The sequence below is a fragment of the Bradyrhizobium sp. 18BD genome (genome assembly GCF_054185225.1).
Genome location: NZ_JAVAYL010000004.1, coordinates 230,687 through 344,805, shown reverse-complemented (window position 1 = coordinate 344,805; position 114,119 = coordinate 230,687). Strand labels below are relative to the sequence as shown.

The window sequence follows — 114,119 nt, the reverse complement described above, 5'->3', positions numbered from 1 at the left end:
TTCAGCCCAAGACTAGCAAAGCTCTCGAAGACGATGCGCGCCAGGCTGTTCCAGTTGCCGATGAGGTAGGCAAAAACGCCGACGAAGAGGGTCTTTTTGACGAGGCGCGCGATGATGTCCTCGTCCGGTCCCCAACTCCAGAACAACGCAGCAAGCGTGATGTCGATCGCGGCAAGGGTGGCTGCGAGATACCCAACGTCGCTACCGAGCAGACCAAAACCGTTGTCGATATAACGGGTGAACGTTTCCAGGAACTGGTCAATAATGCCTGTACCAGTCATGGCTTGCTCGACTCAGGTCTCGCCAAGTTCGGATATCCCCGCGGGATCCGGCTTTGATCTTTTGGGACAGGTCCCGAGTTGGCTGAATCATCGTGGCCGGAAGCTGTGGCGCTGTCCTTCTTGCCAAAGAAGCGACGGCGGTTTTCGTCCCAAATGCGCTTACAATGGTCGTAATCCAACGTTTCCTCCGGAGTGACGCCGCGGCAGCGTGCGAGAGCGGAGACGGTTGCATCATTGGTCGTCTGCCCCGCCTTCGGTGGCGGCGGAGAATCGTCTCCGCCACGCAGTTGAATCGTGCAGGCTGCGACGGCTACTAGGCCGATTGTCGTAAGCAGCGACAGCGCTTTGAACGCCTTTACGTTGGTCATCAGTGAAACATCTGCACGTTGGACGATTGATAGCCCTGCCCCGGTGTAAGGAACCGCCGAAGCTGTTCTCGTCCCTGATCTTGGGCCGATGCGCGCTGAGCCGCTTCGAGGCTCTGCGCCCTGCCCTGTGCCGTCACGACGGCGGTAAGGTCGGCGAGTTGCTGCGCGTTCAGTGCGAGAATCTGATTGCCAGCCTGCGTTGCCTGCAGGGCGCCGCTGGCACCTTGGCTTGACGTTACGAGCGCTGACGTCTGGATGCGGTTGGTATCGAGGTTGCCAACGATGCCGGCCTGAACCCGGAGCGCGTCTTGCGTTGCCGCATAGGTATTTTGCCAGCGCGATTGAGCATTGGCGACGAACAACTGGCTCGACTGGCTGCTAGTGGCCGGCGCGTAGCTCGTTGAGAACGCGCGATCGATCTGCTGGACGTCGTAAGCAATGCGCTGCGCCTGGGCAAGCAGCTGCTGGGTGCGCTGGATCGAGGATTGCAGTTGCTGCAATGATGAATATGGCAGATTTGCCAGGTTCTTTGCCTGATTGATCAGCATCTGCGCCTCGTGCTGCAACGAGGTGATCTGATTATTGATCTGCTGCAGCTCCCGCATGGCGGTCAGGACGTTCTGAACGTAGTTATTGGGATCGAAGACGATCAGCGCCCGTGCGGGCACCGCGACGCCAAGCACCAGCGCGATAGTGCCGGCCGCCGCCAACAGGCCAAGACGCCTCATAGGGATTTCTCCAGATTGACGAGATTGGGGATCAGGTCGAGGGCCCAGGCGACGCCACGGTGCTGTAGCCAGGCCGGCACGAAGCCGTCAGGTCCATGTTCGACGAGGAGTTGCGCGATCGCGGCTTGGTCTGTCTTGGAAGAGGCTGCGGTAAAGGCGAGCGCGACCTCACCAAGCCCAAGTTCGAACATCCGGTTGCCCCGACGCGACTGGCAGTAGTAGTCGCGCTTTGGCGTTGCCCGGCTCAGAAGTTCGATTTGGCGATCGTTGAGTCCGAAGCGGCGGTAGATGGCAGTGATCTGCGGTTCGATCGCCCGTTCGTTCGGCAGCAACAAACGAGTTGGACAGCTTTCGATGATCGCCGGCGCGATTGCGGAAGCGTCGATATCCGAAAGTGACTGGGTCGCGAAGATGACGGAGGCATTCTTTTTCCGAAGGGTCTTCAGCCATTCCCTAAGCTGCCCCGCAAAGTCCTCGTTATCGATGGCAAGCCAACCTTCATCGACAATAAGAAGTGTTGGTCGGCCGTCGAGACGGTCTCCAATACGATGGAAGAGATACGCCAGAACGGCCGGCGCGGCACTCGTTCCGATCAAGCCTTCGGTCTCAAACGCCTGGACCGAGGCTTCGCCGAGACGTTCGAATTCGGCATCTAACAGGTGCCCGGACGGACCGCCGAGGCAATAAGGTTGCAAGGCGCGTTTCAGAGAGTTCGATTGGAGCAGGACTGACAGGCCCGTGAGGGTACGTTCCTCCCTCGGCGCCGAAGCGAGAGATGTCAGCGCCGACCAGAGATGATCCTTGACCACCGGGGTGATCTCGACCTTTTCCCGTGCCAGGATCGCGCCGATCCATTCCGTTGCCCATCCGCGCTCGGAAGGATCATCAATCCAGGCCAGCGGCTGCAGGGCGACGGGTTGTTCACCTCCGTCGGACAATGCGCCGCCGAGATCATGCCAATCACCGCCCATGGCGAGGGCGGCAGTTCGAATCGAACCACCGAAGTCAAACGCGAAGACCTGCGAGTTCGGATAACGCCTGAACTGTAGCGCCATCAGCGCGAGCAGCACTGACTTGCCAGCGCCTGTCGGCCCCACCACAAGGGTATGACCGACGTCGCCGACATGGAGCGAGAATCGGAACGGCGTTGATCCCTCCGTCTTGCCAAACAGGAGCGGCGGACCCTTGAAGTGCAGATCCCTCGCCTCGCCCGCCCACACGGCCGACATCGGAATCATATGGGCGAGATTGAGGGTCGAGACCGGAGGCTGCCGCACGTTCGCATAGACATGCCCCGGCAGGCTGCCCAGCCAGGCTTCGACGGCGTTCACCGTCTCGATCATGCAGGTGAAATCGCGGCCCTGGATGACCTTCTCGACCAGCCTCAGCTTTTCATCAGCAGCGTTGGGATCGCGGTCCCAGACCGTAATGGTCGCCGTGACAAATGCTTGTCCGATCTGATCCGAACCCAATTCCTGCAGAGCTGCGTCGGCATCAAGCGCTTTGTTGTGGGCGTCGGTATCGAGCAGCGTCGATGCCTCGTTGGTCATGACCTCCTTGAGGATGGCGCCGATGGATTTTCTCTTCGCGAACCACTGGCGGCGGATCTTCGTCAGCAGCTTGGTGGCATCGGTCTTGTCGAGCATGATCGCCCGGGTGGACCACCGATACGAAAATGGCAGGCGATTCAGATCGTCCAGGATCCCAGGGGTCGTCGCGCCCGGAAAGCCGACAATCGTCAGGACCCGCAGATTGGCTGAGCCCAACATCGGCTCGAGCCCGCCGGTGAGCGGCTGGTCGGCCAACAGCGCATCGATGTACATGGGAATTTCGGGCACCCGAACCCGATGACGTTTGGTCGAGATCGTCGAGTGCAGGTAGGTCAGCGTGTCCTGATCATCGAGCCAGATGCATTCCGGCATGAAACCTTCAACGAGTTGAAGCACACGGTTGGTTTGATCGACAAACCCGCGGAGCACCTCGCGCGCGTCCGCGCCGGCGGTGCGATCGCGGCCCTCGTAGAGCAAGCGCTCTGCCCTGGAGGCCCCCTCCTCCGGCGGCAGATAGAGGAACGTCAGGTAATAGCTGGATTCGTAGTGGGCGCCGGCCTCCTCGAACTGAGCTCTGCGCTCGGCATCCACCAGCGCGGATGCGACATCCGGAAAGGTGCTCGGGGGATAGGCCCCGGCAAAATGACGCTGCGCCTCAACGAATACGGCCCAACCGGATCCCAGGCGACGCAGGGCGTTGTTCAGACGACCGGCGACGGCGACGAGTTCGGCCGGCACCGCACTGTCGAGGTCGGGTCCCCGGAATTTTGCCGACCGTTGGAACGAGCCGTCCTTGTTCAGGATGATTCCCTCGTCGACGAGGGCTGCCCAGGGCAGGAAGTCGGCGAGACGCGCGCTGGAATGGCGATATTCAGCAAGGTTCAACATGACCGATAACTCAGAGGTTGAGATGGCCGGGAATGCGCAGATGTCGGCGCACGACATCGACAAAGGCGGGATCGCGCTTCGCGGCCCAGACGGCGGCCATATGGCCGATGAACCAGAGGACGAGACCCGCGATCCAGAGCCGCAGTCCCAGCCCAAGGGCTGCCGCAAGTGTGCCGTTGACGATCGCAACCGATCGCGGCGCGCCGCCCATCAGGATTGGCTCAGTGAGGGCGCGGTGAACGGGCACGACAAAGCCTGCGACCGGTTCATCCATCAGGTCACCACGCCGCCGCCGAATGAGAAGAACGACAGGAAGAAGCTCGAGGCCGCAAACGCGATTGACAGACCGAACACGATCTGGATCAGCCTGCGGAAACCACCGGACGAATCCCCGAAGGCGAGCGTGAGCCCAGTCACGACGATAATGATGACGGCGATGATCTTGGCGACCGGGCCTTCAACCGACTGCAAGATCTGATTGAGTGGCTGCTCCCACGGCATGTTCGAGCCAGCCGCCCATGCCGGTGCCGACGCAAAAAGCACCATGCCGAAACCGGCCAACGATGTAGCTCGAAGAAAGCGAAATTGCTGACGCATGTCAGTCTCCTGCTGATGAAAGGCTGTAGTCGCCGGCGGCGCCGAGCCCCGAAACGAGGGCGAGTTCAGCGAGGCGACGGTCGGCGCCGCGGCCCGCAAGGACGGCGACGAGGTTGATGGTTTCGGCGATCAGGGCGCGCGGGACCGTGATCACGGCTTCCTGGATGAGTTGCTCGAGCCGCCGCAGCGCGCCGAGCGCGCTGCCCGCATGGATAGTCCCGATGCCACCGGGGTGACCAGTGCCCCAGGCCTTGAGCAGGTCGAGCGCTTCGGCACCGCGCACCTCGCCAACTGGAATGCGATCAGGTCGTAGACGCAGCGATGAGCGAACCAGGTCGGAAAGCGTGGCCACGCCATCTTTGGTCCGAAGCGCCACGAGATTGGGCGCTTTGCACTGAAGTTCGCGCGTATCTTCGATCAGCACGACCCGATCAGCAGTCTTTGCCACTTCGGCCAGGAGCGCATTCGTCAGTGTCGTTTTGCCGGTCGATGTCCCGCCGGCGACCAGGATGTTCTTCCGTGCGGCGACCGCGCTCTTCAGGATCCTGACCTGCTCCGAGGTCATGATCTCCTTGGCGACGTAGTCGTCGAGCGTAAACACGGCGACGGCGGGCTTGCGGATAGCAAAGGCCGGTGCTGCAACGACCGGAGGCAGGAGACCTTCAAAACGTTCGCCGGTCCCAGGTAGTTCGGCCGAGACCCGGGGCGCGCCGGCATGCACCTCGGCGCCCACGTGATGCGCTACCAGGCGAACAATGCGCTCGCCATCCGACGCCGACAGAGTTTCGCCTGTGTCGATCAGGCCATTCGACAACCGGTCGATCCACAGCCGCCCATCTGGGTTGAGCATCACCTCGATGATCGCTTCGTCTTCGAGGTAGCCGGCAATCGCTGCGCCAAGCGCGCTGCGCAGCATTCGTGCGCCGCGCGAATTCGCTTCCGATTGAATGGAATGGATTGCCACCGTTCGCCCCCACCGAACAAGGACGCTCAAGGGCGCCCTCCGATGGGGATGATTAGAAAAGGCACCAATGGACTTAGTGCAACGAGCGCCTTCGGTGATCGTAGACTGGCGTAGAAAAAGGAAAGAGCGGAATGATAACTCTTCTGCCTCCCCGCTCAGGTCTCACTGCTAGGGTCCTGACTTCGGATATCTTCTGGAACTTCGCGCAGAAAACTTTGTCCCTTTTGCAAACGACGCCCGAGCGCCTCGACAAATCCTTCAAACCGCTCCCTGCCCTTTGCCTGGGCGGCCGCTTGCGCATCATTGGGCAAGGGCGGCGTGATCGTCAGCCAGAAACGAATGAAGAGGGCCAAGGTTTCGGCGGTCAAACCGACGTCGCGTTCCAGCCTCTGCATCTGACGGGATAACCGATCTAGGCGACGAGTAAACGCAGCTTCTCGCCTGTCCGCTCCGTCGGGCGACAGAAAGGATGCGACTGCCGCTTCGACGATGGCGGACCGGGAAAGCTTCTTGCGATCGGCGAGCTCCGAGACCTGTTTCAGAAGTTCTGGCGGGAAATACACGTTCATCCGGTCGCGCATATTGCCTCAGAGCTCCATGCCGTCGTTCGGGTCCATGGCGACTTGACGGGCGACGCCGCGCATCTGTTGACGCATGAGCCGGGACTGGCGGACCGCATCTTCGTCGTCGTCAAGCACGGCGGCAAATTCCTCCGCCGGCGTCGGTTCGGTCGTCTCCTTGGCGATCGCGACGTGATCGGGGAGTTCGGGCTCACGACGGAGCCCGCTGTTCGCCGTGTCCTCCTCAGCCTCCGCAGCTTTGTCAGTTGGATCTGCCGGCGGCTTCAACGGTCCAAGCGCTGACCATCCGTCCTTTCGTTGTGATCGGCTGGCACTCGCCGGATCGGGCGGCGGCAGAACCCGCTCGGTGAATCGTCGATCCTCGTAGTAGCGGACCTTCTTCGCCCGGATGGGCGGCGTGCCCGCCACCATGACGATTTCGTCCAACGGCGGAAGTTGCATGACTTCACCCGGAGTCAGTAGCGGCCTTGCCGTCTCCTGGCGCGAAACCATCAGGTGCCCCAACCAGGGGTTCAACCTGTGGCCGGCATAGTTCTTCATTGCCTTCATCTCCGTCGCCGTACCCAAAGCGTCGGATGCGCGCTTGGCGGTCCGCTCGTCGTTGGTTGCAAAACTGACGCGGACGTGACAGTTGTCGAGGATCGCGTTGTTAGGTCCGTAGGCCTTCTCGATCTGATTGAGCGACTGCGCGATCAAGAAACTCTTGATGCCGTACCCCGCCATAAAGGCGAGCGCAGACTCGAAGAAATCAAGCCGGCCAAGCGCCGGAAACTCATCCAGCATCATCAGGACGCGATGTCGGCGGTCGCGGGCGTGTAGGTCCTCGGTCAGCCGTCGGCCGATCTGGTTCAGCACCAGACGGATCAACGGTTTGGTCCGCGAGATATCGGAGGGCGGCACCACGAGATAAAGCGTCGCAGCCTGGTTATCCGCGATTAGATCGGCGATCCGCCAGTCGCAACGGCGGGTTACCTGCGCCACCACAGGATCGCGATAGAGTCCCAGGAACGACATCGCCGTGGACAGGACGCCGGAGCGTTCATTCTCTGACTTGTTGAGGAGTTCGCGCGCGGTCGAGGCGACCACGGGATGAGCACCCTGCTCGCCAAGATGCGCGGTCGTCATCATGGCTTTCAGGGTCGCCTCGATCGGCCGCTTCGGGTCGGACAGGAAGGCGACGACACCGGCCAGGGTCTTATCCGCCTCAGCATAGAGGACGTGAAGGATGGCTCCGACCAAGAGCGAATGACTGGTCTTCTCCCAATGGTTCCGCTTGTCGAGGGAACCTTCGGGGTCAACCAGCACGTCGGCGACATTCTGGACGTCGCGAACCTCCCATTCTCCGCGCCGGACCTCGAGCAGCGGGTTGTAGGCTGAGGACTTCGGGTTGGTCGGGTCGAATAACAGGACGCGGCCATGCCGCGCGCGGAAGCCAGCTGTCAGTTGCCAGTTTTCGCCCTTGATGTCGTGAACGATGGCCGAGCCGGGCCACGCCAGCAAGGAGGGAACGACAAGACCGACGCCTTTGCCGGATCGTGTGGGTGCAAAACACAAGACGTGCTCCGGTCCATCATGGCGGAGATAGTGCCGTCCGAAGCTACCGAGCACCACACCATCCGGACCGAGAAGTCCGGCCGCTCGAACCTCCGCCGCCTCAGCCCAGCGCGCCGAGCCATAGGTCTCCGCTTTCTTGGCCTCGCGCGCGCGCCACACCGACATGCCGATCGCCACCGCGATCGAAACGAACGTCCCCGACGTAGCGATCAAGGCCCCCTCGACAAAGACCTGTGGCGCGTAGGCATCGTAGACGAACCACCACCAAAAGAAGATCGGTGGGTAGTAGACCTTGAAGCCCAACAGTTCGAACCACGGCCGCCCAAGCTCCGGCTGCCAGGCGAGCCGCCAGGCTGTCCACTCGGTTGCTCCCCAGATGGCCAGCAAGACGATCAGGCCGACGACGATCACTTGTCCCCAGAGGATTTTGGTTCCGGACATCCCGAACGCCCTTCCGCAACTGAATTGGTGAGATAACTAGATGCCGAGGTCGCGCTTCCGACCAAAGCCCCACTCGATGCCACCGCCATCCTTCACAACGCCGGTGACGTGTTGGCCGAGTTTCTTTTCGAGCTCGCGAGACCAGGGCACGAGCTGGAAGCCGAGCCCATTGTCGATCATGGCGAAGCGACCAGAGGTGAGCGTCAGTCGCTGGCGATATGTGCCCGTCACATGCTCCCCGGAGGCGGCGTTCACGTGAGGCAGGCCAGTACCGGACGATACTTTTGCTGCCACCTCGTCCAGTTCGCGCCGGCGCAGCGTGTTCAGGAGATCGCGCTGCAAGATGATATGTTGGCCCTGCCGCCGCGCCAGGCCCTCCTGGATCAGATGCTCGGCACGAGCTTCCATGGCGTCGCGGGTCTCGCGGCCGAACCCGCCGATGGCGAGCGGCATGGGGTCGCGTTCGACCAACCGGTGGTCGAGCCAGGTCGCCCCTTTTGCGCCAATCTGCTCACCGAGATCGTGATCGGAACGGGTCGCGAGCACTACGGTGGGGCGTGGATCTCCGGCTTGACCGAAGCGTCGGACTTCGACGATGCCGCCGATCGGCGGTGCGTGCTCGAGGGCCTCGATGCTACGGAAGCGGACGTGGTGGGCGCGCCCGTCTGTTCCGTCGATCAGGGCATAGGCCTCGCTGGTCAGTTCGTCGTGCAATCCACGGTCGACCAGCCGTCCAATAATCTGGGACGTCGGCTGTCCGCCTTCGATGACGTAGTCGGCGACGCCTCGCGCTTCCCCGCGCTCGGTAAAGGCGCGGTGCATGGTCTTGATGATGTCGCCGCGCATGCCAAGGTCGCGCAAGCTGCGCTCGGCCTCGAGCCCAACCATCCATTCCCCTGGTGCGGCGGATGCGGCAAGGCCCATCTTCTCCAAATGCTGAAGGCGACCGACCATCAGGCGCCGGATCTCGGGATCGGACTTGCCGAGATTTTCGGGACGTAGATCGATATGGCCTATCTCATCGGCCGCCAGCCGGATCTCCCGATCGAGCCGCGTCCAGCGCTCTGCCGTGACCTCCCTCTCCAGCGAATTGCGGATCTCGTGCTCCGGTTTTGGACCCAGTTCGATTGCGACCAGTTCCTCGGCACGGGAGCGCAAGCCCTGACTGATGTAGTCGCGGGAGATCACGAGATCCGCCCCCTCCTCATCGACACCCCGAACGAGAAGGTGGACGTGAGGGTTGTCGGTCTTCCAATGATCGACGGCCACCCAGTCGAACCGCGTGCCGAGATCGGTCTCCATCTGCTTGGCGAGATCGCGGGCAAAGGCCTTCAGGTCGGTCATGTCGCCGGCGTCCTCGGGCGAGACGATGAACCTGAAATGATGTCGGTCGTCCTTGCACCGTTCAGCGAAAGCCGCGCTATCGGCGCGGTCGCTGCCGGCATCGAACATCTCGGCCCGTTCACCACTCCGGGTCACGCCGTCACGCTTCAGATATGAGAGGTGGGCGGTCAGTGGTGCGGAACGGAAGGCTCGCCCCTTATGACGAACCACGCGCGCCTTCACCACGACGCGCCGCGTTGGGCTGAACAATCTGGCGCGGCTGAAGGCGATGCGCCCGCGGCCAAACGTCGAGCGCCCAAAAGCCGCCGAACGCCTGCCAGCCGCAGCCTGCCCCGAGGTGTGACCGGCTTTCTTCGCGGCACGTAGCACCTGGTTGATGAAGCTCTTTTGCTTCGGCGCACGGGTACTGCGGATGCGCCCAGCCCGAATGCGCAGGTCGCTGTCGCGCACGCTCACGGAAGGGCCTCCCAACGATCAAAAGCGCCTACAGTGCCGAAAACGCCTTTGATTGCATTCTTAAAAATGCATGGCGCGGCACGCGCCCCGACCGACCGGCACGCCAGAACCCAAGCCATGCCAATGGCTTGCGGTTCGACCGGCGAGCCCCTTTTATCTCGCCGTCCTGCCGTCGTGGGCTCCCGGTCGCCGGTTCCCGAAAAAGCCGCCGCGACTTGGCAGCTGACTTGCGAAGCCCCCACTGCTTCCGCGCGCTTGCGATAGCGATCGTTACCCGAAGGGCCGAGACACCCGAAGGGTGGCTCGGTGAGGAGCGAAGCGACGAGTAGAGCGCGGGCCGAAGGCATCGCCCATACGCCATCAGCTTGCGAACCCGCACACATCATTGCGATACTCCCGAATCCGATCGAGGGACGAACATGCCAATTGGCCGGGGAACCATGTGCGAAACATCGCCCGCCGAGATTGCGGTCGTGACACCGCTCGACGGCATGAGCGCCTGCAACCGATCGCGCGTTTTCATGAAATTGGATCGCGTGACGAATAGCGTCCCAGCTGCTGATGACTGTCCGCTGGACGTCCACCTCGGCGGCAGTTCGATGGCAAGTAGATTTGCAAGCTTTGCGACGTATGCTCGCGTCTCGTCTGGCAGAAAGCCGCCTGCGAGATGCTCTTCATAGCGAGACGGTCCCGCGTTGTAAGCAGCAAACGCGCCAGGCGAGCCATACCGATCGAGCAGTTCGCGCAAGTAAGCCGTGCCGGCCAGAATGTTGTCGTGCGGGTCGTAGGGGTCGTTCCCGAGATTGTAGCGCTCACGAAGTTCCGCCCAAGTCGCCGGCATGATTTGCATCAGGCCCATGGCACCTTTCGGTGACTTGGCACGCGCGTCTTGGGCGCTTTCGACGTCCAGGACTGCGCGTATCCAGCGCGCCGGCACGGCGAAGCGGCGCGAGGCCTGCTCGACGAACTCCGTAAACGGATCGCCAGCTTGATGACGTGCTGGAGGCTCCGCGGGTCGCGTCTCGGCGACAGCAGCGGCGTTACTCACGGCCAGCGAGATGAACAACGGCACGACAGCGCGCAGGCTCCCCTCGAACAAACGCAAGCGTGCCGTCGTGCTCGCGTCCGTCCAGGGTAAAGGCGCTTCGCGCCGGCCGTTCGGCCGCCCTGGACCGCCGCTGCGCGCAACGGCCGCGCAATCGTTGGTCGGGACGGAGGAATGGTGCAGCACTCGGTCGAACAGAGGAACAGCTGGTCGGAAACTCAATATGGGCATCATCAATCCTCCCAAGTCCACACCGGCCGCGCTCGGCCAATGACAGCCGATGCCGGCAAGAGCCCGAAATAGCGGCCATCCAGCGAGCTGGTGGACTGCCAGTTCATGACAAAGAGTTCGCCGTCACCGACTACGCGGCAGCCCTGCCATTTCGGGAGGGGACGGCCACGGCCGTCGCGATCTCGGGCTTCACCCATTTCGATGGCGTCAACCGAAATGGTGAACCCGCTTCGGCAAACGGTCTGCCCGGGAAGCGCCAGCACGCGTTTGAGCATCGGCAATCCGGCTGGCAGATAGCCGTTCAGATCGAGGAAGGTCGCGAGCGGCTCCGGTGGTTGTACGGCGAGGAGTTCCGTAACGAATAGTTTGTCCGCCGGCTGCACACGGTAGAGCCCAAGCGGTACGCTCTCGGATGCATTCCAGATGTAGGCCGGCGTAATCTCCAGAACGATTGGCGCGATAAGTGCGACGGCACCGCCGAACATCGTGGTCAACGTCTTGAGCCGCGGTGTCATCGCATGGCCCTCTGCCGGTGAAGCCATGCCTGGTGGCGGGCTTTCGTGTAGGGGCGCGGGTTTTCGTTGACGGACAAACGGTTGTGAACGTGATGCCAGTGATCGGGCGCGACATCAGCCGGATCGATGTCGAGGGCCTCAACGGCGTCGACCATCTGCAGCACCCGTTCGACCTTCGGCCAGCCGGACAGCCGCAACAAAATCTCTCCGCCGGGCTTCACGTACGGTACGGTCGAGCAGCGCTGTCCTAGAGCGACTGCGCGCAAGATGTCGATCCGCGAAATGATCGTGCCGAAGTCATTGGACGTCCAGCGAACGAAGGCAAACATGCTGTCTGGCGCGAATGACAGGACACGCCGATGGCGATCAAGCTTCCGTTCCTTGACAATACGACCGAACCGAATGCGGTTTTCGATGCGCTTCTCGAGCCACAGCACTTCCACTTCCGTGAGATCGCTCATGCGGCGGCTCCCTGACACTGGAGCTGGCGGCCGTGGGCGTGGGGCGCGGTGGAGAGAGTGTGTGGCCTGCAATGGCAGGCTGGACTATCGGACTGCCGTTGCCGAGCGCCGCCAACGTGGCTTTCGACCTGCTCCGTTAGAAGAAATCCGAAGGATTTCTGGTTAGTAAAGTTAGAGCGGCTGGAAAGCGCGAAGAAACAAGCTCTTAAGCTCGATTCCGGTCCCCGATAGCACGAGGATCGGGTCCCCGATAGCACGAGGGTTGCGGTCCCCGATAGCACGAGCTGTTTCACAGGTTGTCCTCCGAATTTGGAATGAGACGGCGACGGCGCAAGCGGGCCGTTAAGGGATCAACAGGTGTGGGTGCGAAGCTCAGTCGCTCGCTGCCGTTCCGGTCTCGCATGAGCACGAGCTGATAGCCGGGCAATGTCTGGCGCTGGACGATCTGGCGGATGTCGTAAGCAAAATGCTTAAGCGGCGAGAGGATGCCGGACTTGGCATGGAGGTGCACAAGATCAAAGCTCCAGCCGCCATCCTGGCGTCCACCGTGCTTGCGCACGAGGCGGTAGAGCCACCGCTCAAGCCCGCCCGTGAGCTCGAAGTAGGCGCGGTCGATCGTCAGCACGAGCGCGTCGTCGATGACGCCCGCGTAGAACCAATCCGGCAGGATCAGCTCGATCCCAAACGGGCGGCCATTTGCATCTGCTGTCTCCTTCCACTCGTTGATCCAGGAGAAGCGATGCCGCCGCCGTTCTGCCGGCTGACGGATCGACGTCAGCACGGTCGTTGACTGCAGTCTGTCAAGACCAGCCTTCAGGCGGTCATAGTCGCGCGCGCTGGTGCCGCGGCCGACGAACGTCAAAATCTCGTAAGGCGTTGCAGCCATGAGGCGTGAGGTCTTCAAGCCGGCGTCGCGTGCTTCGACGATCTGGGAAGCGGCCCAGATCAGAACATCTGCATCCCAGATGGTCGCCATGCCGTGTTCCGGCACGGCTTCGACACGAATTGCGATCGCGCCTGCACGGAAATCGATCGGGACGATCCGCTTTGTTTTGGCGAGCGAAAAGAAGGGATAGGCCATCAGATCCTGCGCGTCGCGCGGCGCGAGATCGCCGGGCAACGCCCGGAAGAGCTCAAGCTGATCGCGCTCGGAACGGTGCTTGCGCCGCATGGTCACTGCTCTCACGCGGCAATCAGCGCCGTTCCTGGCCCGCATACGGGCGCAGCGCGGGATGCTTCTTGGCCGGCAGCACCGTTCCCTTGCCGGGGTCGGACGTCGAGGTCTTGGCGCCGCGGTCGGCCCACGCTTTCAGGTCATCGACGGCGTAGACGACCCGTCCGCCAATCTTCCGATACGTCGGCCCAGTACCGTATGTGCGGTGCTTCTCCAGGGTTCGACCGGACAAGCCAAGATAGCGCGCCGCCTCAGGTGTACGGAGGAAGCGCGGGGGTAGACCGGCCATCGGATCGGGCATTTGAGGACTCCAGGAGGACAGCGCACCACGCACGGCGGCGCCGGCGTGTGTGCGGTCATCATGGAGAAGCGCGGTATCGGAGGGGGATGCCGAGTTTTGGGGGAGCGATTTTCGATACCCCTAAGCGGAAGGCCTATTCGTCCCTGCGCCCGGGCCGCAGAAGTTTGCGGTAACCACCGCGCATCAATGCGAGGCCGCCTTGCACCAAGCGGATCGTTCGATTGCGCAGATCATGCGTCTTCCAGGCGCGATCGGGGATGCGCTTTTTGCCGAACAGCGCTTCGGCGATAACGCGATAACTGCCGCCGGCGCTATGCGCATCAAGCGCGCGGATCGCGGCGCTCAGGCGTTCGCGCCGGTCTTTAGATAATTGGTGAAAGGCCGGACCTGGCGCGCGTCCATTCATCGCGCGCCACAGCCGTCGTGCTGCATACGCACGCGCTTCGAAATCGCCGTCAAACGGCAATTCGGCTGCATATGACGCGCCAAGCACCGGCGGGTCCTTGGACCAAACACGGTGATCTACCGCACCGATGCGCAGCACGGCGTGCCAGCCGTCGGCGGCGCGCCGTACCTGACCTACTGCAAGGTCAAGCAGCGGTTGAGACGCTGAACTGCGATCGGCGGCCAAGGCAACCTTGACCGGAACGACAGCCGCTAAAACCTCCGGCGCCCAGAAGATCGTCTGCTCGTCGAAGGACCTCTGCGGGTCATGGGCGAAAGCAGATACCCCATTTCCTCCTGAATTCGTCTGTCGCTTCGCCGTTCGGACTGTTGGCAATCATCACCTCGTACTCCCGCCGATAGTCCGCGTTGCGGCGGAGACATTCCCAGGCGATGTCGGTGACTTCCGCGTTTTGTAGGCTCTTGTAGGAATCCGGCGACCGCCAGTCGAATTCAGGCATTGCTTCCGTCCCATTGCACACTGCTAACAACGATTGCGGCGCAATAGGTATGAACGAGGCGGTTGTAGGAAGCCCCTAGTTTGGCACCACGTGGTGCACCGGAATGACCGCCGATTAGCAAAAGAAAACAATTCTGCCCGCAAGACACCAGCCGGCAATTTTGTTCTATTTCGAGCCGGTGCCGCGTAAGAGGCGCCCTTGTTCCGTCACCCATTTGGCGCGCGCCAGATGACTCTGATATGCGCGCCGCGCACGATCCAGCTCTCGCTCTGGGTCCATATGCAAGACCACTCGAGCAACTTCGCGCCAGTCCGCCCCCTCGCCCTCCGCCTGCAGGAGGCGCATGTACGTAACGACATGCTGTTCGTCATAGGCAGTCAACAGCGGCTCGTTCGGCGCACTGTCAGCTACTTCTGGATCTAGGGATGGCTTCTGCATCATACCCGCTTTTAGAACGCCTATAAGCTACGCCATGGTTTGGTCGCAATCCAGACCTCCGCTTCCCGTTAGCATCCTGAATATTCGTTCGGTAGATTGGCGGCCGAGTTCGGTCGCGCACGTAGCGCCGCCACACGCGATAGCATGTTCGGGCACGAATAGGAACGATCGTTCCTAGAACGATCGTTCCGGCTCAGTTCCCATATCGCCATGGATCTCAAAGAGATCATGGCTGTGAATCTGCGTCGGAAACGCCACGATCTACAAATGACGCAGGAGGAGCTGGCCGAGCGCGCGGGTTTAAGCGCCCGTTACGTCGGCGCCATCGAGCGTGGCGATGTATCAGCAAGCGTCACCGTGCTCGGACAAATTGCTGAAGCATTGGGGGTCGAACCGGGGGACCTGCTCAAAAAGGCTGCGCGGCTTAGCAAATCGTAAGCCCCTTCAGGTCGACCGCGAAGCGCCCCGCCCGGCGAACCGGACGGGGCCTGGTGGGGCGCTCTTACTCGCCGGTCTTGCGCGGCCGCGACCAGAGCAGGGTGTAGCCTTCACCGCCTTCGTCGTCGAACAGGTTCGCGTAGATCGGCGCGTCGAATGAGGGGTCGTCGAGCTTGAGTGAGAGGTAATCGCGGCCCTCCTCGGAACGCTTCGACCAGGCTGCGCCGATCTCCGCGCGACCCACATAGATGCGGTGGCTGGGAGCGTTTTCGTTGGATCGGTTGGTCTCGACGACGATGCGGACGCCCTTGGCCTTCAGGCTCAGGGTCACGATCTCGCCCTGGAATTCGTTGCCGACCTTCTTGAAAGAACCGATGTTAGCCATCTCACTTCTCCTGTTGTGTTTCGAGCCCGCGACCACCGCGGCCTCGATGGCGATCTAGGGCCGAGGACGATCGGCGACGCACCCGCTGGGGCCGGAGCGCAGCGGAGGACGCCGTTGTGGCGACTTTCTTGCCTCGCGAGGAATGGGCGAAGCCCAGGGGAAGAAAGTCGCATCAACGACGTTGCGGCTCAGACGATCGAGGCGTAGCCGGTCTTCGGCCAGATCAAGCCATCAACGAGGTCACGTGTGTCTGCGTGCTGAACCACAATCTCTGGAGAAGCGCGGCTATGTCGGTTTTGCTGAACAAGAGGTCGGAACGATTCAGCGCAAAAAGAGAAACAATCTGCTGCAAAGGGCGTATCGTCTCCCAAAAAACGGAGTGGGCGACCGAGATGCGTTTTGATGGAGCCATTTGGAATGCAGGATGAGCACGGAAAAACCGGGAGAAGATCCGTGCAAAGTGGCGCGAACGAAATTCGGCGGCGGCAGTGCGTCGCACACGGTCGCGCTCGAGGCGCAGTCCAGGCTCAACGAGGTCAAGCGGAGACTCTACTGCTCTGCGTCGGAGTCCAGAGCTGTCGCTGCACTGCGCCAACCGACACGAAGGGCCAGGCCGGAGTGCATCAGACCAGCCGTCGGTTCCTGCTAGCGGAAATGCGGAGCACCCCAAAGCTGGCGGTGGAAAGAGCATTGATTTAGATCAACATGACGTTGAGCACGTCACCATCCAATTTGCGGAAATTGCATAGCGCAGGGGCGGTCTCGCTCTAATGTGGCAGGCTGTGGGATGTGTACCCGACCGTGAGACTTAGCCTACATCGCCGCCCAAAGACGAAATGCCTTTCTTTCGAGCAACATCCTTGGATGAAATTGGGAGGTTTGCGTCATGAAGATTCTCAAGACCGTTCTTTGTGGTGTGGCTTTGAGCGTGCTGACTGTTGCGTCCGCGTCCGGCCAGCAAACCACGGGTGTTCGGGGATCTCCGGATGCCACCACAACGATCGATGGTCGCTACCTGCCGCCGCCTCCCCAAAAATTCGAGGGCCAGATCAATCTCAACGCCCTTCAGTCCAAGCCGGGCTGGCCGGCGCGCGTCGTGCCGCCGAAAGGTGCTCCGAACGTGCTGCTGATCATGACCGACGACGTCGGCTTTGGTGCGCCATCGACTTTCGGCGGCGTCATTCCGACACCCGCGCTGGACCGGATCGCCGCAAACGGTCTCCGCTACAACAATTTCCACTCGACCGCATTGTGCTCGCCGACGCGGGCGGCGCTCATCACCGGGCGAAACCACCACTCGGTGGGCTTCGGCGTGATCTCCGAGATTGCGACGGGCTATCCCGGCTACAACAGCGTGATCGGCAAGGACAGCGCGACGATCGGCCGGATCCTGCTGGAGAACGGCTATCGCACGTCGTGGTTCGGCAAGAACCACAACACGCCAGTATATCAGACGAGCCTGGCGGGCCCGTTCGACCAGTGGCCGACGGGCATGGGATTCGAATACTTCTATGGCTTCATGGGCGGTGACACCGACCAGTGGACGCCGGGCAACTTGTTCCGGAACACGACCCACATCCAGCCGTACCTCGGAAAGCCTGACTGGAATCTGACCACAGCCATGGCTGACGACGCCATCCAGTGGATGAACGGGCTCAATGACGTCAATCCGGATATTCCGTTCTTCCTGTACTACGTTCCCGGAGGCACACACTCGCCGCACCATCCGACCCCCGATTGGGTCAAGAAGATCAGCGATATGCATCTGTTCGATAAGGGCTGGAATGCCGTACGCGAGCAGATCTTCGAAAACCAGAAGAAGCTTGGCGTGATTCCTGCGGATGCGAAGCTGACGCCCTGGCCCGACGACTTATTGAAGAGCTGGGACAAGCTGACGGATGTGGAGAAGAAGCTTTTCATCAAGCAAGCTGACGTTTATGCGGCCTACCTTGCCTATACCGATAATGAGATCGGCCGCGTGATCAAGTCGGTCGAGGACATGGGCAAACTTGATAATACGCTCATCATCTACGTCAGCGGCGACAATGGCGCTTCGGCTGAGGGGTCCGTTACCGGGACAGTCAATGAGGCTCTGACCTTCAACGGCATTGATCTGACTGCTGAACAGCAGATGCCATGGTATGACGCGTGGGGGTCGGCGCGAACCTATCCGCACTATGCGGTGGGATGGGCATGGGCGCTCTGCACGCCATACAAATGGACAAAGCAGATTCCATCGTTCTTCGGCGGCACGCGCCAGGGCATGGCGATCTCATGGCCGGCCAAAATCAAGGACAAGGGCGGCATCCGCTCCCAGTTCCATCATGTGATCGACATTGTGCCGACATTGCTCGAGGCCACCGGCATTCCGGCTCCGGTCATGGTCGATGGCGTCGGCCAGAAGCCGATCGAAGGCACGAGCATGGCCTATACCTTCGACAAGGCCAACGCGAACGCGCCCTCTACGCACCGAACGCAGTACTTCGAGATGCTCAGCGTGCAAGGGCTGTACAACGATGGCTGGATGCTGAGTGCGGTTCCGATCCGTGCCCCTTGGCAACTCGCCGGCGCGGCGGTCGCCGACCCTGCCACCGCGTTCAAGTTCGAACTCTACGACGTCCGCAACGACTGGACACAGTTCACCGATGTCGCGGCGAAATACCCGGTGAAGGTGCAAGAGATGCGGGACCTGATGTTCGGCGAATTCGCCAAGTATCAGGTGTTGCCGCTGGACGGCTCGGCTTCGACGCGCTTTGTCACGCCGCGTCCCAGCATGGCAGCCGGGCGCAACGTCTTCACCTATTCGGGTACGCCCATGAGCATGCCAAACGGCAACCAGCCGAGCCTGCTCAACACTTCCTTCACGATAACGGCCGAGGTCGACGTGCCGCAGAACGGGGCCGAGGGCGTGATCATTGGCGAGGGAGGACGGTTTGCAGGCTACGCGCTTTACCTGGTGAAGGGCAAACCAGTATTCACTCAGAACCTGCTGGACCTCGAACGGGTGCGCTGGGAAGGGACGGACGCCCTTGACCCCGGCAAGCACACGATCGTGTACGACTTCAACTATGACGGGCTGGGTATTGGAACCCTGGCTTTCAACAACGTGAGCGGCGTAGGTCGGGGCGGCATCGGGACCTTGAAGGTTGATGGCAAGATAGTGTCCACGAAACGGATGGAGCGGAGCATCCCCCTTGGCCTGCCGCTCGATCAGACATTCAATATCGGCACCAGCGGTGCCACGCCTGTCGACGACCGCGACTATAAGGTCCCGTTCCCGTTCACCGGCAAAATCAACAAGGTGACCCTCTCTGTCGATCCTCCTAAGCTGACGGCAGAAGATGAGAAGAAGCTGTTGGAGGCAAGTCGCGCCGCGCAGGCCGCTAAGTGATGCATCTGCTGACGCAGGCGGGCGCGTGCTAAGATTGGCGCGCCCGCACCACTGGTGAAGCTCTCAAGGCGTTGGTCCAATTTCCGGTTTGGGTCACACTGCGAAGAACTCAGATTGAGCAAATCTGATCCGCTCTGGCTCAACGAGCGGACTTCCAACTGGCAAGGCGCAACTTCGCCGATGGGCCACTTCCGGACCAACCAGAGCGCGACCATGAGTGACCCGAAGTTGAAGGGGAAGTAGTCCCATCGCTAACAGCCCGCCGGTTATGATCCAGCGGGCTATCTTCATGATGCGTTCGCTTATGAGCAGCAACAATCGCGTTTGAGGACCGAATTCGTTGGAGCGATTGCCTTGTTTTGAGGATCGGTGCTAGATCGCCGACGAAGAGGAGCGCTCTCAAACAAACAAAAAGTCATTCGCCGTCATCAAGTGCGTGAAGTTTGCAAGCGTAACTTGATCAGCTCCCGCCATGATAATGGTGCTAGTTCCGCTTTGGGTGATGACAAGGTCATCGAATGACTGCACGCCCGCAACATCAATGAAAGCTATCTTGTCATGCTGGCATTGGCTGAAATCCCGGATGAGATTGTTGGCACCGACGGTCATCAGACCATTGTCCTTAAATACAAACGTATCGGCACCTCCCTGAGCATTGCCGCTCAGTTCACCATCTCCCCACATCTCATTGCTGACTGTGCCACCTTGCCCAGCCGTCCCCGCGTATAGGACATCGCTGCCGGCCTTGGCGCGACCTGAAATTTGCGCCGCATCGCCCCATAAGAAGTTGTCGACCCGGCCGCTACCAGCGGCGTGGCCCCCGAAGATAAGATCATCGCCTCCCTGGGTAGCCCCGCCCATGACCTGTGCGTCGCCATAGAGCTGGTTTACAACGTCCGTCAAGGACCTGTCGCCGCCACTAAGACTGTCATTACCTCCGCTGGCAGCGTCGAGCATCGTAACAGCATCGCCGACGGCGAAGTTCCTGCTCCCCTGCAACGTCGCAACGTCGTCGCCGCCTTGTGCATGACCGGACATTGTGGCGCCGGCGTCCCCGTAAAAAGACACTGCGGAGCCGCCCTCGTTTATGAAAGTATCGTTGCCACCCTTAGCAAAGCCCGAGATGTCACCGCCGGCATCGCCATAGAAGGTCTTTGACATGATCGCCCCACCGGAGCCCGTGAAACGGTCGTCGCCTCCCTCAACATGGCCGGACATGTTGCCTCCGGCATCACCGTAGAACACCTGCGTTGCGAACAAGGCCCCGTTGAAGGTGTCGTTGCCACCTTTGGTGTAGCCGGTCATGTCACCGCCGGCATCCCCGTAGAATGTGTTGCCTGAGTCCGTTCTGGCTGTGAATGTGTCATCGCCGCCCTGGGCGTGGCCGGACATGTTGCTGCCGCTGTCCCCAAAAAAGATATTTGTAGCCTGCCTGGAGCCCTGGAAGCTGTCATTGCCACCCTTGCTGTGGCCAGACATGTCGCAGCCAGCATCGCCGTAAAAGGTGTGGGTGCCACCCTGTACCGTCTGAGTTATGAAAGTGTCGTCGCCGCCCTGGGCGTGACCCGACATGTCGCCACCGGCATCGCCGAAGAACGTATTGATTTGCTGTCTGCCAGTTCCACTCAAGAAGGTGTCGTTGCCGCCCTTACTGTGGTCCGACATGTCCGCGCCAGCGTCGCCGTAGGCAGTGACACCAGCCGCAGGGAGTCCGTTGAATGTGTCGTCGCCGCCCTGCGCAAAATCGAAAATGCTGCCAACCACGTCGCCATAAAATATGTAATTGGAAAGTCCGACTTCATCGAAGGTGTCGTTCCCTCCCTTCGAAAAGTCAAACATGCTGCCACCAGCATCACCGATCAGGCTCGGTGCGCCAGGGTTGCCTATCAGGTTGTCGTCGGTGCCGAATTGACGGTTGACTAGGTCGCCCGGAGTAAGCGGAACTTGCTGCCTGCGCATCGGAAGTCCTCCTCGACTGCATCCAACACAATCTTAAGGTGTTTCCTCAGGCGGCGAGCCAGCTATAAATAGGTACATCTTTGAGCCACCCCGTCGTCAAGATCGAAGTCCTCAACCGGGATAAGGCGGTATGGGCGGGTAGGTCCGCTTGGGGTCAAAGGCTGCCCTCGGCAGCCAGCATGCCCTTGGTCGGGTCACCTGTCAGAAGCGGACACCCTCGCGCTCTGGGCTAACGTCAGCGACGGGCCAAAAGCGGTCCTGGTCCGCCGTTTATCAGCGTCCCGAAAGGGCCGCCCGAAGTTTCTCTAAGTGGTATGGAGGAAGCGTTTTAGCGGCGGCGATGAGTGTAGCCACTAACATCTCGTGTGGATCTGACGGGGTCGCACCAAAGTGTTTCTTGTGCACGTCGTTCGGAACGTTGATCCGCATCTTTGTGCTGGGTGCCTTACCGTACTTGGCTAGGTATCCGTAAAGGGCTGAGCTCAGTTGGGTGCCCAGCTCGGACTCGGGATCAACCGCCGTGAACCACTGCCGAAGCTGCGCTTCGGTCCGACGTCCATCGCGGTCCTCTGCTGTGTCGATATATCCAACAGCAGTCATTCCATCGTAGCCGACAAACTTCGATGGTCCGAACCTCCACTGTCCTTCCCCATCCTGGGTCACAAGCGGGCAGATCGGGAGACATCGCCGCCGGTCCGCTACGAGCCAACAGGCGACATTACACTAAAAGCGGCCGTTAACTGAGGACGGCTTGCGCGGCGGTGTATTGCCGAGGGGACTGGGGCCGTCGCGGAGAGATCGATACCTGTTGACGATGCGCTCAGAGATAGCGGGTCGATTCTGACTAACGCGCGCGGAAAGCCAGGCTGATGCCGAATGCCATCATAGCGATGCCGGTGAAGCGCTTCTGCCAAACAATGAGCGAGCGACGACGCGCAATCCATGCGCCCACGCTACCCGACGAAAGCGCAGCAGCAGCCAGCACGCCGAAGCCTGTCGCCTTCTGAATCGCACCAAGCAAGAGCAGTTGGGCTGTCACAGAGCCGCCGACGAATTGTGGAAGGAAAGCCAGCATGAAGATCAACGGACTTGGATTGGTCATGTTGGTAATGAGCCCTTCGCGCAGCGCAGAAAGGCGGCTCACGCCGGTTGCATCGAAGGCAGCGCGCTCCGGTCTCGCCACCAGCAGGCGGACGCCGAGCCAGATGAGATAGGCAGCGCCAGCGAACCGGATCACGTAATGCGCCCATGGCCATGCGCGCACCGCGGAGGCGATCCCCAGCGCGAGGAGAGGTAACTGTATCGCGCCAGCAACAAGGGTCATGCCAATCACGGTCCACAGCGCGACGCGACGGCCCTCTCCGATGCCTCGGCTCATGACCAGAAGAGTCTCCGGGCCAGGGACGAGTTGCATCGCAAGCACGGCGATCACGAAAGCAAACAGCGTAGCAGCCGTTGGCATGCGCTATCCTTCGGATGCGTGTGTGTAAAGCGCAGGAAGCGGCGAGCGGGAGCGCTGGTTCGCGATGCAGCCGAGCTGCCTTGCAAAGCAGCCGTGCCGCCGTCAACGCGCCGATGCCATTTGCGTCGCGGGATGGCACAAGCTCAACAATATCCACGCCAACGATTTGCGCCTTCCCCGAGACACCTTCAATGAGATCGATGACTTCCCCATACCCGAGCCCGCCGGGCTGCGGCAGGAGCACGGCGGGGATGACCGATGGATCAAGCCCGTCGCAATCGATCGTAATCACGCAGCGCGCGCCGTGCGGCACATAAGCAAGGGCAGCTTCGATGCCTTCGCGGCGAACCATCGCGGCTGTGATGATTTCCGCACCCCAGCGTCTCGCAGTTTCGAGGTCGTCCGCGCGCGACCCGCCGATGCCGCGTTGCCCTACCTGCACAATCCGCTTGACCCAAGCCATCTCGCTCGCGCGCCGCATCGGGCTCGAAAAGGTGTGGCGCAGGCCGTTACGCTCATCCCGCCAATCGAGATGAGCATCGACTTGCACGATGCTAATGGGCCCGAAGTCTCGGAAGGCTTCGAAGAACGGGATCGGAACGGAGTCATCCCCACCAAGGAGAATAGGCACTGCGCCGCTCCTAAGGATCGTCTGCGTGGCCTTCCGGATCACATCCCGGTTCTGTTCGGGATAACCGGCATCCACGCGGAGATCGCCGACATCCGCTAAGCGGAAGTCTGGCGATAGCAATGGTCCCTCCTGGTCGAAATCCCAGCGCGCAAGATCGCTCGCCGCGCCGCGCAGCGAATGTCGAATGGCTTGTGGCGCATCCGCAGCATGACTGGCCTCGCCGACGCGATGGGGGGTCGCTTCCGATGCGCCGACAATAACGGCATCAAATCCTGCCACGATTGTTTCGAGCTGGCAGGGAGCCGCGTTAAGGAATGTCCTGAGCAAAATGGGCACTCATTCTGATGACGGCAATGCGCCCGTTGGTCCGCGGTGCCGTACGCCTTTGAGCGCAAGGTGGCGCAAAAGACCTCACCGGTCTTGCCGCGGAACTCCGCATCGATCAGCAGACGAGACTCCGGCCACACTGAGCCTTATAAGTCCTGTTACAGTCCAAGATACCGACTGGTGCCGGCCGACGCTTCCGCCCAGCTAATGATCGATTTGCCCTATAGTTCCTTTGGGGCATCCGCGGTTTGCAAAGCCCCAATAGATACCGGACTGGGGCCAAGATTTCTCATTGAGGTCCGCTTGGGTCAAAATGCGACTTCAAACCCTGTTTTCAGGGCTGGTCCGGTCTACGCCGGATAGCGGACGCTGCGGTGCTTCGCGTGAAGGTCAGCAGCGGGCCAATTGCGGAAGTCGAAGTCTCAGGCTTCGGGCGTGTTTAGCGAAGGCCATCAGGGAGCTTTGCCGCATCACCGCAAACCAATTGATGTACCTTCGCTTCGACGATTTGAGCACGCTTCAGGTCCATGTTGGTTAGCACCTCGAAGACCTTGGCAGCGCAGTCAAATTGAAGCTCGAACAGATTGCTCTTGTTGAACGCTTCCCCGTCGATGATGTAGGCGGCGGCGTAGTGCGCAGGTTTCTTGCTTAAGTCAATCGCGAATTTGGTGCTATCGTCGGCGCTCATTATCTGCCAATTCGGTTTTACGAGCTTGCCCCGCCAGTTGACATAGCCGTAGCGCCAGTGAAGGGGCGATGTCGGTGGTGTCACATTGTCAGATGACTGAGCCCAGACGTTCGCTGGCAACGCCGCTAGAACCAACATGAGAACCTTAGTTCCGCGCTTCATTGAGCACCCTCGCATCGCAACACCACGCACAGCCGTTCATTATGACACCTACCAAGCTGAACAACCCATTGCGGCCGCTTTGGGTCAAAATGCGAAGCAGTCAGAGCGAGCAAATCAAGTCCGCTTCGCAGATGGGCCACAAACGGAAGTCGCCAAGGCTGACGCATCCGCGCAACTCTATATTAAGGATGAATGCCAGCGTCGCGTGTGGCCGCTCAGTGCGCGTTTAGTGTGCCTATCGTCGCGGCTCGTTAATCGCCGCTTGTCGATTCGTGCGCCGATCACGATTTCGTTGGATAGCTGCGCCATTGGATGAAGGTGTGTCATGTGGAACAGGATTGCCCTCGGATTTGTGGGTCTATTTTTCACATTCTCAGCGGGGATGCAGTTGCAGTTGTGGTGGGACAAAGGGCAGGTCCGCAGGTATTACTATAGACGTGAAGGCGCTTCGTACCTCGTGAATTATGATTTGGAGCCAATTACGTACGGCGCACTGGTCCTTACCTTCGTCCTTGGCCTTGTTGCAGGGCTTTGCATGGTGTGGGTGGCACTCGGCGGTAAGCTACCGTGGATGCGCTAGTCCGAAGTTATGCGGTTTTGACGTCAGGTCCGCTGTAGGTCTTGGCTGTGCGAAAACGCCAACACGCTCAATCGCGATAGAAGAAGTTATTCGTCCAAAACCGCTCTAGCCGCTCAACGCGCAAGGATTGAACTTCGAGGTGGAGCTGGGAAATATCATTCTTCGCCGCGTTTCGATTTTTGAGTTTTTACACAGCCACGGTCAATCGCGGCGATCTTCCCGCTGCTTGGACTGTCCGCTTTGCCCCTCGTGAGCCGACAGATGGAGGAAGGCCGCATTTCGTCGGTATGGGCCAGAAGCGGTCATTCCCGAACCGCGCTCTGCTCGAGAGCCGGCCATTTCCAAGCCCATGCGAACCAATGCATCTCTGGTCAGGACGCCGGGCCCTCGAAGGCCGCTCGCCACAGAACAGTGTCCGTGACGGGCACCGAAGCTTCATAGACCGGCCGGTTGAGGTCGAGAACAACCGATGACACCGACGCCCCCGGGCGTGCGAGCCGCCGACACGTCGCCGCGACCGATCTCAGAGGTGCTTCACCATCGGGCAAGCGCTCTCGCTCAGCGGCCGCACGGCTTTCTCAGCCGGCACTGTGGCAAGAACCTTGAGATAATCGAACGAGTATCTGGATTCCGAGGGCTTCTTCACCTGCAGCAGATAATAAGGCCGCATCACACGGCCGTCCTCGCGCACCGTGCCCTTGGTGTAGAAGTCGTCAATCGGCAGTTCCTTCATCTTGGCGACTACCTTTGTCGCATCGGTCGTGCCAGCTGCCGCCACCGCCTTGAGGTAATGCAACGTCGCGCCGTAGGTCCCTGCATGGATCATGCTTGGAGGCTTACCAACGTTGCGCACGAGGAAGCGCTTGGTCCAGGCGCGGGTCGCGTCGTCGAGGTCCCAGAAGAACGTCTCACTCGCAGTCAGGCCCTGCGCCGCTTCGAGGCCAAGCGCGTGGGTGTCGGGAAATTGTAGCAGAAGCGCAGCCACGCGCTGGTCGCCGCCGCGGCCCAAGCCGAATTCCGCGGCCTGTTTGATCGCGTTGATGGTATCGCCGCCAGCATTCGAGAGAGCGACGATTTTCGCCTTCGAGGCTTGCGCCTGCAGGAGAAAGGACGAGAAGTCGGCGGTATTGAGCGGATGGCGCACGGCCCCCACCACCTTGCCACCGGCGGCCGCGACGAATGCTGAGGTGTCGCGCTCGAGGGCATGCCCGAATGCGTAGTCGGCGGTGATGAAAAACCAGCTATCCCCACCCTGCTTCACCAGTGCCTGCCCGATCGTCGCGGCAAGGCCGTAGGTGTCGAAGCTCCAGTGCACGCCGTGCGGCGAACAGGCTTTTCCGGAGAGATCCGACGTGGCGGCGCCGGTGTTGATGTCAACCGCGTCGTGCGTGCGCGTCACCTCGCGCACAGCGAGCCCCACAGCCGAATTGGGAATGTCGAGGATGAGGTTGACGCCCTCGGTCTCGATCCACTGCCGCGCGATGTTTGCGCCGACGTCGGGCTTGTTTTGGTGGTCGGCGAAGATGACTTCGACCGGTCGGCCCAGCACCTTGCCGCCGTAGTCCTCGACCGCCATGTGCGCAGCGTGGACCGAGCCCATGCCGGTCAGATCCGCGTACAGTCCCGTCTGGTCGTTGAGGACACCGAGCTTAACCGGCTGCTGCGCGACCGCGGAGGCGGTCAGCCCCGCTCCCCACAACAGGAGCGCAGCGATAATGTTGCGACGCATGAAAACCCTCCCGTTGCCGTAGCGACCGCTGAACGCCGGTGGTCTTGGCATGATGGTACAGGGGAAGGGCATCACTGCAAAGCGGGGCGTTGGCATTTACTTCCGCGCCGCACATCAGCGCGGCATGGCAGCGACCGAGCGGGCATGTCCGGTGTGGGGCGGTCATGAGCGCCGTTTTGCCGGCCCAGGCGTCACTTCCGGTCTACCCTGAGCAGCAGACGTTGTGACCGGCCGTTAGCAGGTCTCTTGGCCACGAGCCGACATTCACTGTGCGAGAGGCCGACGTTGAGTGAAGCGGCCGTATGTTCGGCCGTTCCGCGCGAGCCGCGCTGTCGACGTTGGAAGGAAGGCCGCCAAGGCGGGCGGCCTCCTGGTCAGTTATTGCGGCACGCGGTCTGGGAGCTATTTCTCGACTTCGACGGCATACCTGCGCACGACCTTTACTGCCTTGTCACGCTGGGGAGCAAGGTCCGCCCAGGCTTTCGATTTGTAGAATGCCACCGCGTCATCTACGCTGTCCCATTCGGTGAGTGCTGCACTCTTGGGGGGTGCGCCCCCTCTATCTGAACAACCCTTCCGGCCGCGGTACGCAAGGCGCGACCATGAGCGTCTGCTATCAGATTGCGGGCCGTAGGCAGGTAAGCGGCCTGGGCCGAAGCATCGAGGATTTCATTTTCGCTGATGACGTAGGCTTTCAGCTTTGCCCCTTGAGCGTGGAGGCCCTGGACAGCAATGGCGCCGATTGCGATGCCTGCGAGCAATGTCATCGAATATTGTATTCTCACGACTTCCTCCCAGTTGCTTGCCGATGATCCGGCAGCCAATAGTACTGCTTTTTAAGACCGAGCAGTGAGCAATCTAGGACACCGGCTTCGGAATAGTCCGGCACTCGGCGTCTAACGCAACATGAAAGAGCTTCGTCCGCTTCGGGTCTTGGCCGTGTAAAAACGCCGGTCCCTGGGCGGTCGGGCGGAAGCCATGACGGGCTTGGTGTCAGGCCGCGATCGCAGCCATCAGCGGCTTGATCCCGACGATGTTCATGACCCGTGTCAGATTGTAGGCCAGGACGGAGAGCGCCATTTCGGCCGCCACTTTCGGAAGCGTTTTGGTCGGGAAGTGGTCGCTCCCATACGGGCCTTCATGGTGCCGAACGGATGTTCGACTGTTTCGCGACGCGCTGCAGCGTTCATCGCTGCCAACGGCTCGCGTGCCTCCGACGTCCAGCTTTCCCTCCCCCTCGAGGGCGCCGCCTGGTTAATAGCACCATCAGATCAGGGCGTTTCCAAAAGAAAACACGCATAGGATCGTCCCCGGCGCGCGCGCCCACGCTTGCATGGCCTTGTTGGCAGCCCGTAGAACCGACGGGCGCAGGATTTGAATTGCATCGCGAATGGATACACTGATCGGCTGACGGCCGATCCGGCCGCGCAGTCGAGCAACCCGCAGCGCGCGCACCATCGTTTCGGGATCGGGAAGGCCTCTTTTATCTTTCAAAAGGGTCCACGTCAGACGCTTGAGATCGAACGTCTCCTGGTCAATTTGAGGAAACGATCCGGATGCCGTGATGCTGGCATGGTCAGTCATGTCGTAGAAGACAAGACCATCGTCGATCGCCACCATATCGCCATGGCAGGCCAGATCGATAAAGAACAGTTGATCCACGCCCCAACTTATCGACCGATGGTTTCGCATCCGGCAGCCGGCTCTGACGACTTTGCTGTTGACCAGCAATGTCGAAGGGACAATTCCGAGCAGCCGTGTCTTGCCCGCCAAATAAAGATCCACCAGGCACCCCTGGCTGGAATATAGGTAGGTCTCGCTTCCTCGGCGGGACCTTATGCCTTCGTCCTGAACTAGATGGCATGTTGAGGTTATGAATGCCGCGTCTGGATAAGCCGTCGCTAGTTCAGCGAACCTCCGGAGTGCCTCTGGCACGAGCCAGTCGTCGTCATGCAACAATTTGATTTGGTGGCCGCGGCACGCAAGCATCGCGTTATTTGTATTGTCGACCTGACCACGGCCTCTTCGGTTTTCGATAACTTGGATGCGCGGCTCCTCGCGGGCGTACTCGCACAGGATATGCCAAGTCTCCCCCATCGGCCCTTCGTCATCGCTTATAACCAGTTCCCAATCGGAGAAGTCCTGCTGGAGCACACTTTCGACCGCACGGCGCGCCATGTCTGGACGGCGGAAGGTGGGTATGGCGACCGAAATGAGTGGCTGAAGTTCCGAGCCTCGAGTTCGGCTGCGCGGTTCGGCCTGCAACTTGTCCATTCGGAGCTCCTCAGTGATCGCGGCGGTGACGCTCGCGCGTGGAGGTCGTCCTCAGCACGGTCGGGGCGCAACTGATCCGAAGGCAACGTCGAACGTTCTCGCGCTGAGCAAGCTGCCTTCGCCGGACGCTGGGCACTGAGAGGCGCATAGTCATCGTCCATATGCATGACGCCGGCCGTTCGCCGCGATGTTGGAGCAGACACAACGGCGAGACGATTCACATATGCTAATGTCGATGCAACTTAGAACAAGGAAAACTCGGCAGAACGCGCGTTGGTTAGTGAAACCAATGAGTCGCCCGCCATCCCCTTTCGCGCTACTTTTAGCGGCCATGTTGGCACTATCCGACTATTTGAGCATTTTGCGATAGTCGCGAATGCGGTTCGGCTCTACCGGGAAGAGTCGGCATTCCCGCGTCCGCTGAGCTTCTCGTCTTGGAAATCGTGAAGCCAACGGAACGACGTTGAGCGCAGCTTAATGTCAGCTGGAGACATCAACTATGGAACATCTCGGAAAGGGCGAAATCCTCGCGCTCGCCGTTTTGGCAGTGCTCCTGGTTTTGATTGGCGTCGGGGCGGTTTCGATATGGAATGCAAAGGGAGTTCAGATCGGCAATTACGGCTGGATCGCGCTAGGCGTCGGCATGTTTTTCTCTGTGCTCGTCGGATGCGGACTAATGGTGCCGATTTTCCTTGGGGGCCGCGGCGGTCACGACGACAGATCTGATCCCTTTTGAAGGAAGATGGCCCCGGCCTGTGGGGGCTTTGAGGGGTGTAAGGCCGGGGCCGCTGGAGGGTGCTTGGTATCGGTTGCACCAAGCATTGGCGAGCCTACTCAGATCGAAGCTTTGTTCTGTTCGATTTCGCACAGTTCCATTGCATATTTTTCCCGGGCGTCATTCGGGGGGCTACTGAACCCAATCGCTAAGATGGGCGCCGGTCTCCGCGACCCTGGCTCGCCTCAGTACTGCGTCACGCTCCGGTCCCGCCGGCAACTGAGCGGCCTGCTCTTTGAGCTTGGCAGCCTGTTCGGCCATGCGTTCCTCGAGGGATCGGGTTTGCTGCACCCGACGGCGGCGCTGGGTCATGGAGAACCTCCTAGAGCCGCTAGCGACAACTCTTGACGCGCGCGACTCTTATTCGGTTCCACGAGTGAAACTAACCTTGGTCTTGGGAGTTGGCGGCGGCCGACACGCATAGCTCGATCGAGCCTTTCACTCTGGTTGCCTAGGTCCTTTCTCTCGCTCCAGCCGAGCAACCCGGCGGCGGCCGTCCCACAATTCAACAGCCGGGTGCGCTTCTAAGAGTTTCTCGGCTCGAGCTTGCGCGTCTTTATCTGTCGGGCAATCGATCTCGTAGACTGCACGAGCAGTGCCGGATAAATCGACCGCGTACGCAATATACCGCATCGCAGTCCTCAATTTGGAGAGTTGCTACAACGATTCATTCGGCGCTCGGTCGTTCCTACGGCTGTGTCTTATGGCATCTTATTGAAACGAGTTCATGCGCAGACGAGCCCCGTCGCGGGCGCCGCGCTCTCCTTGCGATAGGATCAAGCAACGCGTTTCTTATTGCTTTGGTCGTTCTGCATGGATGTGCAGTACGTACAGTGTGTTCTGAAACTCGTCCGCGACTTCCATGCGCCATGCCCGGTGGGGCGTCAGCTTTCCGTCAAGGCCTTGAAGAATTTGCCCAGCTGTAACCGTGGCCTCATGCCAAGCGGCGTGTTTGTCGGGAAACTCTCGACCTCGGTCGTCAGGTTCGTAGCGCTCGTGAGTGACGTGGAAGAAGTATCTCGGCATGCCTGAAAAATGCACGATTGGCGAAACTAGTTCCTTTTGAGGGGCTCAAACCTTGCGAGCTTGGTCGCTTCTTCCCAAAGCTCTACGGCGTGTCCATCTACAAGCAGCTTGGCCCGTTCCCGTGCAGCCGCCTCGTCCTCAGCCTCGATGTCCACCCTGAAAGCTATGTGTCCATCTTCGCCCATGAGGTAAGCGCGAAATCCTCGCATGTCCCAGATCCGAAATCCGCACCGTTCAGAAGCAGCGCGACTTCTACGGCAACCTAGCCCTTGAGCCGCGCCGATAGCCGACCAGCGCTCGCCACTCCATTGCGGCAATGATGAGTGCGATCGCCGCCGTCCCCACCCCGGTCATGATCAGCAGCATTTCCAGCATAAGGGGCCTCGCACCGTGACGAAGTTCCTAAGTGCCAAAGTGGACATTTGTTCCTAAAAACCGCGAGCGAACGGCTCCAGCCCTCGGCTAGGCTGGAGCCGTGTTGTTACTCGACTTCGGCCAAATACTGGGAGCCGGCCAGAAGCGGGATTGAAACGCAGAATGGCCGACAAACGTTCGGGCGCTCCGATTCACAATTCCGCACCTCCGCGACTATCTTCAAGCCGTCAGTAAGCGTGGCGTTTTGAGTATGCCCGGCCGCAGCTGGACACCTTCGATCGTGCCCCGCGGAGACGATCAGACGGTCTACCTCGTGAAGGACGATCTCGGCCGCAACGGCGCCGTTTGGCGCGAGGCCGAAGCGGAGACAACCGACCTCGAGACGGTCATCACCGACTTGATGTCCGGGGAGTACAAGGACCCGGTCCGGATCGTCGCCTTCAACATCGCCGAGCGTTGGTCTGAGGACGTGCCCGAAGACGTCGCTCGCGAGATCCGCCGACGGTTCGACCTGCAGTTTGCCGACGTGCCTTCAAGCCTGCAGGACTTCGTCGAGCGGCATGAGGGCCATCACCGGCAGCTGGCGTTGCGGCTGGTCTAGGCGAGACGGGATTAAAATAGCGATATGATCTTCCTCGACATCGACACAGATCAAGCTTCAGACCGGATGCAAAAGTTCCTGACCAAGCTGGTCGATGCGGAAGCACATTGCGGCACGCCGCAATTCGACAGCCTCATGGCTGAAGCCTACGCCCTTTACGAAAAGCTCTCCGACGAGGAGCGCCTGTGGTTCGACGAAAAGGCCGAGGAAATCGGCCGGCCGACGCCGCGACATAGATCGGTCGCATGCCCCCACCTTTCGAATACTGCCGCCCGGAGGCGCGCAAAGTCGTGCCGGCCGGCCCCGACTGGATCCACGAAGTAAAATATGACGGCTACCGAGGGCGCGTCGTCCGCGCTGGCCGCGACGTGAAGATCCTGTCCAAGAGCGGGCTCGACTGGACGTGGCGCTTCCCATGGATCGCTGAGACCGCTCTCAAGATGAAACAGCAACGCTTCATCATCGATGGCCAGATCTGCGTTCTCGATTTGCAGGGCATCTCAGACTTCGACGCCCTGCACTCCAACAAGCACAACGACGAGCCCCAGCTCTACGCCTTCGACCTGGTTGCTATCGAGGGTGATGATCTGCGCGAGTCGCCCCTGTTCGATCGCAAAGCGCGGCTCGGTAAGCTGCTGGCGCGCCGACCGGAAGGTATCTTCGTGGCACCGTTCGAACGCGCGAGATCGGGCCCGGCTTGTTCGAGGCCGCCTGCCGCATGGGCCTCGAGGACATGGTCTCGAAACACCGGGAGCGCCGCTATCGCCCGCGGACGTGCGACTGGGTGAAGGTCAAGAACCGGCAGCATCCAGCGTTTCAGCGAGTGATGGATTCCTTTTAGCCGTGAAGGTGGTTGATTAGTTCGACGGCATCGGAAAGGAGGTTTCACTAGCACGGCCCATGCGTTCTATGAGATACCAAACCATGATTATCCGACCTGCCGAACCCAGCGATCTGCCTACCCTCCGGGATATCTTTTTAAGGTCGCGACAAGCAGCATTCCATTGGGAGCCGTCTTATTCGTTTGGTCTTGGCGATTTCGACAGCCAAACCGAAGGCGAATTTCAGATGGTTGCGCTCAATCGCGAGCTGCCCGTGGGATTTATTTCTGTCTGGGAGCCCGACTACTTTATCCACCACCTGCATGTTGATCCCCGCTTCTCGCGTCGGGGGATTGGTCGCGCTCTTCTTTTTGCGTTGCCGGGTTGGAAGATTAATCGCTACCGGCTCAAGTGCGTGTCCACCAACGAGAAGGCACTCGCTTTTTATCGTGCAAACCATTTCCTACAAGTTGGCGAAGGCCATGCTAATGATCAGGATTACCTTCTGCTCGAGTCTCTTGGCGATCGATTGATGACTGATGACCGCTGACATTTCCGATTTCGAGAGTGGGAACGTTTCCTTATGTCTGCATGCGATTGTCCATACGAGAGCAGTGCGGTCCTCGCCACGTTAAGGCTGGCGGATGTTGCGAACTCGGTGGAGATTGCGGAGTTTGATGCGGCCAGTTTGGAGAGCCGAACTGTGACAAGATAGCTGCCCTAATTGCCGCCCTCAACCCGTACCTGTCAAAGCAATTTTAGATTGACCTAGATCAAACTTACCGCTGATACGGCGGCTGGACCGAAACAGAGTGCCGAGAGCCAGTCGGTCTGTCCTTCGTTGAAATGGAGTCCGTGAAGCTTGTTATCGTTATCCCTCGCACACGAGTTCGATCGAAATGAAAACGATGACTCTGAGCTTGTAATTGGTCTCGGCCATAGCCGCGGCCTTTGGAGAGACTCAACGCGCGGAGGCTGATTGTTCTCAAACTGACGCCGTTGAACATAAGTCTGGAAGATCGCTAACTAGACGTTTGTTGGCTTTGGATTTGCTACCTAAAATCATCTCGACATTGCAGAACGCGCGATTGGTCTCGGTTTATGCGAAACCGCAACAATCCACGGGTTTGGAACGCCACATCACAATGCCTGTTGACCTTCAGAAATGAAGTCGCACCCCCATTTTTCTTGGAGCGTCAGATGAGCAAACGCAAACCGGCGACAGCGCTGAAGCGCGCCCGCCATCCGAAATTGGCCGCGCGGGCCCAACGGAACAAGCAGGCCATTGTTCGAAGCCAGAAAGAGGATTTACTTCGCTCTGTTGCGGCAGTCCCGATTGAGCCGCCTCTTGGGCTTCATGATGATCCTAAAGAGCCTCGGGTGGATGCCTTACCCGATGACCTCAGTCAGAGAATGACGGGTAGCGATCCAATGAAAGGCTTTGCTTTAGCGATGGCAAACATGCAGGCGTATCAAGCGAAGCTTCTTGAGATTGCCGGGGCCAACGCGCAATTAGCTTTTGAATTCAGCCTCAGACTTGCGTCGATCAGGTCACCAACTGAATTTTTCGGCGTCATTACGGAGTTTACAAACAGGCGGTTCGATATGTTCGGGCAGCATTCGAAAGAACTGGCGGCATATCCGTTCTGGCGCATCAATCCGCCCCGCGAGGTCACGGCTCTGCCGGGATCATAACTGGCGGCAAAGGATGGACGCAAACTCGGATCACGCACGCGCCGATCACGGTTGGTTGCTGTCGGCTGGGAAGCGCGGCTCACAACGAGGGAGTGGAATCAGTGCCTGCCATCGGCGAATAGGTTGACACCATGCCCACAACTGAAACCGTGCTGCTGATCGTTTTGGCCGGACTTGTCGTTCTGATCCTCGCCAACATCGCGTTTCAGGTGGCAGCGGAGCGAAAGAATCCCCCGATCGGCGTCTTTACCGATTGCGACGGTGTGCGCCTTCACCATATCGAACGGGGCGATGCCGCCGCGCCTTGCGTGGTCCTGTTTCACGGAAATGGCACCATGGTTCAGGATCTCGTCCTGAGCGGTTTGGTCGACCGCCTGGCCCAGAACTATCGCGTCATTTGCTTCGACCGTCCAGGGTTTGGCTACAGCCAACGTCCGCGCACACGCATCTGGACGGCCACAACGCAAGCCGCCTTGTTCGCGAAGGCTCTTGATCAGCTTGGGGTGCGCAACCCCGTGGTGCTTGGCCACTCCTGGGGAACGCTGGTTGCGATCGCGCTGGCGCTGCGAAGCGGCTATGCCGTGAGTGGGCTGGTGCTTGTGTCCGGTTACTATTTTCCAACCGCTCGGACGGACTTTTGGCTCATGTCAGCTCCGGCACTGCCGCTGCTCGGCGATCTGATGCGCTACACTATCTCGCCGATCATATCGTGCGCCATTATGCCGAAGCTGATGCGCACCTTATTCGCGCCGCGCGCCATCCCGCCGGAATTCAAGAATGAATTTCCGATCTCGTTGGCTCTCCGACCCAAGCAATTGAGGGCAGCCGCCGAGGAGAGTGCGTTCCTTATTCCAGCTGCTGCGCAGTTGCGGCTTCAATATCGGGGTATCCGGTGTCCAGTTAGGATCGTGCATGGAAAGGCTGACCGGCTCATCGAGGCCGACCAGTCGCGCCGCCTCCACGCGGTGTTGCCCCGCTCCCTGCTTCATCTGGTCGAGGATGCCGGTCACATGGTTACCTATGCAGATGCGGCGGGAATAGCGGAGGCCGTGGCGGCGCTGGCACCCACCGCACCGGTGAGGACCGCGGGCCTTTGACCGTTCGCTGGGTCGCCGTTGTTCCCATTCAACGGACGGCGCTGGCCTTTTCCGACCCCAGTGGCCTAGTTTGAATTGCTCGGTGGCCTGTTTTGTTTTTCTGGCGCATAAAGATGCATGCCAGAATCTCATCACCGAACCTGCCAATGCGGAGCAGTCTACAACCGCACCGAGGCGATGGCCCCTTCGCGGGAGATCGCCAGCTTCGACTGCTCGGTTTGCGGCGCGACCATGGAATCGTGGAACACCGCTTGGGTACCGACATATCGGTTGATAGCTGGGCCCGACTGCCCCCAACCACCAACTAGCGGCAACGCTGCCGCATTAGCCAGCGATGGCAGAGTCCTTCGGCATTCGTTCACTCTCGTTGAGGTGACCTCAGACGACGCGCCGCCGACGAAGGAGATGTGGCTCGCCTTAGCCAAGCCCAGGCAGGCGTTGACGCTGGTCCTGGCCGCCGTTCCCGAGGGCTGGACGGCGGAAGTTTTCCCTGCGGTCCTTACGGAAAAGCAGCAAAGTGTTTTCGAGGAACTAAATCTCAGTCCGGGCGGCGTTTACAGGATCCACAGTAAGGCATCCTCGGTGGGCGGGGCGGCGTCTGCTATTTACTCCAGGCCGAACATGGCTCAAACGGGGTTCCCTTTTCGGCCGCCTTCCTACATAGTTCGGCATGGCAAAAATAAAAGTGAGCTTCAAACCAGTTCGTAAGTCCGAGGGCGAGTGGGCTATCATCGCCGAGTACCCGGGCGCAGAAGCGCGAGAGATTACTGGCTTCACAAGCAAAGCCGAAATTGACGAATGGATGAATGGGGAGCGCCGGATCGCTTGGCTCCGATCACAGGGTTACGCGAAGTGACTCGATGACCTCCTTCAGGTGTGCGTCCGGTGCTTTTGGCGTGGCTGAAGGTCTGGACTCACTTGTACTCTTCCACCCCCCAACCAAAGCGCCATTCTCGCGGAGATCAGTGAAGATAAGAAAGCTGATCTTCCGTAACGACGCGTTCAATGTTCTCGGACGTGCACTTGATGCGATATCTTACGCGTCCATCGGACTCGATCGGCATGCACTGTACGATCGTGTAGATCCTTGGCAGTTCAGTTGCGGCGCGTCCTTGGGGACCTTGAGCGTGGTGCCGAACCTCTTCATTTAGCTTATAGGCGTATGGCATATTTGCTTTCTCGACGTTTACGGCTCTATCGGCGGTCTTGCTAGTCTTCGAGAATGGATTTTGTAGCCTCGAATATCTGTTCCGCGGTGCCCTTAATCGTGCCCTTTGCCCACGCTTGGAACACTGTGACGTATGCGTTCTTGTAAGCTGCTTCGTCCGCTGAGAAGTAGACTTCGTCTGTCGCAGTATCCAAGACAAGCGCTCCTGTATCGATACAAATCTCCTCAATCAGGACCATGCGTTCTTCTTGCTCGGCCAGATGACGTTTTACTATGCTCATTGGATCTCCTGCTTGGCACTGAGGAATCACGTTCCCGATGCGGCTGGTGAACACGCTGACGTAGTCCACCGGGCACATGCGCTACAGTCAAGGAAGCCGCAGTGGCGCCCGCTTTTGCTTTTTACCGGCTTGAATGAAAAACCCCGCCCCGATAACTATCGGGAGCGGGGCAGGACCATAAGCTCTGCCAGTACATCCGTGGCCAGAGCGAGAGGTCTGTCGTGCTCTTAACTAAGCAGCACGAAGATTTTCGGCAGCGGACTTGCCCGTGCGACGGTCTGCGACGACGTCATAAGACAGCGTCTGACCTTCGCTCAGAGTACCCATACCAGCGCGTTCGACCGCGCTGATGTGAACAAAGACGTCGTTAGTGCCGTTTGATGGCTGGATGAAGCCGAAGCCCTTTTGGGTATTGAACCACTTCACTGTACCGGTGTTCATCAGGTTTTCCTTATACGCGCAGGACCTGGCGCGCGGAGTTGCGGCCAGCCGTCCGGTTAGTCGATTATGGAGAATGTCTGAAACGTGCGCGCCGTCAGGATCTGAGGCGAAAGCGGAACAGTTGTTCGGCCAGGATCGATACGTGAGACAATACACTAGCAGTTGACACACTTCAAGAATAAAGCCAGCGGCGCGTCAGCGGGGTAGTGCACCGATCGTCGGTAAGATCACGTCGACCCGGCGACTAGCGTCAGGACCTGCTCAGCAAGTAAAGAACCACGAAACGAAGCCCCGCCCCCATCGAAGCGGCGTCCTATAGCGAGCCCTGAGGTTCTCCTGCCGAACCGGAGAGAATGCGGTATGCCCGCTCGGCCTGCTCCCTCGTCAGATTGGCCGCCAAGTCAGTTCCGATCAGCGCCGGCCCCCGGCGACAACGATCGTAAACCATCCAACCAGTGCCGCCCATTCGAACGAGAAATCTGTTCGAGGGTAGTGCGCCGTCAATCATCTCGCCTCCCGTCCCGCCCGGAACAGCCCTGCCTAAACAAAGTTGCTCCTTCTGTAAGTCAGATATCGCCCTTGCTTGGTTCAACCATACGTTGCTTTATGCTTATTTGGAGGTTGCGTGCCGGCATGGCTTTGCGGCGCTGAAGCTACCGGCCCAGTCAAGAACCTAAAACGCCAGGGCTGGCCTGCTTCCGACCTGGCCTAGTTTGAAAGTCGCAGTGGCCTAGTTCGAACGAAACTGGCTTCGATGGTCCTATACATGAGACCGTCGGGAGCCTGCTGTGCCCCACCATGAACGAGCGCGTAGAACTCGCAAAGAAGATTCTGGATTGCCGCCACAAGTTGCGGCGACTTGGATGGGATACGGAACAAGCCGAACGCCTACGCGCTGAGATGGAACAGCTAGAGCGCAGGCTCCGCGAGATCGACGAGTGAGGCCGCCTCAAGTGGCTCACTCCCTTGACCCATCTCAAGCGGCGCACGTCGCCGCGCCCGATCGTCGAGCTATGACCGACCCCGGCAAGCAGACTAAGGGTAAGGAAGCCAAGCCGTCCCGAGTGGGCGAGGCGCTGGCGTCATCGAGGAGCACGCCAACGACCTCCGCGAGATCATCCGGAAGCTGCGCCGAAAGTTGAATTAAGGTGCCTCGATTAGAACCATTCCGCGTCGCGGCTATTACAAGCTCGGCACGGAGCTCCCATGTTCGACTTCAATCTATTCTCCAAGCTTGAATGGGCGGCGATGGTCGTGGCCTTCGCGGCCATAACAGCTCTCACACTCTACGGGCTTTTCGCATTTCTCGATCACCTGACACGGCCTCTGTGAACGACGCGTTCAGGCGAGGAGCTGCTTGGCACGTAGGAACCTCCCCTTCCGGTTCTGGGTTGGACTTCGCCAGCTCGCCGCCGAGCTGGCGGAGCGGCCCCGGCCCATACCCCCCGTAGCCCTGCGAGCCGGGGCCGTCTCTCCGGCCCCGTCGGTGCGGAGGGAAGTAAGTCGTCACAAGCCATCGGAGCACCAGGTGCCCAAAGAAAACGATCTGGAAGGCCGTCAGGACATGGGCGGCAAACATGGTGGACAAGTGGGCATGCCGAAGCCTGAGCGTCGGCCAGCGGCGCAGCACGGAATTGTGCGCGACGATCGTGGGCAAGAACAGCCCGCGGACAAAGATCGCGCACAACAACCTAGCCGAACGGACCGTGGTGGCGATCCACCTGGATGAAAGTGGCGCGCCAGCGTGAACCGCGGGCCTCATGTATACCGGCTCAGGCTCCGCGGCGGTGAATCATGAGCCCGTTGCTGCCTCGCCTACGCACCGGCTATCGCGGCGCCGACGTTCGACCTGACTTCGAGCGGGGCGACTTGCGGCTGGCGATCAGGAGGTATCGAAGCACGACATGACCAAAGGCTGGGGGCGGCCTTTGGATGATCCGATTTTGGCTGCCGGCCCCAAGTTAGTACTCCGCTGCACTGATGCCGCAATCGGCGCGATGCTATGTCGTCGCAGAACCGGGGAGTTTCTCGATGCGCAAAATCGCTGTCGCGGTCATGTTTGCCCTAATCGCACAGACCGCATTGGCGCAGGACGACCATGTTCCAATGTAAGGCGAACAGGCCAAGGACAAGACAGAGGCGCAGAAGGCGGACGACATTCGGGCTGAGCGCGCCTATCAACGCTCCCTCGGCAATGTTCCCGACCAGAAGGCAGTCGACCCGTGGGGAACTGCCCGCGGCGACGAAGCGTCGAAGAAGCCGGCCACGTGGGGCCAAACCGGCAGTAAAACACTCGTCCAAGGCCGAGAGCGGCAGTACCGCCAACTAGCGAATTTTCAAAAGGAGGCCCGCCAGCGGGCCGAAGAGGCCGCCAACTGAGGCGGCCTTACTTTGAATCGATCCTATGAACGTCGCCCGGACCGAGGTTTAATTCCTCGAACATCCTTTGCTGTTTATCCGTAAGGACCGCAGGGAAAACTTCCGCCGTCCAGCCCTCGGGAACGGCGGCCAGGACCAGCGTCAACGCCTGCCTGGGCTTGGCTAAGGCGAGCCACATCTCCTTCGTCGGCGGCGCCTCGTCTGAGGTCACCTCAACGAGAGTGAACGAATTGCCGAACGACTCCGCCATCGCTGACTGTCCACTTCGATCGCGCAAAGCGCACCTATAAAAATATCGGAACTAGGAAAGGTTCGGAAGTTCGCGCGTTTAGCGGGACTGGGGCAACGCCATGGAGGAGAAGCATGCGAACAGCAATTCTCGCGGTGATTGTAGTTGCCGGAAGCGCGATGACCTTCCCTGCAACGGCACAGGAGCAAAAGGCCGCGCCCAGTGGGCAAACCAAGGAGGAGATGCACGGTGATGTAGATACGCGGCTCAAGTCTAGCGAGCCCAACGAGCAGATGCAGCGTGATGCAGACAAAGGGGTCAAGACACGCAACTCCGGGGCGTCCGGATACGTGACCGATCAAGAGAAGCCGGCCGCTTCTGCGCATCCCCCGGGCCAACCGGGAAGTGAGCAGACCACCGGTTCGGGTAGCCAGACCGGCACACCGAAATAAGAAGCCGTTCGTGATGAGGCCGGCAACTGAGGCGGCCTCTTTTGATTGGAGGTTAGTGAGCGACTTCCCGACGAGAACCAAGTGAGACTTACTTACGTGGCTCGGTCGCCACTTTGGTTGATCCGTCCGGCGCCGCCTGCATTCCCGGTGGGCTTTGACCCTGCGGGCTTTCCGGCGGCGCGCCGCTCGATTTCGTATCCAGCGGTCCGGTCCAACCTTGTGGCTGCAAGTGACCTTTTTCTTCTGGTGCCGAGCGTCCAGTTGCAATGTCCTTGGGGTCGGTCTGTGCCGCCGCAAATCCGCAAGACAACGCCCAGCCAACCGCCGTTATCAGAATGATCCGCATTGCGAGACTCCGCTTGGCTGATCGAACCAACAGGCTGGTCCCGCTTCAGTTCCGAATCAATCTCGCGGCAAAGATGTCCGCCTTGGCGCGACGCAACTGTGTCCGCTATGGGTCGCACGCAGCGGTCGAAGCTAGGGCGGCCCCGGGTCCGCTCTACCGACGATACCCGACATCACAATGGAATCATCGTGCTTCGGCCAAGGGCCATGTGTGGACGGCTCCTGGTTGGCAAGGAGAATTTTCACTTTGCGGCGTTGGTCGGAGCGGCCATGTGTTCGGCCTGTTTGCGCGGTTCACGTGACCGCTGGCCATAATGCCCTCCGCGGATCAGGTCCCGATCAAAAGCACGCATTCGAAGATGCCATGGCCCATGTGGGTTGTCCTGATCGCCGGATCGACCGGCGCTGCATTAAGTGCTGTTCGCCCTTCCAACCGTTACGTCACACCGGCATGTCCGGCGTGATCTCGTTTACGCCGTGAGAGCGGCGGGTTCCTTGTAGCGTTCGTTCCAGGCCATCATCGCCCATGCCATCCTGGCAAGTTTGTTGGCGAGCGCGATGGCGGCGACCTTGGTAGCTCGCCGCGCCAGCAATGCGGTGAGCCAGGGCCGATGCCCCGTGCCATGGATCTTGGCATAGCGGATCACGGCGAGTGCGCCTGGCAGACTGCTGGGCGCCGTCGACCCACGCGATGAAGTCGGCGCGATATTTCTGTAGCTTGCCCTCGATCTCGGCCTTCATAACCGCTAGGTCGGAGGTCCGCATCGCCTTCGCAAATTCGTTCGCGCTCTTCTCGAACTGGTCGAGATAGGCGCGGTCACGACGGAGCATGAAATCCTTCTCGTGCCGGCGCATCATCAGCATGCCGGCGGCAAGTTTCGAATTGTCGACCTGGGTCAGCTTCGCCTCGATGTCGTGCACCGAGTCCCGCAGCGCGCCGCTTAGGCCCAGCTTTTCGTTAAGCCCAAGCTTGGTTTCATTCTGCTCCAGCGCGGAGAACTGCTTGCGATAATCACCGAAGCCCTGTGCAAGGGCGGCGACCTTGTCGGAGAGGGAAACAAAGCCGGCGGTCTTGACGGACGCGCCGAGCCGATCGATATCGCTGTTGATGTCCGCGGTGAGCGAGGCGTGACGCTTGGCCGACCCCTCGTCGCGCCTTAACAGGAAGTCCTTTTCGGCCCTGCGGGCATCCAACAGATCGCGTCCAAGCTTGTCGTTCAGCACCGACACCCTGTGAGCGTCTTCGGCGATGGTTCGCGACGCTTCCTGCGAAGCGCTTCCGCTCAGGTAGATGCCGCCGAACACGGCGAGGCCGAGGATGCCTACCATTCCGATGAGCAAGATCTTGTGGCTCAGTCGCAGCGAGAAGGTCGTCATGGCACATCCTGAAGTAGCTAAGAATACGTGTAAGTATTTGGTTGACTGATGAAATTTAGCCGGTTCCCGGAAATGGAACGTGAATTCGATACCCGAAAGCGGGAGTTCCCCGTATTTGTACAGGAGATCAAGACCGACCAAGCGACTGCGCGAGACACTCTCTCCATTGCAGCCCCTAAATGGTCATTAGAGTAGCGCGGAACGTTCGGACTCTTGTTATGGGGCGAGATTTGGACGCTCGCCTCGCACGCGAGCTCGAATCCGTTGGGCGCGTATGCCCCATGCTGCCGCCGGGGACCGCCAGAATACTCGGGATGATGAATCCGGACGCTTCAGGCCTCGTACACACGCATGAAAAGCCAGTAGCCGCCGAGCAGGGTGATCGCCGCGGATACGGCATAGACCAGTCTTGCCGCCCTGACCGGCTTGGCCGGATCGGCTGCGATCAGCCGGTCGAACAGGCTGAGCACCGGCAGCACGATCGCGACGATCGCGACCTGCCCGATCTCGACGCCGACATTGAAGGCCGCGAGCGCCGGCACGATCGCGTCTGTCGGCAGGCCGACCTCCCTTAGCGCGCCGGCGAAACCGAAGCCATGGATCAGTCCGAACAGGAAGGTCACGCGCCAGCGCCTGTCGATGTCGCGCGAAAAGAAATTCTCGACGGCCACGAACACGATCGAGGCGGCGATCGCCGGCTCGACGATGCGGCTCGGAATGACGACGACGTTTAGCGCCGACAGCGACAGGGTGATCGAATGGGCGACGGTGAAGGCGGTGACGATCTTGATGACGGGAATGAGCCGGCGTGCCCACAGCACGACCGCGATCAGGAAGGCGATGTGGTCATAGCCGAGAAAGATGTGCTCGATGCCGGTGAGGAGATAGCGCTGCATCGTCGACCACAGCGGCGGCGCCGACGCCGAGAGCGTGACGGCGATGTTGCCGGCATCGAGCAGCGCCTGCGCCTCGGACTTGTGCTGCGCGACCAGCACCACCTGCCGCGCGGTCGGATCCTTCTCGGTCAGCACAGTGGAGCGGTAGATGATGTCGCCCCTGACGGCGGTGCAGGCAAAACTGTTGCGGTAGATCACGCCGTCACCGTCGGCGATGATCACGGCCGTTCCTGCGGCGCAGCCACTGCCATCGGCGCTAGCGACGGCTAGATGCATCTTGAAATAGGCCAGGATCAACGCCGCAGCCGCATCGACCGCGGCCGGATCGACCGCATCTGCCGTCGCGTCATAAATCTTCGTGCCGACGAGGCGGTCGACATCACTGCCCTTGAGTGCGACCTCGACGGCCACCGTGCGGTCTGCAGCCAGCGCCACACGAGCCGTCGAGAGATTGACCTGATGCGCGCGCACCGACGCGCCAAGGCCGAGCAGGATCACGCCGAGCAGCAGGAGGCGGAGCAGGCTCATGATCCCGCTCCAACCGCGCGCAGCAGCTCCGTCAAGCGGCGCATCTCGAACTCAGCCACGGTGACCACCGCGCCATCGGGCACGAGGCGCGCATAGCGGTCGAGGCTGTCGGCGGACGCGCCGAATTCGAGCCTTGCCAACGGCGTAGACGCGTCGCGCGCAAAGACCAGCACGATCAGGCTCGGCAGGTTGAGCCCGTAGCGGGCCAGTTGCGACGGATCGGCGGTTCTAACATGCGTCTCGATCGCGCTCGCATCGAATGCGCGCAGCGCTGCGTCGATCATGCGGGCCTGCTTGGGATCGGCAACATGCACAACGTTGCCGGCCGCATGGTTGTGCTGGCCGAGATGACGGAACCAGTTGCCGTCAGCGTCGCGTTCGAAGCGGGTGAGCTTGCCGGCGAACAGGATCTCGAGCGCCCACACCTGCGCCATCGACACCGGCAGCAACAGGCTCCTGCCGCGGCTTGCCGCGTCCGGCCCGGCCGGCCCGCGCAGACGGCGCGCCATATCGAGCGTGACATGCCACTCATCGCCGACATGGCGCGGCATCAGATAGACCGTGGGACGCCCGGCGATCCGGACATAGTGAGACGTGCTCGCCGGGTTGAGCGTGCCCACGTTCATCGATGTCGCCGAGCCACCGGCCGTCTCGATCACGGCAACGGTTGCGGGCGGATCGAGACCAAATGCGGCAAAGCTCGCCGCGGTGAGCTCGCTTGCCGGAATTTCGCGTGCAGGCTCGCTGACGGTGACGAGCCGTAGCGCGGTTTCGAGATGCGATTTGAGCTCGGCCGGCACGGCGCCGTCCAGCCCCTCGATCGTCCACTCGCCGCCCTTGCGAACCAGGACGACACTGTCGCTGTCGGAACGGATTTCCACCCGTCGCGTATCCGCGGATGCGATGGTCACAAGACCCTTCGGCGCAAAAGTGACCTTGCTGCGCAGCTCCGGCCATTGTCCGCTGATGATCAGGACGGCCAGCAGTCCAGCGAGGCATGCAGCCAGCAGCGGCGTCAGCCATCGGGCCGTTACGCGCGCGGCCGCTCCGTCCGTCACCGTCGCCTCCACCACATTGCAACACCGAACAGTGCCGTGCTCAGCGGCAGCAGCACCTCGAGCACGATGAAGGTGTCGCGCATCTGGCTGCTGGTTAACACGATCTCCGGCAGCTTGAACGTCTGCGGTGCGACGCTCGGCGTCGTGTCGTCCTCGGCGAGCCAGCGCAGCATGGCGAGCGACAGTTCGCCATTGGAGACGTAAGGAAAATATTCGTTGCTCGCGACCTTGCTGGTGCCGGCCACGACCAGGCGGAAGCGCTTGTCCGGTGCCGCGCCCGGCCAGCTGCCTTCGAGCGCAACCGCGAGCGGCTGCGCGCTCCGCCGTGCGCTCGGCGCTTCGCCATCGGTTGCGGCCGGCGCTGCACTCGGCGAGCGCAGATAACTATCCTGGCTGCTAGCGGCCAGCACGATGAGACTGACCCCGGACGGCGGCTGCGCCACCGCGAGCGGCCGCGCTTGCGGAAACACGGTCAGCGCCAGAAGCTTCGTGATCGGATGCGGCGGATAATAGGGCACGGCGACCTTGTCCGCATCGGTGCGGAAATGATTGAGCGGATCGATGACGATGGCAGCCTCGCTCGATAGGCCCACGGGCTTGAGTAGCAACCGCTCAAAATCGCCGTCGACCTGCGAGAGCGGATCGATCAGCAACAATAACCGGCCGCCACCCCTCACATAATCGCCGAGCAGCGCTGCCTCGCGAGCGTCAAAAGCCGTGCGTGGACCGATATCGGCGACGACCGAGCAGTCGGACGGAATGGCGGACGCGGTCGCCGTGACCAGCTCGCGCATCTCGAAGCCGATCTGGTTCAGCGCCAGCAGCAGCCGATCGAGCGCCTCGGGCGCCGTCTCCAGCACATCGCCGGCGCCGGGCGTCTCGTGGCCCTTCAGGGTCTCGACATGGCTGAAGTGAAAGTGCGAGGGCAGCGGACGGAACGTCTCGCCGTGGCCGGTGACGAAGCAGACGGTCTCCACGCGCTTGCGCAGCACGCGGAGCGCCGCATAGCCGATGCGGGCGGGATCGATGACGTTTTCGACCAGAACCTTGCGGTCGTCGGCTTGCAACACCGCCGTATTATAGGCGCGCACACCGAGATCGCGGGCAAGGCCGGGCTCCTTGTCGAGGTCGATGGCGCGGAAGGCGAGCAGCGGGTGGTTGCGCGCGGCCGTCTGAACGAGGTCACGGACCGTGATCGCGTTGGCGTCACTCGGATTGTAGAAATAGGTCAGCGCAAGCGGCGCGGGCAGTTGCGCGATCACGTCGGTGAGCTGTTGCGGCGGCGTGTTGCGCCCTTCCCGGCTGACGTCGAAATGCACGTCGTGACGGTACAGCGCGACGTTGGCGCTGATCACGGCTGCGACCGCAGCAATAACGACCGACGCGTTAGCAAGCCAGGCCGACCAGCGCGCGCCACCGCCGCGCAAGGGAAGCCGGATCGCGAGCATGAAGAGCGCGAGCAAGGCTAGGGCGCAGGCGGCGAACAAGAGGCTGTTCGATGCGGTCTCGCCGAACCCTGCAAAGCCGAGCGCGCCGCAAACGATCGCGGCGGCCGCCAATGCGAGGAAACCAATGTTGGATCTCGCGGAGTCGCGCATCGCCTGCGCCCTCAGCGCCGCGCCAGCGCGCGGACCGTCAACAGCAGCGTCAGCAGAGTGACGCTGAGGAAGAAGCCCACGTCGGACAGATAAATCGAACCGACGGCAAAGGGACGGAAATGGACCGAGAGCGACAGGTTCACCACCAGCGTGTCGGCGGGACTCGGCAGCAGCCAGCCGAAATTGTCGATGATCCAGAGCAGCAGAAACACGCTGAGGGAGATCAGCGCGGCGATCACCTGGTTGGCCGTCAGCGCGGAGGCGAACAGCCCCGCGCCGACCAGCGCCGATCCGAACAGCAGCAAGCCGAAATAGCCGCTGTAGATCGGTCCGAAATCGGGGTCGCCGAACCAGGCGAGCGCAGCCGCGTAGGCCCCAGACAGCACCAACATGACTACGATCAGGCTCATCGCGGCCAGGAATTTTGCCAGCACGATCGCGACCTCCGAGACCGGCGCGGTCAACAGAACCTCCAGCGTCTTCATCTTCCGCTCCTCGGCGAACAGACGCATCGTGATCAGCGGAACGGTCAGCATGAACAGCACGAACATCTGGAAGAAGATGTGCACCATGCTGGGCTGGTGGCTGAGAAACAGGGTGAGCGTGAAGCTGTAGCCCATGATCAGCAGGAACACCGTTATCAGCACGTAGGCGATCGGCGAGGAGAACAGCGCCGTCGCTTCCTTCCCTAGCAGCACCGCAAAGCTTCTCATGCGGCCGCCTCCGGTCGCCGGGTGAGATCGAGGAACACCCGTTCGAGATCGGGCCGCAGCTCGGTCAGCTCGCGCAACGGGATTTGGGCTGCGACCAGGGCGGAGACCAAATCCTCCGCGAGCAACGGACGCCGCTCCGTCCTGATCTGAAAGCGTCCGGCGCTGCCCGGATCGGCGACAATCTCGCGAACGCCAGCGACGGTCTTTGTCGCACTGCGCACAGCATCTTCTGTCGCGTCTGCCGACAGTCGCAACGCGAGATCCTGCGCGGCGTCCTTCAGCGCATCGGACGTCAGAATCACGCCGTCGAGCAGGATCATCACGCGGGACGCCATCTTTTCGATTTCGGGCAGGATGTGCGAAGCCATCAGCACGGTGTGGCGTCCGGCCAGCGACTGGATCAAGTCGCGCACGGCGATCACCTGGTGCGGATCGAGACCGCTGGTCGGCTCGTCCAGCACGAGAACTTTTGGATCGCCCAGAAGCGCCTGCGCGATCGAGACACGCTGGCGGAAGCCGCGCGACAGTTTTCCGGTCGTGAGCCTCATGACACGGGTAAGGTCGAGCCGCTCGGCGGCCTCATCGACCGCCGCCCTCGCCCTCGGCCCGTGCAATCCCTTGATGCCGGCCATGAAATGCAGGAACTCGCCGACCCGCATATGGTCGTAGAGCGGCGCATCTTCCGGCACATAGCTGATCGCGCGGCGCACGCCGAGCGAATCTTCAAGGACATCGTGGCCCGCGACCTCGATCCGTCCAGAGGTCGGCACCAGATAGCCGGTAAGCATGCGGAAGATCGTGCTCTTGCCGGAACCGTTCGGCCCGAGCAGGCCGACGATCTCGCCGGGCGCGATCGCAAAGGACACGTCGGCAACGGCGCGCCGCGGCCCGTACCATTTTGTTACGCGCTCGGCGAGGACGACCGGAGAGACAGCCGACAGCATGGAAACTTTGCACACCCCTGTGGCAACCACCGCGTAAGACTATGCGCAAAATCCCGGGCGCGAAGGCCCGGGATGATGATGCGTGTTCGATGGCCCGAAGTCGCGACCAATCACTCGTAGAATTCGGGCGAATGCTTGTGCGCCTTGAACGTATCCGGGTCATGGGCATAGATGATGTCGGCACCCTCGGTGTCGCGAACCCGCTTCACCCAAGCGTAGGCATCGAGCATGCCGACCGGATCGTAGACGCTGCCGATGCTCGGCAGGATATTCTTGTCCAGATTCTCCTGGAGATAGACGGCGTCGCTGGTCAGCACCACCGTGCCGGTCTTCGGCAGGCGCACGACCAGAATCTGACTTCCGGGCGTATGCGACACGGTGCGGTGGATGAAGACGCTGTTGTCGCCGAACAGGTCGAGATCGCCGTCGAGCTCGATGCTCTTGTACTTGGAAGGCATTCCTCCGCCGACGCTGTTGCGCAGCATGGCGAAATCGTCGGTGATGAAGAAGGTCGCGTAGCCCGGCGCAGGCCAGAACGCGTTCCTCATCTCGTCGCGCTGGTACACGAAGGTCGAATCCAGGAACTTGCCGATGTTACCGGCGTGATCGACGTGGAAGTGGCCGAGGATGACATATTTGATGTCGGACGGCTTCACGTTGATCTTGGAAAGTTGCGCGTCGATGGCGATGTCGGGCGAACGGCCCGGATCAAGCGCCTTGACGAACGGGCCCCAATAGTCTGGATCCTTGATGATGCGGTCGTTGTTGCCGCAATCGAACAGAATGTCGCCCTTAGGGTGGCGGATCAGAAAGAAGCCGACAGGGATTTGGACCTTGCCGCTACTGCCGTTCTGAATGATCGACTTGTCGAGATTGAGCGCCCCCGAAGAGAAGACGTAGAGCTTCATCTCCTTGGGCGCTTCAGCGGCCAGCGCTGCTGCCGACATAAAAAAAAGTCCTGCGGCCAGCGAGCCAAGGACCTTTAACGCAATCACCCGCATGTCGCCCTCCCTGTTTTCGACGCACTTTTTTCAGCGGATTGCAGCACCCTACCATAGTCTAACGCGGCTGTGCAGACTCAATGGACGCAAGCGGGCGAATAAAATAAGGCTGCGCGGGGCTGACATTTTTGTGCGGTGCAGCTGATAACCCCTCCTGCTCAGGCGACCACGCCGTCCACGACTACCTTCAGAGCGTCGCGCACGTCGGCTTGTTTGAGCCGAACCTGCAAGCCACGTTGACCGCCATTGATATAGACCTGCTCCTGCCCAAGCGCGCTCTGCTCGACCACGCTGCCCGAAAGGGCTGACCCCACCGATCCTGAAACCGGCAACGTGTTCCGCCTCAGGCGGCATCATCATCTGCGCCGACTCGCCACCGCGGCCAGCGGCGAGCTTCTTCATCGAGAACTCCTGGTCGGATGGGACGGTGCTGGACCGGCTTCCTGTCAACCGCCTTAGCATTTTCAGTACGCGCAGGATCCTCGCCGAGTGCTGCAGTCCGATGCTCTCGGTGTCGGGATCGTAGCCGTCGGTGTGAACGGCGAAGGCAACGCCGGCGACCGCAAGCGGGTGCGTTTGCGCGGGGTGGCGTTGGAAATGCGCGATATCTAGCACCGTCGTTGTGGGGAGCGAAGCGAGGACGATGTGGATTTAGCGGCCAATCAGGTCCCGGCAATGTCCTATCACTTCGCCTGGCCGCGCAACATCGGTGCTCGCGCCGATACATCGGCTTACTACGGCCGCCCTTTTCAACGGAATCGACCAATAGCTGACATCCAGACCGCGCCGGAGGGGCTCAAGGGTCCTAATCGCCGGTTGGCGTAATGCGAAACTCAACAACCTCTGGCAAGCCCCGCAAATGACTGGCGAGTCGTTCGGCATTGCTCCTGTCGCGGCTTTTGATCGTCATCCGGTACTCGAATTGCTGCGCGCCCTCGCTGAGGCGGTATGAAAGGTTCGCGATGGTAAACCCGTGAGCGCCGATCAACTTGTGGATCTCGCTTTCGCCCATAACATTGTCGCGGGCGAAGCGCAGCATGTGGTGGGCGTAGAACTCACTCGGCAGTCGAGCCTCGATGACTCTGAATAACGCGAGCACCGTGAGGGTCGCTCCAAACGGGGATGCCGAGCCGCTTCGCCTTGTCGGCGAGGTTGTCCTGGATTCCCGTACCCGGGAAGTGCATGACGCCGATCGGCAGGAGTTCAAGCATGGCGTCGTTGCGCTTGAACGGCGCTGCCTTGGCATGTTTCGTCCAATCAGGCTTGAAGGCGATCTGAGGTACCTTGCGGATGGTCGCCCACTTGGAGGCGATCAGTTCGGCCCCTTTCGGCGAGCCGCCGTGGAGCAGGACCATGTCGGGATGCTTGGCATGAACCTTGTCGAGACGATCCCAGATGAGGTGGTGGTCGTTGAAGTCGAGCCCTCCGGTAAGCACGATCTTCGGCCCAGCGGGCAGCATGACCTCGGTCTCGGCGCGGCGCTTGGCCGCGATGAAGTCGCGGGAGTCGATCATCGCCGCGGTCAGCGTACGATGGTTCACCAGTGATCCCGATCGGGGGCGCCAGAGGGAGCCGGTGTGCGTCTCAAAGCGCTCTATGGCCTGGTCACGGAAGATCTCCAGGCAGTTGCGGCGCTCGATCAGGGTGATGCCTTCCGCCGTGATGCGTTCGAGTTCGACGGATCGAATTTCGGAACCGTCCTGCTCGCGCTGACTCTTCTGTTGCGCCTGTTCGTTGTCGTCGAGTTGGCGACCGATGCGGTCGACGGCACGATGGAACAGGTTGACAGTCGACCAGAGCAGATCGTGGAGGTCCGGCTCGAGCCGCGTGTCGCTCAACGTGGCGACCAGGGCATCGAAGATGTCAGCGACGGCACCGGTAATGATCCTGCCCTCGGGAATCGGCCGTGGATCGGGCTGGTCGTCGAAGGGGCGGTAACCGAAGAGCTGCAATTCGGTAAGAACGTGTTCAGTCGCAGATGCGGCGTGCTGGGGTTCGATGTCATCGTGGTCGGTCATGGAGGCGATCCTTTGTCGGATCGGCCGCGACCATCGCGGCCTTCGTGGCGATCACTCAGACGGCAGGCGGAACGAGCCAGAACCCGGAGCAGAGCGGAGGGCCGAGGCGCAGCGGAGGATGGCGGAGGCCGGGTATTTTGCTTCGCGATGCAAAGCGCGCTCGCCAGATGGCTAATGTGTCTTCTTGTCGCCGGCGCGCGGCGGAAAATAGCCGGACGCAGCCATTGCCGGCCCGAGCCGCTTGCCGTCCGATCGCCCTCTAGAAGGCCGTGGTCGCGTCCTCTTCCGGCAGTGGCCGCACCGCAACCGACCTGTCGACGCCCATCGAATTGCCTGGGCTATTCCGCGGTTGCCATCGACGAATGCAGGAAACGGACGACGTCCTCCGGTACGAGTTGAAGTAGCAACGCTGCTCGGAGGGCCTCGATGCCGAAGATGTGAAGATCTTCGTTGAAATCGCCCAGCCGGGGCGACAATGCGATCGCTTCAATGCCGGCGGCTTCTGCGCGCTGGGTGAGATTGGCCTGTACGGCATCTCCGGCGGCATCTGCGTCACGGGCGATATAGAGTCGGCGTAGACCAGACGGCAGCAACATGGCTGCGAGGTGATTAGCCGAAAGCGCGGCGGCCATGGGCAAGGTCGGCAGTGCGTAACGCAGTGACAGCATGGTCTCGATCCCCTCGCCGGCAGCGAGCACGTCGTCCACCACGCCGAAACGAACAGCGTTGCCGAGCAAATCGCCCAAGGCGCGTCGTGGCGTGTCGATCGGGGCCTTGCCGAGCCGCACGCGATCAAAGCCGCCTGGATCGAGCCAGGTGCGATGCACGCCGGATATCCGTCCCTCGAGGTCCGTGACAGAGGCTATCATCGCCGGCCAGGTTTCGGTCGACGAATGCTCGTCCGGTCGATAGTAGCAACGCGGGTGGAAGCGCAAGCTGCCACCATGGTGGATGCAAGTAATTCCGCGACGCTGCAAGTACGCCTCGGCTAATGTCCCTTCAATCGGGCTGGATATCGCAAAGAGCCGACGAGCGGCTTCCTGCGATCCGGCCGGCGCGACTGAACGAATGGGTTTCGGCGCCAGTTGCTGCTCTGAACGAGGTAGCCTCAGAAATCGCCTCGCCTCATCGGCAACCTCGCGAAAGTCTCGCAAGGCCAGACTTTCGCGGATGATGTCGAGGAGATCGCCATGTTCTCCGGTCGCGGCATCGGTCCATTTCCCAGCGGGTCCCTTTGGCGATTCCTGGAGCCGTACAAACAACGAGCGGCCCGGCGTATTGTGGACGTCGCCGACCACCCAGTATCGCCCCGCGCGCTTGCCGTGGGAGAGATAGTGTCGGCACACCGCCTCCGCGTCGCGCGCGAGTCGGCGTGCCAGTTCGGAAGCATCGCGGGACATCAGGCGGCCTCCCGCTCGCCGATGCGCGCTACCGGATACGTGTCGAGCACTTTCGACAGGACCTCCACACCGCTCGCGTCCGTGGGCACGAACATGCGCAGCTTCCAGGAGATGATCTCCCCAAAGAGGCCGTAAGCACGGAGGCGATCGCGCATCGTGTCGTTGAAACCTGACAGCTCGATGCGGTATGCGCCCATTACCCGGACACGGCGAAGCTGGTGCCCCTCCGCGAGATCGAGGACGGTTCGTCCCTCCATCAGCGCGGCAAAGGCAGCGTCTGGCGTCAGCGAAGGCGCGTCCGTCGCAAGGACGCTTGCGAGCCACGCGGCAGAAACCTTCCGTCCGATGATGCGTTCGCCCGCATCGGTCTGAATCCGATAGACACGGGTCGATTCGTTCGGCAGCCGCTTCCAGATCGGGAGCAGCAGTCCCGCAACGACGTGGATCGTGCTTTCCGTGAATTCAGGCACCTCGGCAAGCTCCGCCAGCCAGGCCGCGGCAAAACGTTCGCGATCCGCCTCAACCCAATGGCTCTCCACCATCATGTTCAGGGCGACCTGGTGCTGCTCCATAGGCCGGATCAGGCGGACGCGGCGCTCGATCTCCCCGTCGTCGAGCATGATGCTCGGGGCCGGAACCTGCACGGCGGCCCGGCCGGAGCGCTCGTTGATCAGCGGGACACCATGATTGGAAAGACGAGCAAAAGCGTCATCCAAACTCACAGGATGATTGCGCTGACGCTGGGCAATCGTGAGCAGACGGGTCTCGGCGCGAGTGCCGGGATGGACGTAGATCGTCCGCCGGTCGGTGACGACAAAGCGCTCAGCGCGGAGCGTCTCCAGTCCGACGTCGTATGTGCCGGAGGCGACAGCGCCCTCGATCCGAGCGGTCAAAAGCTGCTCGAAGGCGGTGAACAGGACATTCTGTAGCTCGATGGTGAGCGCCAACAACCTGTTCAGGAACGTCGTGATCGGCGGCAGCTCGTCCCTGAGCCCATTCGCATCCATGAGCTTCAGACCGGTCGCATCCTCGAACCTCTCCAGTGCGCAGCCGTCGACCTTGCCTCGCGCGAGCAGCGTGTAGAGCTGACGCAACGCATCATGTCCGTACTGGCTTTCGAGATTGTCCTCGGGCCGGAACAGGCCCTGCCCTCCGGTCTGACGCTGGCCGCGCGTAATGGCCCCTAACGTGTCGAGCCGGCGGGCAATGGTGCTGAGAAAGCGCTTTTCGGCCTTCACGTCGGTCGCAATCGGACGAAACAACGGCGGCTGCGCTTGATTGGTCCGGTTTGTGCGGCCGAGGCCCTGGATCGCGGCATCGGCCTTCCAGCCGGGCTCGAGCAGGTAGTGGACGCGCAAGCGGCGATTCCGGGCCGACAGTTCGGCATGGTAACTCCTCCCCGTGCCGCCCGCGTCGGAGAACACGAGGATGCGCTTGACATCGTCCATGAAAGCGGAGGTCTCGGTGAGGTTTGCCGAACCGGCTCGATTTTCGACCACCAGCCGGTCGCCCTTGCGAACGATGCGGCGCGAGCGGCCCGTCACCTCGGCGACCAGTTCGGTGCCGAAGCGCTGGATGACCTGATCCAGTGCCCCCGGTACCGGCGGTAGTGATGCAAGCTTCTCGATGAGGCGGTCGCGTCGTGCGACGGCTTCCCGGCTCTCGACCGGCTGGCCGTCGCGATAGACAGGCCGGGAGCAGAGGTTACCTTCAGAGTCGGTAAAGGGCTCGTAGAGCTGGACCGGAAAGGAGTGGGCGAGATAGTCGAGGACATACTCGCGCGGCGTGATGTCGACCTGGACGTCGCCCCACTCTTCAGTCGGGATCTCAGCGAGCCGGCGCTCCATCAGCGCTTCGCCCGTCGACACGATCTGGATGACTGCCGCGTGTCCAGCCTCAAGATCGTGCTCGATCGAACGGATCAGCGACGAGGTCTTCATCGAAGTCAGGAGGTGGCCGAAGAAGCGCTGCTTCGCGCTTTCGAAGGCGGAGCGTGCCGCTGATTTGGCCTGTCCGTTCAGCGTTCCCGTTGCGCCAGTGATGTTGGCGGCCCGCATCGCCGCATCGAGGTTATTATGGATGACGCTGAACGCACCGGCATAGGCGTCGTAGATGCGAACCTGCTCCGGCGTCAGCTGGTGCTCAACGAGATCGTACTCGACGCCCTCGTAAGACAGCGAGCGGGCTGCGTAGAGACCGAGCGCCTTGAGGTCGCGCGCCAACACCTCCATGGCCGCGACGCCGCCCTCGTCTATCGCCTCGACGAACTCCGCACGCGTAGCGAACGGGAAGTCAGCGCCGCCCCAAAGGCCGAGGCGCTGGGCATAGGCGAGGTTATGGACCGTGGTGGCGCCCGTCGCCGACACATAAACCACGCGAGCATTCGGCAAAGCGTGCTGAAGCCGCAGGCCCGCACGCCCCTGCTGGGAGGCCGCCTGGTCACCGCGCTCGCCCTTGCCTCCGACCGCATTCTGCATGGCGTGGCTCTCGTCGAAGACGATCACTCCGTCGAAGTCGGAGCCCAACCATTCGACGATCTGCCTGACACGCGAAAGCTTCTCGCCGCGCTCGTCGGTCCGTAGCGTGGCGTAGGTGGTAAAAAGGACGCCTTCCGCGAGCCGGATCGGCGTGCCCTGCCGGAAGCGCGAGAGTGGCGTAACAAGCAGCCGCTCCATGCCCAGCGCGGACCAGTCGCGCTGCGCATCCTCGATCAGCTTGTCGGACTTGCTGATCCAGACGGCACGGCGACGGCCCTTGAGCCAGTTGTCGAGCAGTATCCCTGCGACCTGCCGCCCCTTGCCAGCGCCGGTGCCATCGCCCAAGAACCAGCCGCGGCGAAAGCGGACGGCATTCTCTGCGTCGTCGCGCGCAGCGGCCACGACATCAAAGGTCGTGTCGACCGTCCAGGAGCCTGCCAGGAATTCGGAATGCGCCTCGCCGGCATAGATGACGCTCTCGAGCTGGGCATCCGACAGAACTCCGTCGTCCATGACATTGGCCGGCAGGTGCGGACGATAGGATGGCTTCGGTGGCGCAACGGACGCCATCGCGGCAGACTGCACGAGCTTGGTCGGATGTGCGCATGATCCGGGAATGCAGATCGACTGTAGTCCGTATTCCTCATAAATCGCATCGGTCAGCCGGGCGCCTTCCGGCGGCGACCATTCGACCGTCTCGTACGTAAGTTCGACGCCTTCTGGCGCTGCGCCTATCGAAGAAGACGATGAGCGCGGTGCAACAGCGCTGGTCGATCGCGACATCTCTGGCCACCGGATAGGGGCGATCTCCGATGGCGTGGCGACAGGCGGCCTTGTAGGCACATGCTTGGTCACCCAATCAAGCAAGGTAGCGACGTCGGCCGCCATGCCCGGCGAGGCAGGAAAAGCCGTCGGATCGGCAGCGGGCAGCTTGTCGATCACAAGCAGCCGTGTGTCGATTTGTGTTCCGTGCTTCGCGTAGACGGCGCCGTCGATCGCCGCAGAAAACACTACCTGCCCGCGTTCCTGGAGCCGCACAAAGGCTTCTCGCCATGCTGGGTTATCCGGTGCGAAGCTGGCGCCAGTGATAGCGACGAGGCGTCCACCGTCGCAAAGACGTGCGAGCGCTGAAGCGATGTGACGGAGAGCCGCATCCGCCATCCGTCGATCGACATTCGCCAGTGCCGAGAATGGCGGGTTCATCAGGACGACGCTCGGCGCGACACTCACGTCGAGGTGGTCATCGATCTGAGCAGCATCGAACCGCGTGACGTTAACGCCCGCGAATAGATGCTTGAGCAACCCCGCCCGGATCTCGGCCAGCTCGTTCAACATCAAGGCGGCCCCGGCGAGTTCTGCAAAGACGGCGAGCAAGCCGGTCCCCGCGGAGGGCTCCAGAACGCGATCGACCGATGTAATGCCAGCTGCGGTGCATGCGACGAGTCCCAGCTGAATGGGCGTCGAGAACTGCTGAAGCGCCTGACTATCCTCGGAGCGCCGCGTATGGGTCGGCAGACAGTTCGCGACTTTCGCCAGCATCGGCAGCATGGCAGCCGTCGAGCCAGCCCTGGCCCGTATGGCCGGTCCGAACTTGCGAAGAAACAGAACGGTTGCCGCCTCGCAGACGTCATAGGCGGTCTTCCAGTTCCAGGCGCCGGCCGCGTCGGAGGCGCCGAAGGCAGCCTCCATGGCGCTACGCAGAACAGCGGCATCGATGCGCCGGCCGCGTTCGAGCTCGGTCAGCAGCTGTCGCGCGGCCCTGACAGCGGCGGAAGTGAGACTTGCAGCGGCACGCATCGAGAGCGGCGCGGCGGCAGCGCCGCCGGCGAGAGATTCGGTCATGGCAGGATTTCTTTCGGAGAGCAGGAAGGGGTCGAACCGCCAAGCGCTCTCCTCTGACCTCGGCGGCTCAAACCCTTCCCGGCCCGGCTCTCCCTCTCAAGCCTCGCCCATAAGAATGGGGACCGGCGCTGTGCGCCGGTCCCCGAGCAACCGCAGGACAGCCGGAGCCACCCCGCTCCATAATGTCACTCAGCCGCGTCGAGCTGTTGCGGATCGTCGTCGCCGCCGTTCTCCTGATCCTCCTCATCGGCGAGGAATTCGGGCAGCGGGCCTGCTTCGCCCTCCTGCCCCACTGGCGCTGCATCGGGATCGACGAGACGCAGTGGCTCCGGCAACCAGCCTGAGCCATCCAGAAGGCGCTCGGCCTCCTTGGCCATGTCGGCCTTCTTCAGATGGTCGATCAGTTGCGCCGACGACTCGCCCTTGGCTTCCCGCACCGCCTCCAGAATTCGCGGCTTGGTGACCCGGCCGAGATAGTTGTCGACGGTCGGCCGCCACCCAGCCTGCACCATGTCAAGCCCGACCGCGCGCGCCAGCACATCAGCCTGGTCAAGACGCGTGCGGACACCGTGGGCGGAGACACGGCCCTGATTGTAGCGGTTGGCCGGTTCATAGACGGCGTTGACCGCGAATGACGCGCAGTGGGCGAACAGCGATGCCTGTGCACCACCATCGAGAGCCGTCAACGCATCCCAGAGATCATTCTCGCTCTTCGGCAACCGTGCCTTCCAGGCCTCATGCCGCGCCTCGACAGCCTTGGCGGAGACGCTTTCTCTCAGCCCTGGAGCTTGAGCTGGAAAGTTCGGCGTGCGCAGGCTGATCTCAAGACAGCTCCCGGACGACGCAAACCGATAAAAGGCCGTCAGCACGAAGTTATGCAGCACTGCCTGGAACGCGACCGCTGGACTTTCTGCCAGCGCATTGCGCAACGCGAGCGTGCGATGCGCCGTCAGCTCGGTGATCAGCCGATCCGGCAGAGGCTTGGCCGCGTCCTCATCATCTTCTTCGGCATCAGCAGCGCCACCTGCGACTGCGATGATCGTGCGCTGGACCGAAATGCTAGGCTCCTGCCCTTCGGTCGACGACGGGTCGGCGGGCTGCGCGATATCAGGATCGGTTGCCGGCACGTCGTCCTCTGGCCGGACATAACCCCGGTCCACGGAGAGGCGTCCCTCAGAATCGATGCTGATGAAGACACCAGCTCGGGCGATCTCCGTCGGTTCGTAAAGCATCGGCCGGTTTTCGAATGCCGCCAGTGCCGACTCGATTTCGCCGAGACGCTCGTCGACCTCGTCGGGCAACTCGTCGGCATCCTGGTAATCGGTTTCAAGCTTGGCCTGCTCGGCATTCAGGGCATCGATGGTGGCCTGCTCCTCAGGCGAGAGCTCGACAGGCTTGCCTTCGATTTCTCGCAGGCCTTGAGTGTGACCGTAGGAGAACTCTACAGCGACGGAGATCCACTTCCAGCCTTCGGCAGCAATCGTTTCAGCTTCGGCTTTGAGCTTTTCGGTCACGAGGCGATCGAGCAACACGACGTCCTGAAGCCAGCCGCCGTCGTCGTGCTCGAACAGATCGCGCAGAACGCCGCCACCCGCGTGCTGATAGGCATCGAGGCCGACAAATTGGGCCCGACGATCAGACCCGCGTACGGTATTCTCGGTGAGCATGCGGCGGATCTGGTATGGCTCGTCATAACCGGAACGGCTGACGTTCTCCCAGACTTGCTCCTGGCGGGCGTGATCCGCCGTGACTGAGAACGCCATGAGCTGCTCGAGCGTCATGCCATCTTCGGCATAGACCTCATGCAGCTTCGGCGAGACCGACGCCAAGCGCAGGCGCTGCTTGACAATGGCAGGGTTCACGAAATGGCGCGCGGCGATGTCCTCCTCGCTCATGCCGAGATCGCGGAGTGTCTGGAAGGCCCGAAACTGATCAAGCGGATGCAGGCCGACCCGCTCATCGTTCTCCGCTACCGAATCGTCCTCAGCGATGCCCCCTTCACGAACGACGCACGGCACCGCCTGCGTCTTCGACATCCGCTTCTGTTTCACCAGAAGCTCGAGGGCGCGATAGCGCCTTCCGCCCGCCGGCACCTCGAACATGCCGGTCTCGTTGCCATCTGCGTCAACGACGGCCCGGACGCTCAGACTTTGCAGAAGAGTACGCTGCGCGATGCTCTCGGCTAGCTGCCCGATCGAGACACCGGCCTTGACGCGGCGAACGTTCGACTGGCTGAGCACGAGCTTGTTGAACGGAATGTCCCGGGAAGGCGACAGCGTGATCTTTTGTACGGCTTTCATCATTTTGGCTCTCCACGACGGGCGGCCGTGAGACTCTCTCTCGGCTTCCAACCCGTCGCGCACAGCCTCCCCTCCTCTCACTCTGGCGCGGCCACCAGGCCAACCATCACGCCGCCTCGTGATCGGCGACAACCGAATCCAGCGACGTGGGCTCGATGGACTCGGGAATGAAGCCGAGCAAATAATCCGCCGCCTTGCTCGCCTGTGAGGCGGCACGCACGATGGCCCGATTGTCTTCGCGCAGGACTTCGAGCCAGGAGCCGATATAGTCGGCATGACGCACGGTCGGCACGATACCGAGCGACGCGCAGCTAAACGCAGACGATATCTCCGCGATGAGCTCTTCGAAGGCATACTTCTTGGTACCGTAGCTGCCTGACATGTCACGGTTGAGACGTGATGTGTGGCCGGTGGCGTGCGCCAATTCATGCAGGGCCGTCCGATGCCAGTTGATCGGCTCGAAATAGGCTTGCGGTGGCGGCACCTGCACATAATCTTCTGCCGGCGCATAGAAGGCATGGTTGCCGCCGATGCGGAAGTCGATCCCCGTCGCCTTGATGAGCTTTTCGACTCGTGGTTCGATCAGGCCTGGCGGCGGAGGCGGCGCCGTCGTTGCGATCTCCGCAGGCAGGTCGTCGCATTGATCAATGTTGAAAACCGTGAAGCGCTTGAGGAATGGAATGGCCTGCGCGTCTTCGCCAGTCTCCGCAGCGCGCCGCTTTTCGTCATTCGGCACGAAACGGTCGGCGTATACGACTGTGGTACCGCGCTCTCCCTTGCGAACGTGACCGCCAAGCGAGAGCGCCTGGCGGAAGGTGAGCCAACTTTGACGGGTAAATCCGCGTTCGATCACGGCGCCCCAGAGGATGAGGATGTTAACACCACTGTATTGCCGGTTGGTCGACGCATTTTTCGGCATCGCCAGCGGCGCCTTCGCCGCGGCCGTACCCCAGGGCTGAACCCAGGGGACGCGACCGGACTCAAGCTCGGAAATGATCCTGTCGGTGATTTCGGTATAGAGGTTCGCCCGGTCCTGGCCGGCGCGCGCGCAAGCATTAGGGTTTGACATCGCGGGTCTCCGCGACGGGCACCGCGAGCCTCTCTCGCAGCTTGTAACCCGTCACGGAAAAACCAGCCTGCACTCTTACTCTCAGCCTCTTCGCAATCTGCCTGGGGCCCAGGCCCGATCAGGCGTGCGCCCAAGGGCGCATCGCCTCAACAGAAAATGGCACCCGGAGAGCGTGAGCATAGCGACCCGAAGGGGCAGGCGGGTCCGAGTGCAGCGACGAGACCGGTTCAATAGCGGCACCCGGGAACGGGGCAGTGATAGAGATCGCCGCTGGCGAGCCCCTTTCCCGAGTGCCCCCGGCGAGGAGCACCAAAGCTCTAGCGCGAGGGATCGAAGCCTCAAGGCCGAGACGCTGCGCGGCTCGGTTCACGAGAGCCCGGTGCGGCCTTGGCCGCACGCGCCTAAACCTGAGCGAACGTGATGCAGGCAATGATACGAGAACCGCCCGCCATTTTCACAGGAGTCTCGCAATTATGGAAAAGAGGCCTGTGGGCGGAGCGAAATCGAAGACCACTCGCGGGACGCAGCAAAATAGCCACCCGCAGGAGGGTCAGCATAGCGCCGACGCGTAGCGGCGGGACCCGGGACCGAGTCGCGAGACCGGTTAAAAAGGCACCCGAACTCGGGGCAGTGATAGCGACGGCGGAATGCAATGACGGCGGGACCCGAGAGCGAGTGCCTCCGGCGAGCGACCCACTATTCTATTCTGCGCGAGGGATCGACGCCGCACGGCCGAGACGCAAAGCGGCTCGGCTCACGAGAGCCCAGTGGGGCGAAAGCTGCACGCGCGCAAACGGAGGAATTCCGCTGAGAAAGCGGAATTTTAGTCGAGAAGTTCGCGCAGACGTTTTTTGTTCCGTGCCTTTTTTGCGTGCACGCTCTGCGGCGATCGACGCGAGGCGGAACCCCCTAACGACGAGTGGCGTTGGCCCTTGTCACAACCAGGGAGCTCAGCAACTACACCCGAGGTCCAAACTAATTCAAGCGGTCCGGTAATCTCCACTTCCTGCAGCGTTGGTTGTTCACCGGACTCGCGAATTTTCGAGAGAAGCGATGAACAGCGATGATAGCATCCCGAGCAGCCTTTCTGTGATCACTGCGGCCCATTGGAAGCAGATCGTCAATAGTGCCGCAGACACGGCCATCATCAGCACGGATCCGCATGGTTTAGTCACCAGCTGGAATAGCGGCGCCAGTCGGCTTCTCGGTTGGACCGAAGCAGAAATGCTTGGACATTCTTTGGCACGCATCTTTCCCGGAGACGGTGGACCAGCGCCTTTGCTGGAAGAAATGCAGGATGCGATTGCGCACGGTCGAGGCGGTGGTGAGGAGGGCTGGCGCCTGCGAAAAGATGGCAGCCGCTTTTGGGCCGTCGGCGAGCTGGCGCCGATTAAGGACGGAGGAGCGATCGTAGGCTTCGTCAAGATCCTACGTGACCGGACCGGCCAACGGCAGGCCGAGGAGATCATTCGCGAAGAGCGCCGCGCCCTCGAAATCCTCAACCGGGCGAGCTCTGCCCTTGCAGTAGAACCGGATCTGCAACGCTTGGTGCAGATTGTCACCGACGCCGGTGTCGAGCTGAGCGGTGCCGAGTTCGGCGCCTTCTTCTACAATGTGATGAACGAAGCGGGCGAAAGCTACATGCTTTATACGCTGTCCGGCGCTCCGCTGGAGGCCTTCTCCAAATTCCCGATGCCGCGCAACACCGCTGTGTTCGCACCCACCTTTGGCGGCGAGGGCATCGTCCGCTCGGACGATATCACCAAAGATCCCCGCTATGGAAAAAACACCCCGCGCAGCGGCATGCCTGAAGGTCATCTGCCGGTCCGTAGCTATCTGGCAGTCCCCGTTGTGTCCCGGACAGGAGAGGTTTTTGGCGGACTTTTCTTCGGTCATGCGAAGATCGGCGTGTTCACTGAGCGCTCGGAGCGCGGTCTTTCGGGGCTCGCAGCCGAAGCGGCGGTTGCGATCGACAATGTACGCCTCGTTCAGGCATCGCGGCGTGAAATCGCGGAACGCAAGCGTGCGCAGGAAGCGCTTGTCCAGCTTAATGCCACGCTGGAAAAACAGGTGCTTGAGCGCACTGAACAGCTACGCAAGAATGAGGAGGCGTTGCGGCAGTCACAGAAGATGGAGGCCGTCGGCCAATTGACGGGCGGGGTCGCGCACGACTTCAACAACCTCCTGCAAGTCATCATCGGCAATCTTGATACACTACAGCGCAGCATGCCCCAGGAGTCCCCGCGTGTACAGCGCGCCTTGCGTCATGCGATGAATGGCGCGCAACGTGCCGCCTCATTGACCCAGCGGCTGCTCGCGTTCTCGCGCCGGCAGCCTCTCGATCCCAAGCCGCTCGATGTCAACCTTCTGGTGAACGGCGTCTCCGAGATGATCCATCGCACGCTCGGCGAGGCCATCTCGGTCGAGACCGTGCTCGGAGCTGGCTTGTGGCGTGTGGAAGCCGATCCCGGCGAGCTCGAGGCCGCAATCCTCAATCTTGCCGTCAACGCCCGGGATGCCATGCCGAAGGGGGGTCGATTGACGATCGAAACGAGCAACGCGCATATCGATGACGCCTATGTCGCGGCTCATAGCGAGGTGGTCGCCGGCCAGTATGTCGTGATCTCTGTCACCGATACCGGCGCCGGCATGGACCCGGAGACGGTTGCGCAAGCTTTCGAGCCTTTCTTCACCACCAAGCCGGTTGGCAAGGGCACCGGTCTTGGTCTCAGCCAAGTCTACGGCTTCGTCAAGCAGTCGGCCGGTCACGTCAAGATCTATTCCGAGGTCGCTCAAGGTACCACCGTCAAGCTCTATCTTCCCCGCCTGGCTGCCGATGCCACCACCGAGATGACTCCCGAGGAAGTGCTAAATCCTGAGGCTGCACAGGAAGAGACAATTCTGGTTGTCGAGGATGACGACGATGTAAGGGCTTACACGGCCGACATTCTGCGCGAGCTCGGTTATCGCGTGCTGGAGGCCCATGATGGGCCGGCCGCACTGCGTCTACTGGATCGCGAGCCGCGCGTCGATCTCCTGTTCACGGATGTTGTTCTTCCGGGCGGGATGACCGGTGCCCAGGTCGCCGCCCAGTCAAGGGCGCTTCGACCGTCGCTAAAGATCCTGTTTACAACCGGTTACGCACGGAATGCGATCATTCACCATGGCCGTCTCGACAAGGGCGTGCAGCTGATCGTCAAGCCCTTCAGTTTCGCCGACCTTGCCGCAAAGGTGCGCGACGTGTTGGACCAAGCGGACGCTTGATCACAGGCGGTTGACCAACTTGATCTTCCTACAGGGTCAGCCACCAAATTGAAGTGACGGTCGACAACGACGCCGTCACGAAACCGCCGTTCGCCGTCGCGGTCCCAAGTCCCGCGATCGACGCCGCGACCGTATGAACGCGACTAGGGCCCTCTATCAGGTTTGCGCGCGAGGTGCGCGGCTTAGAAGAGAGGCCTATGGGCGGAGCGAAGCGGAGACCGCTACCGGTCGCAAGACCCGGCAAACAGGCACCCGCAGGAGGGTCAGCATAGCGCCGACGCGTAGCGGCGGGACCCGGGACCGAGTGCAGTCGCGAGACCGGTTAAGAAGGCACCCGACCCGAAGGGCAGTGATAGCGACGCCGGCATGCAATGACGGCGGGCCCGAGGGCGAGTGCCTCCGGCGAGCGGCTCAATGCGGATTTACGTCTCCTTGGTATCAATTTTGCTTTTGTGATATCGTCTCACTCGTGCGCATGTCTATGCACGGCGTGGGCATGTTCACTGAGAGCCAATTCTTACAGAGGACGACATGGCCAAGAAAGCGAAGAAGGCAAAGAAGACCGCGAAGGCAGCTACCAAGAAGGTGGCAAAGAAGACTTCAAAGAAAAAGAAGTAGTCGTATCGGCTACTGATCTATTGCCGCCTCCGGGTCGCAACCCGGATGAATAGCGAGACCTTCCCAAAGGATATGAAGCGTCCTTTGCAGCCGTTCGGTATCGCGGCACGCTAAGATAAGGCCGGACCTTTATGCAGGTGGCTGCTGCATAAAGGTCCGGTTTTCGTTTCTGCCCCGCGAGGGGCGTGGCCTGCTCGTGCGCGAGGGATCGAAGCCGCAAGGCCGAGACGCTGCGCGGCTCGGTTCACGAAAGCCCGGTGCGGCGACAGCCGCACGCGCAAAACGGACTAGGAGCAACCACCTGAACTCGGACGTCTGAAGTATCGGAAAACGGTTTCTTCAGTTCGTTTTGCCCGCCCTGGCACCTGGCCGGCTGGAAAATTCGGCCTTCGAAAAGCCACGAGATCCCACGATCCGGAATCCCAGTCGTGTGTTAGCGATGGGGAACGTCTGCGGGACTAAACGATTCGTCTCAGCGTGGGAGAACCTTTCAATGCTGATGACCAAGCAGAGACGGCCGGCGATCCGCACCCTGCGCGGTTGGGCGATCAACGTGCTGAACGAAGCGGGCGCCATCTGCGAGTGCGAGGACCACGGCTGGATGCAGGACCGCGCCGATCCGCATGCGCGAGAGCGGGCCTTCGACATCGCCCGTCGAGATCCGCCAGCAGGCATCTCCCCCAAGCTGCGGAGGCCGCGATTCGCGACGTGCTGGACTCGATCGGTGATACCTGCCCTGAATGCCCCTCTGGCTAGAAGGTCGGCCGCTATCGTAGGACGCTAGCCCGCCTTTCCTACTCAGCGGCCCAGCCGTTTCTCCACACGCTTGCGCGCGTTACCGACCTTTTTGACGGCCTTTTTCACCGCCGGCGCCGACTTTCCGGTCTTCTTCGCCTCGTACTGCACTTCGTAATCCTGCCCGCCGGCCACCCGCGCCCGGTCTTGTTTTCGTCCGCGCGCCGTCTTGCTCTTCTTCGCTACCGCCATCGGTGCCTCCTGTTGTGACATCGAAGCAACGCGACAGAGATTCGCAGGTTCCAGAACGATTCGAACTGTGCCAATTTGAATCGGCTGTAGCGTGGAGTTCTTCAGTGGCGTTTCAGCGTAAAAAGCCGGCGGATATCGGCGTCAAGGCGTCTCTCCCCGGCTTCATCGAACCGGCCCTGGCGTCTTCGATCGAGAAGGTGCCGTCCGGAGACCGCTGGATTCACGAAATCAAGTTCGACGGCTATCGTGTTCAGGTCCATCTGGCCAACGAGACGGCGAAGATCTTCACCCGGCGCGGTCACGACTGGACGTATCGCTTCAGGAAGGTCGCTCATGACGCCTGGCGGATCAAGGCAAACTCGGCGGTGGTGGACGGCGAGATCGTGGTACCGGCTGCCGACGGCACGACCGACTTCTCGGTCCTGCAGAACGAGCTCAAGGGCAAATCGAAGAGTATTGTGCTTGTAGCGTTCGATCTGCTCTATCTGGACGGCCGCGACATCCGGAAGCTACCGCTCTTTCAGCGCAAAGCCGAACTCAAGAAGATCGTAGGCGGCACCGACATCCAGTTCAGCGAAAGCTTCGAGATCGACGGCCGCGAGATGTTTGCGCACGCCTGCAGGCTTGGCCTCGAAGGTGTCGTCTCGAAGGTACGGGGTAGCGCCTATCCGGCGGGACGCACGAATGACTGGGTCAAGAAGACCTGCGTGCAGCGTGAGACGCTGACCATTGCCGGCTATGCCATCGATGAAGGCAAGTGGGATGGCATTTACCTCGGCCGCCGGAAAGGCGACGATCTGGTCTATGCCGGGAAGGTGGACCATGGGTTCGACAAGGCATCAGCTACCGACCTTCAGAAGCGTCTGAGGCCGCTGATCCGCAAGACGCAGCCTTATGCAAAGCGGATTGCGCATAAAGGAATCTGGGTCGAGCCCAAGCTGCTGGCGGAGATAGAGTACCGTGCGAAATCAGCGGAGGGGAAAATCCGCCATCCCTTCTTCAGGGGGCTTCGGGAGGATCTATAATGGATGCTTTTGACCGCTTCTGGGAGTGGGCGAAAAAGCCGCTCGATAGTCCGCTGACGATCACCGCGGAGCTCCATCGAGCGGTGATGGAGCTGTCTCCGGAGGACAGGCGGGACCGCGCAAAGGTCAATGAGGCCGCAGCGCGGGCGGTTTCCGACCGATAGTTTACAAGAGATCGCCCAGTCTGAGCACGTCCGCTCGAGACGCACCATTCAACATTGACCGGCTTGAATTGGACAGTGTCCGAATTCGCGAAACGGAGTATGATCCGGTCATCACCGGCAATGGCACTCTGCCCGCGGGCACCGGTGGCTGAGAGACCGATCGCGCTCCCGCCTGCAGCGGGAGCGACCAATGTCTCGTGATTCCGAACGTCTCATCCTTGCCCGGCGCCATGTTGCCGGAGGACGCCAGATCGTCGAAAGGCAGAAAACGTTGGTCAGCAATGGCGGTGCAAACACCGCGGAAGCCCTGAAGCTCCTGGCTCTCTTCGAAGCAACGCAAAACATCTTCGAGGATGATCTGGAGCGCATCTTGCGGGAAGAGCGCAATGGCTAAGACTGGAGACCTGGCAGTTTAGATTTTCCGATCTCGGCGGCAAAGCAGGCGTTAATGCTAAGAATCGAGACGGTCACACTTCGAGACCTAACCTCGGGCGCGTCGTAACGAGGCTTCCAACCGGGCCTGCTCCCTCTCCCAACGCGCTTCCTCGTCCCGCGCGCTTTCCTCAAGAACCCCGAGCTCTTGTCGGATGTCAGCGGCTTTTTCGTCGTGCTTTCGACGGGCAGCGTCCAAGGCACCTTGCGCCTTATCGACGGCGTGCTGCCGTCGCTCGCGCTCCTTCTGCCGGGCGGCCTCTTCCTTGGCACGTTCGCGCTCCCGCCGCATCTGCGCCTTCTCGAAAGCAAGTGCGGCCTTCCGGTCGGCCGCATCGTCGTTGGCCCGCTTGGAAGGCTTCCGCGGTTGATGGCGGGCTGTCTTTTTTGAGCTGCCGCCGGCAAGGTCGGTAGGTAACTCGGCATGCTCCCTGAATGGCCCGTTGGAGCCGACGGGTCTCTTCAGGACGACGCCCGGCGCAGCCATGGTCGCCTCGATGACGTCCGGATCATCGCTTTCCTTCGCCGCGCCCTGGTGGAAGAGATTGCTGTCGGCGCCCCAGGCTTCGAGAGCCGCTTTCATGGAGGGAGCGGCGATCGCCAGATCGAAGAAGCCCAGCGAGGTCTGATAGGTCTTCAGTTTTCTGGCCATCGGTCTGATCCGCGCTCGCCCGGTCGATCGTCGACGTCTCGCACGCCACGATGCCTGCGGAACACGACGTGGTCCCGAAGCGTTCCCTAATCCTTGAAGGACGTCCATGCATTTCGCAACGTGCTCTTAAGGATTGGCCTCGAATGAGCCGGACGTCGACCCTGCCCAAGCGCCTGCAGCCGATGCTCGCTACGCTCACTGATGCGCCGTTCGACGACCCCGGCTGGGTTTTCGAGGACAAGTACGACGGCTTTCGGATGATCGCGGAAATCCGACGGGGCAAGGTTTCGCTCTACAGCCGCAACGGCAAGATCATCAGCCGCAGCTATATCGAAGTCGCCAAAGCGCTGGAGGGCGTGAAAGGCAACGCCGTGATCGACGGCGAACTCGTCGCGATCGGAAAGGACGGCGTCTCGCATTTCCAACTGCTTCAGAACGCGCTGCGCCATGAAGCGAAGCTCCTGTATTGCGCTTTCGATCTCATGTTTCAGAACGCAGTTGACTTGCGCAAACAGCCTCTTCTCGAGCGCAAGGAGCGGCTGAAAGCGATCCTGCCGAGCCACCGCCTGATCGCCTTCAGCCGTCACCGCAAAGCGAGCGGCACGAAATTCTTCGCCGAGGCCGAGCGGAAGGGTCTGGAAGGCGTCATGGCGAAGCGCGCCGACAGCGCGTATGCGTCCGGAAGCCGGACGGCGGATTGGCTGAAGATCAAGACAGCAAACCGGCAGGAAGTCGTGATCGCGGGCTTCACAGCGCCCAAGCGCACCCGGCCGTTCTTCGGCGCCCTGGTCCTCGCCGTGCGGGAAGTCGACACATGGCGCTATATCGGACATGTCGGCACTGGCTTCAGCCACAAGGTCCTGGAAGACCTCTATGCCAAGCTCGTGAAGCTGACGACGCCTAAATCACCCTTCCCTGCCAAAGTGAAGGACGAGGCCGCCACGACCTGGGTCAGGCCCTCGTTGGTTGCCGAGGTCAAATTTGCGGAGTGGACGAGCAAGGGCGAATTGCGCCAGCCCGTCTACCTCGGGCTCAGGTCCGACAAGCGGGCGAAGGACGTCGTGCGTGAGCGAGAACGTCCGCGCAAGTAGAGCTTCCCTTCGGCGTAACCCGGCAAACGGAACGATTGCCGCACTCGCCTCCTCCGGTGTGAATTCCCTCCGCGGTGGCACTCAGTCGCCTCCAAGGTCGTGGATTTCCGGTCGCATGCCGTCGGGCGTGAGTTCGAGCGTCGCAAACGTGATCGGCAGCTTGAAACGCCGGGGTCCCGCGCTGCCAGGATTCAGATAGAGAACGCCACCGACCGTGTCGATCTTCGGCACGTGGGAATGCCCGGAGACGATGATGTCGATGCCAGCGCCGGGTCCGGCCTTCAGCGTCTTCAAGTCGTGCAGAACGTAGATCGATTTTCCCGCCAGGCGCACAAGGTTCGTGTCGGGGTAGTCGCGAGCCCACTCGCCACCGTCCACGTTTCCACGAATGGCCGTGACGGGCGCGATCCGGCGAAGCGCGTCGACGATCTCGGGGCGCCCAATGTCGCCGGCATGGATGATGTGATCGACGCCCGCCAGGCCTCGTTCCGCCTCGGGCCTCAACAGGCCGTGCGTGTCCGAAATGATTCCGATCCTGAACATCATTTGCCGGTGCTCTCAATCGCGATCGCCAATAGACGATCGAGAAACTCTACCTGAGCGGACAGCATCTTGGTCCGCGCGAGCTCGATATCAAACCATTCCGCGCGGTCGACTTCGGGAAAGCTCTGCCGTCGACGGCTTCGGGGCGGCCATTCGATATCGAAGGTATTGCTGGTCAGCGCTGCCGGATCAAAGTGGCCCTCGCCGGCGAATGCGCTGACGCGCTTCCCTCCTCGCTGTCGGACTTCCCCCAGCGCCTGGAGTGGACCAATCGAAGCGCTCGGGCCGAGTTCTTCGGCAAACTCGCGTCGCGCGACGTTCTCCGGAGCATCATTGGCATCGATTTCGCCCTTTGGAATGGACCAGGCGCCATCATCCTTGTTACGCCAGAACGGACCGCCGGGGTGAACGAGCAGAACCTCGAGCCCACGAGCGCCCTTGCGGTATGCGAGAATCCCCGCGCTCGAGGTCGATCTCCTGGAAGTTTTTTTCACCGCAGCCATATCGCTCCTACTTTGCAGAGCAATCGAGCGCCGGCGAGCCGTCCCGCCATACCGGACCGCGCTCGCCGAGCGCCTGCTTAGCCTCGTCCACGTCCCATGCACCGTTACTTCGGCCTCGCGGTCGGCGGCCTTCCTGGCGCGCGCACCGACCCACCTGATCGCCAATAGACGACCGACGAGATGATCTCGGGTGACCTAGTTAAGATGGGATTTGCCATTCTCCAGAGTCTGCCGCGGGCATCGAAGTTGGGCCGTCCGGCGTCAACGGATGCTTCACGGCACCTAAGCCGACTTCCGCTGCGGCTTCTTCGCCGCGGTCTCCTTCGCCGGCTTCTTGCCTGCGATCGGCATTAGCATTTCCTTCTGCCCGGCCGCCGCCTTGCGCGGCTTTTTTCCTGATTTCTTGGGGGCCTCTGTCGCGGACGCCCCCTCTCTTCCGATGCTCTTGCGCAGCGCATCCATCAGGTCCACCACGTTCTCGCCGCGGGGACGCGCTTTCGCGGTGATTGGTTTGCCGGCGCGCTTCTGGTTGATCAAATCAATGAGCGCAGTCTCGTACTGGTCTTCGAACTTGTCCGGCTCAAAATGGCCCGCCTTCTGATTGACGATGTGTTTGGCGAGGTCGAGCATGTCCTTGGTGACTTTGACATCCTGGATATCCTCGAAATACTCATCCGCGGCACGGACTTCGTACGGGTAGCGCAGCAATGTCCCCATCAATCCCTTGTCGAGTGGCTCGAGCGCGATGATGTGCTCGCGATTGGTCAGCACTACGCGACCGATGGCGACCTTGTTCATCTCGCGGATGGTCTCTCGAATAACGGCGAAGGCATCGTGCCCAACTTTACCGTCGGGACGCAGATAGTAGGGGCGAATGAGATATCGTGGATCGATCTCGCTGCGGTCGACAAACTCGTCAATCTCGATGGTTCGCGTCGATTCCAGCGCGACGTTCTCAAGCTCCTCCTTGGTCACCTCGATGAAGGTATCGGTGTCTACCTTGTATCCCTTGACGATGTCCTCGTTGTCGACCTCCTCGCCGGTGTCGGCGTCGACCTTGGCGTACTTGATGCGGTGGCCGGTCTTTCGGTTCAGCTGGTTGAATGAGACTTTTTCGGATTCCGAGGTGGCCGGATAGAGCGCGACCGGACAGGTGACGAGGGAAAGACGCAGGAAGCCCTTCCAGTTAGCGCGCGGGGCCATGCCGGGGGAACTCCGATACTGATACCGGATTCAAGACGAACGACAGGGCTTGGTTCCGACATCGCGACCCGTCCCCACAGGAGGATTTTTCTCAGCGTCGGCCTAGTCGGACTCGACATTTGTTCTTCTTATGTTCTAATGACGCGAGACGAGCTCTGCAATCTGGAGGAAGACCTCCGGCATGTACTGGCGCAGTTCGAGGCTGGTACGGCGCAGAGGCACGACGTGCTCTCGTCACTGGCCAATATCCACCGCGTGATGTGCATACGCCGCCTTGACTTCTAAGACCACGTTCATTTCTCCGGCCGAGGCCTCAGGCGTTGGAGCGCGTGGGAATGCACCGCTGCTTGCAATGCTACTCGTTTAGCTGTGTAGTTCCCGGCACGGTACTGCTCTGAGGCAGGCGGGTCATGACCAATGCATTGGTCGTGCGCAAGGGGACGAACTTGGCAAGGCGCCTGCGGACGCAGCGTGCCGCGCAATATGTCCGGATGTCGCGGGACCTCCAGCGGTACTCTATTAAGAACCAGCTCGCGGCGATTGCCGCTTATGCGGAAGCGAACGGCCTCACGATCGTCCGGACCTACGAGGATGCAGGCCGGAGCGGTCTGAGGATCAAAGGCCGGCCAGGTCTCATCGAACTGATCGAAGATGTTCAATCAGGCCAGGCCGACTTCGATCAAATCCTCGTCTATGACGTTAGCCGGTGGGGACGCTTCCAGGACACCGACGAGAGCGCCTACTACGAGTACCTCTGCAAGATGAACGGTGTCCGCGTCGAATATTGCGCCGAGATCTTCAAGAACGACGGCAGCTTTCTGTCCGGCATGGCCAAGTACATGAAGCGAGGCATGGCCGCTGAATGGAGCCGGGAACTCGGGGTCAAGGTACACACAGGACATTGTCGGATCGCAAGCCTTGGTTACCGCGTCGGCGGTCCCGTCGGCTATGGTCTGCGCCGGATGATGGTCGATGAAAGCGAGCATCCGAAAGTTCAGCTCGAGAAGGGCCAGTATAAGGCCCTGCAATCGGATCGTGTTCGACTGCGGCAAGGCTCGGCCGAAGAGGCCGCCGTCATTTATTGCATTTTCGATCAGTTCGTCAACGCAAGACAATCGTATAGCGAGATACGGCGCGCGCTGAACGACGCCAACATCGCCAACCATAACGGCAGACCCTGGACCGATCGGATGATCCCGACAATCCTCGCCAACGAGAACTATATCGGAAAGACCGTCTACAATCGAACGTCGCGACGCCTTGGCCAGAGACTTGTCAAGAATCCTGCTCATGCCTGGGTCCACGGCGCCGCTGCGATTGAACCCATCGTTGATCCAGATATCTTCGCGCGCGCTCAAAAACTGCTCGCCGAGCGACGCGTCGAGATTCCGGAAGACGAGATGCTGATGCGCCTTCGCGTCGTGCTTCGCCGGCGAGGAAAGCTCAATTCCAACATCATCAACTCGACGCTCGGGCTCAACCACGTCTCGTCCTACGTCAAGCATTTCGGCTCGTTGCGGAAGGCATATTCGCTGATCGGATATGTCTCACCGCGGGATTGCGACTGGTTGGATACGTACGATCACTGGGCCCGCGAGCAGGCGAGACATGCGAACGAACTTGCCGAAGTTCTGAGAGCCGATCTTGGTCTTGAACCCGAGCTTGCTCAGGATAACATAGCCCTTGATGTTGCCGGTACGCGCCTGGTTTCATTTCTTGTTGCGCGACAGCTCGCCACGCGAGGACCGGATCACGCGCCGCAGTGGAAGGCCTACCGCAGACAAATCTCCTCCGGCATGCTCGCGGTAATGCGGCTGGATGCAACGAACAAAGCGATCGAGGATTACGTGCTGTTGCCTCCCAAATTGCGGGCAGGCCGATACATCTGGCTTTCATCGGGCTCCCTCACCCGGCATCACGGAATTCATTGCCCGGGGATGAGCGAATTGATTGCTGTGATCAAGGCCAGATTGGCGGCGTCCAACCATGCCGCGCCAACCATGTCAGCCCCGCGGAACAAGCCAGGGAAAAGACGCCGCCCCAAAGCCAGGAGCGGCCGCGGGCGGCGCTAATTGATCGCAAGTACAAATAGGCTCCAAGCAGTTTGCCGTAGTTCTTTCCTAAAATCGCCATTCAACCGGGCGATTTTGGATAGCTCGGACGTATCAACTTCATTCGACATGGGCTGGCTTCCGGGTTGAACCAGCGCCCTATGAACCACTGTTTTGCCCGACGGAACAAGCGATATTTCGGTAAATCAAAATATTTTTCCCCCTCCATCCTAGTAGGCTATGTACCCGTAAACCCGGCGGCGTGACGCGACTAAAGCAATGTCCGCTGTGTCCAGACAGCGGCCAAGTACGCGTGGCAGCGTATTAAGTCGTGATGGGCCACGAGCCGACATGTTCGCTGTCGCGCTACCATTGGGTGCTCCTGGCAAAGCCACTGGTCGCTCTTCAAGGTAAGAAAGCGCGAAGTCGTGCAGCTTCGTGCCTGCGGGACCGGCTACGTCACGCACCTACTCTGCGCGTGGCAGAGACTATCCGTCCGCGTTTTCTCGCGCCGTAGCTCGGTCATCGCGAAGTGCAACGAACGTTTAGGCCGGCGTACGATCGACCATCTTGCATCATGACGTATTCCGCAGCCGAGGTTCGGTACACTGCCGCGGTTGATCAACCCTCGCATGTCCGCGACGGTGGGCGCCCGTCAGGGAAAAGGACTTTCGATAGTTTCTCGGAAATTCGACCGTCGCCCCGCGCCAAGGTACCACGCTGCGTCGCCACGACCGTAGCGAGCGCATCGACTGTTTTTGCGTCGCTGCCATTGAAGTTCCACTGACTTCCTGCCTTGGCAGCAGCATCATAAGCGGCCGCGGCCTGATCAAAATCGTCCTTATTGATTTTACGGCATGTTCGCCTCTCGGGACCGCGCAGCGCAGTCCAGGATACTTCGTAGAAGCGCCGTTGCGGCCGTCCTTCGCGGTCGTCGTAAGACAAGGCAATCGAATACCGTAAACTGTAGTTACAGAAGTGAAAGCCGGCCTTTGCGAGGACCTGGCTGTTGGGCAGCAACGTAGCCGCGCTTCTTATGCCGTTCACCTGGTTGGAAGTTCGAATAAGGCCATCGGATGAACGGCCGCTAAGCTCGACGGCCAGCGCCTCGGCCAGACTAACAGGATCATCCGGATTGCAACCGTTGCCGCGCGGCGGCCCGTGGATCCACAACCAGGCCAGGGCGACGTAGTTGATAACCAAATTCTCCTCAGGTGCTCCGTTGTTCACCACCCAAATGTCGTCGCCTTTGAACGTCACCGCGAATAACGGCTCGGATGGAGGCAGCGCAGAGCCCTTCTGTATGCCGCTCGCGCCACCATCCGGCTGTCTGTTGCTCATGATCTCTCGATACAACTCGAGCCAGAGACTGTTCTTTTTCTCGGTCGCGAGATTCCTGTCCTGCATGATGCTTTGGCAGGAAACCCACGCCATGTATTGGTCGATCTTGGCCTTGTCTACATTGTTATATTTTTGCTGCAATTCCTTCTTGCTGGTGTCCACGGCGCCTTTCAACTCGGCATTTCCAAGCAGCTTCGTGAACAACTGAGCTTTGCCCTGAACGTCCCCCTTGATGCTCTTCTCGATGTCTGGTGGGAATTGGGGCTGTTCGCCACAGTTCACCGCCTGAGCCAATGCGGTTGTAGGCAACAAAGAAAGAAGCGTCGCGACGAAGCCAATGGCAATCCGGCGCATACTCGCAACTCCTCATTGAGGATCATACTTCAAGTTGTGTACCTGATTTCGATCGCCCGGCCAAGATGGTATGAAAGGTCTGGTTCAGCCAGGGACAACCTCGCAACACTTGTTTGGGACATCAATATCGCGCACCTAAACCGACCGGGCACGGACTAAAATCGGTAAACGCGGTCTCTTATTCCTCGCCGTCTGATTTAGGTCGAGTCTCACATCATGCCGAAGTTAGCACCCGACTTGCCTAACCGCCCAGCGCCGTGTGCGCCCAACAACGGATCAATTCTCCCAGAACCTCTTTAGGGCCGCGGTAAAAGCTCGGAAATTTACTGACGGCCAGCATACTTCTGAGTTGTCGCGGACGAGCCAATAGAGATCATTGGCGCAGGCCAGCTTCGATTCCTCGGCATTAATTATCCAGTTGTAGCAAGCAACGAACATATCGCCGTAGTCGCCGGTGGCCACGCATTTCAGGATCAGCGTGTCGGAGCTTCTGGAAGAAGAAGGCGACATCATGACGCTCTTCAGTAGAGTGTTCTCGACCAGAACGTTGTTGCAAATCATCTGTGTTCTCGTCGCTGTTGTCGCAATGAAGTTGTTGAGCGCTCACTATGACTTCAGCTGGGCCGCCGACCAGAAGAACACCATGGAAGTCGGAGCAGACTTCGACCACGATGAAGCTGCAACCAGGCCGTTATGAGCGGCAGACCGTCAATAACCTTCGTTGATTGTGCTGCATTTTCGTTTGAAAAGCGAAGCAGCATCAGCACTTAAGCCGCTACTCGATCAATCATGTCGTACCAAATGTAGTACTGCCGTTGGTTCGGAGCTCGACGAGCAAACACTGTCGCGCCTCAGCGTCTAGGGGCGAAGAAATTGGGAAGATGAGGACCTTTCCTTTCATTCGCTTTGGCATCCAATTGTACCACGGATTTTTGACAACCATTTTCCTCCGGCACGGCCAATTGCATGATGTGGGCGATGATCACGTTTTCCGATGCGCTCTTTGACGGCGTAGCAAGTTACGCAAAGGAGGCGCGTGAGGTTGTCGCCTGTGCCGGAATCGCAGGCCGAGAACGGGCGACGCGACCGGCCACGCCGGTGGAGCCCGCAAACGATAAGGGACTTAAGTGATGAACGAGTTCGGGCAGAAGGGAAAGGTACCGCTCTCGGAACGTCTGTCGGTGTCACCAGAGGAGGCAAGCGCCCTCACCGGGATCGGGCTGACCTCGATTCGCGAGGCGATCAGCAGCGGCGATCTCAAGGCGAAGAAGCACGGGAGGCGTACGATCATCCTGCCCGACGATTTGAGAGTATGGCTGAAAACGCTGCCGGATGCCCGCAAGTCGATTGAAGTAAGCCCCGCTTAACGTCTGCCGGAATGACGTACTAGCGAATTTACCGTTCTTCGACATCGAATACGAGCATCCTGTGAAGTGCGATCTTTGGGTTGGTCGCTTGAACTGGCCGACTGGCTCTATGCATGTTCGAGCTGGCTTTGCATTGCCGCTTTTTACCAGACGGGAGCGGCCATGCGCCGCCTTATTCCTTGGCCCAATCCAGCCATTGCCGGCTTGCAGCAAGTCCGTGTCGGTCATTTTGGCCTTGGGCAAGTGGGTCGCCTTCCGGCACAGCCTCAACTAAGCCGAGCATGAACTCGACCACGTTCAGCCCTTATTAAGCTGGCCGTCCATCGATGGGCGTGTCGAGCACTTTGGCAGCGTCGCGTGGCCGCAGCGCACTGCACACATTCCGCTGGTTGCGATGACCGCTGAGAAGGGGCTGCGGTCACCGGCGGGGCGAGTGGCGAGGTCTCGGACATGTTCGCGTTTGCGATTTGATTGAACAAGGAAGCGGTATCTGCGCCCTCTTGGCCGAGCTGGACCAGTTCGACTATGCGAACGCGTGTCGCAGGGACGCGGCGCAGAAGCGGTAAGCAAGCGGACCCAGCAAAATGAAAAAGGCCCTCTAAAATGGGCACTTCGTTGATTGCGTCACGGACAAAGCATTCGTGACGGGTTGCATTGTCTAAAATCAACGACTTAGACGCGCGCTAATACCGGTAATAAATCGGCAAGCGACCGGAGGACGAAAACTTGAAACCTCTATTTTTATAGAGTTTCAACGTATTCCGTCACGGATCATGTACCCGGCGCCGCGGATCGTGTGCAGCAGCGGCCGCTCGAATCCCTTGTCGATCTTGGAGCGCAGCCGCGAGATGTGCACGTCGATCACGTTGGTTTGCGGATCGAAATGATAGTCCCAGACGTTCTCCAGCAGCATGGTGCGCGTCACCACCTGGCCGGCATGCTTCATGAGGTATTCGAGCAGACGGAATTCGCGCGGCTGCAGCGTCAGCTCGTCCTTGCCGCGGGCGACGCGGTGAGAGAGCCGGTCGAGCTCGAGATCGCCGACGCGATAAAGCGTGTCCTCGGCCGGGCCGCCGCGGCGGCGCGACAGCACCTCGACCCGGGCCAGCAGCTCGGCAAACGAATAGGGCTTTGGCAGATAGTCGTCGCCGCCGGCACGCAGGCCCTTGATGCGATCGTCGACCTGTCCGAGCGCGGAGAGAATCAGTACCGGCGTAGAATCGTCCTTGGCGCGCAGCGCCCCGATCAGCGACAGGCCGTCGCGCTTGGGCAGCATGCGGTCGACCACCAGCACGTCGTACTCGCCGTTCTCGGCCATGGCGAGGCCTTCCTCGCCGTCGGCGGCGTGGTCGGCAATATGCCCGACTTCGCGGAACGCCTTCACGAGGTAGTCGGCGGATTCGCGGTCGTCTTCGATGATGAGGAGGCGCATCGTGCGTTCGGCGGCGGTCAAGGAGGTCAACCCTTCTCTAAACATGGCGCGAGCGGCTATCGCATGCAAGCCAAGCGAACGAGACTGAGGTAGGCAAAAAGGGCGGGCGGTGAAGCTGGGGGGACCTCACCGCCCTATGCCTTCCGACGGAGGGGGGCGTAATTCCACCGGAAGGTAGGCTGGGGAAGCCATCGTTACGCAGCTCCCCCGAAGGGCGTCGGCGGCGGGGGCGACTGATGCCGGCGACACCCCTCATTTCGTAAGCCTCCTGTGCGTTAACCCTTCGCCTTAACCCTTGGCGATGGGGATGGCGACGAAGCGCGACTGGCCGCCGCTCTTCACGCGCATCAGGACGCTGTTCTTGTTGTCGGTCCGCGCCGCGTTGATGGCGTCGCGGACTTCGCCGGCGGTGGCCACGCTCTTGCCGCCGACTTCGAGGATCACATCGCCTTCCTTGAAGCCGCGTTCGGCCGCGGCGCTCTTCGGATCGACTTCAGTGACGACGACGCCTTCCTTGCCAGCACCGGCCACCGAGTTGGCGGGGGCAACGGTCATGCCGAGCTTCGGCACGTCGGTGCCCTTGCTGGCGCCCTTGCCGCTGTCATTGTCGGTATCGGCCTTGGCCTCGACCGTGTTCGGCAGCTGACCGAGGGTGATGTTCACGACCTTGTCCTGGCCCTTGTGCAGCACGTTGAGCTTCACGGTCGCGCCGGGCGCCATGCCGCCGATGGTGCGGGCGAGCTCACGGGCGTCCTTGACGGATTCGCCGTTGACCGCGGTGATGACGTCGCCGGACTCGATGCCGGCCTTGGCGGCCGGACCACTCGCCTGCGGCTCCGCAACCAGCGCGCCTTCGGCCTTCTTCATGCCGAGGCTGTCGGCGATATCCGACGTCACCGGCTGAATCTGCACGCCGATCCAGCCGCGGCTGACCGAGCCCTTGTCCTTGAGCTGCGCCACCACGCTCTTCACGGTGCTGGCGGGAATCGAGAACGCGATGCCGACGCTGCCGCCGGAAGGCGAGTAGATCGCGGTGTTGACGCCCATCACCTCGCCATTGGTGTCGAAGGCCGGACCGCCGGAATTGCCCTTGTTCACGGGCGCGTCGATCTGGATGAAATCGTCATAGGGGCCGTTGCCGATGTCGCGGCCGCTGGCCGAGACGATGCCCGCAGTGACCGTGCCGCCGAGGCCGAAGGGATTGCCGACCGCGAGCACCCAGTCGCCGATCCGCGGCTTGCTGTCCGCGAGCTTGGCGAACGGGAAGTTCGAGCTGCCCTCGACCTTGATCAAAGCAAGGTCGGTGCGCTGGTCGGTGCCGATCACCTTGGCGGTGTAGGTCTTGCCGTCGTCGGTCGTGACCTCGACCTTGTCGGCGCCGTCGACCACGTGGTTGTTGGTCACAGCAAAGCCGTCGGCCGAGATGAAGAAGCCGGAGCCCTGGCCCTGCACGACGCGGCCGCGACCGCCACCCTTCAGACCGGGGACGCCATCCGGACCGCCGAAGCGGCGGAAGAAGCGCTCCATCGGAGAGCCCGGCTGGAACGGCGAGGCGGAATCATCGCCATCATCGTTGCTCGCGGTCTTCTCCTTGATGTTGACCTTCACCGAGATCACCGAGGGTTTCACGCGCTCGACGATGTCGGCGAAACCGATCGGACGCTCGACCTTGCGGACCTCATTGTTGACCTGCGCATGCGCCGGGCTCGAAAACAGGTCGGCCGGCGACATCGACGGGCCGAGGCCGTAGACGGCGACGCCAAGGCCGGCGACGACCGAAGCCATCAGCGCGATCCTGCGGGCCGAGAACACCGACCGGCGCTGCTGCCGGTAGGACGGAAGGTTCGAGAGGTCGATACGATCGTTCATGCAGAGATCTCCAGGGCCTTGAAATCCATTTGGTGCCGGCTGCCAGCACCTTACGGACCTGAAGATGGGGGCTCCCGCCTTACCGTGCGCTGGCGGCGGGGTTAAACTTTTGTAATGAAGGGGTGAGCTGGATGCGGCGGTTTAGCGCAGGCCGAAAATCATGGTCCGACAGGAACTTAACCGGGTTCCCGGAACCGACCCCAGACCGCGTTTTTGGGCCACCTTAGCTGGCCCTGACGCTGATGATGAACTCGTCGACTTCACGCTTCAGGGTCGCGGCCTGCTGTGACAGATCAACGGCGGAATCGCGGGCCTCGGCCGCCATGCGGCCGGTCTCGGCGGAGGTCGAGGTGATCTGCACGATGTGATTGGAGACGTCCAGCGTGCCCTGTGCGGCGTCCTGCGCGCTGCGTGTGATGTCCTGCGTCGCGTTGCGCTGCTGGGCGGTGTCGACCTCGATGCCCGACATGATCGACGAGATCTCCGACAGCGTCTTCGAGATGCCGTCGATCGCGCCGCGCGTCTCCGCGGTGATGCCCTGGATGCTGGCGACGTGCGAAGTGATCTCCTCGGTCGCCTTGCTGGTCTGGTGCGCGAGGCTCTTCACCTCGGACGCGACCACCGCAAAGCCCTTGCCGGCCTCGCCTGCCCGCGCCGCCTCGATGGTGGCGTTGAGCGCCAGAAGGTTGGTCTGCGATGCGATCGCCTGCACGAGCTGGACGACCTCGCCGATCTTGTCGGCGGCGTCCGACAGCGTGTGGATGGTGTCGCGGCTCTTCTCGGCTTGCATCGCTGCACCTTCGGCGCGCTGGGTCGCATCGGTGACGCGGCGGCTGATCGTGCCGATCGAATTGGTCATCTCCTCGGCCGAGCCCGCAACCGTCTGCACGCTGGTAGAGGCCTGGCTTGCCGCGCTCGCGACCGCATTGGCCTTGGTGCTGGTGTCGTTGGCCGTCCGCGACAGCGTTTCCGCGTTGCTCTTCAGATGCACGGCCGACGACGCCACGCTGTCGACCACGCTGGCGACGAGATCGTTGAAACGCTTGATCCGGTCGTCGAGGAACTTTGAGCGCTCGGCCTGGTGCTGCGCTTCATGTAATTGCTGCTCGGTGAGGTGGCGCCGCTCGACGCCGGTGGTCTTGAACACCTCCAGCGCACCGGCAAGCAGGCCGATCTCGTTGGTGCCGCCGAGGCCCGGGACAGGCGTCTCGAACTTCTGGTCGGCGACCTCGCGCATGGCATGCACGATCGCTGCCAGCGGATTGAGGATGCCGTTGCGCACCGCGAACCAGGTGGTGATGCAGATCGCGACAGCGACCACGGCGATCACGCCGCACGCCATCAGGAAATAGGAGAAGGCGGTCTGCGCCTGCTGATAGATCAGCATCGCATGGTCGCGCGCGGGGCCGCTCAGCGCGGCGAAGTCCGACGACAGGCTGGTGATCTCGTTGTTGAGATAAAGCACCGCCACGAAGCCGGTGCTGCCGCCGATGCCCAGCAGGAATAATAATGCAGCGACGACGGCGCCGACCAGGAAGCGGATCGTCAGATTGCTGTTCGCGAACATCGGATGACTCAAAGTCTGGAATCAAATCTCGCGACAAGCTTCCAGACAAAGGTCAACAGAGCATGAAACAGGCTGCGCGAGACGGCCTATGTATCAATACGTAGGCTAGGACGATTTCGCTTCGTCCGACATCAGCGCGGCGAGCCGCGCTTCTTCCTCGGGCGTGAGCGGCGGCGCGGGTATATCTGCACCGCTCTTCGCGCGCCGACGGATTTGCAGCCACAGCGCCAGGCCGCCGCCGATCAGCAACACCGGCGCGAGCAGCCACAACAACATGGTTTGCCGCTCGAAGCGCGGCTTGAGCAGCACGAACTCGCCATAGCGCGCGACGAGGAAATCGAGCACCTGCGAATTGCTGTCGCCGGCCGCAATGCGCTCGCGCACCAGCAGCCGCAGATCGCGCGCCAGCGGTGCATCAGAATCGTCGATCGACTGGTTCTGGCAGACCATGCAGCGCAGCTCGCGCGACAGATCGCGCGCGCGCGCCTCCTTGGCGGGATCGGACATGATCTCGTCGGGCTGCACGGCGTGCGCCGCCGGCAAAGCCAGCAGCATCAGCGCAAAGATCGTGACCATCATCCGCCGCATCGGATCATTCCGCCGGCTGGAGGCGCTGCTTGGCCCGCGCCGGCTTCGGCGCGCCGACCCGCAGGCGACGATCGGACAGCGACAGCACGCCGCCGAACGCCATCAGCACCGGTCCCCACCAGATCATGAGCACCAGCGGCTTATAATAGATGCGCACCGCGATGGCGCCCTCGGCGGTGGCGTCACCGAGCGAGACGTAGAGCTGGCTCGCGCCGCGGGTCAGCAGCGCGGCCTCGGTGGTCGAGGAGCCGCGCGTGGTAAAGCTGCGCTTCGACGGCGTCATGACGCTGATCTTCTCGCCATCGCGGCTGACGTCGAATTCGGCAATCATCTCGCGGAAGTTCGGGCCTTGGCGCGAGAACAGGCCGTCCAGCTTGAGATCGTAGCCGGCGACATGAGCGACGTCGTTCTGCTTCATCGTCGCGATATATTCGCTGTTCCAGGTGGTCTCGCAGACGATGCCGATCAGCGCGACGCCGAGGCCGGCATGCGCGAAGGCGGTGCCCCAGGCCGAGCGCGGCAGACCGCGCGCCCGGTGCAGCGCTGTGGAGAAGGGCAGCCGCACGAGACCGGTACGCTCGACGATATCAGTGACGGCGCCGGCGATGACGAAGATGCCGAGCCCGATCGCAAGCGGCGCCAGCGTGGCGCCGCCGCTCGTCCAGCCCCAGACGATGGCGACCGCAACGAGCCCGGCCACACCGGCCGCGAGCAGGCGCTGCGTCACGCCGAGCAGATCGCCGCGCTTCCAGGCCAGCATCGGGCCGAACGGCACAGCAAGCAGCAGCAGCGTGAACAGCGGCACGAAGGTGAGGTTGTAGAAGGGCGCGCCGACCGACATCTTGAAATCGGCCAGCACTTCCATCGCCAGCGGGTACAGCGTGCCGAACAGCACGACCGCGCAGGCGACCGTCAGCAGCAGGTTGTTCAGCACCAGCGCGCCTTCGCGCGAGATCGGGGCGAACAGGCCGCCCTGCTTCAACGAGGTCGCACGGCCCGCGAACAGCGACAGGCTGCCGCCGATGAACAGGCAGAGGATCAGGAGAATGAACACGCCGCGGGTCGGATCGGTGGCGAAGGCGTGCACCGAGGTGATGACGCCCGAACGCACCAGGAAGGTGCCGAGCAGCGACAGCGAGAAGGTCAGGATCGACAACAGGATGGTCCAGACCTTCAGCGCATTGCGCTTCTCCATCACCAGCGCGGAATGCAGCAGCGCGGTGCCGGCGAGCCACGGCATCAATGAGGCGTTCTCGACCGGATCCCAGAACCACCAGCCGCCCCAACCGAGCTCGTAATAGGCCCAGTAAGAGCCCATCGCGATGCCCAGCGTCAGGAATATCCAGGCGACCAGCGTCCACGGCCGCACCCAGCGCGCCCAGGCCGCATCGATCCGTCCCTCCATCAGCGCCGCGATGGCGAAGGAGAACGAGATCGAGAAACCGACATAGCCGAGATAAAGCATCGGCGGATGCACGGCGAGGCCGATGTCCTGCAGCACCGGATTGAGATCGCGCCCCTCGATCGGCGGATTGAGGATGCGCAGGAACGGATTCGAGGTCATCAGGATGAAGAGATAGAACGCGCTGGCGATCCAGGCCTGCACGGCCAGCACATGGGCGCGCAGCGACAGCGGCAGATTGTTGCCGAAGGCGGCGACCAGTCCGCCGAACAGCGCCAGGATCGACACCCACAGCAGCATCGAGCCTTCATGGTTTCCCCACACGCCGGTGATCTTGTAGATCAGCGGCTTCATCGAGTGGGAATTCTCGTAGACATTGGCGACGGAGAAGTCCGAGTTCACGTGCAACGTCACCAGCGCGATGAACGAGGCGCCGACGAACAGCAACTGCGCCAGCGCGGTGGAACGCGCCACGTTCATCAGTGCGGCATCCTGCAGACGTGCGCCGATCAGCGGCACGATGGACTGGATCAGTGCCAAAGCGAGCGCCAGCACCAGCGCGTAATGTCCGGATTCTGCGATCACCGCACGGCTCCCTGCGGATTGCCCTGCGCTGTCGTGGCGGCAGGCTTTGCATCACCAGAGGGCTTGGCACCACCAGCGGCTTGCGCGCCGTAATCGTCCTTCCAATGTCCCTGCTTCTTCAGGGCATCGGCGACGTCCTTGGGCATGTAGGTCTCATCGTGCTTGGCGAGCACGGTGTCGGCCTTGAACACGCCATTGGCGTCGAGCGCGCCTTCGGCGACGACGCCCTGCCCTTCGCGGAACAGGTCGGGCAAAATGCCCTTGTAGGCGACCGGCAGCTTTGCGCCGCCATCGGCGACCTCGAAGGTCACGGCGAGGTTGTCGCCGCGCTGGAGCGAGCCGGGCTGCACCAGGCCGCCGAGCCGAAACCGCTTGCCCGGCGCAACGTGCTTCTCGGCAACCATGGTCGGGGTCGAGAAGAACACGATGGAGTCGCGCAATGCGTTGAGCACCAGCGCGGCCGCGAGCGCGAGCACGGCGAGCGAGCCGCCGATGATGGTCATACGTCGCTGCTTGCGCGTCATGGCGTATCCGTTCCCTGCTCGTCCCGCCGCGAAATCATCATCCGTCGAGCCCGAGCGTCTTGAGACCTTCGTTGAGCTGCTTCAGCCGCGCGGCATCGTTGGCGACCGCCTGGCGGGCATCGCTCGATGCGCCGACCGCCTTGTCGCGATCGCCCATCACGAGATAGGCGCGCACCAGGCGCAGCCAGCCGTCGACGTCGTCGCCGTTCTGCTTGAGGCGCGTGGCGAGACGCTCGACCATGCCGCGAACCATCGCGTTGCGATCGCCCTCGTTCATGTCCCTGGACGCTGCGATGGTCTCGTCCGACAGCGCCGGCATCGTGACGCTGCCGCCGCCGACCCGCGCCAGCGAGGACTGCACCAGGGAACGCCACGGCGCATCCGCCGGCGCCTTCGTCAGCAGCGCGCGCCAGATGTTGGCGGCGTCGTCCTTGCGGCCGTCCTGCTCGGCGGCAAGCCCGAGGAAGTAGTTCGCCTTGGGATCATCGGCGTTGAGCGCATGCGCCCGCTCGAACTCGCCCTTGGCCTCGGCGGTCACGACGCCGCCGGCCGCGGCCGAAATCGCTTCGCCGAGATCGGACCTGCGCTCGGCGCTTTCGCCGTTATAGGTGAGCGAATTGCGATAGGCGCGCACCGCATCGTCGAAGCGGCCGAGCCGCTCCAGCACCGGCGCGAGCACGTTCCAGCCGCGCCCATCGGTCGGATTCTTTTCCAGGTGCTGCTCGACCTGCACGACGAGGTTTTCGAGCGATTGCGCCATGCCGGAGCCGGCGCCGCGCTCGCGCTGCGCCAGAGGAAAATCGCGCAGCAGGGGCGACCCTAGCGGCATGTAGACGCCGATCGCAACCAGCGGCAGGCCGACGAGCGCCAGCACGGCGGCCGCGCGGCGCCATTTGAGGCTCGATTTCGGCTCCGATGCGGGCTCGCTGCCGGCGGCAGCGAGCAGCCTGCGGCTGATCTCGACACGCGCAGCCTCGGCTTCGGGTGCGGCGATCAGTCCTGCGGCGAGATCGCGCTCGATCTCGGCCAGTTGGTCCTTGTAGACCGCGACCTCACTGCCTTGAACTTGCGCCCGTCCGCTGCGGCCGAGCGGCAGGAGCACGGCGAAAATCGCCGCGACCGTCATCAGCGCGAACACGAACCATAGCGTCATCTGGCAAGCTTCCGGCAGCGCGCGAACCGCGCCTGTAGGTGGCTTTACACCACGGCCGGACGATGCGGCAATTGACAATTGTCAATTCGGCGCGACCGCTCACAGTCCCGAAACGGTGAAAATCCAACGGCTTAGCGGATCTCGAAATCCGCGCTGCGGGCGGCGTCCTCGCCGTGCCCGTTGAACGCCCTGAGGAAGTATGTTCCGGGCTCGATGGCCTCGGGCAATCTGATGCGCACCGCCCCGACCGGAACCGGAGATGCAACCCTGGTGACGGTCTCGGGCAGCTGCCGGCCGCTTGCCTTCTCGACCAGCACGACCTTCGCGCCGATCATCAGCCGTTGATACTTGGCAACAATGACCCGGTTTTCAATTTCGATGGAGCTGATAATGGGTTTCATGCGCCCACAGATAGAAATTCCAAAAACTTGCACGGCGACCGTAGGGCTCGCCACCGGCAGCGTCAACCTGAAATTGTGATCACGAAAATATGCGACTGAATCAGCTTGCGCGCGACGATTTGCGCTCGCCCGTGACGGCGTTGTCCGCGGCACGGCTCATCAGCGAGGCGTAATCGTCGCCGAACAGCACCTGGCAGAAGCGGATTGCGGCCTGCATCTGCTGTTGCCGGTAGATACGGACTTTGTGATCGGCGGCGCGCAGCGACTGCACCAGCTGTTCGGTCGAGCGTTCGACATATTGCTGGAGGTCGGAATAGGTGCGCAGCGTCACCTCGTTGATCGCAAGCTCGCTGGCGTAGTTGCGGCAGGTCGCGACGAAATCGATCAGCGCCGCGGTTTCCTCGACCTCGGTGCTGTCGACCTGCGCGCCCGGCGGAATGTCCTTCTCGGCGCGCTGGCGCAGGATGCGGCGCACGCGGCCGGGAACGCTGTCGATCTCGGATTGCAGCGCATTGGAGATGTCGGCCCGGATCGAGGTCAGCTGCTTGCCCCAGGCGGAATCGTTGCGCAGGTCGAGTTCCGTGCGCAGGCCGCGGACGCCATCATGCAGCGATTTGAGATTGTCGGCGACGGTCTCGAAATGACCGCGCTTGATGTCCATGCGCAGGATCGCGGCAACGCAGGACAGATCGTGCAGCGCGATCGTGACGGCCACGCCATAGGGCGTCGCCGCCACGCGGATCTCGTCGTCGGAGGCGGCAATCTTGATCGCGAGCCGAATGATCTGCCAACGCGCGGTCATGCGCTGCACGACGATCGACAGCGCGAAGGGCAGCATCTGCGGCGTCTGCAGAACGGGAATGTTGAGCGCCTGCGTCACCGAGGCGATCTGGGGCTCGCCGAAGGCGCGCAGGAAGCGCGGCAGCTTCTCGTTCAGGGTGGCGAGGGCTTCGCGGACCTGGAGCACGGCCCCGATCGAATAGAGGTCCTCGATCACGCTGGGCGGGCCGACGCGGGCGAGCGCCCGCGTCTTGTCGCCGCCGCCGGGGCCTGTCAGCGCGAAGATGGCATCGGCGGCCACCGCCTGGAGTTTTTGCGCAAGCGCCTCGACCTGACCGGCACTGTCCGCCGGCATGCGCGCCAGCGCCGCTTCGAATTCAATGACCTTGTCCGGGGCACCGTCACGGCCGAGCCATTGCCAGATCGGCTGAAGCGAGGCGCGCCGGATCTGCCCGACCCGCATCGGGGCGCCCACCTCGACCAGGAACGGTTCCAGCACCTGGAACAGCAGCCGGGACAAATCATCCGTGCGCGGCGGCGGGGCTTCTTCGGCTTCGGCCTTGCGCACGATCTTGCGCAGCTGCTCGAGCACGAGGGTAGCCACGGCCGTGTCCTGGCCGCGTTCGAGCGCGCGCTCGAACTCCCGCATCAGCAGCGCCTGCGACTGCGGCGGGAGCTGCGCGAGATATTCCCTCAGCCGCTCGATCGATGTCTGGCTCATGCGCCCGGGTAATGCACGGTAAGGTGGCAGACGTAGGATGCGTCCGGGCGCGATCATAGGTCGCGGCGCCTTAAGAAGCCGTTGAGGACGTTGCCTGGTATGCCTGCGTTTTGCTCCGGACCGACGCCCGGCAGACCGAACAACCCCTTGGGAACAGAGGATTATATTCCGGGGAGCACCAGTTCGGCCCGCAGGCCCCCGATCGGGGCACCACCGAGCGAGAGGCTGCCACCATAGAGTGCGGCCAGGTCGGTCACGATCGACAGGCCAAGCCCCGAGCCGGGCTTGGACTCATCCAGCCGCTGGCCGCGCCGGGAGACCTGGGCGCGCTCGGCCTCCGACAGGCCGCGGCCGTCGTCGTCGACGAGGATCCGCAGCCGCGGGCCCGCGCCAGCCTGCTGCGGCGCCTCCACCAGGACCTCGATGAAGACGCGCGAGGCCGCCCATTTGCAGGCATTGTCGACGAGATTGCCGACCATCTCCTCCAGATCCTGCCGTTCGCCCCGGAATTTCGCCGACGGATCGGCCTTGGCCTCGACCATGATGCCGCGGTCGCGGTGGATCTTCTCCATGGTCCGCCGCAGCGCCTCGATGGCGGGCGCGACCTCCGTCACGGTCGCGACGATCGAGACCCGCGCCGCAATCCGCGCGCGCTCCAGATGATGGGCGAGCTGGTCGCGCATCACGTCCGCCTGCTCCATCACCTTGGCCGCGAACGGCTCGGCAGCGTGGCTGCCGGCCTCGTTCACGATCACCGAGAGCGGCGTCTTGATCGCATGGGCGAGATTGCCGACATGGGTGCGCGCGCGCTCGACGATCTCGCGATTGGCGTCGATCAGCGCGTTGGTCTCGCGCGCCAGCGGCGCGATCTCGACCGGGAATTCGCCTTCGAGCCGCTCCGCCCGCCCCGAGCGGATATCGGCAATCGACTCCGAGATGCGCTTGAGCGGCGCGAGGCCGAAGCGGACCTGGAACACCGTGGTCAGCAGCAGCACGATGCCGAGCGCGGTGAAGGTGCCGCCGAGATAGTAATCGAAGCTGCGCGTCTCGTCGAAAATCTCGGTGTCGTCGCCGGCGACGCTGACGAGGAATTTGCCGTCGGCGCCAAGGTCGACCGGACGCTCCACCATGCGCAGATTCTGCCCCTCGGGCCCGTCGACATAGGCAAGCCGGATGCCGGCCGCGGTGAGCTCGGTGCCCTGCTCCTCCAGCTTCGGCAGCTTCTTGTCCCAGAGCGAGCGCGAGGAGCGCACCTCCGGCTTCTCAGTGTCGGTGCGTGTGATCTGCCAGTACCAGCCGGACAGCGGCAGGTCGAACAGCGGCTCGCCGAGCGACTGGAACTGGCGGTCCGGCGGCTCGTCGGGGGTCGCGACCTCCGCGATCAGGGTGCGCAGATAGAGATTGAGCCGGCGGTCGAAGGCGCGCTCGGTGGCGTTCTTGTAGACCGACGACAGCACCACGCCGGTGATGGCCAGGATCACCACGAGCCAGGCCGTCGCCGACAGGAACAGGCGGTTGGCAAGCGAGCTGGCGGGCATCGGAATGATCCCGGGGGCACGAGGTGGCATGGCGTCGGCGGTCATAACCGGACCAAGGCCCCTGTTCGGCCGCCCGTCAAGCCCGACAGGCCCTCAAGCGCCCGGCGCGGGCGGCGGGGTCAGGAGGTAGCCGAGGCCGCGGACGGTCTGGATGATGTCGACGTCGAGCTTCTTGCGGATGCGGCCGACGAAGACCTCGATCGTGTTGGAGTCGCGGTCGAAGTCCTGGTCGTAGAGATGCTCGACTAGCTCGGTGCGTGACACGACGCGTCCGGAATGGTGCATCAGGTAGGCCAGAAGCCGATATTCGTGCGAGGTCATCTTGACGGGATTGCCGGAGACGCTGACCCGCCCGGTGCGGGTGTCGAGGGTGACCGGACCGCAACTCAGTTCGCTCTGGGCATGGCCGGTCGAGCGGCGCAGCAGCGCGCGGATGCGTGCCAGCACCTCCTCGAGATGGAATGGTTTTGCGACATAGTCGTCGGCGCCGGCATCGAACCCCTGCACCTTGTCGCTCCAGCGGTCGCGCGCGGTGAGGATCAAGACCGGCATGGTGCGGCCGTTGCGGCGCCAGGCCTCCAGCACCGAGATGCCGTCCTTCTTCGGCAGGCCGATGTCGAGCACCACGGCATCGTAGGGCTCATTGTCGCCGAGATAGTGTCCCTCCTCGCCGTCGAAGGCGCGGTCGACGACGTATCCGGCGTCCGTCAGCGACTTGGTGAGCTGGCGATTGAGATCGGGGTCGTCCTCAACAACAAGCAGGCGCACGCTTCTCTCCAGAAATAGGCTGCACGAACACCGCTACAGATGAGCAATTCCGGCGTGAACTGAATATGAACGCCGGGAACCGGCCTTCGTTACTTTTTGGTCATTTACGATTTGTCGGCCGCCAAACGCGACTGCGCCGCCAGGCCAGCGGACGAGCCGGCGGCGTGGCGGGCGCAGTGTGCCGCGTACCGCGGCGAGTCGGAAGGTCCGCCCTTCCGGTCAATTCGGCCGTCAGGTCCGGAAGAACACGAACCAGATGACGGCGAGGATCAGAATCGCAAGCCCGGTCGAGATGGCGAGGAGAGCTGCCACCGACGGCCCAGGTTCGCCCTGGCGCGCCTCGGTTGCGGTCTCGACGATCTGATCGTGCTCTCGCGTGGCTGCCATGTTGCCCTCAATCCTTGCGTGTCGCCTCCGATGACCGCGACCTCCTCGCGGCCTTGTGTCCTGAGCCAACGCCCGATCCGATTTGATGTTCCGGTTTTCGCCCACCGGATCGGGCCGAACCGCACGGTCAGCGACTGGTTAACGCAGTTGCAAGAATCCGCACCGAGCCGTGTATGATTCGGTGTTCCCCGATGGTATTATCGTCAGCTGTCCCCGTTGCGTTTGGAGTAGCCCATGGCCCCCCGCGCCAATTGGAAGGGTTTTCTGCGTCTGTCGCTCGTGACCTGCCCGGTCGCGCTGTATCCGGCCACTTCGGATACGGAGAAGGTTTCGTTCAACCAGATCAACCGCAAGACCGGCCACCGGATCAAGTATCTCAAGGTCGACGCCGAGACCGGTGACGAGGTGACCTCCGAGGACATCGTCAAGGGCTACAAGGTCGACACCGACACCTACATCGAGGTCACCAAGGACGAGCTCGACGACATCGCGCTCGATTCCACGCACACGATCGAGATCGACGAGTTCGTGCCGAAGGCCGACATCGACAACCGCTATCTGATCCGCCCCTATTACCTCGTGCCCGACGGCAAGGTCGGCCACGACGCCTATGCGGTGATCCGCGAGACCATCCGCAGCATGGACAAGGTCGCGATCGGCCGCGTGGTGCTGACCAACCGCGAGCACATCATCGCGCTGGAGCCGCTCGAGAGCGGCCTGATGGGCACGCTGCTGCGCTACCCTTACGAGGTCCGCAGCGAGAGCGAATATTTCGACGACATCCAGGACGTGAAGCTGACCAAGGACATGCTCGACCTGGCAAAACACATCGTCGAGAAGAAGTCAGGCGCGTTCGAGCCCGAGCTGTTCGAGGATCATTACGAGACCGCGCTGATCGACCTCATCAACAAGAAGCGCTCGGGCGCGCCGATCGCCGCGAAGTCCACGCCGAAGACCGGCGGTAACGTCATCAACCTGATGGACGCGCTGAAGAAGAGCCTCGCCAGCGAGAAGGACGCCGCCCCCGTGGCGAAGGTCGCCAAGGAAACCGCTAAGGAGACCGTCAAGGGCAAGAAGCCGAAGAAACGCGTCGAGGGTCAGCGCGAGATGCTGCTGCCGATCTCCGGCAAGGGCGGCAAGGATGCCGCGGCGAAAGCGGCTCCGAAGAAGGCGGACAAGCCTGTGCGCGCCCCGGCGCGAGCGAAGAAGGCCGGCTAGCAGCACACGCTGTTCGATCGCTCCGTGATCTCTCCCCTCGCCGATCGGCCGGCCTGAGATGCCCTGGTCGGCGGCATTCGACGATCCCATCTCCTTGCGCGACGGGCGCAAGCTGCGAACGCTGCAACAGGCGGCCGATCACATCATGCAACTGCCCGAGGACGCGCAGCACGCGAGCCATTGGCAGACCGCAATCGAAACCCTGATCAATGCGGCCGAGACCGGCGGCGGCTGGATGATGTTCGCCCGCATCGCGATGTTGCGTGCACTCAACACGGACATCGCTCGCAAATAGGCCGTGCGCGGCATCAGCGTTGCGGGATCTGACTGTCCTTCGCCGCCCCATAGCCTCAACAATTCGTTAAGCCACAGCGTTGTTTTCGGCGTCCCTCCCGGCAGCACGTAATCTTACGGAAGACAAAATTAACCGTCGATTCCCATTGCCTGAAACAAGATCGCGCCGTCGATTGAACCCAGGGGTTGCACGCCGTGCAGCAGCTTGACGCCAGGAAAAACTATATCGGCCTTGTCAGCGACACGGCCGATGACAAGCGTCTCGCCGACAGCGCGGCGCGGGCCGAGCCGCGCGTCATGAGCTATCTGGTCGGGCGCCTCGCCGCCGTGCTGCAACGGCCAGACAAGGCCAAAGGCGCAATCAAGCCCTGAGCAGGCCACCCGTTAAATCCGGCTCAATTGGGTGACGAAACCTTAAGTCAACAAATGGCAGCATATAAGAGCTGAGGCGGGACCATACTGCCCGCACTTTGGCGCGTGCACGCCGCGAAATGTTAGTGAATCAATTTACCAATCCGAAAACGGCACCAGCCTACGTTGGACGGATGAACAGGAGTTGACGATGGCCTTGCTCAGGTCCTTCCTCGCCGATGAACGTGCAGCCACCGCTATCGAATATGCCCTGATCGCCGCCGGCATTGCGCTCGCGATCGTCACCATCGTGAACAACACGGGCAGCGCCCTGCTGAACAACAAGTTCAACTCGATCGACGCGGCCACAAAGTAAGGGGCATAGCCGGCCGGTCTGCGGGGATCGCAGACCATGACGTGTGGTCGTAGCCCGGATGGAGCGGCTTGTCCGCCGTAGCTCGAAGAGCGAAGGCGGAAGCGAAATCCGGGAAGCCACGCCCGCGGATGCAACTCCCCCGGATTGCGCTGCGCTTCATCCGGGCTACGGCACCCCAATTCCCGCCTCCGCCAAGTTTGATCATCCCGCGAGTCCTGGCACTTTCAACACAGCATGGCGCGAACAGTCATGCTATCGTTCGTTGAATCAAACCTGCTCAGAGGATGCGGATGAGACGCGCGACGCTCCTGGCTCTCGGCCTCATGGTTGTTGGCCTCTGGCCGCTGGACTGCGCGAGTGCACAGACCGCGCCGCCGGTTTCGCTTGCTCCGCCCAAGGCATCGCCGCCGCGCGCGAACGCCAAGAACGCCCCGGCAGCATCGGCACCGGCGCCCGGCGCACTTCCGCAAGCGCCGAATCCTGCCGCCGACTATGACGGTTTCAGCGTCGGCGGCGAAGTCAATGACACGCCGGATCAGGCGGCGCGCCCCACGACGTCACGCGCAGCAAAGGGCGCCAAGTCCGATCCGGATCCGAAAGGCAACGCGGCTCAGCAATTGATCGATCAGGAAGACGAGGCGTTGAAGCGCAAATTGTCCATCTGCAAGAACTGCAAATAGGACTGCGCTCGCAACGAACTCAGACTGTAACGCGGCTACGGACGTTCTCATCCCTTGCGACGGGTCCATCGTTCCTGTGGCTCATCGGCCCATATGGTGCCAAGGCCAAGCATCGTGATCCAGGTCTCGGCCAGCTTGCCGCATTCAATGCGATAGGCTTGCATACCGGCACGGCTGTGCGTTTCGCCGGTCGTGGAATCAGACCAGACAAATGCAAAGCGGAACCAGGCGCGATCGGCCGTAAAGGAATGATCGTAGACCACGATCCTGATTCCGGGGCGGTCCTTATGAACCGCCTGCAATTCCGTCGTGTATTCGTCGCGGGTCACGGTCCGGTCGCCCTTCTCGTCGTGCCGGATGTAATGCGATGTGACGCAGTCCGGGATCAGACCATACTGCCCTTCGTGCCAGACCCGCTCCCAACGATCGAAGAGTTCGCGCACACGATCGGTCATGTCACCTCCGAAAATTCAAGCGGGCCCGGGACTTCTGCGCTACGCTGCAAAACTCTTGCCGAAATCCGGATCTCGCAAAACTCCGAAGGCCGAGCAACTCGAACATCCGTGGGCGCCCGGATGAACCGCGTGACACCGTCCTGCATGCCTGCCCCGCCGCTTACGCGTCGGGCTGTCCTTTACGGTTCTCCAATTTCCTGATCCTCTCTCCCCAACCAGCCGGATCAACCGGCCTTGCCAGGGAGAGAGACGCCATGAAGCTCGGCACCGCCATTGCGGAAATCATGCGGCGCGAGGGGATCGAGATCCTCTGCGGCTACCCGGTCAACCATCTGATCGAGCACGCGGCGAAGGCCGAGATCCGGCCCGTGATGGTGCGGCAGGAGCGCGTCGGCGTGCACATGGCGGATGCAATCTCGCGGGTGACGTCGGGGCGCACGATCGGCGCGTTCTGCATGCAGCATGGCCCCGGCGCCGAGAATGCGATGGGCGGTGTCGCGCAGTGCTTTGGCGAATCCGTGCCTGTGCTGGTGCTGCCGATGGGCTATCAGCGCAGGCTCGCGCATATCGAGCCGAACTTCAATTCCAGCGGGGCGATGAAGCCGTTCTCGAAATCGTCCGAACCGATCATTTTGGCGGCCGAGGTCACCAACATCTTCCGCCGCGCCTTTACAAAACTGAAGAACGGCCGCGGCGGGCCGGTCATCGTGGAAATTCCCTCCGACATGTGGAACGAGGAGGTGCCGGAGCCGCTGAACTACACGCCAGTGCTGCGCACGCGCTATGGCGCCGATCCTGACCATGTGAAGGAAGCCGCCAGCCTGCTCGTCAACGCCAAGCGGCCGGTGATCTATGCCGGCCAGGGCGTGCATTACGCACAGGCCTGGCCGCAATTGAAGCGGCTGGCCGAGCGGCTCGCGATTCCCGTCACCACCAGTCTCGGGGGCAAATCGTCGTTTCCGGAGACGCATCCGCTCTCGCTCGGCTCGGGCGGCCTCGCAGTGCCGCGCGCGGTGCCGAAATTCCTCGCTGAGGCCGATGTCATCTTCGGCATCGGCTGCTCCTTCACCGAGACCAGCTTTGGCATCGCGATGCCGAAGGGCACGACCATCATCCACTCCACGCTTGATCCCAATCATCTCAACAAGGATGTGGAAGCGAAGATCGGCCTCGTGGGCGATGCCGGCCTCGTGCTCGATGCGCTGTTGGAGGAGATCGGCAAGACCGTCACGAAGGATCGCGACGCGTCCGCGGTCGCCGCCGAGATCGCTGCCTCGCACAAGGAGTGGCTGGCAAAGTGGATGCCGAAGCTGACCAGCAATGACGCACCCTTGAGCCCCTATCGCGTGCTGTGGGACCTGCAGCACACCGTCGACATCAAGAACACCATCATCACACATGATGCCGGCAGCCCGCGCGACCAGCTCTCGCCGTTCTGGAAGGCGGTGGAACCGCTGTCCTATCTCGGCTGGGGCAAGACGACGCAGCTCGGCTACGGCCTTGGACTGGCGATGGGTGCCAAGCTGGCAAAGCCCGACAAGCTCTGCATCAATGTCTGGGGCGATGCGGCCATTGGCTTTACAGGGATGGATTTCGAGACTGCGGTGCGCGAGCGCATCCCGATCATGTCGATCCTGCTGAACAATTTCTCGATGGCGATCGAGCTCAAGGTGATGCCGATCTCGACCGAGAAATATCGCTCGACCGACATCTCCGGCGACTATGCCGCGATGGCACGCGCGTTCGGCGGCTATGGCGAACGCGTGACCAGGCCCGAGGACATCACTCCCGCGATCAGGCGCGGCATCCAGAAGACGCAGGAGGGCGTGCCGGTGCTGCTGGAGTTCATCACCAGCAAGGAGACCGAGGTGTCGCGGCCGGGCACCTGAGGCAGCCGCAGGACGGCGGACGCTGGCTCCGGCCGCAGAAGATGTGATAATCCGGCCGGGTGCCGCGTATGTCGCGGCATTCAGCCGGAATGCGAATGATCACTCCCTCGAACGATGCTGCCGGGATCGACGAGCTCAAGCGGCAATTGCAGTCGGCCGCGGCCGAGAACGCGCGGCTGCGCGATCGCGAGAATGCGAGTGCGGAGATCCTGCGCACCATTGCGGCCTCCCCGTCCGATGCCCGGCCGGTATTCGCTGCGATCGCCTCCAGCTCGAAACGCCTGCTCGGCGGATTCTCCGCCACCGTGCTCCAGTTCATCGGCGATGAATTGCACCTCGTCGCATTCACGCCGACCAGCCCGGAAGCCGACGAAGGCCTGAAGGCGTCGTTCCCGCGCCGGATCGAGGATTTTCCGACCTTTGCCCTCGTGCGCGGCGGCGAGACGATCCAGTTTCCCGATAGCGAAGCCGACGACGTCCCAGAGCTGAACCGCAATCTTGCACGGCTGCGCGGTTTCCGCAGCGTGCTGTTCATGCCGCTGATGAACCGGGACAAAGCGGTCGGCATGATCAGCGTCACGCGCGCCGAGACCGGCGCGTTCGCGCCCGATCTCGTGCAGTTGCTCCAGACCTTTGCCGACCAGGCCGTGATCGCGATCGAGAATGCGCGCCTGTTCAACGAGACGCGGGAGACGCTGGAGCGCCAGACCGCCACCGCCGACATCCTGAAAGTGATGGCGGCCTCCCCGTCCGACGTGCAGCCGGTGTTTGACGCCATCGCCGCCAATGCCAACCGGCTCATCAGCGGCTTCTCCACCGCGGTGCTGCGCTACATCGACGGCGCGGCGCATCTTGTCGCATTCACGCGGGGCGATCCCGAGGGCGATCGCGTGCTGCAGGCATCGTTCCCGGTGCCGTTCGCGCAGTTCCCGGCCTACCAGCTCACGGCCAACGGTGAATCGGCGCAGCTCCCCGATACCGAGCTCGAGCCGGCCGCACGCGACATCGCACGCGCGCGCGGCTTTCGCAGCATGCTGTTCACGCCGCTGATGAGCGAGGGCGAAGCCAAGGGCGTCATCATCGCGACGCGGCGGACGACCGGCAATTTCGGTGCGCATCATGTCCGGTTGCTGCAGACGTTCGCGGACCAGGCGGTGATCGCGGTCAAGAATGTCAGCCTGTTCAACGCCACCAGGGAGGCACTGGAGCGGCAGACCGCGACCGCCGATATCCTCAAGGTGATCGCCGCTTCGCCCGCGGACGTCTCGCCGGTATTCCAGGCGATCTCCGACAGTGCCAAGGCGCTGGTCGGCGGACATTCCTCCACCGTCACCCGCGTCATCAACGGCATGCTGCATCTGGCGGCCTTCACGACCGACAATGAAGCCGGCAACGCGGAGCTGTTCAGCACGTTCCCGGCGCCGCTGGCCTCGTCGGGCATTCACAGCCGGGTCGCGACCAGCGGCGAATACGCATTCCGCAGAGACATGCAGAACGAGCCTGACCTGACGGACGCCATGCGCGAGCTGGCGCGGACGCGCGGCTATCGCAGCATCCTCGTGATCCCGATGCTGCGCGACGGCGTAGCGATCGGCACCATCGGCGTGACGCGGCCGGAGGCCGGTCCTTTTCCGGACAAGGCGATCAGCCTGCTCAAGACCTTTGCCGACCAGGCCGTCATCGCCATCGAGAACACGCGCCTGTTCAACGAGGTCCAGGACCGCACGCGAGAGCTCGCGAAGTCGCTCGACGATTTGCGGGCCGCGCAGGACCGGCTGATCCAGACCGAAAAGCTGGCCTCGCTCGGCCAACTCACCGCCGGCATCGCGCACGAGATCAAGAACCCGCTCAACTTCGTCAACAATTTCGCCTCGCTCTCCGCCGAGTTGACCGACGAGCTCAACGAGGTGCTGGCGCCCGCTCCGCTCGCGGGCGACGTCCGCAAGGAAGTCGACGAGCTGACCGACCTCTTGAAGGACAATCTCGGCAAGGTCGTGCAGCACGGCAAGCGCGCCGATTCCATCGTCAAGAACATGCTGCTTCATTCGCGCGAGGGCGGCGGCGAGCACCGGCTGAGCGACATCAACGCGCTGGTCGAGGAAAGCCTCAGCCTCGCCTATCACGGCGCGCGTGCCGAGAAGCCGCAGTTCGACGTGACGCTGAAGCACGAGCTCGATCCTGCGGCCGGACAAGCCGAAGTGTTTCCGCAGGAGATCACGCGGGTGCTGCTGAACCTGATCTCGAACGGGTTTTATGCCGTGACCAAGCGCCAGGCGGAGAAGGGTGCAGGCAATTACGAGCCGATCGTGACAGCCACGACGCGCGATCGCGGCGACAGCATCGAGATCCGCATCCGTGACAACGGCACCGGCATCCCTGACGAGGTGAAGGCGAAGATGTTCAATCCGTTCTTCACCACCAAGCCGGCCGGCGAGGGCACCGGCCTCGGGCTGTCGATGAGCCACGACATCGTGGTGAAGCAGCACGGTGGCCGGATCGATGTTGCGACCGAGCCGGGCAAGTTCACGGAGTTCAAGATCTTGCTGCCGCGGAAAAGTGGGTTTTCAGACAACAGCGGGGGATAGCGTTGCCGTCAGGAGCTTTCCAGAAACTGGTGTGGCTCATCCGGCGGCAAATGCTGTCGCTGTCCGGCGTCGGCCTCATGCTCGGCGCCCTGTTCTTCGCCGCGTCGCTGACGCCGACGCTGATCCCGCGGAGCTATCTCACGCAAGGCGCCCTCGCCGGCGCCTGTTTTGCGATCGGCTACCTCGCCGGAAACCTCTGGCGCTGGCTGTGGCACTATCTCGAACTGCCCGAACCGTCGGCGCAGCTGCGATCCGGCGCGAATGCGCTGGTCGCGGCCGGCTGCCTGATCGTCGTCATCGTCTATCTGTGGCGGGCCGCCGGATGGCAGAACTCGATCCGCGCCGTGATGAAGATGCCGCCGGTCGAGACCGCGCATCCGCTCAAGGTCTCTGCCATCGCCTTACTCACGTTCGTGGTGCTGCTAGCGCTGGGGCGGCTGTTCCTGCTCGTCTCGCGGTTTCTCGCCGTCCGCGCGAAGCGTATCATTCCGCGAAAGGTCGCCAATGTCCTTGGCGTCGTGATTGCCGGCCTGCTGTTCTGGTCGATCGCCAGCAACGTCCTGATCCGCACGGCGTTCAACGCGCTCGATTCGTCCTTCCGCGAATTCGACGCCTTGTTCGAGCCCGAACGGCCACAACCGGCCAACCCCGAGAAGACGGGAGGCGCGGCATCGCTGGTGAAATGGAAGGAGCTCGGGCGCACGGGACGCCGGTTCATCGCCTCCGGTCCGACCGCAGCCGAGATCAGCGCCGTCACCGGACAGGCCGCGCAGGAGCCCGTGCGTGTCTATGTCGGCCTCGCCGGGGCCGACACCGCGCAAGCGCGCGCCCGGCTTGCGCTCGACGAGCTCAAGCGGCAGCACGGTTTTGAGCGCTCCACACTCATCGTCGTCACGCCGACCGGCACCGGTTGGATCGATCCCGCCGCCATGGACACCATCGAATATCTCCGCCATGGCGACGTCGCCAGCGTCGCGATGCAGTACTCCTATCTCAACAGTCCGCTGTCGCTGCTGTTTCAGCCCGAATACGGCGAGGAAGCGGCACGTGTACTGTTCGCTGAAATCTACGGCTACTGGACGACGCTGCCGAAGGACCGGCGGCCGAAACTGTACCTGCATGGGCTCAGCCTCGGCGCCAGGAACTCGGAAAAATCCGCGGAGCTGTTCGAGACGATCGGCGATCCCATTGCAGGCGCGCTGTGGAGCGGCCCCCCGTTCGCAAGCCACATCTGGCGCTGGATCACCGCGAACCGCAATCCGGGCTCGCCGGCCTGGCTGCCCGAATTCCGCGACGGCCGCTTCGTGCGCTTCATGAACCAGAATGGACCGACGGTGCCGGCAGATGCGCCCTGGGGTCCGATGCGCGTCGTCTATCTGCAATATGCCAGCGACGCGATCACGTTCTTCGACTACCGCGACGCCTATCAGGCGCCCGCCTGGATGAGCGCTCCGCGCGGCCCCGACGTCTCACCCGAGTTGCGATGGTATCCCGTCGTCACGATGCTGCAGCTGGCTCTCGACATGGCGGTCGCCAACGGCACGCCGATGGGCTTTGGTCATGTCTACGCGCCCGAGCACTATGTCGATGCCTGGGTCGCCGTCACCGATGTCCATGACTGGTCCGCCGACGCGCTGGCGCAGCTCAAGGCGCATCTTGCGGCACGGGCGCGAAAGGCGCCCCAGGGCAATGTCACAGAGGATCCTTACGCCGACCGGGGCGGCTAAAGCGCCATGAGATTAGGATAGATCGTCATCGCGCTTTAGATCGTTGTTTGAGCATGACCTTTTCGGAAAACCGCTGCGCACTTTTCCGGATCATGCTTTAACGCCCTACTCCGCCATCTCGACGTGCTTGGCGACGGTGGGACCGGCCAGCGGCCGCTCCTCCATCAAGATCAGGCACAGCGCAGCGGTGGTCATCAGCGCGGTGGCGGCGCCGAAGACGTAGCGGAAGGCGTGGCGCATGTCGTCGGCGGGAATTGAAACCGCTCCGGCAACGTGATGCTCGCCGGCCAGCGGAACGTCGGTGCCGAGCGCGATCAGCAGGATCGCTGCGAAAGCCGCGACCGTGAACGAAGACATCAGCGAGCGGAAGAAGTTCATCGCGCCGGTGATGGTGCCGACTTGCGGACGTGCGACCGAGTTCTGCAGCGAGACCACGCAGACCGGGAACGTCGTGCCGAGACCGAGCGCGAACGCAGCCATCAGCGTCAGGAGGCCCCATAGCGGGAGGGTCGTCAGCGTGAGGCCAAGACCGCAGAAAGCGGCCCAGGAGGTGCCGACGATGGCGACACGCTTGTAATGCTTGGCGCGGGCCATGGTGCGGCCGGCCACGGCCGCTCCCACGGTCGAGACCGCCGCGAGCGGGATCAGCGCAAGTCCCGCCTCGCTGGCGCTGAGGTGATAGACCGTCTCATAATAGAGCGGCAACTGCACCGTGAGGCCGGTGATCGCACCGAGCCCGCAGCCGCCGGCCGTCAGCGCGAACGGCGCAACCGAGCCCGTCAACAGCTTCAGCGGCAGGAACGGCTCGTCGGCGCGGCGCGCGTGCCAGACGAAGGTGACCGCGAGCGCGACGGCCGCGCCGATCATCGACAGCACGGTCGGCGACAGCCACGGATAGCGCGTGCCGCCCCAGGTCAGCACCAGCATGAAGACGACGGCGGAGGCCATCAGCAGCACGCCGCCGAGCCAGTCGACCTTGCGCTTGCGGTGGAACACCGGGATCTTCTTCATCTTCGGCAGCAGCAGCGCGATCGCGGCGGCCGCGAGCGGCAGGTTGATCCAGAAGATCATGGACCAGTGCAGATGCTCGGCGAACACACCGCCGATCACGGGGCCCAAAATGCCGCCGACCATCCAGACGCTGGAGAAATAAGCCTGGTACTGCCCGCGCTCGCGCGGGCTCACGACGTCGGAGATCACGGTCTGCACGACGGGCATGATGCCGCCGCCACCGAGGCCCTGCAGGCCGCGGGCGAGGATCAGCATCGGCATGTTCGGCGCGATCGCGCACAGGATCGAGCCCGCGACGAACAGGCTGAGTGAGGTGATGATCATGGCCTTGCGGCCATAGATGTCGCTCAGCGTGCCGAACACCGGTGCGACCGCGGTCGAGGCAAGCAGATAGGCGGTGATGACCCAGGACAGATTCGAGACGTCCTGGAACTGGCGTCCGATGGTGGGGAGCGCGGTGGCGACGATGGTCTGGTCGAGGGCGGCCAGGAACATCGTCAGCATCAGGCTGATGACGATGGTCCGCACCTCGTCCTGCGACAGCGGCGCCGGCGGTGCGAGCGAAGGAGCGTCATCGACGCTCAAGACCTCGCTGGGAAGTCGGGACAGCTCTTCGGCAATATCGTCAGGCAACGCCTGGACGTCGGCAGTGCCCTGCCGTTCGAACTTGTTCATCTCGATCGGAAGCCGTGGAGCGGCGCAACGCCGCGAAGGATTCGTTCTATGCAGCCCAATGTAGACAGCAAAGTTCTTCCCAGGCAGGCACCGCGGCGCATGGGTGCATCCCGCCCCCGGGCGTCTCCCGAAGACGTGATCCCGGAATCGCGGCGGATCAGTCCTTCGGGCGTCGCTTCAGGCGCGCCCGTTTCGGCAGCACGGCCGGCCATTGCACGATGTGGTCTTCGAGATCCTCGTCCGGGATCTCCTCCTCGCTGCCCTCGACCCGGCCGCGCACGGAGACGCCGGCCTCATGCACGGTGTTGGAATCGCCCGAGACCAGCGGATGCCACCAATAGAGGTCGCGGCCTTCCGCAACGAGCTTGTAGCCGCAGCTCGGCGGCAGCCAGTTCAGGGTGCGGACATTGGCCGGGGTCAGGCGGACGCAGTCCGGAACCTTGTCGGAGCGATTCGGGTAGTCCTTACAGGCGCATGTTCCGGCATCGAGCAGCTTGCAGCCGACATGGGTGAAATAGATCTGGCCGGTATCCTCGTCCTCGAGCTTGTTCAGGCAGCAGCGGCCGCAGCCGTCGCACAGGCTTTCCCACTCCGCCGACGACATCTCTTCCAACGTCTTGGTTTTCCAGAAGAATCCTTCCTGGCCTGAAGGTCGTTTGGGAGCTGCGGTCATGCGTCTCAACAAGGTTCGAAAGAGCTACGGCTGACCCCATCTAGGGCGCGCGGGCATCAGGCTGCAAGCAACGCCCCCGTGTGGCCCGTAATGTACCGGGGTCAATTAGGCCTGTTGTTCAAAATAGCGAGCCTGACCATTGGTTTATAGCCCCTGCTCGGCTAGAAGGAACAGCAAGTCCCCTCGGACGCGAACCGGGCGCCTTGGGTTTGCCGCAACATTCCCGCAAGACGTCCCGATGCCGCCCCGGCCGGGTGCTTGAACGCTGTCGAAGCGAGCCGCAAGGGTTCTAGGTGGTTCAGAACACACCATCCAATTGGAAGAGCCGTGTCCGGAATTTCTTTCTGGACCTCGACGCGCGCATCGACTCCTCGCTGTTCTCCTCGGCCAAGGGCATTCGCGAGCTCTACGAGCGCTACTCGACCTTCATGGACCGGTTCTATGTCGGCCGCTGGAAGCGCTGGGTGTTCATCGAGCCGCTGTCGGAGGCTGCGACCCTCGGCCTCGGCGGCCTGGTGCTGATGCTGACGCTCGCCATCCCCGCCTTCCGCGAGACCGCGGACGAGGACTGGCTGAAGAAGTCCGACCTCGCGGTGTCGTTCCTCGACCGCTACGGCAACCCGATCGGCAGCCGCGGCATCAAGCATAACGACTCGATCCCGCTGGAAGATTTTCCGGACGTCCTGATCAAGGCGACGCTCGCGACCGAAGACCGCCGCTTCTACGAACATTTCGGCATCGACATCGCCGGCACCGCGCGCGCGCTCGTCACCAACGCGCAAGCCGGCGGCGTCCGCCAGGGCGGCTCCTCGATCACGCAGCAGCTCGCGAAGAACCTGTTCCTGAGCAACGAGCGCACCATCGAGCGCAAGGTCAACGAGGCCTTCCTCGCGGTCTGGCTGGAATGGCGCCTGACCAAGAACGAGATTTTGAAGCTCTATCTCGACCGCGCCTATATGGGCGGCGGCACCTTCGGCGTCGACGGCGCCGCGCACTTCTACTTCAACAAGTCCGCGCGCGACGTGACGCTGGCGGAAGCGGCGATGCTCGCCGGCCTGTTCAAGGCGCCGACCAAATACGCGCCGCACATCAACCTGCCCGCCGCGCGTGCCCGCGCCAACGTCGTGCTGGACAACCTCGTCGATGCCGGCTTCATGACCGAGGGCCAGGTGTTCGGCGCCCGCCGCAACCCGGCCTTCGCCGTCGACCGCCGCGACGAGGCCTCGCCAAACTACTATCTCGACTACGCCTTCGACGAGATGCGCAAGCTGGTCGACACCTTCCCGAAGTCGTACACCGAGCGCGTCTTCGTCGTTCGTCTCGCGATCGACACCAATGTGCAGAAGGCCGCGGAAGACGCGATCGAGAACCAGCTCCGCCAGTTCGGCCGCGACTATCACGCCACCCAGGCCGCGACCGTCGTCTCCGATCTCGACGGCGGCATCCGCGCCATGGTCGGCGGCCGTGATTATGGCGCCAGCCAGTTCAATCGCGCGACCGACGCCTATCGCCAGCCTGGATCGTCGTTCAAGCCTTACGTCTACACCACGGCGCTGCTGAACGGCTTCACGCCGAACTCGATCGTGGTCGACGGACCGGTCTGCATCGGCAATTGGTGTCCGCAGAACTATGGCCATTCCTATTCCGGCTCCGTGACGCTGACGCAGGCGATCACGCGCTCGATCAACGTCGTGCCGGTCAAGCTGTCGATCGCGATCGGCCAGAAGGAACAGCCGAAGGCGCCGAACCCGGCCAAGATCGGCCGCGCCAAGATCGTCGAGGTGGCGCGCCGCTTCGGCCTCAAGGCGCCGCTGCCCGACACGCCGTCGCTGCCGATCGGCTCGGACGAAGTCACCGTGCTCGAGCACGCCGTGGCGTATGCGACCTTTCCCAACCGAGGCAAGTCGGTGACGCCGCATTCGGTGCTCGAAGTGCGCACCGGCGCCGGCGATCTGGTCTGGCGCTGGGACCGCGACGGCCCGAAACCGAAGCAGGCAATTCCGCCGAACATCGCCGCCGACATGGCCGGCATGATGAGCCACGTCGTCAGCGAAGGCACCGCGCGACGCGCCGCGCTCGACGGCATTCCGACCGCGGGCAAGACCGGCACGACCAATGCTTATCGTGACGCCTGGTTCGTCGGCTACACCGGCAACTTCACCTGCGCGGTGTGGTACGGCAACGACGACTATTCGCCGACCAACCGCATGACCGGCGGCTCGCTGCCGGCGCAGACGTGGCACGACATCATGGTCGCGGCGCATCAGGGCGTCGAAGTGCGCGAGATTCCCGGCATCGGCATGGGCCAGAAGCTGCCGCCGCAGCCGAAGGACGCGAACGCTCAGGCCAGCGCCGCGCCGAAGGTGCTGGAGACCAAGCCCGGCCCGCCACCGGTGCTGACCAAGCGCGGCGCCGACATCCTGGTGCGCGTCGAGAAGCTGCTCGACGACGCGGCCAAGACCGCGAACAAGTCGTCGGCTGACGACAGCAAGCAGGCGAAGCCCGCCTCGGCAACCAGCGCGCTCGCCTTCCCGCAGAATTATGCGGAGGAGAACGTGAACTCCGTCCCGCGCAAGAACTGACAAGCAAGAACTGACAAGATCCCGTGCGGCTGATCCTGATCACATTGACGACCCTTCTGCTCGCGACCGTGGTCGGCGTCGGCGCGACCTGGATGACGACGACGCGCGGCACCGAGATCGGCGCGCTGACCATCGGCGCCTGGACCGCCCGTCCCCGCACCGGCACCGCCGACGTCGATCCCTATTCGCGCGCCACCATCGTGCGCAACGGCGAACTGCCGATCGGCACCGGCGACGGCGTCGCCTTCACCGCCACCGCCGACGACAAGAAGAAGGCGCTCGACGGCCGCTGCGACGTCGTCGTCTCCGGCGTGACGCCGCCGGCGCGGTTCTGGACACTGACGCTCTATGACCGCAAGGGCCACCTCGTCGCCAATTCGTTGCAACGCTACGGCTTCACCAGCCAGGAGATCGTGCGGCAGTCCGACGGCACGTTCGAGATCCGCATCGCCTCGCGCTCGCGCGCCGGCAACTGGCTGCCGACCGGTGGCATCGAGCGCTACGCCCTGATGCTGCGCCTCTACGACACCCCCGTCGGCGTTGCCACGCGCACCCAGCGCGATGCGCCGATGCCCACCATCAGCACGGTGGGCTGCTCATGATCCGCCTAGCGTTCACCATCGTTGCCGGCGTGGTGCTGGGCCTCGTGGTCCATCTCGTCAGCGTGCTGGCGCTGCCGCGGATCGCGACGCAGGACGCCTATTCGCGGCTGACGCCGATGACCAAGCTCAACGGCGTGACGCAGCTTCCCCTCGCCGATCCCAACACCTCGCCGATGCCGTTCATGGACCCGGCCTTCGCGATCGCGATATGCCGCTACGACCTCACAAGCGGGCCGATCAAGCTCACCGTGCCGGTGAGCCAGGCCTACACCTCGGTGTCGTTCTACACCCGCAACGAGATCGCCTATTACGCCATCAACGACCGCTCCGCAGGCAAGAAGGTGATCGAGCTCGACCTGATGACGGAAGCGCAGCACAACGACCTGCCCGAGGACGAAGAGGTCACCGCGGCCGACCGCCTGATCATCGATTCCCCTGCGACCACCGGCCTGATCGTGATGAAGGCCCTCGCCGCCGAGCCCGGCCTGATGCCGCAGGCCCAGGCAACGCTCGCCGCCGCCAGCTGCGGCCCGCAGACCGAGCAGCCCGCCAAGGCCGAGGCGCCGCGCGGACGGCGCTGAAGCGGACCTTTTCGGCAAGCTCACAACAAAAAGTGCGAAAACAACCCCATGCACAGTAGCGGGGGCATTGAAATCATTGAGCTCTTTAAGAGGCGACTGGAGGCTGCCGAGACGCACGCGCGCCTTTGACTCGTCGGGCAAAACAGGAGCATACTGGCATCGTCGAAAGTACGTCACACCCGCGCGGGAAGAAATCCGCCGCGGGTGTTTTCATGTGGGAGCAAATGCGCTCCCGATAGCGACTTCCCCGGCTGCGCCGTCCGCGCCCACAGCAGCGCGAATGGACCCACTCCGAGTTTCGCCAGCCGAGCTTCTCTACGACATTGCCAACGGCTGCAACCGGTGGCGCCGCCGGATGCGATAGACCGATGCCGGGGGAATGTTGAATGCCGTTCGCCCGACCAGGCTTGCCTTCAGCCCAAGGCGATCGAGAATCGGCCGTGGCACCGGACAACGCGGTCCATATGTGAACTGATAGAACGTGCCGCCCTCCTGCATGTGGCGGAACGCTCCAGCGAGGATGGCGATCACCTTTCGCGGCGACATCGACAGCAGCGGAAGGCCGCTGACGACAGCAGAAGCTGGGGCCATGAAAGGCTCGTATTGCGAGAGCTGGCGTGCGTCCATCCAGAGCACGCGGGCCCTCGGAAATCGCTCCTGCAAAAGCCGGAAGAAGTCTGAACCATATTCCACGAGCAGCAAGTCGCACTCGGGCACGCCGCATCGGATCAACGCCTTCGTGAAGATGCCGGTCCCCGGTCCCAACTCGATGACCGGGCCGCTTCCCGGCACGATCTCCTGCGTCATCACGCGGGCCAGCGACTGACTTGACGGCGCTATCGCGGAGACTTGCCAGGGATTGGAAACGTACGAGCGGAAGAACTGAAAAAAGTCGGCAACTGCGGTGGTGTTCATGACAATCCTTCTTCCGATCGCGCAAGCGAACGGAGGCGATTTTACTAAAAGCAGCTCGCGCGCTTACGATGCGATATTGTGTTGCCTGGCCTCGCCCTGGGCCGCGTTGGAAACAGCCTTCCAGGCTTCCCAGATGGCGAGACGATCGGCGAAAGCGGCGCGCGCGCGCGGCAAACCTTCCGTGCCCACGAAGAGGCGCAACGGAGGGGTGTCAGCGTCAACGACCTTCAAAACCGCATCGGCCGTCGCTTGCGGATCGCCAAACTCAAGCTTTGCGCCCGCCGCGAATACCTCCGCACGTATGTTGCTGTAGGCGTTGATGACGGGCGAGATCCTGAGCGAGGCCATGCTGGCGAAGCCGGTGGCATAGGCGCCAGGCTCGAGCAGCGTGACTTTGATCCCGAAGCCGTTGACCTCCTCCGCCAGGCTTTCGTGCAGCGCTTCGATGGCGAACTTCGAGGCGTTGTAGAATCCGGTGATGGGACCCGCGACGATTCCGGCGACACTCGACACCCCGATGACGTGGCCACTGCCTTGCCGCCGCAGCAAAGGCAGCGCGGCCTGAATCACGCGAAGTGTACCGAAGAAATTCGTATCAAACTCAGCGCGGACATCGGCCTCATGGGCTTCCTCGATCGCACCAACCAGCGCGTAACCCGCGTTGTTGAGAACGACGTCCAGCCTTCCGAAATGCGTGTATGCCCGCGTCACGGCGCTTTGCACCGCCTGCGCGTTGGTTACGTCGAGCGCCATTGGCAGCACCGCCCCGCCATAGGTTTCCGCAAGATCGGCCACATCCGCGAGGATTCGCGCGGTGGCTGCAACCTTGTCGCCGCGCTTAAGCGCAGCCTCGGCCCAGATGCGTCCAAAGCCGCGGGATGCCCCGGTGATGAACCAGACTTTACCAGACATGTCGATTTCCTTGATCTCTGACCTTCCACTCTGTCGTATCGTGGAAACGTCCCACCGGCAGTAGCGGGCTGCGCCAACGAACTTGCCGCAAACGCCAAAGAAAGATGCTGGAGAAAGGCGAGACCCGCGGCTTGATCGCGATAATCCAGCGTTCATACTGCAGATGCTCTCGGCGACACCACAGCGCTCGCATCTGTTCTGCAGCGATCAGTGAATCTTGTTGCCGTGCAGCTCCCGCCAGCGGCTGGGCGTCACGCCTTCCCAGTATCGAAAAGCACGATAGAAGGAGCTTGCATCCTGGTAACCCAGCAGGCACGCGACCTCGTCGATGTCGGCCGTCGGATCCGACAGGAGCTGCCGGCCGAGCTCCTGGCGAGCCTCGACGAGAAGCTCGCGGAAGCTCGTGCCTTCTTCGGTGATGCGACGCTGGAGCGTCCGCTCACTCGTCCCGAGATCGCGCGCCACGTCCGACAATTCCGGCCGTCCGCTCGCAAGACTCCTCTTGAGCACGACCTTGACCTGCTCCTTGATGGAAGAGCGCGCTTGCAACTCGCCCAAGGCCGACGCCAGTGCCGGCGTGAGGATATCGAGCAGTTCCTGGTTGTGCCCCGGAAACGGACGATCCAGGTCGACGGATTTCAGGATGAGCACGTTTCGTGCCGCGCCATAGCGGATCGGGCAATCAAAGTAGGTCTGATACACATCGCTGGCGGGGCGAGGACGCACCAACTCGACACGCTTCGGTGTCACATGCTGCCCGGTTCCGCGGCGCCCGAGCTCGACGAGGAATGCAAAGGTCACGTCCGTCGAGATCGAGGGCTCCGGGGCGGTCGCGTACGGCCATTCGACCGTGATCGTGCACTCATCCTTGCCCTCCTTCACCTGTGGCTGCTCGGGCGAGCAAAGCCGCTTGAAGCGTACAATACGGAGCAGCCCGTCGCGGTAGTCCCTGGCGTAGAACGCGGCGAGGCTCGACGGGGGATGAACCGCCGTATCGGCGCTCTGGACCAGCTTGAGGCCGAGCCCAGGCTCGGGTTTCAACTCCTCGAGTGCCTTCCAAAGCGCAAAGAACTGATCCGTGGTGACCTGCCCCTGCTCGTTCAGATGCAAGGTCGCCGGCAGCCTGGCTTGCCGCAACAGCGCGGCCGACGGGACGCCGAGATGTTCGACGGCCTGCCAGAAGGCACGAGGGACCTTGCACCTGTCTGCGGCTATTCCACTCATCGTCAATCCCTAGCGCATCTGGCTCATGATGACGCGGTCGAACATGCGGTCCCCGAGCCACTGGCGAATCTTGATCATAGGCAAGGCATATTTGCCCGCGACGTAACGCGTCCGAGGCCTGGCCTCCTTCACAGCCTTCGACACGACGTCAGCGATGACATTCGGCTTCGTTCCACGTCCGTGGCCATAAGCGTCTCGCGTCGCTTTCGCGACCGCCTGCGTGAGCTTGGCGTAAGGCCCAGCCCCCGACCCGAGCAGCCCGTTGGCAACCACGTCGCCGAATGCCGTCTCGATCAAACCGGGTTCGATCACAACGACCTTGATACCGAACGGCGCGAGTTCGAGCCGCAGGCAATCTGACCAGCCTTCCAGCGCGTGCTTGGTCGCGTGATACCAGGCGCCCAGCAGGGTGTAGATCTTGCCCCCCATCGAAGTGATGTTGACGATGGTGCCGGAGCGTTTCTCTCTCATCTTCGGCAGCAGGAGCTGCGTCAGCCGCGCTGCACCAAACAGGTTCACTTCGAACTGATATCGCGCTTCGTCGATGCTAACGTCCTCGATGGGACCATACAGTCCGAAACCCGCATTGTTCACGAGCACGTCGACGCCATCGACTTCGTCGAGGATAACGTCAACAGCAGCCGTAATGTCCGCGTCCTTGGAAATATCCATCCGCAAGGTTCTCGCGCCAAGCTTTGAAAGGTCTTCCATCTTATCGATGCTGCGTGCAGCGACGTAAACTTGGAAGCCATCCCTGATCAGGCGCTTGGCGATTTCCTTCCCCATACCGGAAGAGGCTCCGGTGACGAGCGCCGTTCTTTTCGATTTCATGGACATGCAGACCTCTCTTGGTTCTGATTTTTATTCTGGTGCCTCCATGCAGCGATGTGACTAACCGAGCACGCCAATTGACTTGCATAATACGCCAACGTGGACGACACCCTCAAGCCATTGGTTCTATTTGGTTTTTACAAACGGTCTGCGCAAAAAGCGCGGCACCCAGGCCGCGCTTCGAAGAACGGTTCAGGATTGGCCGAAACAGCTCAGCCGCGGGCGCGGTGGAAAGAGCGGGTTTGGCCCATCGCTGGAAGTCCGAGATATCCTCTCAGGTGCATCTTGCCGTCCTTGACGGTCGCCTGGCAATTGTAGGTGCGGCCCGATGAGGCGTCGTAGATCGAACCGCCGCTCCACTCGCCATCGGCCCAACGCAATCCGGTGATGAAGACGATGTTCTTCAACGAGCGCGAACGCAGCGAGGGATCCGGATTCTTGGCGTCCTTCTTGAAGGTGACATTGTCCGCTTCCACGATCTCGTTGCCGTAAAGCATACGTGCCTGGAACTCTGCTCCAGCCCTGAACATATCGAGCTTCACTGTGCCGTCATCCGCCTCCCACGTTCCAACGATTGAATCGGAGACGGGCATCTCTCCGTGAGCCATCGGAATCAACCCGATGTTCAAGGTCGCCATGAGAACGAGAATCGCGGATCGACGTGACAATAGAGGCATTTGCATTTTTCCTAGGTTTGCGTGGCGCAAGACCGATCAGGCCGTTGGTTCGGTGGTCTCGCAGCCATCTCTAGATTTCGCTTCCGGCCTTGGCATGGGCAGAAGGCGCCAGCGAAATTGCGCAGCACGCCAATCAATGGGGCGCTCGCCGTCGAGCCCGGCTTGATGCAGCAGGCGCAAGCGATCGATCAGTGTGCCATTAGTAGCGGGTTTGTGGCGATTGGAGCTGCACACGCATTCCGCACCCTGCTTTGACTCGTCGGGCAAAACAGGGGCATACTGGCATCGTCCAAAGTTCGTCACACCCGCGCGGGAAGAAATCCGCCGCGGGTGTTTTCACGTCTGATCCCCGCCTTGGAGCGAGGGCCGCCTTCGCGCGGTCCGGTCCGCGCGTTGCGCGATGCCCCGATTGGCGCCAGGCCGCCTGCTGCTTCCGATCCTCGATGGTGGTGAGCAGAGCCTGTCACTCCGCGCGATGTTCAATTCTTCCCTGCCGCGCGCCGTCAGCTCCATCACGTATTTGCCATCAAGCACAACGCCCTTCTCGATGAAGCCGCTGCGACGCACGTTGTGCAAAGCTCGGGAACCGACGGTTGCGCAAATCAGCGCGCCCTGCCTGTCGGTCGTCTGATACAACTCGCCACGCTCAGCGGCTTCAAGGGCACGAATCTCCGGTCCCGTGAGGTGACTCTGGCGCGAACGCTGACGCGGCATCTCGAACTCCAGGCATCGGCCCACCCAACACTCGGTGGCGATGGACCCGGCCGTTTGATCTGGATCAAAGGTCTGGCCGCCCCTCAAATGGGCATGGGTCGCATAGGGTGACGACCTTTCCGCCAGAAGCAGGCGCGCTCCCGATAGCTACTTTCTCGGCTGTGCGCGCCGCGCCCACAGCAGCGCGAATGGACCCACTGCAATTCCGGCCGCGAGCACAACGAACGCGAGCAGCCAGCCGTTCGCGTTCTGCGGGCCGCCAGCCGTGTCGAGCGCGGCGCCGGTCCCCCAGGCTCCAAGTGCCGACAGGCCGAAGCCGACCGTCGAGTACAAGGCCAGCGTCGCGCCACGATGCTCGGACACAGCCGCAGCCGACATGCCTGCGGTCAACGCGCCTGAATCGGCCGGCACGGTCAGGCCGTAGGCGAGCAGCAGCAGGGCGAGCAGCCATGCCGGCGCCGTCGCGCTGAGCCCGATGACCAGCGCAACGCAGGCCGATGCGATCATCACGATGGTGATCGCGCGATGCCGGCCGAATTTCAGTGCGGCCTCGTTACCGAGAATGCTTGCGGGCATCGAGATCACCGCAAAGCAAAAGCTGAGCACGACGGGACTCAGCCACGACGGTGCGCCCTGATGCGTGACGACGAACGTCCAGAACCCGACCAGCCAGGTGCGGATGCCGTAGAGCTCGAAACAATGCGCGCCGTAGCCGAGGATGTAGCCGAGCGCTTCGCGGTTGGCGAAGACTGGTGCGAAGTTCAGCAGCCGCCCGGCCTTCGGCGCGGGCCGCCGCGCATCGATCAGGAGGCACGCGATGACCATTGCGATCGGACCGAAGCCGGTGGCGAGGAAAGCGGTCCGCCAGCCCCAGCGATCGGCGATCAGTTGCGCTACGAGGAACGAGAGGCCGACGCCAACCGAGAAGCTCGACGTGTACAGCGTGACGGCCCGCGAGGTGTCGCCGGCGGGAAGCCGGTCCGTCAGCGCCTTCAGGCCAGGCATGTAGGCGCCGGCAAATCCAAGCCCTGCAAGCGACCAGATCGCGGTCCCCGACCAGAATCCTTGCGCGAAGATGCCGAAGGCTGCGGTCGCCAGTCCGCTCAATATCGAGCCGCAGAGAAGCACGAGCCGCGCATCGATCCGGTCGGTCAACGTCGTCAGCACGGGCACCGCGAGCATGTAGCCGAATGCATAGCCGCTCGCCATCAAACCGCCTTCGGCGGCAGAGAGCCCCCATGCCGGCATCAGGTGCTGCGCCAGATTTGCAGACAACGTCACATGCGGCAGCAGATTGCCGACCTGGCCGATGCACATCACTGCAATGAGAGACCGGCCGCTCAGGCTATGAATTTTGTCCTCCCACCTGGATGGGTCCTGATGCTGTCTGATTTGCGCGGAGCAGCAGAAGCGCTGAGAATGCCGAGAGCGAGGCGAGCGCACTGATCCAGAGCGCGCCGCGACCGATATACTCCACCATCAGTCCCAGCAGCAGCGGCGCGGCAGCCCCCGTCAGCCGAGACGGGAGCGAAATCATGCCGACACGCTTCCCGAACCCCACCGGGCCAAACAGCGCCAACGGCAGCGTACCACGTGCGATCGTGATGATCCCGTTGCCGGCTCCGTAGAGAACGGCGAAAACCGGCGCAAACAACGAGCCTCCTGCGATCAACGTGACAACACCGATCGGGTTCAGGAGCATGGCCAGCCTCGCCGACAACAGCGGATGAAATCGGCCGAGGAAGCCCGCTTCCAACAGGCGAGCCCCGACCTGGGCGGGGCCGACCAACGTTCCCGCGAGTAAAGCGTGAGCCGGCGTTGCTCCAAACGCGACCAGCATCGAAGGCAGAATTGCCGAAACGCCCGAACTGACGAAGCTTGCTGCCGCGAACATGTAGGCCAGCACGCCCATCGCAAAAGCCTCGCTTTGGCGTTCAGCAGGCTGGCTTGCTCCGGACACCGGCCGGGCGGCCTCTCCGAGCGGCGTGGCGCGCGGCAGCGAGAGATTGAGCGGCAAGGCGAGGCAGATGTGGATGACCGCCCACATCTGGCAGGCCGCACGCCATCCGTACTCGGCATCCAGCCACGTCGTCAGCGGCCAGCCGACGGTGCTGGCAAAGCCGGCGATCAGCGTGATGCCGGTGATGGACTTGCGCGCGCCGGTGCCGTAGATGCGCGTCAGTGTCGCGAATGCCGCCTCATAGAGACCCGTGCCCATGCCGATCCCGAGCATCATCCACGCGGCCATCAGCATCACCACGCCATGGGCACTCGACAGCAGCAGCAAGCCTGCGGCGAACACCGCGTTCGACGCCACAAGCAGATAACGCCCGCCAAACCTGTCGATCGCATGACCGACGCGCGGCCCGAGAAGTCCGGAGATGACGAGCGCACTCGATAGCGCCGCAAACACATAGGTCGGTGCGAGGCCAAGATCCCGCGAGATCGGAGCCGCCAGCACCGCTGGAAGATAGTAACTCGATGCCCACGCGATGGTTTGCGTTGTGCCGAGCGAGATCACGACGCCGAGCGGACGCCCTGCCCAACCCACGAGACTTTGCGTCATGAGCAGCCACACCCTGCGCCGCCAGCCTTCTTCGCTGTTTCGTCGGCGGCACAGCAGGCCGAGACCTCTTCCTTGGCCGGACCGCCGCAGCATCCCGCTGCGGCCCCCGGCTCGACGCCGCCACGCGTGCAGACCCCGGTCTCCGGCAGCACGAGCTCGACGCGAGCCGCAGCTTCCTTGTCGCCGGCGATATCGGCGACGATCGAGCGGACCTGTTCGTAGCCGGTCATCATCAGGAAGGTCGGCGCGCGGCCGTAGGATTTCATGCCGGCCAGATAGAAGCCCGGTTCGTCATGCGCGAGTTCGCGCGCGCCGTGCGGACGAACCGTGCCGCAGCTATGCTCATTGGGATCGATGAGCGGCGCGAGGGCGGCGGGCGCCTCGATGGCCGGATCGAGCCGGAGCCGCAGCTCGGACAGGAACGAATGATCGGGACGAAAACCGCTCGAGACGACCAGCTCATCCGCAACCACGCTCCGCGCGCCGCAGCAGGTGCCGGCAGAAATCTTGAGACGACCTTCCGAGTCCGAAAGATGCGTAACGCCAAATTCGGTCTCGACCCTGATTTTCCCAGCCGCCACGAGTGCGGCGAAGGTGGAGCCCAGCTCGCCCCGCGCCGCCAGCTTGTCGTTGCTGCCGCCGCCAAAAGCCTTTGCCGGATCGGCGCCGCGCAACAGCCAGATGCTTTCCGTGCCGGGCACCTCGTTCGCGAGCTGCACGAGATCGATCAGCGTGCCCACAGCGGAATGGCCGGCGCCGAGAACGGCAACGGTCTTGCCGGCATATCTGGCGCGATCGGCGCCGCGCACATCCGGCATGCCATAGGCGATGCGGTCCGCTCGCTCGCGTTCACCAATCGCGGGCAAGCCGTTGCTGCCGGCGGGATTGGGCGAGAACCATGTGCCTGATGCGTCGATGACGGCATCGGCGCGCAACACCTCGGGGCCTTTGCCATTCTGATAGCGGATTTCGAAGGGCGCCTGCTCCCGGCCCTTCGTCTTCGCCTTGTCGAAGCCGACCCGGCTGATGCCGGTGACACGGCTGGAGGTCCGGATCGCCTCGCGAAGCGGTGTGCGTGCTGCGAGAGGATCGAGATATCGGTCAATCAGTTCGCCGCCGGTCGGATAGGACTGAGGGTCCGGCGAATTCCATCCCGTCGGCGCAAGCAGGCGCGCTGCCGCCTTGTCGACATTGTATTCCCACGGCGAGAAGAGCTGGACGTGCTGCCACCTGCGGATCGCGTGCGCGGCCTCGGGTCCGGCCTCGAGCACGATCGGAGACATGCCGCGTTCGAGCACATGCGCGGCCGCAGCGAGACCGACCGGCCCTGCTCCGATGATGGCAACCGTCTTGACGTTCATTCCGACTTCTCCCATCTTTCTAGAATCATCGAAGAATGGATGATGACAAAGTCACGCCGCCGTCTGCGTGTCCTTGCATCCGACTTCGTCTGCACAGCACTCCGCTGCGAGAAAATCGACCAGCCCCCGCATCGCATCGAAGTTCGCATGGCAGAT

Annotated in this window: 104 protein-coding genes and 4 pseudogenes (2 of these 108 running past the window's edge); 30 read left to right on the top strand and 78 right to left on the bottom strand. The window is 62.1% G+C overall.

Going from position 1 to position 114,119, the window contains the following annotated elements:
- From trbL to RAD16_RS09910, 18 genes are all read right to left on the bottom strand, one after another.
- Positions 1-281: the 5' portion of a P-type conjugative transfer protein TrbL gene (gene trbL, locus RAD16_RS09995; protein WP_458157687.1), read on the bottom strand. The gene continues 949 nt to the left of window position 1, outside the view; 281 of the gene's 1,230 nt are visible here — the first part of the coding sequence; its start codon is at positions 279-281; the stop codon falls past the left edge of the window.
- Positions 278-649, bottom strand: a complete 372-nt coding sequence (gene trbK-alt / locus RAD16_RS09990; protein WP_130226400.1) for a putative entry exclusion protein TrbK-alt — start codon at positions 647-649, stop codon at positions 278-280. The genes trbL and trbK-alt overlap by 4 nt, the downstream gene beginning before the upstream one ends.
- A complete protein-coding gene (gene trbJ, locus RAD16_RS09985; RefSeq protein ID WP_458157686.1) occupies positions 649-1,377 on the bottom strand; it encodes a P-type conjugative transfer protein TrbJ in 729 nt (242 codons plus the stop codon). Before trbJ ends, trbK-alt begins: the two co-directional genes overlap by 1 nt.
- Positions 1,374-3,815, bottom strand: coding sequence for a conjugal transfer protein TrbE (gene trbE / locus RAD16_RS09980; RefSeq protein ID WP_458157685.1), 2,442 nt, complete (start codon positions 3,813-3,815; stop codon positions 1,374-1,376). Before trbE ends, trbJ begins: the two co-directional genes overlap by 4 nt.
- A gap of 10 nt (positions 3,816-3,825) precedes the next feature.
- Positions 3,826-4,089, bottom strand: a complete 264-nt coding sequence (locus RAD16_RS09975) for a VirB3 family type IV secretion system protein (RefSeq protein ID WP_219685391.1) — start codon at positions 4,087-4,089, stop codon at positions 3,826-3,828.
- Positions 4,089-4,412: a TrbC/VirB2 family protein gene (locus RAD16_RS09970; RefSeq protein WP_458157684.1), complete on the bottom strand. Its 324-nt coding sequence runs from the start codon at positions 4,410-4,412 to the stop codon at positions 4,089-4,091. The genes RAD16_RS09975 and RAD16_RS09970 overlap by 1 nt, the downstream gene beginning before the upstream one ends.
- Before the next feature lies 1 nt (position 4,413).
- On the bottom strand, positions 4,414-5,328 hold the full coding sequence (gene trbB / locus RAD16_RS09965) for a P-type conjugative transfer ATPase TrbB (protein ID WP_458157806.1): 915 nt from the start codon (positions 5,326-5,328) through the stop codon (positions 4,414-4,416).
- A 203-nt stretch (positions 5,329-5,531) separates the two neighbouring features.
- Positions 5,532-5,957: a ribbon-helix-helix domain-containing protein gene (locus RAD16_RS09960; RefSeq protein WP_458157683.1), complete on the bottom strand. Its 426-nt coding sequence runs from the start codon at positions 5,955-5,957 to the stop codon at positions 5,532-5,534.
- A 6-nt stretch (positions 5,958-5,963) separates the two neighbouring features.
- The gene (locus RAD16_RS09955) at positions 5,964-7,952 is read right to left on the bottom strand and encodes a conjugal transfer protein TraG (protein ID WP_458157682.1); all 1,989 of its coding nucleotides are present in this window, start codon (positions 7,950-7,952) and stop codon (positions 5,964-5,966) included.
- Between the two features lie 36 nt (positions 7,953-7,988).
- Positions 7,989-9,752 carry a relaxase/mobilization nuclease domain-containing protein gene (locus RAD16_RS09950; RefSeq protein WP_458157681.1) on the bottom strand — a complete coding sequence of 588 codons (1,764 nt, stop codon included), beginning with the start codon at positions 9,750-9,752 and terminating at the stop codon, positions 7,989-7,991.
- A gap of 382 nt (positions 9,753-10,134) precedes the next feature.
- Positions 10,135-11,031 carry a lytic transglycosylase domain-containing protein gene (locus RAD16_RS09945; RefSeq protein ID WP_458157680.1) on the bottom strand — a complete coding sequence of 299 codons (897 nt, stop codon included), beginning with the start codon at positions 11,029-11,031 and terminating at the stop codon, positions 10,135-10,137.
- Positions 11,031-11,543: a S26 family signal peptidase gene (locus RAD16_RS09940; protein ID WP_458157679.1), complete on the bottom strand. Its 513-nt coding sequence runs from the start codon at positions 11,541-11,543 to the stop codon at positions 11,031-11,033. Before RAD16_RS09940 ends, RAD16_RS09945 begins: the two co-directional genes overlap by 1 nt.
- On the bottom strand, positions 11,540-12,004 hold the full coding sequence (locus RAD16_RS09935) for a DUF2840 domain-containing protein (RefSeq protein WP_458157678.1): 465 nt from the start codon (positions 12,002-12,004) through the stop codon (positions 11,540-11,542). The genes RAD16_RS09940 and RAD16_RS09935 overlap by 4 nt, the downstream gene beginning before the upstream one ends.
- A gap of 289 nt (positions 12,005-12,293) precedes the next feature.
- Positions 12,294-13,175, bottom strand: coding sequence for a replication initiator protein A (locus RAD16_RS09930; RefSeq protein ID WP_458157677.1), 882 nt, complete (start codon positions 13,173-13,175; stop codon positions 12,294-12,296).
- 22 nt (positions 13,176-13,197) lie between these two features.
- Positions 13,198-13,479, bottom strand: coding sequence for a helix-turn-helix transcriptional regulator (locus RAD16_RS09925; RefSeq protein WP_008561544.1), 282 nt, complete (start codon positions 13,477-13,479; stop codon positions 13,198-13,200).
- A 133-nt stretch (positions 13,480-13,612) separates the two neighbouring features.
- Positions 13,613-14,110 carry a DUF2285 domain-containing protein gene (locus RAD16_RS09920; RefSeq protein WP_458157676.1) on the bottom strand — a complete coding sequence of 166 codons (498 nt, stop codon included), beginning with the start codon at positions 14,108-14,110 and terminating at the stop codon, positions 13,613-13,615.
- Positions 14,111-14,189: 79 nt separating this feature from the next.
- The gene (locus RAD16_RS09915; RefSeq protein ID WP_458157675.1) at positions 14,190-14,384 is read right to left on the bottom strand and encodes a transcriptional regulator domain-containing protein; all 195 of its coding nucleotides are present in this window, start codon (positions 14,382-14,384) and stop codon (positions 14,190-14,192) included.
- Between the two features lie 165 nt (positions 14,385-14,549).
- On the bottom strand, positions 14,550-14,822 hold the full coding sequence (locus RAD16_RS09910) for a DUF2285 domain-containing protein (RefSeq protein ID WP_458157805.1): 273 nt from the start codon (positions 14,820-14,822) through the stop codon (positions 14,550-14,552).
- A gap of 210 nt (positions 14,823-15,032) precedes the next feature.
- Here RAD16_RS09910 and RAD16_RS09905 point away from each other — a divergent pair, with 210 nt between their 5' ends.
- Entirely contained in the window at positions 15,033-15,260 is a 228-nt protein-coding gene (locus RAD16_RS09905; RefSeq protein WP_050385492.1) for a helix-turn-helix domain-containing protein, read from the top strand.
- Positions 15,261-15,324: 64 nt separating this feature from the next.
- On the opposite strand, the gene RAD16_RS09900 is transcribed toward RAD16_RS09905, so the two are convergent.
- The gene (locus RAD16_RS09900; RefSeq protein ID WP_458157674.1) at positions 15,325-15,645 is read right to left on the bottom strand and encodes a DUF736 domain-containing protein; all 321 of its coding nucleotides are present in this window, start codon (positions 15,643-15,645) and stop codon (positions 15,325-15,327) included.
- Positions 15,646-16,531: 886 nt separating this feature from the next.
- On the opposite strand from RAD16_RS09900, the gene RAD16_RS09895 reads away from it, so the two are divergent.
- Complete coding sequence (locus tag RAD16_RS09895) at positions 16,532-19,036, top strand: arylsulfatase (RefSeq protein WP_458157673.1); 2,505 nt, start codon at positions 16,532-16,534, stop codon at positions 19,034-19,036.
- 399 nt (positions 19,037-19,435) lie between these two features.
- Here the strand turns inward: RAD16_RS09895 and RAD16_RS09890 are convergent, their stop codons facing one another.
- The 7 genes and pseudogenes from RAD16_RS09890 to RAD16_RS09860 all read right to left on the bottom strand — a co-directional run bounded on the left by RAD16_RS09890 (position 19,436) and on the right by RAD16_RS09860 (position 28,848).
- Positions 19,436-20,995, bottom strand: a complete 1,560-nt coding sequence (locus RAD16_RS09890; protein WP_458157672.1) for a hypothetical protein — start codon at positions 20,993-20,995, stop codon at positions 19,436-19,438.
- Positions 20,996-21,839: 844 nt separating this feature from the next.
- On the bottom strand, positions 21,840-22,457 hold the full coding sequence (locus tag RAD16_RS09885; RefSeq protein ID WP_458157671.1) for a LysE family translocator: 618 nt from the start codon (positions 22,455-22,457) through the stop codon (positions 21,840-21,842).
- Between the two features lie 139 nt (positions 22,458-22,596).
- Positions 22,597-23,367: pseudogene (locus RAD16_RS09880) on the bottom strand (arginase family protein); the annotation flags it as partial.
- A gap of 487 nt (positions 23,368-23,854) precedes the next feature.
- Positions 23,855-24,265: a hypothetical protein gene (locus tag RAD16_RS09875; RefSeq protein ID WP_458157670.1), complete on the bottom strand. Its 411-nt coding sequence runs from the start codon at positions 24,263-24,265 to the stop codon at positions 23,855-23,857.
- A gap of 1,103 nt (positions 24,266-25,368) precedes the next feature.
- Positions 25,369-26,574, bottom strand: coding sequence for an ABC transporter substrate-binding protein (locus tag RAD16_RS09870; protein ID WP_458157804.1), 1,206 nt, complete (start codon positions 26,572-26,574; stop codon positions 25,369-25,371).
- Positions 26,575-27,567: 993 nt separating this feature from the next.
- Positions 27,568-27,749: pseudogene (locus RAD16_RS09865) on the bottom strand (transposase); the annotation flags it as partial.
- A gap of 91 nt (positions 27,750-27,840) precedes the next feature.
- Entirely contained in the window at positions 27,841-28,848 is a 1,008-nt protein-coding gene (locus RAD16_RS09860) for a glycosyltransferase family 2 protein (protein ID WP_458157669.1), read from the bottom strand.
- Between the two features lie 499 nt (positions 28,849-29,347).
- Here RAD16_RS09860 and RAD16_RS09855 point away from each other — a divergent pair, with 499 nt between their 5' ends.
- Positions 29,348-29,584: a hypothetical protein gene (locus RAD16_RS09855; protein WP_458157668.1), complete on the top strand. Its 237-nt coding sequence runs from the start codon at positions 29,348-29,350 to the stop codon at positions 29,582-29,584.
- A gap of 171 nt (positions 29,585-29,755) precedes the next feature.
- Here the strand turns inward: RAD16_RS09855 and RAD16_RS09850 are convergent, their stop codons facing one another.
- The 3 genes from RAD16_RS09850 to RAD16_RS09840 all read right to left on the bottom strand — a co-directional run bounded on the left by RAD16_RS09850 (position 29,756) and on the right by RAD16_RS09840 (position 31,024).
- Positions 29,756-29,935: a hypothetical protein gene (locus RAD16_RS09850; RefSeq protein WP_458157667.1), complete on the bottom strand. Its 180-nt coding sequence runs from the start codon at positions 29,933-29,935 to the stop codon at positions 29,756-29,758.
- 480 nt (positions 29,936-30,415) lie between these two features.
- Positions 30,416-30,649 (bottom strand): DUF6894 family protein, encoded by a 234-nt coding sequence (locus RAD16_RS09845; protein WP_458157803.1) that lies wholly within the window; start codon positions 30,647-30,649, stop codon positions 30,416-30,418.
- A 252-nt stretch (positions 30,650-30,901) separates the two neighbouring features.
- The gene (locus RAD16_RS09840; RefSeq protein WP_458157666.1) at positions 30,902-31,024 is read right to left on the bottom strand and encodes a hypothetical protein; all 123 of its coding nucleotides are present in this window, start codon (positions 31,022-31,024) and stop codon (positions 30,902-30,904) included.
- A 250-nt stretch (positions 31,025-31,274) separates the two neighbouring features.
- Between RAD16_RS09840 and RAD16_RS09835 the strand changes: the two genes are divergently transcribed.
- From RAD16_RS09835 to RAD16_RS09810, 6 genes are all read left to right on the top strand, one after another.
- A complete protein-coding gene (locus RAD16_RS09835) occupies positions 31,275-31,625 on the top strand; it encodes a hypothetical protein (RefSeq protein ID WP_458157665.1) in 351 nt (116 codons plus the stop codon).
- A gap of 24 nt (positions 31,626-31,649) precedes the next feature.
- Positions 31,650-31,949 carry a hypothetical protein gene (locus tag RAD16_RS09830; RefSeq protein WP_458157664.1) on the top strand — a complete coding sequence of 100 codons (300 nt, stop codon included), beginning with the start codon at positions 31,650-31,652 and terminating at the stop codon, positions 31,947-31,949.
- A complete protein-coding gene (locus RAD16_RS09825) occupies positions 31,916-32,413 on the top strand; it encodes an ATP-dependent DNA ligase (RefSeq protein WP_458157663.1) in 498 nt (165 codons plus the stop codon). Before RAD16_RS09830 ends, RAD16_RS09825 begins: the two co-directional genes overlap by 34 nt.
- Positions 32,414-32,549: 136 nt before the next feature.
- On the top strand, positions 32,550-32,996 hold the full coding sequence (locus tag RAD16_RS09820; RefSeq protein WP_458157662.1) for an N-acetyltransferase family protein: 447 nt from the start codon (positions 32,550-32,552) through the stop codon (positions 32,994-32,996).
- 650 nt (positions 32,997-33,646) lie between these two features.
- Complete coding sequence (locus RAD16_RS09815) at positions 33,647-34,141, top strand: phasin family protein (protein ID WP_458157661.1); 495 nt, start codon at positions 33,647-33,649, stop codon at positions 34,139-34,141.
- Between the two features lie 131 nt (positions 34,142-34,272).
- Entirely contained in the window at positions 34,273-35,238 is a 966-nt protein-coding gene (locus tag RAD16_RS09810; RefSeq protein ID WP_458157660.1) for an alpha/beta fold hydrolase, read from the top strand.
- Between the two features lie 1,209 nt (positions 35,239-36,447).
- Here RAD16_RS09810 and RAD16_RS09805 read toward each other — a convergent pair.
- Both RAD16_RS09805 and RAD16_RS09800 read right to left on the bottom strand, forming a co-directional pair.
- Entirely contained in the window at positions 36,448-36,687 is a 240-nt protein-coding gene (locus tag RAD16_RS09805) for a hypothetical protein (protein WP_027558111.1), read from the bottom strand.
- A 231-nt stretch (positions 36,688-36,918) separates the two neighbouring features.
- On the bottom strand, positions 36,919-37,128 hold the full coding sequence (locus tag RAD16_RS09800; RefSeq protein WP_458157659.1) for a cold-shock protein: 210 nt from the start codon (positions 37,126-37,128) through the stop codon (positions 36,919-36,921).
- 1,577 nt (positions 37,129-38,705) lie between these two features.
- Between RAD16_RS09800 and RAD16_RS09795 the strand changes: the two genes are divergently transcribed.
- Positions 38,706-38,876, top strand: coding sequence for a hypothetical protein (locus RAD16_RS09795; RefSeq protein ID WP_458157658.1), 171 nt, complete (start codon positions 38,706-38,708; stop codon positions 38,874-38,876).
- Between the two features lie 638 nt (positions 38,877-39,514).
- Here the strand turns inward: RAD16_RS09795 and RAD16_RS09790 are convergent.
- Positions 39,515-39,757: a hypothetical protein gene (locus RAD16_RS09790; protein ID WP_458157657.1), complete on the bottom strand. Its 243-nt coding sequence runs from the start codon at positions 39,755-39,757 to the stop codon at positions 39,515-39,517.
- 113 nt (positions 39,758-39,870) lie between these two features.
- Here RAD16_RS09790 and RAD16_RS09785 point away from each other — a divergent pair, with 113 nt between their 5' ends.
- Positions 39,871-40,188: a hypothetical protein gene (locus RAD16_RS09785; protein ID WP_458157656.1), complete on the top strand. Its 318-nt coding sequence runs from the start codon at positions 39,871-39,873 to the stop codon at positions 40,186-40,188.
- An 88-nt stretch (positions 40,189-40,276) separates the two neighbouring features.
- On the opposite strand, the gene RAD16_RS09780 is transcribed toward RAD16_RS09785, so the two are convergent.
- From RAD16_RS09780 to RAD16_RS09710, 15 genes and pseudogenes are all read right to left on the bottom strand, one after another.
- Positions 40,277-40,534, bottom strand: coding sequence for a hypothetical protein (locus RAD16_RS09780; protein ID WP_458157655.1), 258 nt, complete (start codon positions 40,532-40,534; stop codon positions 40,277-40,279).
- 440 nt (positions 40,535-40,974) lie between these two features.
- On the bottom strand, positions 40,975-41,910 hold the full coding sequence (locus RAD16_RS09775; RefSeq protein ID WP_458157654.1) for a hypothetical protein: 936 nt from the start codon (positions 41,908-41,910) through the stop codon (positions 40,975-40,977).
- 332 nt (positions 41,911-42,242) lie between these two features.
- Entirely contained in the window at positions 42,243-43,334 is a 1,092-nt protein-coding gene (locus RAD16_RS09770; protein WP_458157653.1) for a HupE/UreJ family protein, read from the bottom strand.
- Entirely contained in the window at positions 43,331-44,392 is a 1,062-nt protein-coding gene (locus RAD16_RS09765) for a DUF4340 domain-containing protein (protein ID WP_458157652.1), read from the bottom strand. The genes RAD16_RS09770 and RAD16_RS09765 overlap by 4 nt, the downstream gene beginning before the upstream one ends.
- Positions 44,389-45,990, bottom strand: a complete 1,602-nt coding sequence (locus RAD16_RS09760; protein ID WP_458157651.1) for a Gldg family protein — start codon at positions 45,988-45,990, stop codon at positions 44,389-44,391. The genes RAD16_RS09765 and RAD16_RS09760 overlap by 4 nt, the downstream gene beginning before the upstream one ends.
- A gap of 11 nt (positions 45,991-46,001) precedes the next feature.
- A complete protein-coding gene (locus tag RAD16_RS09755; protein ID WP_458157650.1) occupies positions 46,002-46,703 on the bottom strand; it encodes an ABC transporter permease in 702 nt (233 codons plus the stop codon).
- On the bottom strand, positions 46,700-47,647 hold the full coding sequence (locus RAD16_RS09750) for an ABC transporter ATP-binding protein (protein ID WP_458157649.1): 948 nt from the start codon (positions 47,645-47,647) through the stop codon (positions 46,700-46,702). Before RAD16_RS09750 ends, RAD16_RS09755 begins: the two co-directional genes overlap by 4 nt.
- Positions 47,648-47,757: 110 nt before the next feature.
- The gene (locus tag RAD16_RS09745; protein WP_458157648.1) at positions 47,758-48,594 is read right to left on the bottom strand and encodes an N-acyl homoserine lactonase family protein; all 837 of its coding nucleotides are present in this window, start codon (positions 48,592-48,594) and stop codon (positions 47,758-47,760) included.
- 212 nt (positions 48,595-48,806) lie between these two features.
- Positions 48,807-49,254 (bottom strand): annotated as a pseudogene (locus RAD16_RS09740) (YbaK/EbsC family protein).
- A gap of 199 nt (positions 49,255-49,453) precedes the next feature.
- A complete protein-coding gene (locus tag RAD16_RS09735) occupies positions 49,454-49,687 on the bottom strand; it encodes a hypothetical protein (RefSeq protein ID WP_458157647.1) in 234 nt (77 codons plus the stop codon).
- A gap of 16 nt (positions 49,688-49,703) precedes the next feature.
- Complete coding sequence (locus RAD16_RS09730) at positions 49,704-50,666, bottom strand: DUF2493 domain-containing protein (protein WP_458157646.1); 963 nt, start codon at positions 50,664-50,666, stop codon at positions 49,704-49,706.
- A 338-nt stretch (positions 50,667-51,004) separates the two neighbouring features.
- Entirely contained in the window at positions 51,005-52,066 is a 1,062-nt protein-coding gene (locus tag RAD16_RS09725) for a DUF7146 domain-containing protein (RefSeq protein WP_458157645.1), read from the bottom strand.
- Positions 52,066-56,385, bottom strand: a complete 4,320-nt coding sequence (locus tag RAD16_RS09720) for a strawberry notch-like NTP hydrolase domain-containing protein (protein WP_458157644.1) — start codon at positions 56,383-56,385, stop codon at positions 52,066-52,068. Before RAD16_RS09720 ends, RAD16_RS09725 begins: the two co-directional genes overlap by 1 nt.
- Positions 56,386-56,570: 185 nt before the next feature.
- Positions 56,571-58,688 carry a ParB/RepB/Spo0J family partition protein gene (locus tag RAD16_RS09715; RefSeq protein WP_458157643.1) on the bottom strand — a complete coding sequence of 706 codons (2,118 nt, stop codon included), beginning with the start codon at positions 58,686-58,688 and terminating at the stop codon, positions 56,571-56,573.
- Between the two features lie 103 nt (positions 58,689-58,791).
- A complete protein-coding gene (locus RAD16_RS09710) occupies positions 58,792-59,754 on the bottom strand; it encodes an ArdC family protein (protein WP_458157642.1) in 963 nt (320 codons plus the stop codon).
- Positions 59,755-60,807: 1,053 nt separating this feature from the next.
- Between RAD16_RS09710 and RAD16_RS09705 the strand changes: the two genes are divergently transcribed.
- Both RAD16_RS09705 and RAD16_RS09700 read left to right on the top strand, forming a co-directional pair.
- Entirely contained in the window at positions 60,808-63,018 is a 2,211-nt protein-coding gene (locus RAD16_RS09705; protein ID WP_458157641.1) for an ATP-binding protein, read from the top strand.
- Positions 63,019-64,129: 1,111 nt separating this feature from the next.
- A pseudogene (locus RAD16_RS09700) lies at positions 64,130-64,392 on the top strand (hypothetical protein).
- A gap of 42 nt (positions 64,393-64,434) precedes the next feature.
- Here RAD16_RS09700 and RAD16_RS09695 read toward each other — a convergent pair.
- Positions 64,435-64,623, bottom strand: coding sequence for a DUF3606 domain-containing protein (locus RAD16_RS09695; RefSeq protein ID WP_091881179.1), 189 nt, complete (start codon positions 64,621-64,623; stop codon positions 64,435-64,437).
- 104 nt (positions 64,624-64,727) lie between these two features.
- Between RAD16_RS09695 and ligD (RAD16_RS09690) the strand changes: the two genes are divergently transcribed.
- Together ligD (RAD16_RS09690) and RAD16_RS09685 are read left to right on the top strand one after the other, a co-directional pair.
- Complete coding sequence (gene ligD, locus RAD16_RS09690) at positions 64,728-65,648, top strand: non-homologous end-joining DNA ligase (RefSeq protein WP_458157640.1); 921 nt, start codon at positions 64,728-64,730, stop codon at positions 65,646-65,648.
- Positions 65,649-66,002: 354 nt separating this feature from the next.
- Positions 66,003-66,206: a hypothetical protein gene (locus tag RAD16_RS09685; RefSeq protein WP_458157639.1), complete on the top strand. Its 204-nt coding sequence runs from the start codon at positions 66,003-66,005 to the stop codon at positions 66,204-66,206.
- A gap of 87 nt (positions 66,207-66,293) precedes the next feature.
- On the opposite strand, the gene RAD16_RS09680 is transcribed toward RAD16_RS09685, so the two are convergent.
- Entirely contained in the window at positions 66,294-66,896 is a 603-nt protein-coding gene (locus tag RAD16_RS09680) for a cell envelope biogenesis protein TolA (protein ID WP_458157638.1), read from the bottom strand.
- A gap of 143 nt (positions 66,897-67,039) precedes the next feature.
- Between RAD16_RS09680 and ligD (RAD16_RS09675) the strand changes: the two genes are divergently transcribed.
- Positions 67,040-67,987, top strand: coding sequence for a non-homologous end-joining DNA ligase (ligD, locus tag RAD16_RS09675; RefSeq protein ID WP_458157637.1), 948 nt, complete (start codon positions 67,040-67,042; stop codon positions 67,985-67,987).
- Positions 67,988-68,068: 81 nt separating this feature from the next.
- Here ligD (RAD16_RS09675) and RAD16_RS09670 read toward each other — a convergent pair whose 3' ends face one another.
- The 3 genes from RAD16_RS09670 to ku (RAD16_RS09660) all read right to left on the bottom strand — a co-directional run bounded on the left by RAD16_RS09670 (position 68,069) and on the right by ku (RAD16_RS09660) (position 70,236).
- Positions 68,069-68,533 carry a metallophosphoesterase family protein gene (locus RAD16_RS09670; RefSeq protein WP_458157636.1) on the bottom strand — a complete coding sequence of 155 codons (465 nt, stop codon included), beginning with the start codon at positions 68,531-68,533 and terminating at the stop codon, positions 68,069-68,071.
- On the bottom strand, positions 68,530-69,033 hold the full coding sequence (locus tag RAD16_RS09665) for an NUDIX domain-containing protein (protein WP_458157635.1): 504 nt from the start codon (positions 69,031-69,033) through the stop codon (positions 68,530-68,532). Before RAD16_RS09665 ends, RAD16_RS09670 begins: the two co-directional genes overlap by 4 nt.
- Before the next feature lie 282 nt (positions 69,034-69,315).
- Positions 69,316-70,236, bottom strand: coding sequence for a non-homologous end joining protein Ku (ku, locus tag RAD16_RS09660; protein WP_458157634.1), 921 nt, complete (start codon positions 70,234-70,236; stop codon positions 69,316-69,318).
- A 410-nt stretch (positions 70,237-70,646) separates the two neighbouring features.
- Here ku (RAD16_RS09660) and RAD16_RS09655 point away from each other — a divergent pair, with 410 nt between their 5' ends.
- The gene (locus RAD16_RS09655) at positions 70,647-72,308 is read left to right on the top strand and encodes a recombinase family protein (protein WP_458157633.1); all 1,662 of its coding nucleotides are present in this window, start codon (positions 70,647-70,649) and stop codon (positions 72,306-72,308) included.
- Between the two features lie 600 nt (positions 72,309-72,908).
- On the opposite strand, the gene RAD16_RS09650 is transcribed toward RAD16_RS09655, so the two are convergent.
- Complete coding sequence (locus RAD16_RS09650) at positions 72,909-73,982, bottom strand: hypothetical protein (RefSeq protein ID WP_458157632.1); 1,074 nt, start codon at positions 73,980-73,982, stop codon at positions 72,909-72,911.
- 454 nt (positions 73,983-74,436) lie between these two features.
- Between RAD16_RS09650 and RAD16_RS09645 the strand changes: the two genes are divergently transcribed.
- Positions 74,437-74,679: a hypothetical protein gene (locus RAD16_RS09645; RefSeq protein WP_458157631.1), complete on the top strand. Its 243-nt coding sequence runs from the start codon at positions 74,437-74,439 to the stop codon at positions 74,677-74,679.
- A 433-nt stretch (positions 74,680-75,112) separates the two neighbouring features.
- On the top strand, positions 75,113-75,349 hold the full coding sequence (locus RAD16_RS09640) for a helix-turn-helix domain-containing protein (RefSeq protein ID WP_247785511.1): 237 nt from the start codon (positions 75,113-75,115) through the stop codon (positions 75,347-75,349).
- A 751-nt stretch (positions 75,350-76,100) separates the two neighbouring features.
- Here RAD16_RS09640 and RAD16_RS09635 read toward each other — a convergent pair.
- The 12 genes from RAD16_RS09635 to RAD16_RS09580 form a co-directional block, all read right to left on the bottom strand.
- Complete coding sequence (locus tag RAD16_RS09635; protein ID WP_458157802.1) at positions 76,101-76,781, bottom strand: response regulator transcription factor; 681 nt, start codon at positions 76,779-76,781, stop codon at positions 76,101-76,103.
- Between the two features lie 288 nt (positions 76,782-77,069).
- Positions 77,070-78,650, bottom strand: coding sequence for a Do family serine endopeptidase (locus tag RAD16_RS09630; RefSeq protein ID WP_458157630.1), 1,581 nt, complete (start codon positions 78,648-78,650; stop codon positions 77,070-77,072).
- 223 nt (positions 78,651-78,873) lie between these two features.
- Positions 78,874-80,217 (bottom strand): methyl-accepting chemotaxis protein, encoded by a 1,344-nt coding sequence (locus RAD16_RS09625; RefSeq protein WP_458157629.1) that lies wholly within the window; start codon positions 80,215-80,217, stop codon positions 78,874-78,876.
- Positions 80,218-80,322: 105 nt separating this feature from the next.
- Positions 80,323-80,805 (bottom strand): cytochrome c-type biogenesis protein, encoded by a 483-nt coding sequence (locus RAD16_RS09620; RefSeq protein WP_458157628.1) that lies wholly within the window; start codon positions 80,803-80,805, stop codon positions 80,323-80,325.
- Positions 80,806-80,809: 4 nt separating this feature from the next.
- Positions 80,810-82,792, bottom strand: a complete 1,983-nt coding sequence (locus RAD16_RS09615) for a heme lyase CcmF/NrfE family subunit (protein WP_458157627.1) — start codon at positions 82,790-82,792, stop codon at positions 80,810-80,812.
- On the bottom strand, positions 82,789-83,316 hold the full coding sequence (ccmE, locus tag RAD16_RS09610) for a cytochrome c maturation protein CcmE (protein ID WP_458157626.1): 528 nt from the start codon (positions 83,314-83,316) through the stop codon (positions 82,789-82,791). The genes RAD16_RS09615 and ccmE overlap by 4 nt, the downstream gene beginning before the upstream one ends.
- Positions 83,317-83,353: 37 nt before the next feature.
- A complete protein-coding gene (ccmI, locus tag RAD16_RS09605; protein WP_458157625.1) occupies positions 83,354-84,469 on the bottom strand; it encodes a c-type cytochrome biogenesis protein CcmI in 1,116 nt (371 codons plus the stop codon).
- Between the two features lie 131 nt (positions 84,470-84,600).
- A complete protein-coding gene (locus RAD16_RS09600; RefSeq protein ID WP_326899743.1) occupies positions 84,601-84,870 on the bottom strand; it encodes a hypothetical protein in 270 nt (89 codons plus the stop codon).
- Between the two features lie 100 nt (positions 84,871-84,970).
- Positions 84,971-86,371, bottom strand: a complete 1,401-nt coding sequence (locus RAD16_RS09595) for a hypothetical protein (protein WP_458157624.1) — start codon at positions 86,369-86,371, stop codon at positions 84,971-84,973.
- Between the two features lie 161 nt (positions 86,372-86,532).
- The gene (locus tag RAD16_RS09590; RefSeq protein WP_458157623.1) at positions 86,533-87,909 is read right to left on the bottom strand and encodes an ATP-binding protein; all 1,377 of its coding nucleotides are present in this window, start codon (positions 87,907-87,909) and stop codon (positions 86,533-86,535) included.
- Positions 87,910-88,002: 93 nt separating this feature from the next.
- Positions 88,003-88,677 (bottom strand): response regulator transcription factor, encoded by a 675-nt coding sequence (locus RAD16_RS09585; RefSeq protein ID WP_458157622.1) that lies wholly within the window; start codon positions 88,675-88,677, stop codon positions 88,003-88,005.
- Between the two features lie 231 nt (positions 88,678-88,908).
- Complete coding sequence (locus tag RAD16_RS09580; RefSeq protein ID WP_254117740.1) at positions 88,909-89,064, bottom strand: hypothetical protein; 156 nt, start codon at positions 89,062-89,064, stop codon at positions 88,909-88,911.
- A 234-nt stretch (positions 89,065-89,298) separates the two neighbouring features.
- Between RAD16_RS09580 and ku (RAD16_RS09575) the strand changes: the two genes are divergently transcribed.
- From ku (RAD16_RS09575) to RAD16_RS09555, 5 genes are all read left to right on the top strand, one after another.
- Positions 89,299-90,282: a non-homologous end joining protein Ku gene (gene ku, locus RAD16_RS09575; protein ID WP_458157621.1), complete on the top strand. Its 984-nt coding sequence runs from the start codon at positions 89,299-89,301 to the stop codon at positions 90,280-90,282.
- Between the two features lie 58 nt (positions 90,283-90,340).
- Positions 90,341-90,577, top strand: a complete 237-nt coding sequence (locus RAD16_RS09570; protein ID WP_458157620.1) for a hypothetical protein — start codon at positions 90,341-90,343, stop codon at positions 90,575-90,577.
- A 194-nt stretch (positions 90,578-90,771) separates the two neighbouring features.
- On the top strand, positions 90,772-90,948 hold the full coding sequence (locus tag RAD16_RS09565) for a hypothetical protein (protein ID WP_458157619.1): 177 nt from the start codon (positions 90,772-90,774) through the stop codon (positions 90,946-90,948).
- Positions 90,949-91,138: 190 nt separating this feature from the next.
- Complete coding sequence (locus RAD16_RS09560; protein WP_458157618.1) at positions 91,139-91,303, top strand: Flp family type IVb pilin; 165 nt, start codon at positions 91,139-91,141, stop codon at positions 91,301-91,303.
- Between the two features lie 290 nt (positions 91,304-91,593).
- Complete coding sequence (locus RAD16_RS09555) at positions 91,594-91,983, top strand: hypothetical protein (RefSeq protein WP_458157617.1); 390 nt, start codon at positions 91,594-91,596, stop codon at positions 91,981-91,983.
- A gap of 47 nt (positions 91,984-92,030) precedes the next feature.
- Here the strand turns inward: RAD16_RS09555 and RAD16_RS09550 are convergent, their stop codons facing one another.
- Positions 92,031-92,438, bottom strand: a complete 408-nt coding sequence (locus RAD16_RS09550) for a nuclear transport factor 2 family protein (protein ID WP_458157616.1) — start codon at positions 92,436-92,438, stop codon at positions 92,031-92,033.
- Between the two features lie 200 nt (positions 92,439-92,638).
- Here RAD16_RS09550 and RAD16_RS09545 point away from each other — a divergent pair, with 200 nt between their 5' ends.
- The 3 genes from RAD16_RS09545 to RAD16_RS09535 all read left to right on the top strand — a co-directional run bounded on the left by RAD16_RS09545 (position 92,639) and on the right by RAD16_RS09535 (position 98,639).
- Positions 92,639-94,327 carry a thiamine pyrophosphate-requiring protein gene (locus tag RAD16_RS09545; RefSeq protein WP_458157801.1) on the top strand — a complete coding sequence of 563 codons (1,689 nt, stop codon included), beginning with the start codon at positions 92,639-92,641 and terminating at the stop codon, positions 94,325-94,327.
- Positions 94,328-94,422: 95 nt separating this feature from the next.
- Positions 94,423-96,912 (top strand): GAF domain-containing protein, encoded by a 2,490-nt coding sequence (locus RAD16_RS09540; RefSeq protein WP_458157615.1) that lies wholly within the window; start codon positions 94,423-94,425, stop codon positions 96,910-96,912.
- A 50-nt stretch (positions 96,913-96,962) separates the two neighbouring features.
- Entirely contained in the window at positions 96,963-98,639 is a 1,677-nt protein-coding gene (locus RAD16_RS09535; protein ID WP_458157800.1) for an alpha/beta hydrolase, read from the top strand.
- A 105-nt stretch (positions 98,640-98,744) separates the two neighbouring features.
- Here RAD16_RS09535 and RAD16_RS09530 read toward each other — a convergent pair whose 3' ends face one another.
- Both RAD16_RS09530 and RAD16_RS09525 read right to left on the bottom strand, forming a co-directional pair.
- Positions 98,745-100,325: an MDR family MFS transporter gene (locus RAD16_RS09530; RefSeq protein ID WP_458157614.1), complete on the bottom strand. Its 1,581-nt coding sequence runs from the start codon at positions 100,323-100,325 to the stop codon at positions 98,745-98,747.
- 157 nt (positions 100,326-100,482) lie between these two features.
- Positions 100,483-100,998: a YcgN family cysteine cluster protein gene (locus tag RAD16_RS09525; protein WP_458157613.1), complete on the bottom strand. Its 516-nt coding sequence runs from the start codon at positions 100,996-100,998 to the stop codon at positions 100,483-100,485.
- 293 nt (positions 100,999-101,291) lie between these two features.
- Here RAD16_RS09525 and RAD16_RS09520 point away from each other — a divergent pair, with 293 nt between their 5' ends.
- The 3 genes from RAD16_RS09520 to RAD16_RS09510 are packed head-to-tail and all read left to right on the top strand — an operon-like array spanning position 101,292 to position 104,763.
- Positions 101,292-103,580 (top strand): transglycosylase domain-containing protein, encoded by a 2,289-nt coding sequence (locus RAD16_RS09520; protein WP_458157612.1) that lies wholly within the window; start codon positions 101,292-101,294, stop codon positions 103,578-103,580.
- A gap of 23 nt (positions 103,581-103,603) precedes the next feature.
- The gene (locus RAD16_RS09515) at positions 103,604-104,182 is read left to right on the top strand and encodes a DUF1214 domain-containing protein (RefSeq protein ID WP_326899717.1); all 579 of its coding nucleotides are present in this window, start codon (positions 103,604-103,606) and stop codon (positions 104,180-104,182) included.
- Positions 104,179-104,763, top strand: coding sequence for a DUF1254 domain-containing protein (locus RAD16_RS09510; RefSeq protein WP_458157611.1), 585 nt, complete (start codon positions 104,179-104,181; stop codon positions 104,761-104,763). The genes RAD16_RS09515 and RAD16_RS09510 overlap by 4 nt, the downstream gene beginning before the upstream one ends.
- Positions 104,764-105,078: 315 nt before the next feature.
- On the opposite strand, the gene RAD16_RS09505 is transcribed toward RAD16_RS09510, so the two are convergent.
- From RAD16_RS09505 to RAD16_RS09460, 10 genes are all read right to left on the bottom strand, one after another.
- Positions 105,079-105,678, bottom strand: a complete 600-nt coding sequence (locus RAD16_RS09505; protein ID WP_458157610.1) for a class I SAM-dependent methyltransferase — start codon at positions 105,676-105,678, stop codon at positions 105,079-105,081.
- 63 nt (positions 105,679-105,741) lie between these two features.
- The gene (locus tag RAD16_RS09500) at positions 105,742-106,590 is read right to left on the bottom strand and encodes an SDR family NAD(P)-dependent oxidoreductase (RefSeq protein WP_458157609.1); all 849 of its coding nucleotides are present in this window, start codon (positions 106,588-106,590) and stop codon (positions 105,742-105,744) included.
- Positions 106,591-106,797: 207 nt separating this feature from the next.
- Complete coding sequence (locus RAD16_RS09495; protein ID WP_458157608.1) at positions 106,798-107,814, bottom strand: AraC family transcriptional regulator ligand-binding domain-containing protein; 1,017 nt, start codon at positions 107,812-107,814, stop codon at positions 106,798-106,800.
- A gap of 9 nt (positions 107,815-107,823) precedes the next feature.
- Positions 107,824-108,651 carry an oxidoreductase gene (locus tag RAD16_RS09490; RefSeq protein WP_458157607.1) on the bottom strand — a complete coding sequence of 276 codons (828 nt, stop codon included), beginning with the start codon at positions 108,649-108,651 and terminating at the stop codon, positions 107,824-107,826.
- 206 nt (positions 108,652-108,857) lie between these two features.
- The gene (locus tag RAD16_RS09485) at positions 108,858-109,238 is read right to left on the bottom strand and encodes a DUF2147 domain-containing protein (RefSeq protein ID WP_458157799.1); all 381 of its coding nucleotides are present in this window, start codon (positions 109,236-109,238) and stop codon (positions 108,858-108,860) included.
- A gap of 420 nt (positions 109,239-109,658) precedes the next feature.
- Positions 109,659-110,036, bottom strand: a complete 378-nt coding sequence (locus RAD16_RS09480) for a hypothetical protein (protein WP_458157606.1) — start codon at positions 110,034-110,036, stop codon at positions 109,659-109,661.
- Between the two features lie 147 nt (positions 110,037-110,183).
- Positions 110,184-111,353 carry an MFS transporter gene (locus RAD16_RS09475; RefSeq protein WP_458157605.1) on the bottom strand — a complete coding sequence of 390 codons (1,170 nt, stop codon included), beginning with the start codon at positions 111,351-111,353 and terminating at the stop codon, positions 110,184-110,186.
- A gap of 28 nt (positions 111,354-111,381) precedes the next feature.
- On the bottom strand, positions 111,382-112,602 hold the full coding sequence (locus tag RAD16_RS09470; RefSeq protein ID WP_458157798.1) for an MFS transporter: 1,221 nt from the start codon (positions 112,600-112,602) through the stop codon (positions 111,382-111,384).
- On the bottom strand, positions 112,599-113,963 hold the full coding sequence (locus RAD16_RS09465) for an NAD(P)-binding domain-containing protein (RefSeq protein WP_458157604.1): 1,365 nt from the start codon (positions 113,961-113,963) through the stop codon (positions 112,599-112,601). The genes RAD16_RS09470 and RAD16_RS09465 overlap by 4 nt, the downstream gene beginning before the upstream one ends.
- Positions 113,964-114,014: 51 nt before the next feature.
- On the bottom strand, positions 114,015-114,119 hold the final stretch of the coding sequence (locus RAD16_RS09460; RefSeq protein WP_458157603.1) for an ArsR/SmtB family transcription factor. Its footprint extends 213 nt past the window's final position; the window shows 105 of its 318 coding nt (coding positions 214-318); its start codon lies beyond the right edge, outside the window — the gene reads right to left on this strand; the stop codon is at positions 114,015-114,017.

Bases quoted from the DNA above. Each gene is read 5' to 3' on its own strand.
- trbK-alt (WP_130226400.1), bottom strand. From the start codon at position 649: ATGACCAACGTAAAGGCGTTCAAAGCGCTGTCGCTGCTTACGACAATC.
- trbJ (WP_458157686.1), bottom strand. From the start codon at position 1,377: ATGAGGCGTCTTGGCCTGTTGGCGGCGGCCGGCACTATCGCGCTGGTG.
- trbE (WP_458157685.1), bottom strand. From the start codon at position 3,815: ATGTTGAACCTTGCTGAATATCGCCATTCCAGCGCGCGTCTCGCCGAC.
- RAD16_RS09975 (WP_219685391.1), bottom strand. From the start codon at position 4,089: ATGGATGAACCGGTCGCAGGCTTTGTCGTGCCCGTTCACCGCGCCCTC.
- RAD16_RS09970 (WP_458157684.1), bottom strand. From the start codon at position 4,412: ATGCGTCAGCAATTTCGCTTTCTTCGAGCTACATCGTTGGCCGGTTTC.
- trbB (WP_458157806.1), bottom strand. From the start codon at position 5,328: ATGCTGCGCAGCGCGCTTGGCGCAGCGATTGCCGGCTACCTCGAAGAC.
- RAD16_RS09960 (WP_458157683.1), bottom strand. From the start codon at position 5,957: ATGCGCGACCGGATGAACGTGTATTTCCCGCCAGAACTTCTGAAACAG.
- RAD16_RS09955 (WP_458157682.1), bottom strand. From the start codon at position 7,952: ATGTCCGGAACCAAAATCCTCTGGGGACAAGTGATCGTCGTCGGCCTG.
- RAD16_RS09945 (WP_458157680.1), bottom strand. From the start codon at position 11,031: ATGATGCCCATATTGAGTTTCCGACCAGCTGTTCCTCTGTTCGACCGA.
- RAD16_RS09940 (WP_458157679.1), bottom strand. From the start codon at position 11,543: ATGACACCGCGGCTCAAGACGTTGACCACGATGTTCGGCGGTGCCGTC.
- RAD16_RS09935 (WP_458157678.1), bottom strand. From the start codon at position 12,004: ATGAGCGATCTCACGGAAGTGGAAGTGCTGTGGCTCGAGAAGCGCATC.
- RAD16_RS09930 (WP_458157677.1), bottom strand. From the start codon at position 13,175: ATGCGGCGCAAGCACCGTTCCGAGCGCGATCAGCTTGAGCTCTTCCGG.
- RAD16_RS09925 (WP_008561544.1), bottom strand. From the start codon at position 13,479: ATGCCCGATCCGATGGCCGGTCTACCCCCGCGCTTCCTCCGTACACCT.
- RAD16_RS09915 (WP_458157675.1), bottom strand. From the start codon at position 14,384: ATGCCTGAATTCGACTGGCGGTCGCCGGATTCCTACAAGAGCCTACAA.
- RAD16_RS09910 (WP_458157805.1), bottom strand. From the start codon at position 14,822: ATGCAGAAGCCATCCCTAGATCCAGAAGTAGCTGACAGTGCGCCGAAC.
- RAD16_RS09905 (WP_050385492.1), top strand. From the start codon at position 15,033: ATGGATCTCAAAGAGATCATGGCTGTGAATCTGCGTCGGAAACGCCAC.
- RAD16_RS09900 (WP_458157674.1), bottom strand. From the start codon at position 15,645: ATGGCTAACATCGGTTCTTTCAAGAAGGTCGGCAACGAATTCCAGGGC.
- RAD16_RS09895 (WP_458157673.1), top strand. From the start codon at position 16,532: ATGAAGATTCTCAAGACCGTTCTTTGTGGTGTGGCTTTGAGCGTGCTG.
- RAD16_RS09890 (WP_458157672.1), bottom strand. From the start codon at position 20,995: ATGCGCAGGCAGCAAGTTCCGCTTACTCCGGGCGACCTAGTCAACCGT.
- RAD16_RS09885 (WP_458157671.1), bottom strand. From the start codon at position 22,457: ATGCCAACGGCTGCTACGCTGTTTGCTTTCGTGATCGCCGTGCTTGCG.
- RAD16_RS09875 (WP_458157670.1), bottom strand. From the start codon at position 24,265: ATGAAGCGCGGAACTAAGGTTCTCATGTTGGTTCTAGCGGCGTTGCCA.
- RAD16_RS09870 (WP_458157804.1), bottom strand. From the start codon at position 26,574: ATGCGTCGCAACATTATCGCTGCGCTCCTGTTGTGGGGAGCGGGGCTG.
- RAD16_RS09860 (WP_458157669.1), bottom strand. From the start codon at position 28,848: ATGGACAAGTTGCAGGCCGAACCGCGCAGCCGAACTCGAGGCTCGGAA.
- RAD16_RS09855 (WP_458157668.1), top strand. From the start codon at position 29,348: ATGGAACATCTCGGAAAGGGCGAAATCCTCGCGCTCGCCGTTTTGGCA.
- RAD16_RS09850 (WP_458157667.1), bottom strand. From the start codon at position 29,935: ATGACCCAGCGCCGCCGTCGGGTGCAGCAAACCCGATCCCTCGAGGAA.
- RAD16_RS09845 (WP_458157803.1), bottom strand. From the start codon at position 30,649: ATGCCGAGATACTTCTTCCACGTCACTCACGAGCGCTACGAACCTGAC.
- RAD16_RS09840 (WP_458157666.1), bottom strand. From the start codon at position 31,024: ATGCTGGAAATGCTGCTGATCATGACCGGGGTGGGGACGGCGGCGATC.
- RAD16_RS09835 (WP_458157665.1), top strand. From the start codon at position 31,275: ATGCCCGGCCGCAGCTGGACACCTTCGATCGTGCCCCGCGGAGACGAT.
- RAD16_RS09830 (WP_458157664.1), top strand. From the start codon at position 31,650: ATGATCTTCCTCGACATCGACACAGATCAAGCTTCAGACCGGATGCAA.
- RAD16_RS09820 (WP_458157662.1), top strand. From the start codon at position 32,550: ATGATTATCCGACCTGCCGAACCCAGCGATCTGCCTACCCTCCGGGAT.
- RAD16_RS09815 (WP_458157661.1), top strand. From the start codon at position 33,647: ATGAGCAAACGCAAACCGGCGACAGCGCTGAAGCGCGCCCGCCATCCG.
- RAD16_RS09810 (WP_458157660.1), top strand. From the start codon at position 34,273: ATGCCCACAACTGAAACCGTGCTGCTGATCGTTTTGGCCGGACTTGTC.
- RAD16_RS09805 (WP_027558111.1), bottom strand. From the start codon at position 36,687: ATGAGCATAGTAAAACGTCATCTGGCCGAGCAAGAAGAACGCATGGTC.
- RAD16_RS09800 (WP_458157659.1), bottom strand. From the start codon at position 37,128: ATGAACACCGGTACAGTGAAGTGGTTCAATACCCAAAAGGGCTTCGGC.
- RAD16_RS09795 (WP_458157658.1), top strand. From the start codon at position 38,706: ATGGTGGACAAGTGGGCATGCCGAAGCCTGAGCGTCGGCCAGCGGCGC.
- RAD16_RS09790 (WP_458157657.1), bottom strand. From the start codon at position 39,757: ATGGCGGAGTCGTTCGGCAATTCGTTCACTCTCGTTGAGGTGACCTCA.
- RAD16_RS09785 (WP_458157656.1), top strand. From the start codon at position 39,871: ATGCGAACAGCAATTCTCGCGGTGATTGTAGTTGCCGGAAGCGCGATG.
- RAD16_RS09780 (WP_458157655.1), bottom strand. From the start codon at position 40,534: ATGCGGATCATTCTGATAACGGCGGTTGGCTGGGCGTTGTCTTGCGGA.
- RAD16_RS09775 (WP_458157654.1), bottom strand. From the start codon at position 41,910: ATGACGACCTTCTCGCTGCGACTGAGCCACAAGATCTTGCTCATCGGA.
- RAD16_RS09770 (WP_458157653.1), bottom strand. From the start codon at position 43,334: ATGAGCCTGCTCCGCCTCCTGCTGCTCGGCGTGATCCTGCTCGGCCTT.
- RAD16_RS09760 (WP_458157651.1), bottom strand. From the start codon at position 45,990: ATGCGCGACTCCGCGAGATCCAACATTGGTTTCCTCGCATTGGCGGCC.
- RAD16_RS09755 (WP_458157650.1), bottom strand. From the start codon at position 46,703: ATGAGAAGCTTTGCGGTGCTGCTAGGGAAGGAAGCGACGGCGCTGTTC.
- RAD16_RS09750 (WP_458157649.1), bottom strand. From the start codon at position 47,647: ATGCTGTCGGCTGTCTCTCCGGTCGTCCTCGCCGAGCGCGTAACAAAA.
- RAD16_RS09745 (WP_458157648.1), bottom strand. From the start codon at position 48,594: ATGTCGGCAGCAGCGCTGGCCGCTGAAGCGCCCAAGGAGATGAAGCTC.
- RAD16_RS09735 (WP_458157647.1), bottom strand. From the start codon at position 49,687: ATGCTGCGCTTCGCCCGCGACAATGTTATGGGCGAAAGCGAGATCCAC.
- RAD16_RS09730 (WP_458157646.1), bottom strand. From the start codon at position 50,666: ATGACCGACCACGATGACATCGAACCCCAGCACGCCGCATCTGCGACT.
- RAD16_RS09725 (WP_458157645.1), bottom strand. From the start codon at position 52,066: ATGTCCCGCGATGCTTCCGAACTGGCACGCCGACTCGCGCGCGACGCG.
- RAD16_RS09720 (WP_458157644.1), bottom strand. From the start codon at position 56,385: ATGACCGAATCTCTCGCCGGCGGCGCTGCCGCCGCGCCGCTCTCGATG.
- RAD16_RS09715 (WP_458157643.1), bottom strand. From the start codon at position 58,688: ATGATGAAAGCCGTACAAAAGATCACGCTGTCGCCTTCCCGGGACATT.
- RAD16_RS09710 (WP_458157642.1), bottom strand. From the start codon at position 59,754: ATGTCAAACCCTAATGCTTGCGCGCGCGCCGGCCAGGACCGGGCGAAC.
- RAD16_RS09705 (WP_458157641.1), top strand. From the start codon at position 60,808: ATGAACAGCGATGATAGCATCCCGAGCAGCCTTTCTGTGATCACTGCG.
- RAD16_RS09695 (WP_091881179.1), bottom strand. From the start codon at position 64,623: ATGGCGGTAGCGAAGAAGAGCAAGACGGCGCGCGGACGAAAACAAGAC.
- RAD16_RS09685 (WP_458157639.1), top strand. From the start codon at position 66,003: ATGTCTCGTGATTCCGAACGTCTCATCCTTGCCCGGCGCCATGTTGCC.
- RAD16_RS09680 (WP_458157638.1), bottom strand. From the start codon at position 66,896: ATGGCCAGAAAACTGAAGACCTATCAGACCTCGCTGGGCTTCTTCGAT.
- ligD (WP_458157637.1), top strand. From the start codon at position 67,040: ATGAGCCGGACGTCGACCCTGCCCAAGCGCCTGCAGCCGATGCTCGCT.
- RAD16_RS09670 (WP_458157636.1), bottom strand. From the start codon at position 68,533: ATGATGTTCAGGATCGGAATCATTTCGGACACGCACGGCCTGTTGAGG.
- RAD16_RS09665 (WP_458157635.1), bottom strand. From the start codon at position 69,033: ATGGCTGCGGTGAAAAAAACTTCCAGGAGATCGACCTCGAGCGCGGGG.
- ku (WP_458157634.1), bottom strand. From the start codon at position 70,236: ATGGCCCCGCGCGCTAACTGGAAGGGCTTCCTGCGTCTTTCCCTCGTC.
- RAD16_RS09655 (WP_458157633.1), top strand. From the start codon at position 70,647: ATGACCAATGCATTGGTCGTGCGCAAGGGGACGAACTTGGCAAGGCGC.
- RAD16_RS09650 (WP_458157632.1), bottom strand. From the start codon at position 73,982: ATGCGCCGGATTGCCATTGGCTTCGTCGCGACGCTTCTTTCTTTGTTG.
- RAD16_RS09640 (WP_247785511.1), top strand. From the start codon at position 75,113: ATGAACGAGTTCGGGCAGAAGGGAAAGGTACCGCTCTCGGAACGTCTG.
- RAD16_RS09635 (WP_458157802.1), bottom strand. From the start codon at position 76,781: ATGCGCCTCCTCATCATCGAAGACGACCGCGAATCCGCCGACTACCTC.
- RAD16_RS09630 (WP_458157630.1), bottom strand. From the start codon at position 78,650: ATGAACGATCGTATCGACCTCTCGAACCTTCCGTCCTACCGGCAGCAG.
- RAD16_RS09625 (WP_458157629.1), bottom strand. From the start codon at position 80,217: ATGTTCGCGAACAGCAATCTGACGATCCGCTTCCTGGTCGGCGCCGTC.
- RAD16_RS09620 (WP_458157628.1), bottom strand. From the start codon at position 80,805: ATGCGGCGGATGATGGTCACGATCTTTGCGCTGATGCTGCTGGCTTTG.
- ccmE (WP_458157626.1), bottom strand. From the start codon at position 83,316: ATGACGCGCAAGCAGCGACGTATGACCATCATCGGCGGCTCGCTCGCC.
- ccmI (WP_458157625.1), bottom strand. From the start codon at position 84,469: ATGACGCTATGGTTCGTGTTCGCGCTGATGACGGTCGCGGCGATTTTC.
- RAD16_RS09600 (WP_326899743.1), bottom strand. From the start codon at position 84,870: ATGAAACCCATTATCAGCTCCATCGAAATTGAAAACCGGGTCATTGTT.
- RAD16_RS09595 (WP_458157624.1), bottom strand. From the start codon at position 86,371: ATGAGCCAGACATCGATCGAGCGGCTGAGGGAATATCTCGCGCAGCTC.
- RAD16_RS09590 (WP_458157623.1), bottom strand. From the start codon at position 87,909: ATGCCCGCCAGCTCGCTTGCCAACCGCCTGTTCCTGTCGGCGACGGCC.
- RAD16_RS09580 (WP_254117740.1), bottom strand. From the start codon at position 89,064: ATGGCAGCCACGCGAGAGCACGATCAGATCGTCGAGACCGCAACCGAG.
- ku (WP_458157621.1), top strand. From the start codon at position 89,299: ATGGCCCCCCGCGCCAATTGGAAGGGTTTTCTGCGTCTGTCGCTCGTG.
- RAD16_RS09570 (WP_458157620.1), top strand. From the start codon at position 90,341: ATGCCCTGGTCGGCGGCATTCGACGATCCCATCTCCTTGCGCGACGGG.
- RAD16_RS09560 (WP_458157618.1), top strand. From the start codon at position 91,139: ATGGCCTTGCTCAGGTCCTTCCTCGCCGATGAACGTGCAGCCACCGCT.
- RAD16_RS09555 (WP_458157617.1), top strand. From the start codon at position 91,594: ATGAGACGCGCGACGCTCCTGGCTCTCGGCCTCATGGTTGTTGGCCTC.
- RAD16_RS09550 (WP_458157616.1), bottom strand. From the start codon at position 92,438: ATGACCGATCGTGTGCGCGAACTCTTCGATCGTTGGGAGCGGGTCTGG.
- RAD16_RS09540 (WP_458157615.1), top strand. From the start codon at position 94,423: ATGATCACTCCCTCGAACGATGCTGCCGGGATCGACGAGCTCAAGCGG.
- RAD16_RS09535 (WP_458157800.1), top strand. From the start codon at position 96,963: ATGCTGTCGCTGTCCGGCGTCGGCCTCATGCTCGGCGCCCTGTTCTTC.
- RAD16_RS09530 (WP_458157614.1), bottom strand. From the start codon at position 100,325: ATGAACAAGTTCGAACGGCAGGGCACTGCCGACGTCCAGGCGTTGCCT.
- RAD16_RS09525 (WP_458157613.1), bottom strand. From the start codon at position 100,998: ATGACCGCAGCTCCCAAACGACCTTCAGGCCAGGAAGGATTCTTCTGG.
- RAD16_RS09510 (WP_458157611.1), top strand. From the start codon at position 104,179: ATGATCCGCCTAGCGTTCACCATCGTTGCCGGCGTGGTGCTGGGCCTC.
- RAD16_RS09505 (WP_458157610.1), bottom strand. From the start codon at position 105,678: ATGAACACCACCGCAGTTGCCGACTTTTTTCAGTTCTTCCGCTCGTAC.
- RAD16_RS09500 (WP_458157609.1), bottom strand. From the start codon at position 106,590: ATGTCTGGTAAAGTCTGGTTCATCACCGGGGCATCCCGCGGCTTTGGA.
- RAD16_RS09495 (WP_458157608.1), bottom strand. From the start codon at position 107,814: ATGAGTGGAATAGCCGCAGACAGGTGCAAGGTCCCTCGTGCCTTCTGG.
- RAD16_RS09490 (WP_458157607.1), bottom strand. From the start codon at position 108,651: ATGTCCATGAAATCGAAAAGAACGGCGCTCGTCACCGGAGCCTCTTCC.
- RAD16_RS09485 (WP_458157799.1), bottom strand. From the start codon at position 109,238: ATGCCCGTCTCCGATTCAATCGTTGGAACGTGGGAGGCGGATGACGGC.
- RAD16_RS09480 (WP_458157606.1), bottom strand. From the start codon at position 110,036: ATGCCGCGTCAGCGTTCGCGCCAGAGTCACCTCACGGGACCGGAGATT.
- RAD16_RS09475 (WP_458157605.1), bottom strand. From the start codon at position 111,353: ATGTGCATCGGCCAGGTCGGCAATCTGCTGCCGCATGTGACGTTGTCT.
- RAD16_RS09470 (WP_458157798.1), bottom strand. From the start codon at position 112,602: ATGACGCAAAGTCTCGTGGGTTGGGCAGGGCGTCCGCTCGGCGTCGTG.
- RAD16_RS09465 (WP_458157604.1), bottom strand. From the start codon at position 113,963: ATGAACGTCAAGACGGTTGCCATCATCGGAGCAGGGCCGGTCGGTCTC.